We start from the raw sequence: 86,900 nt of genomic DNA on the forward strand, positions 1-86,900 counted from the left end.
GAGGCCATCGCGCTGCCCGCCCCTTGCAGGAACCGGGCCGCGATCAGCGCGGTGGGGGTGGTGGCCACCCCCGCCAGCAGCGAGGCCGCGGTGAACACCGCGGTTCCGGCCAGGAACACGCGCTTGCGGCCGATCAGGTCGCCGAGCCGTCCCGCCAGCAGCAACAGGCTGCCGAACGCGATCAGGTAGGCGTTGACGATCCAGCTGAGACCGGCGGGGGAGAAGCCGAGATCACCCTGGATTGCCGGCATCGCCACGGTCACGATGCTGCCGTCGAGGATGGTCATCAACGCCCCCGTGGCGATCACCCCGAGAGCGAGCCGCCGCGACCGGGGCGCGGAAGGCGCCGAGGCAGTGGACATGGAGGTCCCTCCTGTCGAATGAGACAACAAGAGAGACCATAGCGGATAGTTTTGTTGCAGACTATCTATATTGGGCCTACTTGCCTCGCTGGCGCGCTCGCCGTACCTGCTGGGGGCTTTCGACGGGGTCGGCCAGATGGCCTGTGACCAGGCGGTTCAGCGCGCGCAGGAAGACCTCGCGCTCATCGCCGGGAAGCGCCGCCAGCGCCTCCGCGTGCACCCGGTCGACGATCTCCTGACTCCGCTTCGCCGCGCGCGCGCCCTCCTCGGTGACCGCGATGATCCGGGCCCGCCGGTCCGTGCTGGAGGGGCGGCGCTCGGCGAGGCCGGCCTCTTCCAGGGCGTCCACCGTAACGACCATCGTGGTCTTGTCCATGTCGCCGATCTCGGCGAGCTGGATCTGGGTGCGCTCCTCCTCCAGGGCGTGGACCAGCACGCAGTGCATGCGCGCCGTGAGCCCGATCTCGGCGAGCGCCGCCGACATCCGCGTCCGCAGGACGTGGCCGGTGCGGTCCAGCAGGAAGGACAGGTCCGGTTCGGTACGGGTGGGCACCATCGCAGTCATGCCCACCAGCATAACGATTTGGTCCGTGGCGGATTATCCAGTAGTAGACGTCACCGACCAGAGCCATTCGTTGATCGCGGCGACGCGGACCTCGGCTGCGGACGCAGTCGCGGGTCCGACAGCTTCAAAAGTCGCGATGCGTGGCTGCGCGGTGGTATGGAGGTTGGTGTCGACGAGGGTTACGCGAAGCTGGAAAGGATGCTCACCGATGACGCTGTCTGACCACCCGGCCGAGCGACACCGGCAGGTTGCCGGGCTGTTCACCGAACGGGTCCGCGGTACCCGGTTCTGGGACGCGCCATCCCCGGTCGACGGCTGGGTCGCCCTGGACGTCGTGCGTCACCTGACCGAATGGTTCCCCGGGTTTCTTGCCTCCGGTGCCGGCATCGAACTGCCCTGCGGACCGTCGGTGGACGAGAATCCGGTCGCCGCGTGGCAGGTACTGTGCGACGGTGTGCAGGCGGTGCTGGACGATCCGGAGACGGCGCACCGGGAACTCACCAACCCACACATCGGCAGCCTGCCTCTGGAGACCGCGATCGACCAGTTCTACACCGCTGACGTGTTCATGCACACCTGGGATCTCTCCAGGGCTACCGGCCAGGACGACCGGCTGGACCCCGGCTTCTGTGCTCGACTCCTCGCTCAGATGGAGCAGATAGAGCAGGTTCTCCGCTCCTCTGGCCAGTTCGGAGCTCGGGTCGAGGTACCCGCCGGTGCGGATCCCCAGACCAAACTGCTGGGTCTCATCGGCCGGGACCCGTTCTGGCCGGGGCGGTGAAGAGCAGGGCCGGAAGCCGTTGTCGGTCGTACCGACCGCAGGGCAGCGCGGTGACAGCCCGCAGTTCAACGCGCCGTCCGCTCTGAAGCTACGGTCCACGTGTCTGAAGCTGCGGTCCACGCGGCCGCGATCGACGACGCGTGAAAACTGGCTCTGGCACTAATTTCGTGACGTCGATCCGGGTCAGCCGGCGAGGAGGACACGTTTGCGCAGGGGGAGCGGGCAGGTCCTCGATCGCGAGCTCCTTCTCGACGACGTCGACCTAGGCAACCGGCGGCTGACGATCGACGGCCGCACCCGTCCGATCGACGAGTTCAGCCACCAGATCCTGCTGGACTGGCTCGACTACCGGCGCGCCCGCTGGCCCAACACCGCCAACCCTCACCTGCTGATCGACTGTGACGTGCGGCTATCGCGCCCGACCCGCAAGGGTGAAGCCGAGGGGCCGGAGCGCGGTTGTTCAAGCCGTTACGGCAGGCCATCGAGTCGATCAACCAGACCTTCGAAGGCCAGCTTGACCTGGAGCGTCACGGCGGCCGTACACATGGCGGAGTTATCGTCCGTGTGCTGGCGCGGATACTCGCGCTGACCTCCGCGATCTGGCACAACGACAAGACCGGCCAGCAGGTCAAACGGTCCCTGGTCGCCTATGACCACTGAACGTGACCAGACCCCTTGGCATCAATCATCTAGGTGCCGGAGCTCTGGTAGTGCCGGAGCTGGCGCTCCCAGACGCGATAGGCGAGGGCGAACAGCGCGACCCCCAGCAACGGGCTCCCGTACGCCACGAGCGCGGGCACGTTCAGCGACCCGGTCTTGTCCAGGAGCACGCTCGCCGGCATGTACGCGACGAACGCCACAGGGAGTACGAACGTCAGCACCCACTGGGTGACACCACCGAAGACGCTCATCGGGTACGACCCGAACTTGCTGAACACGTCGTCCAGGAAGCCGCGCAGCGCCCGCGTGTCCAGCATCCGCAGTGACAGCGACGACAACGACAGGTGGAACGACGCCTCCACCAGTGCGCCGCCCACGACAGCGGGCACGCAGAAGCCGATCATGGCGAGATTCCAGGGCGGTGCCGCGACGATCAGGAGGACGACCCCGGTGAGCAGGTCCCCGACCTGACCCATGCCCATGCGCTTGGTCATCACCTGGACGAGTGGATTGAGCGGGCGAAGCAGCACCCGGTCCAGCTCTCCCTCACGGACCAGCCACTCCAGGCCGATGAGGCTGCTCAGCGGAAGCATGCAGAGCGCGTGGGCGGTCAGGCGCAGGCCGTACAGGAAGGCGATCTCCCGCAGGCTCCACCCGCCCATGGACGGGAAGGTGTGCATGACGACCCACACGAAGGCGAAGCCGCTGCCCTGATAGACCGCCCCGGTGACGACGCTGATCACCGTGTTGAGCCGGTACTGCAGCGCGCCACGCATCGTGGCACGCTGCAGGACCCAGTACAGGCGAAGGGCGCGCGCTATCTCAGCCACCGTTGATCACCACCCTGCGGTGCGCCCGCCGCCACACCGCCCACAGCAGGACCGCGAGCCCGGCGATCCAGGAGACCTCCACGATCATCGCCTGGACGACCTGCCCGCCCGAGAGGTGGCCCACGTAGATCGCCGCGGGCACGTACCCCATGTATTTGAACGGAAGCGCTTCGGCCAGGACACCCAGCGCTCCGGGGAAGAAGGACAGCGGGACCATCGTCCCGGCGAAGAACTGGCTGATCAGCCGGTAGAGCAGCGAGATCGCCCCCGTCTCCAGCGTCCAGAAGCCGATCACGCAGATGAGCAGCGACATCATCACCGAGATGACATAACCGAGCGTCAGCGTCGCCGCGTATCCGAGCGGCTGCGCGGTGGGGGTGATCGTGCCGACCAGCAGGACCACGGGCACGGCAGGGGCCAGCATCAGCAGCCCGCCGAGGGTGTGCCCGGCCTGGAAGGCGGCCATCTGCGGCAGGTAGCCGGTCGGCCGGGACAGGTCGAAGAACACCATGCCGGTACGGATCCTGAAATGGGCGATCAACGGGATGATCGGGGTCGTCGCGAACGCCTGGAGGTTGGCCAGGCTCAGGTAGGCCAGCAGCGCCTCCAGGGTGAGCCCCCGGGCCTGTCCCGCGCCGCCGTACACCGAGGTCCACACCATGCGGAGCAGGAAGACCTGCGCGATCAGCGCCAGCACCGTCATGATCACGTCGCTGCGGTAGGCGAGCTGGAACCGCAGGCCGACGCGGGCCATCCCGGCCAGCGGGCGGATCACCGCGTGCTCTCGGCATAGATCTGCTTGATCACGCTCTCCAGGTCGGGCTCCTCGATGGACAGGTCGCGGATGGTGTTCTCGGCGGCGACGCGGCCGATCAGCTCGGGGACCGACGCGCCGCCGGCGATGTCGAAGGTCCGTGTCTCGTCGTCGGCCAGATGGACCACCAGCCGTCGCGGCGGGGCGTAGGCGGTGACGAGGGCGTCGATGCCGCCGTCGTAGAGCACGCGGCCCTTGTCGATGAGGATGATGCGCCGGCACAGCGCTTCCACGTCGGCCAGATCATGCGTGGTCAGCACGACCGTGGTGCGGCCGGCCCTGTTGGTGTCGACGATGAACTCCCGCACCGCCTGCTTGGCCAGGACGTCGAGGCCGACGGTGGGTTCGTCGAGGTACAGAATGGGCGGGTCGTACAGCATCGCCGCCGCCAGGTCGCCGCGCATCCGCTGGCCGAGGCTGAGCTGGCGGACGGGGGTGTCCAGGAAGTCGTCGAGGCCGAGCAGGTCGCACATGCGGCGCAGCGATCCGGTGAAGTGGGCGGCGGGCACGTCGTACAGGGCGCCGACCAGGCGCAGGGACTCGATCAGCGGCAGATCCCACCACAGCTGGCTGCGCTGGCCGAAGACCACGCCGACGGATCTGGCGTTGGCCGATCTGTCCCGCCACGGCACCCTGCCGCCCACCTCGACGAGTCCGCTGGTGGGGGTGAGGATGCCGGTCAGCATCTTCACGGTGGTGGACTTGCCCGCGCCGTTGGGGCCGAGATATCCGACGACCTCGCCCTCGGGGATCTCGAAGCTGACGTCGTCGACGGCGACCCGTTCGTCATAACGCCGGGTCACGAGGGTGCGGAGGGCTCCCAACGGACCGGGGAAGGTTCGGGGGCGGCGAAAGACCTTAGTCAGCGACTCGACCCTGATCATGACGACATCTTTCACGTTGGCGATGTCGAGTGGCAACTATTTTCTGGCGATCGTGATCGGCGCATCTCAGGGGCCGCCGCGCCCGGAGCCCCCACCGATCGGAGGCCCTGCTTCGCGCTGCGACGGCTCGCGAAGGATGGCGAAGGATGACGCCTTGGCGGGCGCTTCCTAACGGAGGCCGGACTTCATCAGGAAGAACGCGCCGATGACCTTCACCAGCGCGATCGTGACGACGACGCAGAAGACGATCAGCGCGGGGCGGTGCTCGAAGTGCTTGCCCTCCGTGAGCGGAGGCCGCTTCGCCACCCGCTCGGCGATGCGCTCTTCGATGGGTTTGCGGTGGAACATGGCATCCAGGCTAGTGTTCCCTCCCGCCGGTCCCTTCTTCAGAGTCTCCCCCCGGGGCGGCGCGCAGGAGATCAGGAGGCGTCCCGGGAGATCCGCATCTCAAGGATCTGTCCGGGCCACTCGCCGACCTTGAAAGCGAGCGTCCGGGAGAAACCCATGCGCTCGTAGTACTTCACGAGGTTGCCGTCGTCACCGGCGTAGCAGTCGACCCGCAGCACGCCCACCCCGCGTCCGGCCGCCTCCTCGCGGGCCCAGCCGAGCAGGGCCGCGCCCACCCCCTGGCCCGCGAACCGCTTGTCGATCACCAACGACTGCACGTACAGCTCGGGCTCGACCGGCGACGGCACGTACGGCATGGCGGCGCCCACCACGATGCAGCCCGCCGGCTCCCCGCCGACCTCGGCGATCCGCATGCCGCCTTCCCCCGCCTGGCGGCTGACGCTCTCGATCCTTGCCGGGTCGGTGGAGAACGGCTCGCTGCCCCATTGGCCGGTGCGGCCCCGCTCGGTCAGCCAGGCCACCGCGCTGTCGAACATGCCGAGCACGGCCTGGACATCCGCGGGGCCGCCCTTCCGGATCATCATCCGGCGATCCTAACAGCGACCCGGCGAAAGACCGCGATATGCCGCGTGCCGCCAGAAACCGGCCCAATCATCCGTTTCTCCAGGCAAGCCGGCCCAGCGGCGTGGAGCCGTACGGGCTGAGCGTGCTGAGGAACATCGGTGTCCGCGACATGAACCAGGGCCTCGTCCCGCGATGCCGCTGGGCCGCGTGCACGAGGAACGGGCGGCAGATGTGGGCGTCTCCCGGCAGTCCCGTGGCGAGGATGAGCGGCCGGTGCGCGGTCGCCTCGTCGAGGACCGGCCCGGACTCGAAGACAGGCAGGCCGGCCAGCCACCGATAGCCGCCGATCTGATGCTGCCAGGGAGTCCCTGGTTCAGGTGACGACCGGACTGCGCCGCTCGATGAGGACGACATCGCGCCAGACACCGTGGTGACGGCCGATGCGCTCACGGGTTCCGACCACCCGGAAGCCGGCGCGGGCGTGCAGGGCGAGGCTGGCGATGTTCTCCGGGAAGATCCCCGACTGGATGGTCCAGATTCCGGCGGCCTCGGTGGAGGCGATCAACGCCCGGAGCAGCGTGAGGCCGACGCCTCGGCCGCGCGCGCCGGGGTGGACGTAGACCGAATGCTCGACCACACCGGCGTAGGCGCAGCGGTCCGACACCGCCGAGGCGGCGGTCCAGCCCAGCACCCGCCCGTCGCTGTCCAGAGCGACGTGCCGGTGGGCGGGCAGCTTCGCGGCGTCGAACTGCACCCAGGTCGGGGCGGCGGTCTCGAAGGTCGCCTGGCCTTCGTCGATGCCGAGCTGGTAGATCGCGAGCACCTCATCGGCGTGCTCGCTCGTCATGGCTGCGATGCGCAGGCCGTCAGTGGTCATCGGTGCCCTCTGGGAAGTATCTCGGCGATGAGGCCGCGAATGCACTTCTTGATCATGTCACACGAATCTGGCGGACAGCCTCCACACCCTGGCCTGCGGGTTCGTCGAGCTGTGTCGGTCATGCCGTCGCCGCCATGCGCGGGGCCAGGATCGCCGACAGCCGCTCCAGCGAGGCGGGGTTGATCCAGTAGTGGACCCAGGTGCCGCGCCGCTCGCAGTCGACGAGGCCGGCCTGTCTGAGCACCTTCAGGTGATGGCTGATGGTCGGGCCGGTGAGGTCGAAGGCGTCGGTCAGGTCGCACACACATGCCTCGCCGCCTTCGTGGCAGGCGATCAGCGACAGCAGCCGCAGCCGTACCGGATCGGCGATGGCTTTGAACAGCGGTGCCAGCTCCTCGGCCTCGGCCTGGCGGAGGGGTTCGCAGGCCAGTGGCGCGCAGCAGGCCCCGCCGCTGGTGTCGCTCGAAATGGGCTGGATGACCGGCAGCGCTTGTTTCGACATACATCTAACTTGACAGATTTCTAAGCAGGCTGCAATCTGGCGGCGAGGTTCCGGTTAGACGTTCATCTAAACAGCGGTTCGGGTGGTGGATCGCCACCGCCTACGTCCGAGGAGGATCACATGTCCCGTGTCCAGCTCGCCCTGCGCGTCGCCGACCTGGAAGGCTCGATCGCCTTCTATTCCAAGCTGTTCGGCACCGAGCCGGCCAAGCGCCGGGAGGGGTACGCCAACTTCGCGATCGCCGAGCCGCCGCTCAAGCTCGTCCTGATCGAGGGGGAGGCCGGGCAGGAGACCCGCCTGGATCACCTCGGCGTCGAGGTCTCCTCCACCGACGAGGTCACCGCCGCCACCGACCGGCTGAAGGAGGCGGGCCTGGCCACCTTCGAGGAGAACGACACCTCCTGCTGCTACGCGCTGCAGGACAAGGTGTGGGTGCACGGCCCCGGCCGCGAGCCGTGGGAGGTGTATGTGGTCAAGGCCGACGCGGACACCCTCGGCAAGTCCGCCGCGGCCGGCGACCCGTCGGCCCCCTGCGCCTGCGGCAGCCCCGACGCCGAGGAGGCCCAGCCGACCACTGCGACGACTGGCGGATGCTGCTGACCGTGCCGCATCGCTCCTTGCCCCGCAGCCGCACGGATGTCAGGCGAGCGTCAGCTGTCGGGCGGGGGAGCGGCGGCGGCGCCAGCGGCGGCTGTCGCGGCCGATGCCGTATGCCTCGGCCAGGCTCCTGACCTGAGCGATGATCCGCGTCCGGTAGTCGGCGTCGGCGGTGGGGCTCCTGCCGTACAGGGCCTGATAGCGCGGGACGAGCCCGGGATGCTCGCGCTCCAGCCACGCGAGGTACCACTCGCGGGCACCCGTGGGCAGCCGCAGCACGATGGGCGTCACCCTCACCGCCCCGGCCTCGGCCGCCCTGCGCACGGTGGAACGCAGATGGTCGGGGGAGTCGGTGATCAGTGGGAGGATCGGCGCCATCAGCACCTCGCAGGGGATGCCCGCGTCGTTCAGCTCGGCGCACACCTCCAGGCGGCGCTGCGGGGTCGCGGCTCCCGGCTCGACCGATCGGCGTACCCGGTCGTCGACGAACCCGACCGAGACCCCCGCGCGAACCGGGGCGACCTTCGCCGCCTCGCGCAGCAGATCGAGATCGCGCAGGATGAGCGGGCTCTTCGTCAGCACGGTGAACGGGTTTCCCGCGTCCGCGAGCGCCCGCACGATGGACGGCATCAGGCGGTAGATCTCCTCCACCGGCTGGTAGCAGTCACCCGCCAGGCCGAGCGCGACTGGCGCGCCCTCCCATCTCGGCGCGGCCAGCTCGCGGCGCAGCCGGTCGGCCAGGCCGGTCTTCACCACGATCGTCGAGGCGAATCCGGCGCCCGCGTCGAGGCCGAGCTGACGGTGGCCGCGCCGGGCCGCGCAGTAGGCGCAGGCGCCCTCACACCCCCGGTAGGGGCTCACACTCCACTGGAACGGCAGCTCCGCCGTTTCGGGCACCCGCTCGACGGCGCTGCGCGCCCGCACCTCGTGGCAGGTGACGCCGTCGAAGGTCCGGGTGACCGCCTGCCGTTCGATCCGTGGCCGCTCGATCACCGGGGGCGCGGCGTCGAGAAGCGACTCCTGCACGGCATGCATGACGTTCAGTAGAACACGCATTCGACCGGTACGCCAAGGGAATCGACGTACTCGGATGCGCCGCCGTCACTCTTCATGTCACTCTCCGCGACCTCACCGCGGGCCTCGATCCGGTCACCGGCGCCCGTCCTCGCCGCCGAAGTCAGCTACGCCGCACCGGAGCTGTCTCCGGCTCGGCGGTGTCCCGTTCGAGCCTCTGCGGGGCGATTTCCCGTGTGGTGTCCTCCGGCGCTTCGGGCTGCGGCGTTCGGGTTCGTTCCGCCCAGTGGACGGCCGGGCCCATCGCCACGCCGGCCAGCAGGAAGACACCGCCGAGCAGCAGCCAGCCCGCCGCACCCCAGCCCATGATCAGCGTGGTCAGGAGCAGAGGGCCCAGCATTCGCGCGATCGCCACGCCGCTGCCGAAGAAGCCTTGGTACTGGCCCTGCTTGTCCGAGGGTGCCAGGTCGAAGCCGATCTCCCAGGCACCCGCCGACAGCGTCATCTCGCCGATCACCTGCAGGACGGCCCCCGCGAGCAGTACGGCTCCCGCCACCCAGGCCGAGGTCCCGGCGGCCGACAGCGCGAAGACCGCACACGCGGCGAGCATGACCACGCCGGAGTGCCGTACGAGCCGGGAGGCGGTGCGCAGCCCGGTCACCCGGCGGGCGACACGTACCTGGAACAGCACGACGCTCACCGTGTTGACGACCAGCAGAGCCGACACCGTCCAGTGTGGGGCGGCGGTGTGCGACACGATCCACAGTGGCAGAACCAGGCTGAGCAGCGGCATGTACAACAGCATGATCATGTTGATGAACGCGACCAGCGCGTACGGCCGGTCCCGGAGCACGGCGAGCCTCGGGCCTCCGGCGGTGACGGCCGGGGCAACCGGGGCGGCCGAATCCGACGGCGCGGTGGAGGGCGGCGACGACGAGACAGCGGTCGGCACCGCCGGCAGGCGACGCAGCACAAGAGCGGTCACGAGGAAGCTCGCCGCGTCCATGACGAACATCGCGAGATACGCCTTGCGGTCGTCGAGTTGCAGGGCCACCCCGCCGAGCGCCGCACCGATCGCCAGGCCGCCGTTGGCCGTCGACTGGAGATACGCCCGCGTCTCGGACCGCCGCCTGCGATCCACCAGCCCGGCGAGCAGCGCCTGCCTGGCGGCGGCGAGACCGCACTGGCAGCTCGCGTAGAAACAGGCCGCCATCGTGAACGCCCATGGGGACCGGACGAGGAGGAACGATCCGACGGCCACGGCGGTCGCGGCCGCCAGCAGGATCGCCGTGCCTCGAGGTCCGCGGCGGTCGGCGAGATGTCCGAGCGGGACTCCGGCCATGGAGCCGACGGCCCAGCCGAGGGTCAGACCGAAGCCGACCTGGGCCGGAGACAGCCCCACGATCCGGGTGAAGAACAACGCCGAGCACACGATGAACGCGCCGTCGCCGACCGAGCCGGCGAGTTGCGCCTGAGCGAGTACGCGCGGCGGTCCCTGCGGTGGGAGGATCCGGCGAAACATCGGTCGCCCCGCGGCCTCAGCCGACGACCGGTCGGACGCGGGCCCGCTTCAACTCGGAGAAGCCCTCGGTACCCGCGGTCAGGAGCACGCCGTCCCAGAGCCGCCCGGCCGCCTCGCCTCGGGGAGTGGGGGTCACGACCGGCCCGAAGAACGCGATCCTGCGGCCGTCCGGTCCGGGGACGTGGATCGTCGGCGTGCCGAGATCCTCACCGACCGGGTCCAGTCCCGCGCGGTGGCTGGCCCGCAGCGCCTCGTCGTACTCCGTGCCGTCCGCGGCGTCGGCAAGCGTGGTGGACAGTCCGGCCTCGGCCAGCGCGGCGACGTACAGCTCGCGGCCGATGGGTGCCTTGTCCAGGTGGATCCGGGTTCCGAGCGCGGTGTAGAGATCACGCAGCACCTCGGTGCCGTACTTCTGCTCGGCCGCGACGGCGACCCGTACCGGGCCCCAGGCGTCGCGGAGCCATTCCCGATACCACTCCTCCAGGTCGTCGCGGCCGTCGTTCAGCATCGCCAGGCTCATGACGTGGAAGCGCACGCGCATGTCCCGCACCCGCTCGACCTCGAGCAGCCAGCGTGACGCGATCCAGGCCCACGGGCATTTCGGGTCGAACCACATGTCGGCGGTCGTCACGTCACCTTCTCCTCTTGTCTTTTCCGTGATCGTTCTGTCGCGTTCCGGCATGTTCTGCCGTGCTTCGCGGCAAGCCGTACTTTTTGGCAAGCCGTACTTCGCCGGCAAGGCGGCAGAGCCCGCCGACACCAACGTAGGAGCCGGGTTGGCCCAATGGCAGAGCCAATATCGAGCAATCTGATTGGGCCGAATAAGGTGTGTGCGGTGGACTTCCATGTGAGCCTCGCGGGCCGTGGCGATCTCGCCGCCCGCATATACCGGCAACTGGTCGACGCCATACTCGACGGCCGGCTACGCGCCGGGGAGCGGTTGCCTCCGACGCGTGAGCTGGCCCGGCGGCTGGAGGTGTCGCGCAACACGGTGGCCCTGGCGTACGAGCGACTGTCCGCCGAGGGCTTCCTCGAAGGCCGCGCCGGCGCGGGGACCTTCGTCACCGCCAGGCCGATGCCCATCAGGACGGCGACTGCCGGGTCGCCGGCCACGGGCAGGTCCGGCCGTCCACGGGAAGACCGGTCGGAGGGAGACGGTGGTGCCGGGCCGCGTCGCCTGTGGCGGGAGATTCCCGTCCCCCTCCGCTCCGAGGAGGCACCCGAGCCCACGTACGATTTCCGGCTGGGGGCGCCCGACCCGGAGTTGTTCCCGCTGGCGACATGGCGACGGCTGGTGGCTCGCGAACTGCGGCCCTCCGCCATACGCGCGGGCACCTACGGCGATCCCTCCGGGCACGCCGGACTGCGCGCGGCGATAACCCGTTATGTCGGGATCTCCCGTTCGGTGCGCGCGGAGCCCGACGACGTGCTCGTCACCCAGGGGGCGCAGCAGGCCCTCGACCTCATCGGCCGGGTGCTGATCGAGCCGGGAGACCACGTGGCCGTCGAGGAGCCCGGCTATCCACCGGCCCGGCTGCTGTTCCGGTCCCTGGGCGCACGGGTGACCGGGGTGCCGGTCGATTCCGAAGGGCTGGACGTCGCCGCCATCCCGCCCGCCGTCCGGCTGGTCTACGTGACGCCGTCGCACCAGTTCCCGCTGGGTGCGCCGATGTCGCTCGAACGCCGTACCGCGTTGCTCGCGTGGGCGCGGCGGCGTGGCGGGACAGTGATCGAGGACGACTATGACAGCGAGTTCCGGTTCGGAGGCCGGCCGCTCGAACCGCTGCAGAGCCTCGACCACGACGGCCGGGTCATCTACGTCGGGTCCTTCTCCAAGACACTCCTGCCGATGCTGCGCGTCGGATTCCTGATCGCCCCGGCCTCGCTCAGGGCCGCGCTGCGGAGCGCCAAGCGGCTCACCGACTGGCACGGCGACGTCATCACCCAGGCGGCGCTGGCCCGGTTCATCGACGAGGGCCTGCTTGGCCGGCAGATCCGCAAGGCCACCCGCGAGTACGCTGCGCGCCGTGAGCTGATCATCACGACGCTCCTGCGCGACTTCGCGGGCCTGTTCCGGCCGGTGCCGTCGGCCGCGGGCCTGCACCTGTGCGCCAGGCTCGTCCCCGGGTCGGGGACAGAGCGAGTCACGGAAGGCGCAGCGGGACGCGCGGACCAGAGCGCGGGCACGGGCGTGGGCATAAGCGCGGACATCGACGTGGACATCGACGCCGCCCTCGCGCGGGCGAGGGCGGCGGGCGTCGCCGTGGAGAGCCTCGCGACCTACTACGGGGAGGCTCCCGCCCAGCAGGGACTCGTGCTCGGATACGGCCGGATCCAGACGGAAAGGATCGAGGAGGGCCTACGCCGGCTGGCGGCGAGCTTCCGTCCCTCCTGACCGAGGTCGGTGCGTCCCCGGCGGCCAGAGGGGCCGTCTGGCCATGGGAGGCCGCGGTGATCCAGACCTTGCTGACCGGGCCGGTCTCCATGACGGATCGCTTGTTGATCAGGATGTGCCGATTGGCGGCGCTGTCGTCAGCGTTCGCATTGACGACCGAAGAAGCTCACCGATTCTCCGTGTCCCGGGCTTGACCTTGCCCCAAGGTCAAGGTTCGACGATTCTCTGCATGAACGACAACGCACGGCACACCGTCGAAGCACAGATCCGCGAGCAGGCCGTCGCCTACTGCGAGTCCAACAACGTCCCCGGGTTCATCGCCGGCGTCTACCACGCCGGCGAGCAGATCGTCGTCGCCTACGGCACCGCGAACGTCGCCACCGGCGCGCCGATGCGACCAGACACCGGATTCCTCTTTGGCTCCGTCACCAAAGTCCTGACCACCACGTTGGTCCTGCAGCAGGTCGACCGTGGACTGCTGGACCTAGACACGCCGGTGGTGAAGTACCTGCCCGACTTCGGCCTGACCGCACCGGGCGCGGCGGACAAGATCCTGGTTCGGCACCTGATCGGCCACACCAACGGCATCGACGCGGACCTGTACTTCCCCGACGACAAGGGCCGCGACGCCCTGAAGACCTACGTCCACGGCCTCGCGAACAGGTGCGGCACCCTGTTCGAACCCGACGAGCAGCTCAGCTACTCCAACGGCGGCATGATCGTCGCGGGCCGCCTGCTGGAAGTGGTGACCGGTCTGCCCTTCCACGACCTGCTCGCACGCGAGATCTACGCCCCGGTCGGCATGAAGGACTCCAGCACTTCCTCCGAGCAGGCCATCCTGCGCAGCACCGCTGTCGGCCACTTCCTGGACCCCGAGACCATGACGGCCAAGCCCACGGCCATGTTCACGCTGCCCGACACCTGGGGGCCGGCCGGTGGCACGCCGATCGGCACCATCGCCGACCTGCTCGCCTTCGGACGCACCCATCTCGCGGGTGGTGTCTCCCCTTCCGGCACGCACGTCCTGTCCGCCGAGTCGACCGCGCTGATGCAGCAGGTCTCGTACGACATGGAGAGCCCGAACATCCCGCCGATGGGCCTGGGCTGGGTGCTGTACCCGTTCGGCGACACGACCGTCCTGGCCATGTCGGGTGCTTCGCCCGGCGGTGTCTCCCTCCTGTGCGTCCTCCCCGAGCACGACCTGGTCTTCGCCGCCTACGGCAACAACCCGGGGGCGATCATGCTGCAGGACCGGCTCCTGCAGTGGCTGCTGAGCGAGCACCTCGGTGTCCAGATCCCCAGGCTGCTCACCGAACTGGAGCAGGATGTCGACCTGACCCCCTACGTGGGCACCTACCGCTCCAACCAGCTCCGCGTCGACGTCAGCATCGTCGACGGCCGGCTCGAGGAGCGCACGACCTACGAACCGGCGGACGAGTCGCAGGAGCGGATCTTCACCGAGTTCGCCGGCGGCATGACCTCCGCTCCGCCGCAGCGCTACGTGCCGATCCGGCGGGGCCTGTTCGCGCCCGCCGGCTACCCGCTGGAAGCGTTCGACGGGTACCTGCGGCTGCTGCTCGTCTCCTATCACGACATCCGCGACGGCCAGGCGCGCTTCCGCAACGGCGGTGGCCGCCTGACCCGCCGGGCCTGACCGCTCCTCGCCGGAGTGGAAGGATGTCCAGCATGCTCACGATTGGCCAGCTCGCGGACTATGCCGGAGTGACCATCAAAGCCATCCGCCACTATCACGAGCGCGCTCTGCTCGCCGAGCCCGACCGCGACTCGTCCGGCTACCGGCGCTACACCGCCGAGCATGCCATCAAGCTCGTCAAGATCAGGACTCTGGCGCACGCGGGCGTGCCACTGGCCCGCATCAAAGATCTCCTCGACGCCGACCCGGACACGCTCGCGGCAGCCATCGCCGAGATCGACCACAACCTCCAAGACCGCATCGCGCAGCTGCGGCGAACCCGCGATCAACTCGCCCAACTGCGCGGCGGGGACCGGCTTTTCGTTTCCGCGGAAGTCGCCGACTATCTCGACGATTTGCGCGAACTCGGCGTCAGCGAGCGCCAGATGCACCTGGAACGCGACGGCTGGATCCTCATGCAGACAGCCTCACCCGAGGACGCCTGCCTGTGGATCACCGAAAAACGCGAGCTCATGACCAATCCTGAGTTCTGCGCCCTCTACCTCGAACATGATGCCGCTTACGTCTGGTCGCCGAGCGATCCCCGCCTCCCCGCACTCGCGGACCGTACCCGGAACTGGTTCACCAAGCACCACAGCCGATCCGAGACCCATCCCGTCCGCAACCCGACCATCGCGCGATTGGCCACGCAATCCCAGCCCGGAGCCTCATCCCCAGCTTGGGACCGCCTCGCCCAACTCATGAAAGGCTAGCCTCGATTGCGCGCGCCGCTCCGAAGCCCGATGCCACCGGGATCACGGGGGGCGCTGACTACGGCGAGGTGCTCGACCCCCAGACGTACCCGGCCCTGTCGGCCATGATGCGCCACGGGCTGTTCAGAGAATCCGAAGGCTGGACGGAGGACGCCGACTTCCTGTTCGGCCTCAACCGCCTGCTCGACGGCATAGTGGCGCTGATCGCCCGGCGCGCACCTCAGCCGGGTGGATGAGCATGCCCTGCGGCTCGGCCTCGCTCACCTGGGCGGGCCTCGGTCCCGGGTTCCGCCGAGATCGCGTGGGCGGCGCGGTAGCGGCTGGGCGGTAGGCCGTACCGGCCGGTGAACGCCTCGCGGAGCGTCTCGGCCGAGCCGAACCCGCACCGGCGGGCGACCACGGGCAACGGCAGCGCGGTGGAGGCGAGCAGGTGGGCGGCCGCCTCCGTCCTGACCCGCCGGACGAACCTCGCCGGGCTCTCGCCGATGTGCGCGCCGAACAGCCGGGCGAGATGGCGTTCGCTCACACCGGCGAGCGTCGCCAGCGTCGCGGCGTCGAGATCGCCGTCCAGATGGGAGCCGACGTGATCCACGATCCGGCGCACGACCGCGTGCTCAGGGGAGGGCGGCGCGACGAACATGCTCATCTGCGCCTGGTTGCCCGGCCGTTGCAGGTAGGTCACCAGGCCCCGGGCGACGTCCCTGGCCAGCTTGGGGCCGTGGTCCTCGCCGATGAAGGCGAGCGTCAGGTCAAGCGCGCTCGTCACCCCGGCCGCCGTGGACACCCGGCCGTCGCGGATGTAGATCGGTGCCGGATCCACGGTCACCTCCGGGTGCAGCGACGCGAGCTTGCGCGCGTACGCCCAGTGGGTGGTGGCCCTGCGCCCGGCGAGCAGGCCGGCGGCGGCCAGCACGCTCGCCCCCGTACACACCGAGGCGACCCGGCGGCTCTCCCCGGCCAGCCGCCGTACGTGGGCGACCAGCCGCCGGTCTTCGGCCGCGGCCTCGTGCCCGTCCCCGCCCGCCACGACGAGCGTGTCGATGGGGCCCGTCAGGCGCTCCAGCCGTTCCTGTCCCTGGAGGACGAGCCCGCTTCCGCAGGTGATCGCCCGGCCGCCCGGCGTCGCCAGACCGATCCGGTACGGCGGCTGCCCGCCGAGCCGGTTGGCGGCGTGCAGCGGGGTCGTCACCCCCGCGATGTCCATGAGTTCGGCGTCGTCGTAGCCGACCACGACCACCCGCCGTTCGATCACCGCTCGGCCTCCTCTGGTCGCGCCCGTACGCGTGCCGGGGCGGCGTGCGTCTGCTCGGCGCCGCGCCGCACCGTTTCGCGCCCTTCCCGTCCCGGCCCGTTCTGACCCGTCCCGCCCATCCTGGCCTTCCGCCGGCGTCGGCGTTCCCCCGGCCGCTCCGGAGGCGTACAGGATGGGTCCGTCCGACAGGGATCCCCGGATTCCGGACACACGGCGACGCTCGGGTTGAGGCGCCGAGGGAGCCGGTGTGAGCGTGGCGGCATGACGAAGACCATCGCTTTCGTGCTCTATCCCGGCCTGACCGTGCTCGACGTCGTCGGCCCGCTCCAGGTCGTCACCGGCCTCTCCCAACTCGACCCGCGGTACCGGGTGGTGGTGCTCGCGGAGGGCACCGCTCCGCTGCCGAGCGACACCCCGCTCGGCCTGGTGGCGAGCCACACCTTCGACGAGATCCCGGAACCGGATGTGCTCATCGTCCCCGGCGGCATGGAGGGGACGATGGCCGCGCTCGCCGACGACACGTTCCTGGAGCGGATCCGGCGCGCGGCGGTGGGCGCCGACCTCGTCGCCTCGGTGTGCACCGGCTCACTGCTGCTCGGGGCGGCGGGACTGCTCGAGGGGCGCCGGGCCACCGGCCATTGGTCGATGCGACATCTGCTGGAACGCTTCGGCGCCGTCCCGGTCGCCGAGCGCTGGGTGGAGGACGGGCGGATCATCACCGCCGCGGGCGTGGCCGCCGGGATCGACATGGCCCTCGCCCTGGTGGAACGGCTGACGGGGGAGGAGACGGCCAGAATGGTCCAGCTCTGGATCGAATACGACCCTCAACCGCCGCTCGGGGGGATCGACTGGGACGGCGTGGACATTCCGTCCTACCGTCCGATCGTGGACGGCCTGCTCGCGACCACGCTGGCCGACCACCCCGAGTTGCTGGGACGCCTGACGGCCTGATCTCGGGTCCTTCCGAACCTGCCGTCGAACCGTTGCCGAACGGCCGATGAACAGCGGGCACGGCCACCCGTCTGCCACTCATCTACCCCGATAAATAGGGATATTTCCGTTAAAGTTGGACAAGCGTACCGCTTTTGACGGAGGTTCCCCATGGCCTGGCTCCTGCTCGCCGCCGCGATCGCCTCGGAGGTCGTCGCGACCACCGCCCTGAAGTTCAGCGACGGGCTGAGCCACAAGGGGTGGTCCGCCCTGATGATCGTCGGATACATCGCGTCGTTCGTGCTGCTGGCCAAGGCCCTGAAACTGCAGATGCCGCTCGGCGTCGCGTACGCGGTGTGGTCCGGCGTCGGCACCGCCGTGATCGCCCTGATCGGGATGGCCTTCATGGGCGAGAGCATGAATCTGGCGAAGATGGGCGGAATCCTGCTCATCATCGGTGGTGTCGTGTTGCTGAACCTTTCGGGCGCCCATTGAGAGGCCGGGCCCCGCGCGAGGACGGCGAGAAGCCGGAGCGCAAGCCCCAGGAGAGGGCGGTACGCCGCAAGGAGGCACTGCTCGACGCGGCCGTCGCCCTTCTCGGCGAGGGCGGGTTCACTGCGGTCACCCACCGGGCGGTCGCCGAGCGGGCGGGCGTCCCGCCCGCGGCGACCACCTACTACTTCTCCTCGCGGGACGAGTTGGTGGCCCGGGCATTCGCCCTGCTCGTCGAACGTGACCTGAGGCTGATGCGGACCTCTCTCACCCGACCCGGGCCGGACTCTCTTGCCGAGCTGGCCCATGTGCTCCTCAAGACGTACGCCGCGGATCGCGGCCACCAACTCGGGCTCTGGGAGCTGTACCTGCAGGCGGGCCGCGAACCCGCCCTGCAGCACATCGCCCGGACCTGGACCGACGGGTGGCACGACATCGTACGGACGCTGCTCGAACAGGCCGGCCGCCCCTGCGGCGAGGCCGAGGTCCGCTTCGTCGCGACGCTGGTGTCAGGCCTCTGGCTGGAGCACATCGTCGAGGCCCGGCCCGGATCCCTGGAGCACGCCGGAGGCATGGTGACCCGTGCGCTGCGCGCGATCGCCGTGTGAATTCCCGATGAGGCACGCCGTCGGTGGACCCTTTCCCGTCGCGTCCGCCGGGCGAGGTTCCGTCGCGTCGTTCATCGCCTCACCCCAGGTCAGGAATCCGGTTCGCGAACTGTGGACGCCGCGCGGCGGCGCGGCAGACAGAGCTGGGCGGACAGCAGCCCGGCCACGCCGACCAGTGCCCACAGCGCCCATGGGCCGATCGCGTACACGGCGCCGCCGATGAGCGGTCCGGCGCCCGTACCGGTCGTGTACGCGACGCCGTGCAACCCCTGGTAACGCCCGACCATCCGCGGCGGAGCCAGACTTCCCAGGTATGCCTGGGAGATGGAGCTGGTCATCATCTCGCCGAGCGTCCATACCAGCACGGTCGCCGACAGCGGGACCATGCCGGTCATGAACCCGGTCAGCGCGAGACCGACACCGGTGATCAGGTTGCCGATGGCCAGTATGTACTCCGGCCGGTACCGGGAGACCGCACCGGTGATGGGCAGCTCAAGGACCAACACCAGCAGACCGTTGAGCCCGATGAGGAGACCGAAGTCGCGCTCGCTCAGTCCCACGTCGCTCACGTGCAGGGGCAGGCCGACGGTGGACCGGATGTAGACGAACTCGGCGAACACGGTCATCAGCAGGAACCGCACCAGGGCGCGGTCGGCGAGCAGCTGCCGGTACCCCACCGGCCGGTCCGCCTGGGTGCCCGCGTCGTCCTGGTCGGACCGCGCCTTGGGCGCATCCCGCAGCAGCACCCCCACGACCACGCCGAACAGCAGGCACGCGACGGCATTGCCCAGGAAGAGCCCCACAAAGGAGGTGCCGGCCAGCACGCCGCCGATGACGCCGCCCAGGGCAGCGCCCACGTTCGTCGCGAACCGGAACACCCCGAAGGCGAGCTCGCCGCGTCGCTGGGTGTCACGGAGCGGGCCGCGTGCCGGTACATCGGGATCCTCCGGGAGGCGGGCATCCCGGTCGAGTCGACCCGAGGCCCGTACGGCGGGTACCGGCTGGGACGCGGGACGAGGCTGCCACCGGTGGTCTTCACGGAAGCGGAGGCACTGGCGCTGGTCATGGTGGCGCTCGACGACGCCGACGAGCTCGTGGGAAGCGCGCTGAGCAAGGTCATCCGAGCGCTGCCGGAGAAGGTCGGCCGGCAGGCGGCGACGCTGCGCGACCATGCGTCGGCCGCGCCCGACCCGTACTCGGCTCGGCCTGATCCGGCCACCACCAGCGCACTGGTCACGGCGTCCGCGGACCGACGGAGCGTGCGGATGGCGTATCGGAGCGAATCACGGAAGGAATCGGAGAAAGAGGTGGACCCCTGGGCGGTGGTCGTCCGCCACGGGCGCTGGTACCTCTTGTGCCGCTCGCATCGCGCGGACGCGATCCGCACGTACCGGGTCGACCGGATCGGCGCGGTCCATCAGACGACCGGCGTGTTCGAACCGCCCGACGACCTCGACCCGGTGGCGGCGCTGGAGGAGAACCTGGGCACGGGCCGGGAGTACCTCACCCGCGTGGTGTTCGACGCCGCCCTGTCCGAGGTGGCGCGGTGGGTCAGTCCCCCCCATGGGACGACTGGAGGAGTCGGGCGACGGGTGCGTGCTGATCGGCAGTACGAGCGACCCGGAGTGGTATGCGCAGGAGTGGCTGGCGAGGATGCCGTTCGGGTTTCGCGCCGAGGGCGGGCCGGAACTCCGGGCGGCGGTGACGGCGATGGCGGCGCGCTTCACGGCGGCGGTGGAGCCCTAGAAGATCGCTGAAGATCTTGGTCCAGGCCTGTCGTGCATGGGTGGGTGCCTGCGGTCAGGCGGTGGTCGGCTCAAGGGTCCAGACGCCGCCGGTGTGGGTGAGTCCGAGGTGGATCAGTGTGCGGTGATTGCCGGCGGCCCGCGGGCAGGCATCGGATGACCGTCCAGATCATGGACGGTGGAGAAGCTCTCCGGTTGGCTGACCCGTAGTGGTCGGCACCTCATGGGCGATGGCCGAGAATGGGACGATGACCACAGCGGACGGCCAGATCACCGCGCGACGGCAGCGGCGTGCGGACGCGCGCCGCAACTACGACCTCCTCGTGGCCGCGGCGCGGGAGACGTTCGCCGAGTCGGGGCCCGAGGCGTCGCTCAACGAGATCGCCCGCCGGGCGGGCGTGGGGCCGGGCACCCTCTACCGGCACTTTCCCACCCGGAGCGCCCTGCTGACGGCGGTGCTCAAGGACCGGATCGAGACCTTGTGCTCGCATGCGGAGCGATTGTCGACCGCCGATTCCGCCGACGACGCGTTGGCCGAATGGCTGGGCGCGTTCCTGGTCCACGCCCGTGTCAACCACGGACTGGGTGGCGCCCAGATGATCGAGGAACCGGACACTCCCGGCTTCGACTGCCACCGGCTGCTGCTGGACGCGATGGCGGCCCTGCTCGTCCGAGCCCAGCGGTCGGGTACGGCCCGCGCCGACCTGGCACCCGGCGACCTGCTCCAGCTCGTCGTCGGCATCGCACTGTCCACCGCCCGGAGCGACGACGACCCCGACCGCCCCGGCCGTCTCCTCTCGCTCGTACTCGACGCCGCGCACACCCGCGCCAAGCGGTGAACACCCGCCCCGAGGCCGCCGGAGGCCGACGTGTTCCGATCCCGCGGGCGTAGGGCCATCGACGGCACCGCGTCGTCGGTGACGCTCGCCCCACCGATGCTTCTGCCTCGCCGGCGGGCGGACTCGTGACCTTCCAAGGTCCGGTCGCGGATGTACTCGCGGGCTCGGGTGTGGGGGCGGCCGCGTGCGCCACCAGAGCGACTCTGGTAGCGTTGCCGCCCCTGGCAGTGATCGTTCCGAGGAGGTGAGACCCATTCCCCTGTATCAGGCTGGGTGCTCCCATCTCACAGCCGAGCGGTCCCTCTGACGTAGGTGACCGCGGGAGCGCCCACATCGGCTCCCCGGAAGGCTCCCATGTCGGCTCTGCCGCCGCTTCACTCTCTGTCTGTCATCGTCACCACTCTCCGGGCCGCCGGCTGCGTCTTCGCCGAGGACGAGGCGCGACTGCTCGTCTCCACGGCACGCACCCCGGCCGATCTCGCCGCCATGGTGGACCGGCGCGTCGCCGGCCTGCCCCTCGAACACGTCCTGGGCTGGGCCGATTTCTGTGGTCTTCGCATAGCCGTGGACCCCGGAGTCTTCGTGCCCCGACCTCGTACCGAGTTCCTCATCCGCCAGGCCGCCGCGCTCGCCCGGCCCGGAGCCGTCGTCGTCGACCTGTGCTGCGGCTCGGGCGCGATGGGCGCCGCCCTGGTCGCGACTCTGGACCGGGCCGAACTACACGCCGTCGACATCGACCCAGCCGCGGTACGGTGCGCCCGGGGCAATCTCGCCGCCACCGGCGGCCACGTGTACGAAGGAGACCTGTACGCGCCGCTGCCCGTCACGCTGCGGGGCCGCGTGGACATCCTGGTCGCCAGCGCACCCTACGTCCCCACCGACGCGATCGGGTTGCTGCCCCCGGAGGCTCGCGTCCACGAACCGCGGGTCGCGCTCGACGGCGGCGCGGACGGCCTCGACGTCGTACGCCGAGTGATCGCCGAGGCGCCTCTCTGGCTGGCGCCGGACGGCTGCCTGCTGGTCGAGACGAGCGAACGGCAGGCGGCACGGACCGTCGAGGCCGTCACCCGTGCCGGGCTGATCCCGCGGGTGGCCGGCTCCGACGAGCTGGACGCCACCGCCGTCATCGGAACCCGGTCCACCTCCTGATCAGGGCGGACGGTCTCCGACGCGCATCGAGCCAATAGGGCTGGTCAGCGGTTACCTTGCGGGTCGAGGTACGTCATGAGTGGCGTCGACGGTGTTCTGCTCCGAAGACCTGCGAGCATCGCCGGCCTGCGCGCGGCCTACTTCAGCGGAGCGGTGTCGCCCAGAGTGATCAGGAGCGTGCGCAGGAGGCGAGTGAGGTCGTCTCGGGCCTGTGGCTCCATGCCTTCGAGGAGGCGTTCTTCGAGGGCGACGTGGCAATCGACGATGCGGTCGACCAGCTCCTTTCCGGTCTCGGTCAGCGCGATGAGGACGCGGCGGCGATTGTCGGGATCGACGTCACGCGTGACGAGCTGCTTGGCGACCAGGTGGTCGATCCGGTTGGTGATCGCCCCGGACGTTTTCATCGACGAGGCGACCAGATGACCGGCGGTGAGCCGATACGGCGGGCCTGAGCGGAGCAACGTGGCCAGCATGTCGAACTCGCCGATCTGGAGATCGTGTGCGGCGAAGTGATCCCGGAGCTCACGCTCGAAGATGAGCGCCGCGCGTTGGACACGACCGATGATTCCCATGGCTCCCAGCGGCAGGTCGGGCCGCTCGGCTCGCCACTGATCCAACCGCAGGTCAACGCTGTCTTCCATCCCACTACTCTCTCGTCCCGGTCTCGAACACCTTGACATTGATCATACCGCCGCTAAATTTATCAACGTTGAACATTTTAACGTTGAGGAAAGCGTATGAGAGCTGCAACGAAATCGCAGACCGTCAGACGATCACGGGTGCCGCTGGGAGCGCTCGCGTTGACCGCGGCTGCGCCGGCGAGCTGGGGAACTACCTACCTGGTCACCAGCCAGTTCCTCCCGCCCGGCTTCCCCCTCGTCTCGACGATCATCCGCGTCCTGCCCGCCGGGCTCCTCCTGCTCGCGATCACCCGAACGCTCCCGCACGAGGTGTGGTGGTGGCGGGCGCTGCTACTGGGCGCGCTGAACATCGGTGTCTTCAACGCGTTGCTGTTCGTCGCCGCGTATCGGCTGCCCGGTGGCGTCGCGGCGACGTTGTTCGCCGTCCAGCCGCTGCTTGTCGCCGCCCTGGCGTTCGCGCTGCTCGGCGAATGGGCGACCCGCAGGCAGATCGTCTGGGGACTCCTCGGTGTCGTCGGTGTCGGCCTGATCGTCTTGCGCGGCCGCCTCTCCTTCGACCCGATCGGCATCCTGGCCGGCATCGGCTCCACCGTGGCGATGGCCTGCGGGATCGTCCTCACGAAGCGATGGGGTCGCCCCGCCGGGGTTCGGCCCACGGCCTTCGCCGGGTGGCAACTGACCGCCGGCGGACTCGTGCTGGTCCCGCTCGCCGTGGCCTTCGAGGGGCTCCCACCGGCCCTCGACCTTCCCGCGATCGGCGGCTATCTCTGGCTCGCGGTCGTCGGCGCCCTGCTGTCCTACCCGATCTGGTTCTCGGGGATCGGCAGACTCCCCATCTCGGCGGTGTCGTTCCTGCCGCTGCTGTCCCCGATCGTCGCCACCGCTCTGGGCTGGCTCATCCTCGGCGAGACGCTCACCCCGGCCCAGGGCCTCGGCTTCGTCCTCGCACTGACCGCCGTCGTCGCCGCGCAGCTCCCTCAGCACCGCGGCACCTGACGGCGTCCGCACCCCGCCGCCAGACCCCTGTACCCCTGCGTTCATCGAAGGAGAATCCTCATGCCGCGTACCGTCCTGCTCACCGGAGCCACCGGCACCGTCTCCACCGCGGTCATCCGCGCCCTCAGCGGTACCGATGTTCACCTGCGCGCGCTGGTCCGCGATCCCTCCCGCCTCCGCGCCGCCGACATCGACACCGTCGAGGGCGACCTCGACGATCCCGCCTCGCTCGACGCCGCGTTCGACGGGGTTCAGGACGTGTGGCTGCTCACGCCGAACGGTCCCCGCGCACCCGAGAACAACATGAACGCACTCTGGGCCGCACGGACCGCCGGCGTCGAACGGATCGTCCGCCTGTCGGCCATCGGCGCGGCTCACGACGCACCGAACCGCAGCGGCCGGCTCCACGCGCTCTCCGACGCCGAGACCGCGCACAGCGGCATGCAATGGACCATCCTGCGTCCGCACTGGTTCATGCAGAACCTGCTCGGGGAAGCCGCCACCATCGCCACCGGGACCCTGCCGCTGAACATGGGAGACGCGCGACTCGGCATGATCGACGCCCGCGACATCGCCGCCTGCGCCGCGCGCGTCCTCACCGACGACCCCGCCGCCCACCACCAGAAGATCTACACCCTCACCGGTCCCGAGGCCTTGAACTTCCATGAGGTCGCGGACCGCATGAGCCACACACTGGACACGCGCATCGGCTATGACCCGACCGACGACGACACCTACCGCCGTCGCCTTCTCGGCCACGGCGTCCCGCCATGGATCGTCGACATGGTCGCCGAGTATGGACACGCCTACGCCGCCGGCTGGAACAACATCACCACCGGCACCGTCAGCGACCTGACAGGGCGGCCCCCACGCGACCTCACCGCCTTCGTCCGCGACCACGCCACGGCGTTCACAGCACGCACCTGAGCGCCACACGGCTGGAAGAAAGGCTTCTTGGAGCAGGACGCTCGCCGTGGGACAGCCGACCGCGGGGAGCGCCTCGTCCCCGTCCTTGATCACCGGGGTGAGGCCGACATTGCAGTCCTCCGCGATGAGCAGGGCCCCTAGCCGAAGTTCACGCCGCGGCCGCGTCGAGCAGGATCCGCGCCAGCTCGCGCGGCCGGGAGAACATCGGCCAGTGGCCGGTGTCCATCTCGACCAGCCGCCAGTGCTCGCTGGTCAGCAGTGCGGCCACATCGTCGCCTACCTTGTCGCCGTCGAGCAGGCATTTGATGTACGTCGCCGGAAGCTCGCCGAGCGGGCGTGCCAGCACGGCCGGCTCGGTCAGCGTGGCGCCCGGGTGCGGCGTCGAGCCGCCCACGATCCGTGCGATCTGCTCGCCGGTGAGACCCTGGCCGTCGTAGTCGTCAGCGGTCAGCGGCGGCCAGAAGCCCCCGTTCTCGGCGATCGCGGCCTCCACCATCGCCCGGCCGTCCGGCCAGCTGGACACGAATGACTCGCCGTCGGCCGGAACGTTGGAGTCGACGAAGACCACGCGGGCCAGCCGGTCGCCGATCCGCTCGGCGGCCTGGCCGACCGGAATGCCCGAATAGCTGTGCCCGACCAGGATGACGTCGCGCAGATCGTGGTGCTCGACCTCGTCGACGATGTCCTGCACGTGGGTCTGCTGCCCAGCCGGCACGCCCTGCTTGTCCGCCAGGCCGGACAGCGTCAACGGGTGGGTGCCGTGGCCCGCCGCACGCAGCTCCGGCACCACCTCATCCCACGCCCACGATCCGAGCCACGCCCCTGCGACCAGTACGAATTTCGCCATGGCGGCAACGTAGCGCGGGGGGCCGACAATCTCGGTGCCGTCGGCGCGCCCCGTCGGTGAACGGCGTCCCGCCCATGATCTGGGCAGCCGTCGTACTGGCCGAAGATCGGCCGGGCATGGCGTCGTGCGGCCCTGTCCCCAGCACGGGCCCAGCATTGGGACGAGAGCGCGGCCTGACCGGCGCAGCGAACTCAACCTTGATAGGCAAGTAGCGACTTGCCTATAGTGATGCCTATGGCGGAGGATGTCTTCAAGGCCCTGGCCGATCCCACCCGCCGGCGCATCCTCGATGAGCTGGTGGAACGGGACGGCCAGACCCTGTTCGAGATTTGCACACGGCTGGTGACCAAGCACGGTCTCGGACTGTCCCGCCAGGCGATCAGTCAGCATTTGGCGGTACTGGAATCCGCAGGTCTGGTCCATTCGCGGCGCCAGGGTCGCTACAAGTTCCACGATCTGAACACAGAACCCCTTGAGCGCATCGTCACCCGGTGGCTCAAGCCCGACACCCCGGAGGCACCATGAAGATCTACATAACCTGCGTCTTCGTCGATGACCTGGACAAGGCGCTGCGCTTCTATACCGACGTGCTCGGCTTCGTGAAGAAGACCGATCTCCCGCTGGGCGCGGCCCGTTGGCTCACCGTGGTCTCGCCGGACGATCTCGACGGGACCGAACTGCTTCTCGAGCCCGACGGCCACCCCGCCGTGAAGCCGTACAAGGACGCGCTGGTCAATGACGGCATCCCGGCCGCCTCCTTCGCCGTGGAGGACGTGGCCGCCGAGTTCGACCGGCTGCGCGAGCTCGGGGTCCGATTCACGCAAGAGCCGCTGGAGATGGGCCAGGTCACCACAGCCGTCCTGGACGACACCTGCGGCAACCTGATCCAAATCGTGCACAGCAAGTAGGACCCCGTGCCGATGCCGGCCACGACCGCGTCCGCGCAGGCGGATACCGACGCATCATGACTTGTCTGGTGTCCCCGTCCCGTTGAACGGCGGGGCGACGCCCCAGCCCCAGCGCGGGACGGGGGCCTGCTGCGGAGGGCGGGCGCCGGGCTGGGAGTTGGCGAAGGCGAGGCGGGTGCCCCACTCGATGTAGCCCGCGAAGGCGGCGCGGAACTCGGGGTCGGCGGGCAGGCCGACCTCGTCGGCGGCGTTCATGAGGAGGTCGACCCAGCGGCGGCGCTGGGGTTCGGTGATGGCCTTGCCGAGGTGGCGGACGAGCATGTGGTGGTAGCCGCCCCGTTCGCCGGTGTAGCGGGACGGGCCGCCGAAGACCTCGGCCAGCCACATCGCGACGTACCTGGGGTGGCCCGGGTCCATGTGGGCGAAGAGGGGGCCGATCACGTCGTCCTTGAGGACCTGGGCGTAGAACGTCTCGGTGAGCCGCTCGAACGCCTCGGTGCCGCCCGCCCAGTCGTACAGGGTGGGGACCGAGGAGCCGGTGCCGCGCACGGCGGTGCGCTCGTAGTGCCGCATCTCCTCGATCTGCTGGACGTACGGTTTGATCTCGGCGAAGAATGCCCCGAAGTGCTCACCGCCGCGGAAACCCTGGAGGTGGTCCTCGGCGGAGGTCCACGTGATCCGCAGGACGTACCATTCGGGCTCTTCGACGCAGCGGGACAACTCGTAGTCCACGCACTGCGGTGCGGCTGTCAAGGGCACCGCGGCACGTTTGTAAGCGGCTTCGAACTCCTCGGTGTCCTGCTGGTCGATCCGGTAACGGATGTACTCGACGATCATGTGAACATCGCCTCCGAGGTCGCGATATCAGAAAAGAAGATTACTGTAATATTGTAATCATGCCGTCGGCTTGGGGAACCCCAGGTGACAACGTTGATCATTTCAACGTGGCATTCAGTCCGTTGTGGCGGCGGTGAGGGCCGAGTCGGCCGCCGAGCACCGCCCGGTAGGGTCGGTGCATGATCGTGCATCTGGCGTTGGCGGCCGACTGGGCCGAGGCGATGAAGCGGGGCGAGTACCGCGTCTCCACGCTCGGCCGGACGCTTGAGGAGGAGGGATTCATCCACGCCTCCACCGATCCCGGCCAGGCGCGCGGCGTGGCCGGGCGCTACTACCGTCACGTCACCGAACCGCTGGTGCTGCTCACCATCGATGAGGACCTGCTCGGCTGCCCGGTGCGGTTCGAGGTCCCGGACGGCTCGGAGGAGACGTTCCCGCACATCTACGGACCGGTCCCGGTCGGGGCGGTCGTCGCGGTCAGCGACTTCCCCCTCGACCTGGAACCGGACCGGCCGCTGCCCGCCTGACCACCGCCCTGAACGCCGCCTCCGGATGCGGCCCCGCGCAAATGGATCAGACCCGTGGCGCGGTCACCGGCCGATCCGGGGCCGCGCCGGGGCACCGAGGCGCGACCCGCCGAGGTCGGCCCGATCCCCGGCGGCCCGGCCTCCGTCCCAGCCCGACCAGTCACTCAACGCCCGCCGCCCGGCCCGGCGCACGTTCGGGAACATCTGCTCGTAGACCCGGCCGACCTGGGCGGCGCGGTCACGCAACACCAGCTCCGCCCCGCGCCCGGCGCGGGGCGGGGTATCGCGGGCGGCGTCCCTGGCCGCAGTGGTCTCGGCGGCCCGCAACCGCTCGCAGACGCGGTTGACGTATCCGGCCATCCAGCTCTTCCGGTAGCTGATCGTGGTGTGGCCGGGCGGGACGGCGACGCGCAGGACACCGGACGCCATCTGTAGGCAGAGCGAGGTGAACAGCATCTCCACCAGGTCGAGATCGGAGCGGTAGCCGACGACCTGCACCTCCGACACCGAGCCGATCTTGCGGTAGATCGTCCGGCAGCGCAGCGCCGTGGCCACGCCCCCGAGCAGAGCCCGTCGGTCCGGCTGGTAGGGATTGCCGATCTCGATGACCAGACGGTCGACCTCGTCCCGCACCTGGCCCGTGTCGGCGAGCACGGCCTGCTCGATGCCGTACGCCGCCATGAGCGCGCACGCCTTTTCCAGAAAGACGGCCGCCTCGGCCTCACCGGTGGTCGGATGCTCGGCCACGGCGAGGAGCTTGCGGATGAGCTCCAGCTTGCGCTCGGGAATCTCGTTCACGGTGGCCATCCCTTCAATGCCGGTGACAACGGGCGCAACGTTACGGGACGCTACCGACAGTTACGGACCCCGGAGGACTCAGCGGCAGAGCAGCTTCTCCATGCGGCGCGCCGCGAACCACAGCCCGGCCGTCACCATCGCGATCAGGTAGGCGGCGTGGCCGGCCAGTCCCGGCTCGTACGTGCTCAGGCACAGGCCGCGCACCAGCTCGACCGCGTGGTAGAGCGGGGTGACCTGGATCAGGACCTCCATCCAGACCGGGTAGTTCTGCACCGGGGAGAACGTCCCGGAGAACAGGAACAGCGCGAACTGGCCGGTGGTCATCAGGTCGAAGTCCTGCCAGCCACGCATCAAAGTGCTGATCGCCAGGCCGACCGCGCCGAAGGCCAGGCTCACCAGGACGGTCGCGGGGAAGGCGGCCAGCGCGCCCCCCACCGTCGCCAGGCCGAGCGCCACCATGATGCCGAGGAAGATCCCGGTGTAGAGGGAGCCGCGGACGGTCGCCCACACCAACTCGCCGAACGCGATCTCCACCGGCCGCACCGGTGTGGCCAGCACCGCCTCGTACGTCTTCATGTATTTGAGCTTGAAGAACACGTTGAACGTGGTCTCCGACAGCGCCCCCGACATCGCCGACACCGCCAGCATGGCCGGAGCGACGAACGCGGCGTAGGACATGGTCCGGCCGGCGACCGTCAGGTCCCCGACCAGCGCGCCGACCCCGACGCCGATGGACAGCAGGTAGAGCAGCGGCTCGAAGAACCCGGAGACGAGCACGATCCAGTAGGCGGGGCCGGAGCGCAACGCCCCCACGTTGCGCCCGATCACGGCGCCGACGCGGGCGGGGGAGACCCGGGCCACCCGCCTGGCCACCAGGGTGGTCATCATCAGTCCTCCAGCCTCCGGCGGAACCTGTACGCGGCCATGGCCGTCCCGGCGAGCGCCCACAGCAGCAGGCAGCCCACATGGGCGGCGATCGGCCAGGGCGGCGCGATCCCGAGCGTGGCCGAACGGCACAGCTCGACGGAGTGCCACAGCGGCGAGACGTACGCCACCGGCCGCACCAGCGCCGGGAGCTGCTCGATGGGAAAGAAGACCCCCGAGAACAGCGCCGCGGGGATCATCACGAAGCGGAACAGCAGCGCGAAGTGGCTGTCGTGCTCGATGCTCGCCGCGAACGCCATGACCGGCGCCGCGGTCGCCACCGTCAGCAACGCGCAGACGAGCGGGATCGTCACGGCCCACGGCGAGTGGAGCGCGTCGAAGAACAGCACGACCAGCAGGAACGCCAGGACGGCGGTCGTCACGCGGAACAGCAGGTAGAGCAGGTGGCCGGTGACGATGTCGTCCGGCCGTACCGGGGTCGCCCGCATCGCGTGGTAGGCGCGGACCCACTTGAAGTCGCCGAGCACCGAGTACGTGGACTCGCCGACCGCCATCTGGAACGCGGTGGAGGCGACCACTCCGGGCACGATCCAGGACAGGTAGTCGACGCCCTGCACGGAGCCGATATAACCGCCGACGCCCATGCCCATGCTGATCACGAACAGCACCGGCAGGACGAACGAGGAGAACACCGACGCGCGCCACAGCCGGCGGTACAGCGTCAGGTGCCGTTCCAGGACGGCGATGCTGGGGTGGACGGTTCCCATGGCCATGTCAGTCCACCAGCGTCCGGCCGGTGAGGTGCAGGAACACGTCCTCCAGGGTGGCGCGGCGTACCAGCACGCTGGAGGGGACCAGACCGCGCCCGTGCACCGCGGCCACCGCCGCGTCTCCGTCGTCGGCGTAGAGCAGCACCCGGTCGGGCAGCGGGTCCACCCGCTCGCCGATGCCGTCGAGCTTGGCCGCGTAGTCGGCATTGGAGTCGAGGCCATCGGGGAAGCGCAGCTCGACCACCTCGGCCGTGGAGTACGTCTCGATCAGCGACCGGGGCGAACCCTCCGCCACGATCTTGCCGCCGTCCATGACCACGAGCCGGTCGCACAACTGCTCGGCCTCGTCCATGTAATGCGTGGTCAGCACGAGGGTGGTGCCGCGCTGCTTGAGCCGGAACAGCCGCTCCCACAGCAGATGCCTCGCCTGCGGGTCGAGGCCGGTGGTCGGCTCGTCGAGCAGCACGATGTCGGGCTCGTTGATCATCGCTCTGGCGATCGTGAGCCGGCGCTTCATGCCGCCGGACAGCGGCTCGACCATGCTGCCCGCCCGGTCCGACAGCTGCACGAACTCCAGCAACTCGTCGGCCCGCCGCCGTCCCTCGGCGCGGGACAGCCCGAAGTAGCGGGCGTAGGTCGTGAGGTTCTCCCGGACCGACAGGTCGGGATCGAGGTTGTCCAGCTGGGGGCAGACGCCCAGCCTGGCCCGGATCCTGGTGCCGTCGCGCACCGGGTCCAACCCCAGGATGCGCAGCTCTCCGGACGTGGGCGCGGAGACACAGCTGATCATCCTCATGGTGGAGGACTTGCCGGCCCCGTTGGGCCCGAGGAAGCCGAACGCCTCGCCTGGTGCGACCTCCACGTCGATGCCCTTGACGGCGGTGAAATCGCCGAAGCGCTTGACCAGGTCACGCGCGAAGATCAATGGTTGCTCAGCCACGTGCCAAGACACTAATGAAGACCCCCGACATTTCCACAACCATTTTCGGCGCGCTTCGCCGCCGCGAGAACCCGGCGTCCCCGCGCCGTCCCCGCTCCCCGTACGCGCTCCCCGTACTGAGGCGGGAGCGATCGTTGAACCGTACGGCGGGCGGGACGCTACGCACATGTCGTGAACGAAGGAGCAGAGGGCATGGCGCTGCGCTGGTTCGCCGGGACCGCACGCCGGTCGCGTGCCCCGGTGGAGGACGAGACCGTCCTGGCCAGGGTGGCCGACGGTGACGCGGCCGCGCTGGGCGAGCTGTACGAGCGCTATTCGCGGCCGCTGTTCGCCTTCCTCTTCCGGCTCGCGGGGGACCGGGGTACGGCGGAGGAGATCCTGCAGGACACCCTGCTCGCGGTATGGCGGTCGGCGGGCACCTATCGGAGCCGCTCCAGCGTCAGCACGTGGTTGTTCGGGGTGGCCCGCAGGCAGGCGCACAACCGGCTGCGCGGCCTCCCGCCGCCGCTGCCCGCGGATCCGGCCGACGGCGCCGACCCGGTGCCGGGGCCCGAGGAACTGGCGGTGGGCGGCGACCGGGTCCAGCAGACGCTGGCGCGTCTCCCGCTGGCCCAGCGGGAGGTGGTCGTCCTCGCCTACCTCAACGACCTGGGCCATCAGGAGATCGCCGACATCCTCGCGATCCCCGTAGGCACGGTGAAGAGCCGCCTGCACCACGCCCGCGCGACCCTGAGGGGGTGCATCGATGCACGAGTGGACTGAGTCTGCCGAACCACCGCGGCCCGAACAGCCACGGCCCGAACAGCCACGGCCCCAGCCGATTCCCGAGCCGATTCCCGGCCCACCGCACGCACCGGATTCCGAATTCCTTCCGGCGGCGCCGCCTGAACTGCGGGGCATCCGGCACGGCATTCCGGAACCCCCCGGACCGGAGATCGTACGGAGCGTCCTGCTGGCATCCGCGCTCGGCGGGACACGCGCGTCATGGGAGGCGGCACCGGACGAGGCACGTTCAGACGGCGCGCGGTCAGAAGCGACGCGGGGGGAGGCCGGACCGGGCGAGGGATGGTCGGCTCGGCCGGCTGACGGAGAAGCACGCGAGGCATGGCCGGAGAACCCGCTCACCCGGCACGCAAGGCGGTCTCCGCGACCGCGCGCGTGGCGGCCTGTGCGGCGGCCGGTCGTCCGCGCCTGGACGTTGCTGGCGATGGAAGCCCGCATCATGCATCGGTCGATCTGGCTCGCCTCGGCACTCGTCATGGCGGTCAGTGTGGGATTCGCCCTGCTCAGGGGCGACAGCGCCCAGCTTGTGCTGTCCCTCGCCGCCCCGCTGATCGCCGGGGTCGGCGTCGCCGGTTCGTATGACGCCGGCCGGGGCGGCCGCGGCACCGCCGCCGAGTTGGTGGCGACCACCCCGACCTCGCCCCGCGTCATCATGCTGGCGCGGGTGACGCTCGCCTTCGGCTACGACCTGGCCCTGGCATTGCTCTCCTCGGCCGTGGCACTCGCCTACGGCTCGGCTCCCGCCGGGATGACGTCGCTCGTCACGGCGTGGCTGGGCCCGATGGCGCTGCTCGCGGCGCTGGGCCTGCTGCTCGCGGTGTGCTGGCACGCCGAGGGCGCGATCGGGGCCGCGCTCGCGGTCTGGACGGCCTACGCGCTGACCTTCACCCGGCTGCCGGTCCTGGAGGGGACGCGGCTCTTCTGGTCCAACGGCACGGCGACGGCCGGCCTGGCGCTCGCGCTCGCCCTCGCCGCCGTGATCGCGGCGGGCAGGGGTGAACCGATCCGCTTCGGCGGCGCTACTCACCGATCATGAAACCTCTCGATCTCTGGGCGCATGAGCTGCGCAGGGCCGGACCCGCCGCTCTGGCGGGGGCCCCGGCCCTGGTGCTGCTCATGGCGCTCCTCGCCATACTCGGCGCGCGGCTCGGCTCCCGCGAGTCGACCACCGCGTTCATGCTGGCCGGCGCCCTGGAGTGGGTGATCCCGCTCATCACCGGGATGGCCGCCGCCTCCTCACTCGGCCGGGACCAGGCCGTGGAACTCCAGCTCACCCTGCCGGTGGGCTACCGCTCGACCGTGCTGCGCCGGCTGGCCGTCATGGCGGGCTGGACCGGCCTGTGCGCCGCCGCGGGCTCGGCCGTACTCGCCGTGGGTGGATGGTGGGGCCTGGTGCCCGACGCGCCGGGTGGCCCGGCGGTCCAGCTCACCTGGCTCGCTCCCGCGCTGTGGCTGGCCGCCCTGGGCCTGCTCGCCTCGGCCGCCTTCCGCAGCACCGTGGCGGCCACCACCACGGTCGCGTTCGTCTGGGTCATCGAGCTGATGTTCCCCGGCCCCCTGCAGGCGAGCCTCCCGTCGCGGCTGCTCTACCTGTTCGCCACCACGCGCGGCATGGTGCCCGACGACTGGACGGCCAACCGGGTCGTCCTGTTGTGCTCCGCCCTGCCGCTCGTCGCGGCGGCCTGGTTCCTGCTCGGCGACGCCGAGCGCGTACTCGGAGGTGAGACCGAATGATCGCCGCTCTGCGCTACGAGTTCCTGATGCAGATCCGCCGGCCCGTCATGTGGATCGTGTACGGCCTGGCCTTCGCGGCGCTCGTCGCCACGATGTGGCCCGCGTACCGGACACTCGACCTCGGTTCGGGTGGCGGGCACGATCCGAAGCTGGCCATGGTCGTGTCGGCGAAGGTGACCATGTCGCTGCTGGCGATCGTCTACGGATGTCTGCTGGCCGACCGGCTCATACGTGACCGCAGGCTCGGCGTCGCCACGATCATGGACGCCTCGTCCGCCAACCCGCTCGGCCGCCTGATCGGCAAATACGCGGGCGTGTGCGCCGCGACGGCCGCGCCGATCGCACTGGCGTTCTTCGGCCGGGCCGTCGTCTACGCGATCGCCGAGGGGAAGGCCGAGGCGCTGGCCTGGTCGGTGCCCGTCTTCGCGACGGCCATCCTCCCCGGACTGGCCTTCCTGGGCGCACTCGCCCTGGCCGGGCCCCTGCTGATGCCTCCGCTGGTGTTCCGGGTGCTGTTCGTCGCCTACTGGTTCTGGGGCAACCTCATCCCGGCCGACATGATGCCCACCCTGTCGCACACGATCTTCGCGGCGACGGGTGACTACGTGGCGTACGGCCTCTTCGACCGGGGGAGTGAAGGTGGCTTCGTCTACGGGCCGTGGCCGGATGCGGCGCTGAACTTCCTGCGCCCCGAGGCGAGCCCCGCCGTCGCCGTCCTCTGGATGGGCGTCATGGTCGCGCTCGCCGCCGGCATCCTCCTGCTCGCCCGCCTCCACGCCGCCCGATCGGAGCACTGACATGCGCATCCAGCTCTCCCAGCTGACCAAGACGTACAAGGGCGGCGTGCACGCCCTCAAAGGCATCGACCTCGACGTGCCCACCGGCATGTACGGCCTGCTCGGCTCCAACGGGGCGGGCAAGACCACGCTCATGCGGATCCTCGCCGGACTGCTGCGGCCCACCTCCGGAACGGTCCGCCTCGGCGGCGACGACGTCACCACCAAGGAGGGCAGGCTCGCCGTCCAGCGCACGCTCGGCTACCTGCCCCAGGACCTCGGCGTCTACCCCGACCTGACCGCGCGGCAGTTCCTCGACTACATCGCGCTGCTCAAGGGCCTCGACGAGCGGCCCGTACGGCGCCGCCGCATCGGCGAGCTGCTGGAGGTGGTCGCGCTCGGCGAGCACGCCGACCGCAGGCTCAAGGGCTACTCCGGCGGCATGCTGCGCCGCGTCGGCATCGCCCAGGCGCTGCTCAACGACCCCCGCCTCCTCATCGTGGACGAGCCGACCACCGGCCTGGACCCCGAGGAACGGATCCGCTTCCGCACGCTGCTCTCCCATCTCGCCGGGGAGCGCACCGTCCTGCTCAGCACGCACATCGTGGAGGACGTGGCGCAGACCTGCCGGTACCTCGCCGTGCTGGCCAAGGGCCGCCTGGTGTTCCAGGGCGACGTCGGAGAGCTGGTGTCGCGCGCGGACCGGCAGGTGTGGACGGTGACGACCTCCGGCGCCGCGCCGTCCACCGGCCGGGTCGTGGCCGCGCTCCCGCACGGCTCGGGGATGCGCTACCGGGTCGTCGCCCCCGTGCCGCCCGACCCGATGGCGCGGCCCGCCGAGCCGACCCTGGAAGACGGCTACCTCGCGCTCATGGAGGCGGCCGCCCCCGTATGACCCGGTCCTCCCAGAGCAGGGGACGCGGCGTCCCGCAGCAGCAGTCGCGGGGCGCCGCCGCCGTCGGCGGGTACGGACCACACGTCGCCCTGCCTGCCGTACATGACGGTGCGCTCGTCCAGCCAGGCGGCCTGGTCGTCGACGCTCTCCCGCTCGGCGAGCGGTGTCTCCCTCATGGTCGCCAGGTCCAGCGCGTACAGCCGCCACGGCCGGGCGGACGCCTCGGGCGCGACCCGCTTCTTGAACACCAGGCGGGTCCCGTCCGGGGACAACGACGGGCACTCGGCGTTCTCCCGCAGCGTCCGCGCCTCCCATCTGCCGTAGTCGCCCTCGACCAGGTACGTCCTGCCGCGCGTCGAGACGGTCGCGTAGAAGCGGTTGTCGTCGGCGGCGAAGGTGACGCCCCAGTAGTTCACGTCGGCGGAGCGATACCGCTTCCCGTCGATATAGAGCTGGATGTTCTCCATGTTCGGTACGGCGTAGCCGGTCCGGGTGTCCAGGATGCCGGTCCAGGTGGAGAACCCGCCCCGGTTGTAGGAGTCTCCTGTGACGAAGACGGTCCACGAGACCATGCGCCCGCTGGCCGACACCCGGGCCCGGTTCGGGATCCCGGCGGACTGGACCCGCGTCACCTCCTTCATCGTCCGGTCCACGACCACCGCGTACGTGCTGGGGACCGGGCCGGGCCGGACGACGACGCACACGCCCGTGCCCGCCGCCGCGTAGAACCGCTGGCAGGTGAGCCCGCTCACCGTCACGGGGGCGGCCGGGTCACCCAGCGGAGCGGAGGCCACCCGCCCGTTCCGTACGAACAGCACCCGGCCGCTCGCGGCCAGGTCCACGGCCCGTCCCGGTCCGGCGTCGCGCCTGGTGGCGGCCGCCGCGTACGCGACCGCGACCCCGGCCAGCGCGACGACGGCCGCGAGCATGACCAGCGCCCGTCCCCTACCTCGCACCACGCTCTCCTTCCGGCACGACTCTCGGCACGACTCTCGGCTCGGCTCCCGGCTCGACTCTTCGCAGGACGGACCAGGAGGCGACGGCGCAGACGGCCACCCCGCCTCCCATCACGGCCAGCCCCGGCTCGGCTCCCGCGGCGGTCCACAGGGCACCGAACAGGACCGACGACAGCAGCCGCCCGACGGCCTGACCGGTCTGCACCATTGCCAGGCCGCTCGTCCGCAGATGAGCGGGAACGAGCGGACCCGCGGCCGCCATCAGGACCCCGTCGGTCGCCGCGTAGAACACCCCGAGCGCCACCAGCGCCACCGCCAGGAGCCAGCCCCCGGCCGACGGGAGCGCCAGGAGCCCGTACAAAACGACCAGTACGGCATGGCCGCCGAGGAACACCGCGAACCGGCCCGCCCGGTCGGCCAGCCTCCCGAACGGCACGGCCAGCAGCAGGTACGCGGCCGCCGTGCCGAGCGGGAGCAGCGGGAACAGCTCGGGCGAGAGGGCCAGGCGTTTCTGCAGCAGCAGATAGACGAACGCGTCGCTGACCGTCACCAGCCCGAGCGCGGCCGCGACGGCGCACAACTGAAGCAGCGGCGTGTCGCGCGGCACCCGCCGCACGGAGACCCGGTCATCGGCGAGGAGGGGCTCGCGCCGGTCCCGCACGTACAGGACCATCAACAGGACGCCGGCCACCGCCACGCAGAAGCTGGTCACGAACACGGCGTCGTACGCGCCTCCGGTGGCCGCCAGCAGCCCGAACGCGACCAGCGGCCCGAGGAAGGCGCCCGCGGTGTCCATCGCGCGATGGACACCGAACGCCTGCCCGAGCGCCCCCGGCGACGCGCTCAGGGAGATGAGCGCGTCGCGCGGGCCGGTACGCAGTCCCTTGCCGGCGCGGTCGGCCGCCACCACCGCTCCCAGGGCGGCGACCGACCCTCCGGCGGCGAGCAGGCCGACCCGGCACACCGCCGACAGCGCGTACCCCAGGACCGCGACCAGTTTGCGCCGCTGCCACCGGTCGGCCGCGTGCGCCCCGGCCAGCCGGACCAGGGCGGTCACGCCGAAGTACAGCCCGTCGATCACGCCGAACGCCAGCGGGCTGAGCCCGAGGGACAGCACCAGATACATCGGCAGGACGGCGGTGACCATCTCCGAGGAGACGTCGGTCACCATGCTGACCGCGCCGAGTGCCAGGACGTTGGCGGGCACCGACGCCAGCCGGGGCCACCGGGTCGCCGAGACGTACATCAGTGGCAGGTGTAGGTCGGGCTGGAGTCCTTCACCTTGCCGTCGGTGCCGATCAGCTGCCAGGAGTAGGTGCTGTCGGTGAACGCCAGCTTGACGACGCCGTACGTGCCGCTGAGCCGGAACTGGCTGTTGGGCTGGACGTTCTCGATCGTGTACGGGTCCGCGCCGCCCATGCCGCCCAGCAGCTCGACCAGCCCGTTCGCGTCGGCCTGGCCCGAGGGGTTCTGCGGGGCGAACCGCTCGTAGTGGTGGTCGTGCCCGTTGAGCACGAGATCGGCCTTGGCGTCGTACAGGATCTGCCATACGGGCCGGCTGACCGGGTCGTTGCCGTGCTCTCCGGAGCTGAACAGCGGGTGGTGCCAGTACGCGGCGACGCAGCCCTTGGTGGTGGCGGCGAGGTCGGCCTTGAGCCAGTTGATCTGCGCCGTCTGGTCGAAGATGTTGGAGTCGAGGGCGATGAAGTGCCAGTTGCCCCGGTCGAAGCTGTACCAGCTCTTGCCGTTCGGGAACGCGATCGCACCGAAGTAGGACTTGTAGCCCGCCTCGAACCCGGCCGGGTCGTAGCTCTCGTGGTTGCCCGCCGAGGGATGGGTCTTGTCCTTGAACTTGCCCCAGGTGGTGGCGTAGTACTTCCGGAAGTCGTCGATGGTGCCGTCGTCGTACTGGTTGTCACCCATCGTGACGACGAACTCCGGGTTGATCGCCTGGACCTGGGCCGCCGTCTTGGGGTGGGCGCAGGAGCTGGAGCTCGCGGTGCACTGGGCGGCGATGTCGCCCGCCGCGACCACGGTGAACGCGCCGCCCTGGGTCGGCGAGGACGAGGGGGACGGCGAGGACGAGGGGGACGGCGAGGGGGAGGCGGTCCCGCCCGGGGTGACGGTCAGCTTGTCGAGGTTCGGGCCGTCGACGGTGTTCGCCGCGGTGGCCCGGACCTTGCTCGTGCCCGACGGCAGGGCGGCGACGACGTCGACGGTCGTCCAGGTGTCCCAGCCGCCCGTCGCCGGGAAGGCCGGGCGGGCCACGACCGCGCCGTTGACGGCGATGTCCACGGGCCGGTCGGTGGTCTTGCCGTTGGCGTACCGCAAGGACAGCGTCGCGTTGCCCGCGGCGGCGGCGTTGACCGTCCACTCGACGTACCCGCCGGTGACGGCCGCGTAGTCGACGAACCCGGTACCGGTGTACCCGGTGTGGTTGGTGGCCACGGCCGCCTGCGACAGCGTGGCGTCCTCCGCCTGGTAGTCCACCGGTCCGGCGGTCGGCGTGACGCTGGGCGACGGGCTCGGGGTGGAGCCAGCCTCGCCGTACACCTGGACCTCATACAGCGAGTAGCCGTAGGAAGTGCCGCGCGCCGTGCCCAGTACCCGGACGTAGCGGCCGGTTCCGGACAGGCCGGCCCGGTCGTCGGTGCCGCCGTCGCCCTGGCTGGTCGTGTGGATCGTGGTCCAGCTCGCGCCGTCGGCGGAGGTCTGCACCTGGTACGCGGCCGCGTAGGCGGCCTCCCAGTACAGCTTGACCCGGGAGATCGCGTACGTGGCGCCGAGGTCGATGGTGAGCCACTCGGGGTCGTGGCCTTCGGCCGAGGCCCACCGGGTGGAGGTGGTGTCGCCGTCGACCGCGTACGCAGCCGCGTATGAGGAGGACTCGGTCGACGACGCGGTGGCGGGCTTGCCCTGGGACAGCAGGGTCTCGGCGGCGTTCGCGCGCTCGGCGGCCACGAACAGGCCGGCGCCCAGGGCCAGGGCCGCGGCGAGCACGCCGTACCGGCTGCGGAATCCCGGCCGCGGCCGAGGCCGGGAGAGAGGTGGGGGGAGGGGCAGGGACATGGCTGTCTCCTGGGGGGTGAGCGACCATGGCGGAACCATGCTGAAGGACCACGGGGCGTGTCCCGGGCCGAGGCCCTGTGGCGGGAACGTCCCGGACGGCCGGGGCAGATCTTTCCTGAGCGCGTCACGTTCTCCGGAACGTCCGGGAACGCCGCGCCAAGCCGCTTACCCGGCATCGTGGCAAGGCGCACGAGCCGATGTCAAGAACGTTAGGAAGCTTTCCTAACGTTCATCTCGCGGACCTTGCCGCCTCGGGAGCGGGAACCTGCCGCGCGCCTTCGATGCCGTGGCCGGCACCGGCGCGGTGTGCGCACCGGTTGCCTCCACGGCCCGGTAAAGCGCTGAGGACGGGGTGTTGGTGTAATCGGTCGGGGGTCAGGGGTATCGCCACCAAAAGTGGTCGGGCGGATGCTCATCGCGATGGCCGTGTGCCCGGTCTATGGGGACATGCGGCGAGGCGGGCGGCCCCGTCCGCCCGGGTTCCGTCAACACCGCCGTCAACACCGCCATTAACAGGGGCATCGACAGGGGCATCGACACGGGGGTCCGCACGATGAGTTTCGTCACCACGCGCGACGGCAACGAGATCTTCTACAAGGACTGGGGCGGGGGTCGGCCGGTGCTGTTCATTCACGGTTGGCCGCTGAACGCCGACGCATGGGAAGACCAGATGATGTGCGTCGCCGCCAACGGCTTCCGCGGAATCGCCCACGACCGCCGTGGCCATGGCCGCTCCACCCAGCCGTGGGACGGCTATGACTTCGACACCTTCGCCGACGACCTCCATGACCTGATCGAGCATCTTGATCTGCGGGACGTCTCCCTGGTCGCCCATTCGATGGGCGGCGGCGAGCTGGCGCGCTACATCGGCCGTCACGGCACAGGCCGCGTCAGCAAGGCCGTGCTGCTGTCGGCGATCCCGCCACTGATGATCCAGACCGAGGCCAATCCCGAGGGCGTACCCGCGGAGGTGTTCGACCGCATCCGCGCCGGCATCCTGGCCGAGCGCTCGCAGTTCTGGAAGGACGCGGCGGAGGGGTTCTTCAGCGCCAACCGTCCAGGCAACAAGGTCACTCAGGGCAACAAGGACGCTTTCTGGTTCATGGCCATGCACGAGAGCATCAAGGCGGGCGTCGACTGTGTGGGGGCGTTCGCCGAGACCGATTTCACCGAGGACCTGAAGAAGTTCGACGTCCCCACGCTGGTCGTCCACGGTGACGACGACCAGATCGTGCCCATCGACGCCACCGGCCGTAAATCCGCCAAGATCATCCCCGGCGCCACCTTCAAGGTCTACGAGGGCGGCTCCCACGGCATCGCCATGGTCCCCGGCGACAAGGAGAAGTTCAACCAGGACCTGCTCGCCTTCCTCAAGAGCTGATCACCCTTTCAGATCGGGGCGAGGGCGGGTCAGGGGATGAGGGAGACGTCGGCGTATCGGGCGTCGGGGGCGTCGAAGAGCCGGGTCGGCTTCTTGTTCAGGTGCAGGTCGAAGAAGGCCGCGACGTACGCACGCTGGGCGGACACGGACCGGCCGGGGTCGATCGTGCCGACGAAGTCGGCGGCGGGCACCTTCGGCAGCACCGCTGCGATCCGCGGCAGCATCACCTGCAGGTCGGTGAACGAGCCGTGCGCCGCGCCCGCGAAGCGCAGCTCCCGGTTCCAGCCGGTCGAGCCGTGCCAGAAGGACTTCCAGCTCGGTTCGCTCGACCGGGTGTGCGCCTCGGCTGCGATCTGCAGGAACGGCTTGGCGACGCCGGTCTTCGCCACCGGGCCGACGTAGCCGCCGTCGAGGTTGACCCCCGAGGTCACACGGCGGTCGTCGTGGACGAGTTGCGCGGCCACCGACCCGCCGAGGGACTGGCCGAGCGCTCCCACCCGGGACATGTCCGGGGCGCCGCGCAGCCCGGCGGGCAACCGACCGGCCTCCTCGCCGAGGCCGTGGCCGCGTCCCAGTGCGGCGAGCCGGTCGAGGACGAACCGCATGTCCGCGAGGCGGGCCCGTGAATGCTGCGCGAGCAGCTTGGCGATGACGCGCGGAGTCAGCTTCTTCGGCAGGGGCACGGCTCGCACGACCCGCCCTCCGGGGAACTCCACCTGGTCGGCCTCGTAGGTGTGGTCCACGGTGACGACGAGATAGCCGCGGGAGGCCAGGTCCTGCACCAGGGTGGTGCCGAGGGTGCGCGGGCCGCCGTCCCCGGGGCCGAAGAGCACGACCGGCAGACGCCCCGCCCGGCGGTCCACCGGCGCGCCGACGCGGGCGTGGGTAGGGGTGGCGGCCCAGTCCACCGTGCCCGCCGCGATGCCCATGGGCGGCGCGGAGTGGCGGTCCCAGTCGGCGGCGGCCAGCGGCGCCATCTGGGGGGCGACAGGCAGGGAACGGCCGGTGTCCTTCGCCGGGTACCACAGGCTGACCATCAACTCCCGGTAGGGCTTCGACCTCACAAGGGGGTCGGGGCGCGACCGGTCCACCAGGCGCACCGCGAGGGTGCCCACGAGGTACGGCCCGGCCGGCGCGGGCAGGGTCATCGTGACACGGTGCGCGGCCGGCGCCTGATGGGCCGGGGCGGCGGGAGTGGCGCTTGCGATGGTCGCGGCCAGCGTCAGCCCGGCGATGCCTGCGGCGTTCGTGATGAAGGGCATGTGAGGCTCCTTACGAGATGCGTCCCACGAGGCTGGCAGTGGGGCGCCGGCGCGGGCTAGCGGCATACGGCTGATCCACGGCTACGACTTCCGGCTGACATGCCCGGATCTTCATCCTGAAGGAGGATGGGGAGCGAACCCGCAGGACAATTAGGGTGAGCGGCATGAAGAGAGGCGATCGTCCCGTGGCCTGCCTCGCAGCACTCACGCGATGGTCGTCCGTTCCCGCCGACGCGCTGCTGGCGGCTGTGATCTTTCTTGCCACGCTCGGGCCGGGCCAGGTGCTGGCCCAGGATGAGCCGGGTCCGATGCTGCTGCAGGTGGCCCTGGTGACGCCCCTGGCGTGGCGGCGGCGCGCGCCGCTGACGGCGTTCAGCGCGATCGCCGCGGCGGCCGCGATCCAATGGGTCGCCGACGTGCAGCTTCCCGCCGACGCCGCGCTGCTGGTCGCTCTCTGCACGGTCGGCTCGCGCTGCACCTGGCGGCAGACACTGGCGGCCGGGCTCACGCTGGAGGCCGGGGTGCTGCTGGCCGCGGCGCGGTGGGCGCCGCCCGGCCAGTTCCCGTTCACGGCGGCCGCGCTGACCGCGATGACCGTAGCCGCCCTCACCACGGGCCTGTGGATGCGCTCCCGGCGGGCGTACGTCACGTCGTTGGAGCATGACCGTGAGCAGCGGGCGCGGCTCGCCGTTGCCGAGGAACGCGCCCGGATGACCCGCGACCTGCACGACATCGTCACCCACAACCTGTCGGTCATGGTGGCACTGGCCGACAGCGCGGCGTACATACGGCACCGCGCGCCGGACCGGGCGGCCGCCGCCGTGGAGCAGATCGCGGACACCGGACGGCAGGCCCTCGCCGACATGCGACGCGCCCTCGGTGCCGGCGAGCACGGCCAGCACGGCGAGTCCGGCGAACCGCTCCATCCGGCGCCCGGCATCGCCGAACTCGGCCCTCTCGCCGAGAGGATGCGCGCGGCCGGGCTGCCGACCCGACTGGAGGTGGCCGGTGACCCCGCGGCGATCTCCGCCGCCGCCCAGCTCACCGTCTACCGGCTGGCCCAGGAGGCCCTGACCAACACGCTCAGGCACGCACCCGGCGCGGCGGCCGAGGTCCGGGTCCACCTGACGCCGCGATGCGCCGCCGTGGAGGTCACCGACGACGGTCACGCCGGGCGGGCGCCGGCAGACGCACCCGGGCGAGGCCTGTCCGGCATGCGCGAGCGCGTCGCCGCCTACGACGGAACCCTCCATGCCGGGCCACGACGCGGCGGGGGCTGGCGGGTGGCGGCACGCCTCGACCTCGGCGCGGACCTGGCGGGCAAGGGCTCCGTGTGATGATCCGGCTACTGATCGCCGACGATGAGTCGTTGCTGCGCATGGCGTTTCGCATGGTGTTCGAGGCCGAGCCGGACATGGAGGTGGCCGGCGAGGCGGCCGACGGCGATGAAGCCGCCCGGATGGCCCGGCTGCTGCGCCCCGATGTCGTGCTGATGGACGTACGTATGCCCGGCATCGACGGGATCGAGGCCACCCGCAGGATCGTCATGGACTCCCCGCGCTCACGCGTGCTCATCCTGACCACCTTCGACCTGGACGAGTACGCCTTCGCCGGGCTGAAGGCCGGAGCCTCGGGCTTCCTGCCGAAGAACACACGGCCCGAGGAGCTGCTGACCGCGATCCGCAACGTGGCGGCGGGTGACGCCGCGGTTTCCCCACGGATCACCCGGCGCCTGCTGGAGAGGTTCGCCCCGCAGCTCATGCCCGGCGCTCCCGGGCGGGACGAGCGGCTGGGACAGCTCACCTCCCGCGAACACGAGGTGCTGGTCCAGGTGGCGCGCGGGCTGTCCAACGCCGAGGTCGCCACGGCGATGCACCTGGCCGAGGCCACCGTGAAGTCGCACCTCAGCCGGGTCCTGCTGAAGCTGGGGCTCCGGGACCGCGCACAGGTCGTGGTCTTCGCCTACGAGAGCGGTCTCATCCGCCCTGCGACACCCCACGAGGCCTGAAACAGGCGAACGAGCGGGAAGTGTGGACTGCCGACTCGGGGTCGCCGTAGTGCTCAGGAGAATCGGGCGGATATGGCCCTGACCCTGACCTGGTGTTTCCCCCATCCTGTGGCAGCCGACAGGAGCCGGAGGCCGCCGAAGCGCGCCGGTCAGCCGCGTGCGTCGAGCGGGACGTGCAGCGAGAGGTGCGATGACAGGGCGCCGAGGAAGTCAGAGGCGTCGAAGGCCGCGCCCGCGGAGGCGACGCCGACGGTTCTGGTACGGCCGGTGAGAACGCGGTCGACGGCCTCCACCGCGAGCGGCGCGCTGATGGCGTAGATGTCCTGACCGGCGGCGACCACGCGGCGTTCCGTGCCGCCGGAGCGGACGAGGACGTCGACGACGAAGGTCTGCGCGGAGCGGCCGCGCTCGTCGACGGCGGTCGGTGCCGAGGCGTCAGGAGCGGACAGATCCGCGGCCGCCTTGACGGTCATGTAGGTGCGCACCTCCGGGACGGCCAGGTGGCTGGGAATCGTGACGACATCGGCCATGGCGAACTCTCCGATGACACTCTGAGGGCCGAGCGGAGCCGGGAAGGGCCACTCCAGGGTCGGCAGGGCGTCATCGTGGTACTCCAGCCGTCCGCCGGTGTAGCGGACACGGCGGCCACCCCGCCGCTGCCCCGAGACCGTGCCCGAAGCGAGCGTTCCGGCAGTGGGATGCCAACTGCTCAGGCCGTAGGCGATGTGCGCCTCGTCCGCCGCCGTCCAGTCGCCCATCGCGGCGGTGACCAACAGGTCGCCGAGGCCGCCGTAGAAGGCCATCGCCGGGACCACCACGATGCCCGCGGCGCGGGCGCGCTCCGCGAAGTGCGCGAACGTGTCAAGGTTCGCCTCGATCTCGGCCGCCACGTCGACATACGGGATGCCGGCGCGCAGCGCCGCCTCGACCAGCGGGGCGGCGGTCGAGGCGAAGGGCCCGGCGCAGTTGATCACGGCGGCCGCGCCGTTCAGCGCGCGGTCGAGCGAGGCCGGATCGTCGACAGGCGCCTGACGCGTCTCGAGCCCCGGTTGGGCTTGCGCCAGCGCCAGCAGCTTGTCCTGGTCGCGGCCGAGGAGCAGCGGGACGTATCCGCGCTCGCGCAACTCCGCGACCACGAACCGCCCGGTGTGTCCGTAGGCGCCGAACACCGCCACGTTCCGACTCGATCCCATGCCTGCTCCCGCGTACTCGAAGTGATTTACGGTTTGGATCCTGTCCCCGGCGGCGCGACGGTGCCAGCGTCCGGAACGACACGATCCGTACAATTCCCGACATGAGTTCTGTCCCGCGCTCCGTCGCGGTCGCCGCTACCGACGGGATGCTGCACTTCGAGCTGGCCCTGGCCTACGAGGTCTTCGGCTCCGCCCCGGACGCCCTGCCAGGCCCCTGGTACGACGTCAGGGTGTGCGGCACGCACGCCGTCCGGGTCGGCCGGTTCCTGCTGGAGCCGGACTACGGGCTCGACCGGCTGGCGCACGCCGGCACCGTGATCGTCCCCGCCTTGGCGGACGTCGACGTGGACCCGCCGGCCGACCTGGTCGAGGCGGTGCGCGCGGCCCACGAGTCGGGCGCGCGGGTGGTCTCCCTGTGCACGGGCGCGTTCGTGCTCGCCGCCGCCGGCCTGCTGGACGGGCTGTGCGCGACCACGCACTGGGCCCACACCGAGGAACTGGCCGCGCGCTATCCCCGGGTGAAGGTCGACCCGGACGTGCTCTACATCGACAACGGCAGCGTGCTCACGTCCGCGGGCAAGGCCGCAGCGATGGACCTGTGCCTGCATCTGGTCCGCCGCGACCACGGCTCGGCGATCGCCAACGTGGTCGCCCGCCGCCTGGTCGTGCCGCCCCACCGGGCCGGTGGCCAGGCCCAGTTCGTCACCACACCGATACCCGCCCAGGAGGGCCATCCCCTGGCCGAGCTGCTCACCTGGGTGATGCGGCGGCTGGACCAGCCGCTCACCGTGGAGGACCTGGCCCGTCAGGCGAACATGAGCTCGCGCCACCTGGCCCGCCACTTCCGCTTGATAACCGGCACCACCCCGCTGCAGTGGCTGCTGACGCAGCGGATCCGCCGCGCCCAGGAACTGCTGGAGACCACGGACGACAGCGTCGACACCATCGCCTCGGCCGCGGGCATGGGCACGGCGACGACACTGCGCCGCCACTTCCACCGCACGATCGGCGTACCGCCGGACGCCTACCGCCGGACGTTCCGCCCATAGCGTGCCCCTGCTGTCGCCTTCTCCGGCGCGGTCGTCGGGGCTTTCATCGGCGACGAAGGAGGAGGAGGTCACGCAGTCGGCGCGGACGACCTCGGAGTACGCGCGGACCCAGAAACCCCGACTCCGACGACCTCGCCAGGCTGCGCCGGTGCCGGCGCGGCAGACCCCGGAATCGTCACCCGACAGCGTCACCCGGCACGTCGGCGGTCACCGGGTGGTCGCGGCGGGGATGGTCACGCCTCCATCTCGCCATGGCCCTCGATCGGCCGCACGTCCACGTACCACTCGTGGTCCAGGGTCGCGTCCGCCGGGTGGGGGGTGTTCGCCAGGCGTGCGGCGATCTCGGTCGCCCGGTCGAAGCTCGCGCACTCCACGATCGTGTAGCCGGCGAGGACCTCCTTGGTCTCGGGGTAGGGCCCATCGGTCACCACCGGCACCCCGTCCCGCAGCCGAACCCTCCTGGCGTGCGCGGGAGCGGCCAGGCCGCGGGCGTCGACGAACTCCCCGGACTCGACCAGGTCGTTGTTCCACGACTCCATGAACGCGTGCATCGCCGCGACGTCCTCCGCGGACCAGGCCGGCTTGTCGTCGGCGGGCGTCCCGGTCAGGACGTCGTAGTCCTGCTGCGAGCCGTACATCATGATCATGTATTTCACGGTCTCTCCTCTCGGCGGGCACCTCTGCGGCGCCTCTCACCGGAGATGTCGGGGCCGTCGGCCCGTTCGCGACATCCGCCCCTCACTTAATCGCGAATTCTTCGCCTACCCGCCCACCCGGACGCCGGGCGGGGAACGCGTGGCGGCGTCCCACGGTCACGATGACCAGCGCGGCGACGAGCAGGGGGAGCGCGGCCCACGGCAGGGCACCGGCGCCGGCGCCTTCGAGGACGAGGCCGCCGGCAAGGGATCCGGCGGCGATGCCGGCGTTGTAGACGGTGGTCTGCAGTGAGGTGGCGACGTCCGCGCCCCCCGGCCCTGACACGCCGATCAGAGCCGTCTGCAGCAGCGTCGGCGCCCCGCCGAAGGCCGCGCCCCACACCGCGACCGCGACAAGCAGGACCGCAGGCGTACGCCCGAACAACCCGAGAACGAGCATCGCGGCCGCGACCAGGGCGAGTGCGCACAGGAGAGTCGGACGCGGGTGACGGTCGATGAGAGTGCCGACGACCCAGATCCCGGCCACCGTGGCGAGGCCGAAGACGAGCAGGACCACTCCGGTGTTGCCGAAGCCGGCGCGCGCGGCGAACGGCGCCACATACGTGTACATCGCCTGGTGGCCCAGCAGCAGGACCAGGGTGACGGACAGGACGGTGAGAATGCCGGGCAGGGAGGCGATGCGGTGCAAGGGGACCCGCTGGGTGGCCGTTTCGCCGGGGAAGTCGGGCACCGTCCACCGCACCCAGGCCACCAGGATCACGGAAAGCACGGCCAGCGCGGCGAACCCGCCGCGCCAGCCGAAGGCGGTGGCCAGGGCGGTGCCCGCGGGGACGCCGAGGGACAGCGCGACCGTGATCCCGGCCAGGACGACGGCGATGGCCCGGCCACGACGCTCGGCCGGGACCATGCGGGCGGCGTAACCGGCGAGCATCGCCCACATGACTCCGCCCATCACGCCCGCCAGCACCCGGGCCGCGAAGGTCAGCCCGTACGCCGAGGAGCGTGCGGTGACGGCGTTGCAGAGCGCGAAGCCGACGATCACGCCGATGAGCACCGGGCGGCGGCGCCTGCCACGCAACGCGGCGGTCAGGGGGATCGCGGCGACGAACGAGGCGACCGCATAGCCGGTCACCAGGAACCCGACACGGCCTTCGGACGCGTGCAGGGCCTCGCTCATCTGCGGCAGCAGCCCGGCGGGGAGCAGCTCGGTCATCACGGCGGAGAACGCGGCCGTGAACAGCGCCAGCAACCCCGGCAGGGGAAGCGTCGTCCCGGTGGTCGGCGGAGGGGTGGCGTTGGTGGTCGCTGGGGAGGACATGCGACCATGCTGAAACCTTCACATCAATGTGAAGGCAAATGTGATCCCCGTCACTCGATCCGAGAACGTGATCCCCCGTCACTCTGCCCGAGGAGGGCCATGAAGATCGGCGAGCTGTCCCGGCGTACGGGCGTTCCCACCAGGATGCTGCGCTACTACGAGGAGCAGGATCTGCTGCATCCGGAGCGGGCCGAGAACGGCTACCGCCGGTACAACGTGTCGGCCATCTATCGGGTCCAGCAGATCCGCGGGCTCCTCGATTCCGGCCTCACCACCGAGATCATCCGCAGGATCCTTCCGTTCCTCGACAAACCGGACGACATCCACCTCCACCCGGAGTGCCTGACCCCGGAACTCGCCGAGCTGCTGCGGAGCGAAGCCGCGCGGATCCAGCAGCGCATCGACTGCCTGGCCCGCAACCGCGACGCCATCCACGCCTACCTCGCCGCGGTCCAGCCGAACCCGGCGCCCACCGACCTGCCCACCGGCCTGCCCGACAACCCATCCGACAACCCATCCGACACCGCACCCGCACCCGACGGCGCGCCGGCACGCGAGCCGGGAACCTCCGGGGAAACACTTCGTCCGGATTCGACGCCGGTGCCGCCCGTGCGCGGATGAGAGCACAACCAATGGCACAGCCAACAGCTTCCGGTGGCGATGTCGATCGTTGTGCGCGGCCGCGTCAGCATCACCTAAGACGCCGTGCGGCCACATTCAGCCGCATTCCCGGCACCCCGAGGTGGTGGCGTCGGCGGCAGTGGTGGGGGCGGTGCAGCAGGCGTCCCCGCGCCAGGCGTCCCGGCCTTCCTTGACGGCCACGGCGGCGATCACGAGGGCGGCGACCGGGTCGGCCCACGACCAGCCGAGAGTGGCGTTGAGGACGAGGCCCACCAGGAGGACCGCGGACAGGTAGGTGCACAGCAGGGTCTGCTTGGAGTCCGCGACGGCGGAGGCGGAGCCGAGTTCGCGACCGGCACGGCGCTGCGCGGCGGACAGGAACGGCATCACCAGCAACGACAACGCGGCGAGCACGATGCCGGGCAGCGACCGCTCGGCCTCACCCGTTCCCGCCAGCGCCCGCACCGCTTCCACCGAGACATAGGCGGCGAGCGCGAAGAACGAGAACGCGATGATCCGCAGGGCGGTCCTCTCCCTCGCTTCGCGTACAGCGTGGGTGGAGGCGGAGAACTGCCAGGCCACCGCCGCGGCGGAGGACACCTCGATCACCGAGTCCAGGCCGAAGCCGACCAGCGCGGCCGAGGAGGCGACGGTCCCGGCCGCCATGGCGATGACCGCCTCGATCACGTTGTAGCCGATGGTGACGGCGACCAGCAGCCGGATCCGGCGGGCGAGCGCGTCTCGGCGCGCGGGGCTCGGCCCCAGGGACAGGGCGCTCATCAGCAGCAGCCCTTCTCCTCGGCGTCCACGCAGGCCCGGCCCGTCTCCACGGCCAGGACGGCGCTGCGCAGGTCGTCCAGCGCGTGGCCGAGTCGCGCATCGGCGAGTTCGTAGCGAGTGCGGCGCCCGTCCGGCACCGCGACGACCAGACCGCAGTCGCGCAGGCATGCCAGGTGGTTCGACAGGCGGGTACGGGAGATCCCCAGCCCCTCGGCCAGATCCGACGGATACGCCGGGGCTTCGCGGAGGGCGAGGAGCAGGCGGCAGCGGATCGGATCGGCGAGCGCCCGGCCGAACCGGGCCAGGGCGTCGATGTCGGTGGCGAGAGTCGGCATACCTCAGACAGTACAGGAAACCCTGAATTCAGGACATCCTGAACTATGCCGCGAATGCCCGGCGACTCCACGGGCGGCGCGACGGCGACCTCCTGGGCGGATACGAGACGGGCGCGGCCTCTCCGAAGGACACCGCCGAGCAGCGGCACCCATCCCGCTCGGCCGGTGCCACCCACCCCCACGCTGGGGCAGCATGGGGGTGGCCGACCACCGCCGCTGGGATGAGTGCCGCTCAGGCGTATTCCGGGGTCATGACGGCGGCCATGGTCAGGTGCGGGGCGGCCTCCTCGGCCAGCCCCTGACGCTGGAGGGTACGGCCGAGCAGGTGCCGGGCGTAGGAGTCGTCCGGCGACTTTGCGACCAGCCACTCCAGCGTGGGGCGGGCCCGCCCGAGCTGCGCCGAGGCGAAGTAGGCCCGGGCGGCGAGCATGCGGACGGTGCGGTCGTCGCCGTGCTCGTCGAGCAGCGGCCGCAGCAGGACCAACGCCCCGAACGGGTCACGCTGGTCGAGCAGGGACTCGGCGTAGCGCAGGCGCTCCACCTCCTCGGGCAGCTCGCGCCGCCGACCGCCCTTCAACAGGAACTCCCTGATCACCTCGGCGGGCTGGGCACCCGCCAGCGCGCGGTCGCCGACGACGATCGTCGGCGAGGTCGCCACGCCCCTGGCCTTGCCGGTGAGCAGCAACTCCCGCACCACGTCCTCGCCCGCGCCGGCCTCCAGCAGTGCGGCGCCGTCGGCGAAGCCCGCCTCGGCCGCGACGGCCGCGAGCACCTCACGGTCGCTGATGTCGCGCCCCTCGACGAAGTGCGCCTTCATCACCCGCTCGGCCACGGCGTTCTGCCGCGCCGCGTCGCCGCGCTCGAATGCCAGGGCGAGCAGCCGGTGGGCGTCGTGGGTGTCGGCCCGCCAGGCCGCTCCCCAGCGCGGTCCCAGCCCTTCCTCGGCGGCGATCTCGGAGACGCGCGCCCGGTTCTCCATGGGCGACAGGCCGGGCGCGCACCGGCGCAGCGCGGTGTCCACTATCGGATCGCCGTACGCCTCCTCAAGCGGAACGGCCCGCGCCGGCGCGGTGGGGTCGATCCGGAACGGCCGCCACACGACCTCGACGGGGACGCCGTCGAAGGCCGGGTCGGCCAGGGCCGCCTCCAGCCTCCGCTTGCCGATGTACGCCCATCCGCAGACAACGTCCGCCCAGACCTCGATTCGCATGCCCGGCAATCTATGCGACATCTGTTGAGTATGCAACATGTGTCGTATAGTCGGCGTCGTGAACCCGGATGATCCCCGCGCGCGACGCACCCGGGCCCGCCTGCGGGCCGCGATACTCGACCTGGCGGCCGACAAGGAGGTGGGCTCCATCACCATGGCCGAGGTGGCCAGGCTCGCCGGGGTGAACCGGGCGACGGTCTACCTGCACTTCCCCGACGTGGACGCGATCGTCACCGACGCCATGGAGGACACGGTCGCCCAGGTCGCGCGGGCCGCCGCGCTGTGCCCACGCGACGCGCCCCGGGACCAGGCGCCCGCGCCGCTGATCGACCTGTTCGAGCACGTGGCGGCTCGCGCCACCCTGTATCAGCGGATGCTGGGCGCCCAGGGCAGCGCACTGTTCGCCGCGCGCATGCGCGAGCGGCTGACCGCCGAACTGGCCGCACGGTTCACCGGCGGGTCACGCCCCGAGGGCTTCGACGACGTCCCGGCCGAGCTGCACGCCACCTACCTGGCCGGCGCCCTCACCGGCGTGATCGCCTACTGGGTCACCGGCGACCGTCCGGCCCCCGCCGCCGAGGTGACCCTGGCGTTCTGGCGGCTCTTCCGCGCCTGACTCCATGACGGGGGACGGCAGGACCACCCGAACGAGCTCATGATGGGCTGGTGAGCTGGTCGTGCAGGCGCCGCGCCTGCCGCACCAGCTCACTCGCGCGTGCGCTCCACCAGCGCGTCCGCGTCGAGCAGCCCGTCGGCGCGAGCGCGGCGATGGTTCAGCGCAGAAGTCAGCGCAGGAGCAGATCCGGTGTGATCGGCAGATCGCGTACGCGGATCCCGGTGGCGTTGTGCACCGCGTTGGCGATCGCCGCCGCGGCCCCGACGATGCCGATCTCACCGATGCCCCTGGCCCCCAGCGGACCGGCGTGGACGTCCTCCTCATCCAGCCAGACGGCGTCGACGTCCATCACGTCGGCGTTCGTGGCGATCAGGTACTCGGCGAAATCGTGGTTGATCACATGCCCGGTGCGGTGGTCCAGAACGCTGCGCTCGAGCAGCGCCATCGACAACCCCATCGTCATCCCCCCGATGAACTGCGAACGCGCGGTACGGGGATTGATGACGCGGCCCACCGAGAACACCCCCAGCATCCGGGGCACCCGGATCTCGCCGGTGTCGGCGTCCACCCGGACCTCGGCGAACTGCGCGCCGAAGGAGTGCATCGAGTACCGCTCGGCATCCGGATTCTCCGGCATGTCGTCGCCCGCCTCCGCGCCCGGCGGCGGATCGTCCCCGTACACGCGGCGGAAGGAGCGGCACGCCGCGACGATCGTCGAACCCCAGCTCGTGGTCCCCGAGGACCCGCCCGCGACGGTGGCCGACGGCAGGCCGCTGTCCCCGATCTCCACGCTCACCGCGCCCAGAGGGCAGCCCAGCGCGTCCGCGGCGATCTGCGTCAGCACCGTCCAGGCGCCCGTGCCGATGTCGGCCGCGCCGATGCGCACCGTGTAGCGGCCGCGCCCGCCGTACGCGACGACGGCCCGCGAGCCGGGGAACCGGTAGTACGGATAGGTCGAACTCGCCACCCCCATGCCCCCCAGCTCGCGCCCCCGCCGGCGCGTGCCGGGCACCACCGGGCGGTCCTCCCAGCCGAAGCGGGCGGCCCCCTCGCGCAGGCACCGCACCAGGTGACGGCCCGACCACGGCCTGCCCGACTCGGGATCGCTCCGGGGATCGTTGCGCGCCCGCAGCTCGATCGGGTCCAGCCCGCAGGCCGCGGCGAGCTCGTCCATCGCCACCTCGAGCCCGAAGAACCCCGGCGCCTCACCGGGCGCGCGCATCCACGACGGCACGGGGACGTCGAGCGCGGCCACCCGGTGCGACGTGCGGCGGTTCGGCGCCGCGTACATCATCCGCGTCCCGACCGCTGTCTGCTCCGCGAACTCCTTGATCTTCGATGTGTGCTCCACCACCTCGTGCGCCACGGCCGTCATCCGTCCCGCCTCGTCGGCGCCCAGCCGTACGCGCTGGATCGTGGGCGTGCGGTGACCGGCCAGCGAGAACATCTGGTGGCGGGTCAGCGCCAGCTTGACCGGGCGCCCCGCCACGGCGCGGGCGGCCAGCACCGCGAGCACGTTGTGCGCGTGCGCCATCCCCTTGGACCCGAACCCCCCGCCGACGTACGGGGACACCACGCGCACCTGCTCCGGCCGCAGGCCGAAGACCCGCGCCAGCGTCGACCGTACGGAGTGCACGCTCTGCGTCGAGTCGAACAGCGTCAGCCGCGGCGCCTCGGGGAAGCCGCCGCCCGGGTTCCAGATGGCCACGGTGCTGTGCGGCTCCATCGGGTTGTTGTGCTCCATCGGCGTGGTGTAGATCTCGTCGACCGTCACCGCCGCGGCCTCCATCGCCGCGTCGACGTCGCCCTCGTCGGTGTCGGTGGCGAATCCCCCGTTGACCTGCTCCGGCGCGTACAAGTCGGTGCGGTCGGCCCGCAGCTCCGTGTCGTGGGGTTCCTCGTCGTACTCCACCCGCACCAGGCCGGCGGCGTGGCGGGCGATCTCGGGCGTCTCGGCGAGCACCACCCCGATGAACTGCCCCCGGAACGCGACCTCGTCGGACTGCAGGACCGACAGCTCGGCGTCCTCGGTGTCGGCCAGGCGGGCGGCGTCGCGGTGGGTGACAACCGCGAGGACCCCCTTGACCCCGGCCGCCGCCACGTCGTCGATCGCGGCGACCCGTCCCCGCGCGATCGTGGCCTGCAGCGGGTGGGCGTACACCGGGTCGTCCACCGGCCGGTCATAGGCGTACGCCGCGATCCCGGTCACCTTGGCCCGGCCGTCGACGCGGGGTGACGGCGTGCCCACCACTCGATCCTGGACGGTCATCGCCCCTCCTCGGTGAGGTCGCGCAGCGTCGCGACGATGGTGTTGCGGGCCATCCGCACCTTGAACTCGTTGCCGGGCAGCGGCCGCGCGGCCGCAAGTTCGGCGTCGGCGGCCCGGCGGAAGGCGTCCTCGGTCGCGGGCTTGCCGCGCAGCTCCTCTTCGGCCAGGACGGCACGCCACGGCTTGTGCGCGACGCCGCCCAGGGCCAGCCGTACGTCACGGACGGTGCCGCCGTCGAGATCGAGGGCGGCCGCGACGGAGACCAGCGCGAAGCTGTAGGAGGTGCGGTCGCGCACCTTGCGGTAGGCCGAGCGCCGCGCGAACGGCAGGTCCGGCAGTTCGACGGCGGTGACGAGCTCGCCGTGCTCCAGCACCGTGTCCCGCTGCGGCGTGTCGCCCGGCAGCCGGTAGAGGTCCGCCAGCGGCAACGCGCGCTCACCGCCGGGGCCCAGCACGATCACCACGGCGTCCAGCGCCACCATCGCCACCGCCATGTCGGACGGGTGCACCGCGACGCACTGCTCGGACGCGCCGAGAATGGCGTGGTAGCGGGTGTACCCGCCGATCGCCGAGCAGCCGGAGCCCGGTTCGCGCTTGTTGCACGGCGTGGTGACGTCCTGGAAGTAGGGGCAGCGGGTGCGCTGCAGCAGGTTTCCCGCCGTGGTGGCGGCGTTGCGCAACTGCCCGGAGGCGCCGGAGAGCAGGGCCCGCGCCAGCATCGGACAGCGCTCGCGCACCAGCGGATGCGCGGCCAGGTCGCTGTTGCGTACGGCGGCGCCGACGCGGAGGCCGGTGGCCGTCTCCTCCACCCGGTCGAGCGGCAGCCGCGACACGTCGACCAGCATGTCCGGCTCGGCGACGCCGAGCTTCATGTGGTCCACCAGGTTGGTGCCTCCGCCGAGGAAGACCGCGCCGGGACGCTCGGCCACGGCGGCGACGGCCTCGGCGGGGTCACCGGCCCGCAGGTACTCGAAGGGGATCACGAGTCCGCCTCCTCGCGCAGGGCGGCGACGATGTTGACGTAGGCGCCGCATCGGCACAGGTTGCCGCTCAGCCGTTCCCTGATCTCCTCGTCGTCGAGCGTGACGGGCCCGGTCAGGTCGTCGGTGACGTGGCTGGGGTGCCCGGCCTTGACCTCCTCCAGCATGCCGACCGCCGAGCAGATCTGCCCGGGCGTGCAGAAGCCGCACTGGAAGCCGTCCTGCTCCAGGAACGCCCGCTGCACCGGGTGCGGCTCGCCTCCCTCGGCCAGCCCCTCGGCGGTGGTGACGTCGGCGCCGTCGTGCGCCACCGCGAACGTCAGGCAGCTGACCACCCGCCGTCCGTCGAGCAACACGGTGCACGCGCCGCACTGCCCGTGGTCACAGCCCTTCTTGGGCGAGGTGACCGACAGGTGGTCGCGCAGCGCGTCGAGCAGGGTGGTGCGGGTGTCGACCGTCAATGATCTGTCCCGGCCGTCCACCCGCAACGTGATCCGAGCATCCATGGTCGCCTCCATCGGGCGGGCCTCGGAGCCGCCCTCAGAGGCGCCCTGTGCCCCTGAGGCGCGTGGCTAACACTCGGGCCGCAGATCGTGGCCAGGTTGTGCACGGCCTTGGTGGACGCCTTGATATTCCCGGGGTGATGACCGGCCGGGCGGTGCGATCGCGGGTGATCAGGGCGATCACGGTGGGGCGGCGTGCGGTGTCAGTCGAGCCGGCGCAGACCGTCGAGGATGCCCTGGAGCGTCCGCGCGTCCGGCCCCTCGGAGCGGTCGGTGACCGCGGCGTGCCGCAGCCGCCGGGGGAGGGTCGCCCCCGGTTTCCGTGCGGGGGGCCCGGGGGAGCGGGCGGGCGGTATGGCCACCTCGCACCACACGATCTTGCCCCGGTCGGGGGCGGTGCGGTGCCCCCACGTCGTGGACAACGCCCCGACCAGGGCCAGCCCCCTGCCGCCCTCCCGCAGGTCGTCCAGGGGGTCGGCCCGGCCGGTGTCCGGCATCTGGGCGCTGACGTCCCAGACCTCGATCACGACGCTTCCGGGGGACAGCAGCAGCCGCAGCGCGATCATCCGCAGGGCCACGGGGAACACCGACGAGGCCACCGGCAGGTCCGACACCGCTTCCGTGGCCCGGATGGCGTTGGTCACCAGCTCGGACGTGAGCAGCTCGACGGTGTCGGCGAGCTGCGGCAGCTCCCACCTGGCGAGCTGGCCCCGGGCGAAGGCCCGCGCCTTGCGCGGAGTGGTGGCGGTCGAGCCGAACACCCGGTCGGCGGCGCTCCTGCCGCCGTGGGCGGGGAAGGGAGAGGTCAACATTCGCGTAACGGTCCGCGAACCGCGTGGCGGGCGGGCGCCGTCCGTATCGGCTCGGCGGAGATCGGGGGGAGCAGTCGCGGAGAACGCATGACACAGATCATGAGCCAGCGCCGGTACCCGGCGGTACCACCTTGACGAGATCGGAGGAAATTCCTCACTCCCGGGGAGAGGACGTCCCTCCGCGACCGTGCCCGCCGATCGAACACGGCAGCGAGAGCACGCCCGGGACCCCTGCCTTGGACGCGCTTCGCGATCACGCCGGGCTCACCGCGGCCACTGCGGCCACCGCGGAGCCGCCGTCCGCCGTGGCACGTCCGACCGGTACCTGACATCAGTTGACAGGTACGGCGGGCAGGATCGAGCCTGTCCGAACACGCCTACCTCTACGAGCGAGATGATCACAATGACCACGCGGGCCACCGGCACCTTCGACATCACCGCCTGGGACGAGATGGCCACCGACCGGCGCGAGGGCGCGACGATCAGCCGGGTCCGCATCACCAAGACCTTCCAGGGCGACATCGAGGGGACCAGCGCCACCGAGATCCTCACCGTCGGGACCGACGCGGGTCCCGCGGCGTACACCGGGATCGAGCACGTCGAGGGCACCCTGGGCGGCCGCAAGGGAACCTTCGTCCTGCAGCACAGCGCGGGCAGCGAGAACGGCGTCCAGTGGATGCGCTGGCTGATCGTCCCCACCTCCGGCACCGGCGAGCTCGCCGGCCTGCGCGGAGAGGGCAGGATCGAGGCGGAGAACGGCACCCACTCCTTCGTCCTGGACTACGAACTCGGCTGAGCCGGGGTCACGCCGTCCCGGCGTCAGCGGCGGGGAAGCAGCTTTCCCCCCTTGGCGAGGGGGTAGGTTCTGCCCGCCAGGGGCGCGTTGGCGGGCAGGCGGGCGTCGTAGCGCACATCGTGTCCGTTTCCCACGATGTTCTCGACGACCCCGTTCTTCAGCACGGCGCCGGTGAGCGCGGTGAGCGTGGAGTCGTCGGTCACGTTCCACCTGCTGGGCCGGTCGAGGGCGACCGCCGCCCTGGAGATCCGCCCGGTCAGCCGCGCTCCCTCGTGGAGCGCGACCGACGCCTCGCTGGTCTCGTCGGTGACGATGTCTCCGGTGAGCCTGCCACCGTCCACGACGAGCGCCGCCTGCCCGTACCGCGTGGCGTTGACCAGCCGCCCGCTGTTCTCCACCCGGGCGCCCCCTTTCACCGTGATCAGCGCCGCCGTGCTGCTCACCTGGAACGCCTCGCCCCTCTCGGCGATCAGCCTGCCCCCGTGCACGGTGAGGACGGCCCGTCCTGGACGACGGCCGGCGTACCGGTAGAGCCGGGCGCCGACCGCGCCCCGCACGAGGCAGTCCTTCAGGGAGATCGAGCTCGCCCCGTCGATCACCAGCCCTTCGGACCGCGCCGCGGTGATGCGTGCCCCGGTGCACGTGATCGTGCCCAGGGCGTACACGCCGGCGGAGTACCGCCCGGACGTGGACAACTCGCCGCCGACCACGACGATCTCGCCGTCTCCCCGGGACGCCGTCACCGTCGAGGCGTGATCCCCCGACGTCGTGACCTTCACCCTGGCGAGGGTCACCTTCCCCCTGTCCGCCGCTATCGCGCCGCGCGAGTACTCACCGCTCGCCTCGATCGTGCCCCCGGTCATCGACAGCGAGGACTTCTGCCCATAGGCGAACAGGGCGGTGGCGCCCACGCCGTCCGTCGTCACGGAGCCGCCCGAGATCACGGCGGTCCCGGCCGACTGGGCCAGGACCGCGGAGTTGATGCCGAAGAAGCCGCTCTCGCTGTTCGACGCGGCGTCGCCGGTCTTGTCGATCTGCGGGCTGGTCATGGTCAGCTTGCCCGAATTCGTGACGAGGATCGCCGACAGGTTGACGCCGTCAGCCGTGTACGTGCCGTTCGACCTGGTCACCTGCGTCCGGTCGACGACGAACTTCCCCTGGGCCGGGTACTGGCGCGGCGTCACCGACGGATGCGGCGACCGAACGGAGGACGGGGGACTGACGGTGACCGGCGCCCGCCCGTTCCCGTACGTGGCCGCGCAGCCGGCGAGTACGAGCGACACCGCCACCACGCGAGCCATGACCATCCGTCCCACGTACCCTCCTCCCCCCAAAGGAGTTACTGTCCGTAATCGCGCGTGCCCATGCCCGCCCGCCGTACTCGCCGTCCGCGCGGCTCCGCCGGGGCGGTTCCCGCTCCGCGGGCGGGTCAGGCGCGCATCGTGGAGGCGGCGTGCGCGGCGACCGCTGCGGCGAAGGCCCGGATGACCGGATGGGGCTGGGACTCACCTCGGGAGAGTTCGGGCTGGAACAGCGTGCACAGGAAGAACGGATGGTCCGCCAGTTCCGCGATGCGCACCTCGCCCGCGTCGTCGAACCCGGTCAGGCGCATGCCGTGCTCGCGCAGGACATCCAGATAGTACGGATTCACCCCATAGGAGCAGTGGTAGCGCTCCACCGTCCGGTTAGTCCCCAGCACCCTCTCGGCCAGCGACCCCGGCGCGACCCGCACCGCCCCTTCATGACCGACGAGCGAACAGACGAGCGGCGCGATCAGCGGGAGCTCCTCACCGGGAGTGTTCTCGTCGTGCGCGACTTCGGCCAGCCCGCAGACGTCGCGGGCGTACTCCAGCAGAGCGTGCTGGAAGCCCCCGCACGTGCCGAGGAACGGGATCCCCCGCTCGCGCGCCGCGCGCACCGCGGCGACCGCGCCGGCCTCGCTGCGGTACGGACTGCCCGGCACGAGCCAGACGCCGTCGAACCCCTCCAGCGCGCGCTCGTCCTCCGCGTCACCGGTGGGGATCCAGTACGCGTCGAGATCGAGCTGCTCACGGTCGCGAAGAGCGTTCAGCAGGAAGGGGACGCGGGCATGCGCGCGCACGTGCGGGGAACGGTCGCCGACGACGGCGACCCGGGCGGTGAAGGCGGATGAGGTTGCGGACATGGCGCCATCCTCGACCGATCCGGTGGTTCAGCGCCAACGATGATTCACACTCGCTCGATAAGCGATACTGATCGAGTGGATCCCCATCTCCTGCGCACCTTCGTGGCGGTGGCCGGCTGCGGGTCCTTCTCGACCGCCGCCAGGCAACTCGGCTACACCCAGTCCGCGATCTCCCAGCACATCGCGGCACTCGAAAGCGACCTCGGCACCCCGCTGCTGCACCGGCGCCCGGTCGGCCCGACCGAGGCGGGGGAGCGGCTGCTCGACCACGCGGCCCCGATCCTGCTGCGCCTGGACGCGGCCAGGGCCGACGTCCTCCGGGCGGCCGCGGAACCGCCCGGACATCTCCTGCTCGACCTGACGCCGTCGGCCATGACGGCCCGGATCGCGCACGCTCTCACCGGGATACGCCGCTCCATGCCCGGCCTGGACGTCACCGTACGGGTCGCCGGACGCCAGGCGGTCCTCACCGCCGTCGCGACCGGCGAGTGCTCCTTCGGTCTCGTCGACGGGGTGGCCGCGCCCGGTGACCCGCTGCACCTGCTGGACGTCGACACGATCACGGGCGTCGCGGTCGCCGAGGAACATCTCGCCGTGATCCTGCCCGACGCGCATCCACTCGCCCGGCGGACCGGACTGCGTCTGGACGACCTCCTGGACGCCCGCTGGATCGACGCCCCCGAGGTGGCCGCCCCGCTGCCCGACCTGCGTACGGCGGCTCAGTCCGACAACCCGGCCGCCTCGATCCGCTACGAGGGAACCGACGCCTCGGCCCTCATCGCGCTCGTCGCCGCCGGTCACGGGCTCGTGGTCCTGCCCGCTCCGGCGGCGGCGGGCCGGCCCGGAGTCCGTGCGGTGCCACTCACCACCCCGCGCCTGGTCCATCGCACCGAACTCCTCCACGGCCGTAACGCGGGATCGGCCGCCACAGCGCTCGTCACCGCCCTCACCTCCGTCACCGCTGCCGGAACGGCCGACGGAGCGTGATCCGGATCACAGGCCGGACCAGAAGACGGCGGCCTGCGCCCTGCTCTGCAACCCGAGCTTCGCCAGCACCCGGCTGACATGCGTCTTCGCGGTCGCTTCGGCCATGCCGAGCGACCGCGCGATCTCGGCGTTGGACAACCCCCGGCCCAGCCCCGCCAGGACCTCGCGTTCTCGCGGGGTCAGCGACTCCACCGCCACCGGATCGACGTCGGGCCCCCCGGAGAACGCGGCGATCAGCTTGCGGGTGACGGACGGCGAGATCAGCCCCTCACCACGGGCGACCAGCCGTACGGCCGACACCAGGGACTCCGCGTCGGTGTTCTTCAGCAGGAACCCCGCCGCTCCCGCACGCAACGCGCCGAAGACGTACTCGTCGAGGTCGAACGTCGTCAGGATGAGGACGTCCGCCACGCCACCGAGCTCACGAGTGGCCGATATCCCGTCGAGGCGAGGCATCCGTACATCCATCAGGACGACGTCCGGGCGCAGCCGCACCGCCATGTCGACCGCGGACCGCCCGTCACCCGCCTCGCCGACCACCTCGATGTCGGACGCGCCCTCCAGGATGAGGACGAGTCCCGCGCGCACCGCGGCATGATCGTCGGCCACCAGTACCCGGATCACGACAGCTCCTTCTCCCGCTCGACACGCGCCGTACCCGGCGCCACGCCACCCGGCTCACCCGGCACCTCCTCGCGCGGCTCCGCCGCCCGCCTCCGCGCGGGCCAGAACAACCCTGCCGGGGCGGCCGCACCCGTCGGCAGCTCCACCCGCACCCGCCAGCCGCTCCCGTACGGCCCGGCCTCGAAGGATCCGCCGAGCAGCGTGGCGCGCTCCCGCATGCCGACCAGACCGGCTCCCGCCCCCGGCAGCCCGGAGGGACGAGCGCCCACGTCGTTCAGCACGGTCAGCTCGACCATGTCGGGCCGATAGCGGACCTGCACCCGCGCGCCCCGATCGGTGCCGTGCTTGAGCACGTTCGTGAACGACTCCTGCAGGATGCGGTAACCCGCGAGGTCCACGGCGGCGGGCAGGTCGCGCGAGGTCCCGCCCACACTCAGCTCCACCGGGAAACCGGTCCGCGCGATCAACGTCTCGACATCCGACAACCGGTGCCGCCTGGCCTCGATCTCCTCACCGTCCTCACGCAGAAAACCGATCATCGTCCGCATCTCCGCCATGCCCTGGACGCTGTTCTCCCTGATCGACTCCACGATCTTCCGCGTGGCCGCCGGGTCCAGATCGGCGCGGGCGAGCATCGCGCTCGACTGGATGGCGATCGCGCTGAAATGGTTGGCGACCATGTCATGCAGTTCGCGCGCCATCCGGGTGCGTTCGGCGGACACGGCGGCCCGCCGGTCGAGCTCCGCCAGGCGGGCCACCTGCTCGGCCCTGGCCCGCTCGGCCACGGCCTGGTCCCGATGCTGGCGTACGGCGATCGCCGTCGTGACCGGGACCACCCCCACCAGGGCCGCCTGGACCGCCATGGCGGCCGGCACCCGCCAGTCCCCGACCATCAGCCCCAGGAGCGCACCGACCCCGATCGCGCCGATCGAGGTGATCCACAGCATGATCCGCCCGAGCGGGCGCGGCCCGTACAGCACCCCGGCATAGATGTTGTCCGTGACGATCAGCACGGTACCCAGCGAGGGGCCGAGCAGGACGTCACCCACGAGGGCGACGGCGCCCAGCACCAGCGCCACGACGGGCGCCCGCTTCCGGAGGGCCACCCCGCAGCACGTCACGACCAGGGGAAGCACGAAGAGCCCCACCGCCGCACCCCTGTGCACGTAGGCCCCACCGCCGAGCAGGAGCAGCCCCGCGGCGAAGGCGGCCACCGCCGCCGCCACCTCCTGCCTGCTGGGAGTCGTCATCCGCCCATCCCACCACGGCTCCGGACCCGTCCCGTCCCGCGCGGGTACCACCCGGCGTACATCGAAGGATGCAGGCCAGTTCATCATCACCGACGACGCCCGCCGCATCCCGGATGGCCCAGGCTGGAAGGGGAGGTGGTGAGCGGGTGCTCGCGTTGATCATTGGGTGCGAAGTCGGCTTCTGGGTGTTCCTGGGCCTTGGACTCCTGGCACGTTACGCGCTGCGCATGCGACGGACCGGTGGGGCGCTGCTGCTGGCCGTTCCACTGCTGGACCTCGTGTTGCTCGTGGCCACCGTCATCGACATCCGCGGGGGAGCGGTCGCCACCTGGCAGCACGGACTCGCCGCCGCCTACCTGGGATTCTCCGTGATGTTCGGCCACCGGACGATCAGGTGGGCCGACGCCTGGATCTCCCACCGGTTCGCCGGTGGACCCCCGCCGTGGAAGCCCCCGGCGGGCGGGATGGCCCGCGCCCGCTACGAGTGGCTCATCTGGCTGCGCATCGTCGCCGCGTACGGCATCACCTGCGCTCTCCTGCTCGCGATGGTCTGGCTCATCGGCGACCCGGCGCGCACCGAGGCGCTGTCGCAGTTCATGGTGGGCACGGCCAAGGTCCCGCTGATCGCTCTGCTGTGGCCGGTGAGCTACACCCTCTGGCCGAAGAAGGTCTCTCCCGAGCGCTAGGCGTCGGCGCGGGCACCCTGCTGGGCGGGCCCACTCCGCCGACCTGGAGGGCCGTCATGTACCTGACCGCGCCGCTTCGCGAAGGGCTTGTCCGTCCACAACGGACGATGAAAGGGGAAAGGGGAGTACCCGCGCCTTTCCACTCTCAACGTATAGCGCACCGGGGGGCTTGCCACAAGACCCGGGTCGTGCCCCAGAATCATCGGACGCAGCCAGAACCTGCGGAAATTGGGGGACGCGAAGTGCGGGTGTTGTTGTCGACGTATGGGTCGCGCGGGGACGTCGAGCCGCTGGTGGCGCTGGCGGTGCGGTTGCGGGCATTCGGCGCGGAGGTGCGCGTGTGCGCGCCACCGGACGAGGACTTCGCGCAGCGGCTGGCCGGTGCCGGCGTGCCGCTGGTGCCGGTCGGCCAGTCGGCGCGCGCGCTGACGACCGGGGCGCCGCAGCCGTCATCCCTGCCCCAGCGCGCGGCCGAGTTGATCGCCGGCCAGTTCGACTCGGTCATCGCGGCCGCCGAGGGATGTGACGTGCTGGTTGCGACCGGCATGATGCCGGCCGCGGCCGGCGCGCGATCGGTGGCCGAGAAACTGGGCATCCGCTCCGTGTCCGTGACCTTCCAGCAGCTCACCCTTCCGTCGCCACACCATCCGCCGCTGGCGTATCCGGGCCGGCCGTTCCCGCCGGAGGTGACCGACAAGCGGGTGCTGTGGGACCTGGACGCCCAGAGCATCAACGCGCTGTTCGGTGAGGCGCTCAACACCAATCGGGCGTCGATCGGCCTGCCACCGGTGGACAACGTCCGCGACTACGTCATCGGCGACCAGCCGTGGCTGGCGACGGACCCGGCCCTGGACCCCTGGCAGGAGACGCCGGACCTCGACGTCGTCCAGACCGGGGCGTGGGTCCTGCCCGACGTTCGTCCGCTCCCGGCCGAGTTGGAGGCGTTCCTGGAGGCGGGCGCCCCACCGGTGTTCGTGGGCTTCGGCAGCATGCCCATGCGCGCGTCGACGGACGTCGCCCAGGTCGCCATCGAGGCGGTCCGCGCGCAGGGCTGCCGCGTACTCGTCGGGCGCGGCTGGGCCGATCTGGACCTGATCGACGACGCCGAGGACTGCTTCGTCGTCGGTGAGGTCAACCAGCAGGCACTGTTCGGCCGGGTGGCCGCCGTCGTGCACCACGGCGGTGCGGGCACCACGACGACCGCCGCCCGGGCCGGCGCGCCTCAGGTGGTGGTACCCCAGGCTGCGGACCAGCCGTACTGGGCCGGCCGGGTGGCCGACCTGGGCATCGGTGTGGCTCACGAGGGTCCGACTCCGACCTTCGAGTCCCTGTCCGCCGCGCTCGAAACCGCCCTGACCCCGAAGACCCGCGCACGAGCGACCGCCGTGGCCGGCACGATCCGCACCGACGGGGCGACGGTGGCCGCGAAGCTGCTCCTCGACGCGGTCAGCTGAGAAAGGCCGCCCGTACCCGCGTGGACCACGCGGGATCGCCGAGCCAGAACCCAGAACACGAGAACCCGCGCACCCTGCGACCTGAACCGGCAACGGCCATGGGATCCACGGCCAGGCGGAGCGTTGCCCGTCATGGCCACCCGGCCGTAACACCGGTTCGGACGCCCTGGTGCGCGTAGTGGTCGCAAGCGACCTCAGATCGGAGCTGATGACGTGAACCGCGCGACTACCAGCGCGTTCGACCTTCCCGACAGCCTCTCCCGCAAGGCCGACCCGACGCTGATCGCCGACGATGAGCAGCACTTCGCCGCCATCGCGGAGAGCCTCGAGCGGTCGATCGCCGACCTGTCCGACCGCCTCGACGCCGAGCGTAAGGCGCCCGGCGGCAAAGGCCGGCAGGCGATGGACCGGGACATGGAGATCCACCGGCTGACCGCCCGCCTGCGCGTACTGCGTCGCTTCGGTTTGGACCTGTGCCTCGGACGCATGGTCGGCGCGGACGATTCCGAGCCCGTGTACGTCGGGCGACTCGGCCTTACGGACAGCGCGGGTCGTCGGCTGCTGCTCGACTGGCGCTCTCCCGCGGCGGAGCCGTTCTTCGGAGCCACCCACGCCAACCCGATGGGTCTGGCCAGCCGGCGTAGGTATCGGTGGACCCGCGGCCGGATCAGCGACTACTGGGACGAGGTGTTCACTTCGGACGGGTTCGAAGGGCACGCCGCGCTCGACGACCAGTCCGCCTTCATCGCCAGCCTGGGCAGCAGCCGGTCGCCACGGATGCGAGACGTGCTCGGCACCATCCAGGCCGACCAGGACGCCATCATCCGCGCGGGATCCCGCGGCGCTCTCGTCGTCGACGGCGGCCCGGGTACGGGGAAGACCGTCGTCGCCCTGCACCGCTCCGCCTACCTCCTCTACTCCGACCCTCGCCTCGGTCACCGCCGGGGCGGCGTGCTGTTCGTCGGTCCGCACCAGCCCTACCTGGCCTACGTCGCCGACGTCCTCCCCAGCCTGGGAGAGGAGGGCGTGCAGACCTGCACCCTGCGGGACCTCGTCGCCGAGGGAGCCGCGGCGGCGATCGAGACCGACCCGGACGTGGCCCGCCTGAAGTCGTCCGCGGACCTGGTGAAGGCGATCGAGCCGGCCGTCAGGTTCTATGAGAACCCGCCCACCAAGGGGATGACGGTCACGACCCCCTGGTCCGACATCTGGCTGAGCCCGGACGACTGGGCCGAGGCGTTCGAGGCACCAGAACCCGGCACTCCGCACAACGAGGCGCGCGACCAGATCTGGGAAGAGCTGCTCACGATCCTGGTGGACAAGCACGATGACGACGAAGCACCGGCTGACCTGCTCCGCAAGTCGCTGCTGCGGAACAGGGAGCTGCTCACGACCTTCAACCGCGCGTGGCCGCTGATCGAAGCGGCCGACCTCGTCGGAGACCTGTGGTCGGTGCCCGCCTACCTGCGGCTGTGTGCTCCCTGGCTCAGCCCCGACGACATCCGGAAGCTGCAGCGCGAGGACGCCCAGGCCTGGACGGTGTCCGACCTGCCGCTCCTGGACGCGGCAGGGCAGCGGCTCGGCGACCCGGAGGCGTCACGACGCAGGCGCCGGCAGGAAGCCGCTCTCGCCGCCCAACGCGAGCGCATGGCCCAGGTCGTCGACAACCTGATCGAGGCCGACGACGACGGCGAAGGCCTCGTGACGCAGCTGCGCCGAGAGGACCTCCAGCGAAATCTGGTCGACGAGTCCGAGCTGCCCACCATCGACCCGGACCGGCTCGCCGGCCCGTTCGCGCACATCGTCGTGGACGAGGCTCAGGAACTCACCGACGCGGAGTGGCAGATGCTGCTGCTCCGCTGCCCGTCCCGGAGCTTCACCATCGTCGGGGACCGTGCCCAGGCCAGGCACGGGTTCACCGAGTCGTGGCAGGAACGGCTCGAGCGGATCGGGCTGGACCGGATCAACCTGGCCTCCCTGAGCATCAACTACCGGACGCCGGAAGAGGTCATGGCGGAGGCCGAGCCGGTCATCCGGGCCGTGCTCCCGGATGCCAACGTGCCGACCTCCATCCGCAGCAGCGGCGTCCCCGTCGTCCACGGATCCGTTTCGGATCTGGGCTCGATCCTCGACACCTGGCTCGCCGAGCATGCCGAAGGGATCGCCTGCGTCATCGGCGATCCCACGTTCCAGGAGACGTCCCGCGTCCGGTCACTGGCCCCGGAGCTGTCGAAGGGGCTCGAGTTCGACCTGGTCGTCCTCATCGACCCGGAGGCGTTCGGCAAGGACATCGAAGGAGCGGTCGACCGCTATGTCGCGATGACCCGAGCGACCCAGCAACTCGTCATCCTCACGAGCTCCTGACGTCGGCCGGACGAATGTGACACGTAACGGTGCCGAGTCGCCCCATGCCCGCCCGGCGGCGAGCTGGGCCGGAGCGAGTCGACGGAGGCCCGTGCGCCAGGTGATCGGGATTCCGTGTCACGCCCCTTCCGCGCCGGGACAGCGGCGGTGCTGAAGGGGCGTGAGGCCGGGAACACCCTCCTGCGACGGTGATGTGGCAGTACTGGAGTGCGACGGTCATCCAGCCGACGCTAGGCGGCGGCTTCGCGTCCCGATTCCCGAACCCTGCTCGGCACGCTCCTGGTCGGCCGAGTGTGCATCTTCGCCACGCACGGGGGCATCGCCGGCACGGCGCGGTGCTCCCGTGCGCGGTAGGCGCTCGGCGTCTCCCCCAGAAGCTCGGTGAATCGCGAGCTGAACGAGTCGAGCGAGGTACAGCCGACCGCCATGCACGCGTCGGTCACGCTGGTACCCGCGCGCAGCAACGCCATCGCCCGTTCGATGCGGCGGGTCATGGCGATCATGGCGCGCCACACGGCCTCGGCCACGCTCGGGGACAACCCGGCGCTCATGGCGCGCGTACGGATGGGAGGAGCCACCTCACGGCCTCATTCCTTCGGGGAACCCAGTCCAACGCAGGTCGGTCGGGAGGTGACTCATGTCGTTGAACATCACGATCGTGGGCGGCAGGCCGGTGCGGTACTCAATGACCGTCAGTGCGGCGTTGGCGCTGTTCAGTCCGAGCCACCGCGATGGCGGCGCGTCCAGGGCGTGCCGCACCAGCCACGCGATCTGATAGGCGTGCGTCACCAGGACCTCGTGTGTGTCGGGCCGGGTCCCTTTCGCGGTCGTGTCGGGGACCTTCGCGAACCGGGCGACCAGTGCCTCGGCGAGCCTTTGGCCCGAGGCCGCCTCGGTGTCGTCGTACCCGTCGAAGAAGCCGGCCCAGGACGGGGGTGTTTCGGCCGCACTGGGAACGTAGGGCACGTGGTCGACGAGTTCGGCGGCCTCGGTCACGGGCACGTCCGGTAGATGCCGGGCGATTTCGTGCGCGCTCGCTACGGCGCGTGGCAGCGGAGAGTGCCACACGGCTTCGACCGGTACGTTGGCGAGCCGTTCGCCCAGCAGGCTCGCCTGCCGGTGCCCGATGCCGGTGAGCTCCCCGAACGCGTCGGCCGCGCCGTGGCGTGCCAGGTAGAGGTGTCGCGTTGCCATCGGTGGTCAGGGGCGCGGTGTCCGTGCGGGCCCGCTTCCCATCTCCTTTCGATCCGTAGGTGTGGAAAGTGATCAGGTCAGGCGTTTGCCGCCGTGACGGTGCCGGTGGTGCCGTCGACGGTGATGACGGTGTCGTCGTGGAGCCTGCTCGTCGCGTTCGGGATGCCGAGGACGGCGGGGATGGCATGCTCGCGAGCGACGATCGCGGCGTGCGAGAGCACGCCGCCGGTTTCGGTGACGACGCCGGCGGCGATGCGCAGCAGCGGCGTCCAAGCGGGGTCGGTGAAGGGGCAGACGAGGATGTCGCCCGGCTGCACGCGTGCGAAGTCGCCGGGACCACGGACGATTCTCGCGGTGCCGGTTACGGTCCCGTGGCTGCCCGGGGTTCCGGTGAGTGTGGCGGCCGGGGTGTCCGAGGCACTGGAAGGCGATGCCGGCGGTGGGGGTGCGGCGGTGACCGGCCGTGCCTGCAGAACCCAGGTGCGGCCGTCGACGATCGCCCACTCGATGTCCTGCGGTCCACCGAGTACGGCAGCGATCTCCTTGCCCAGCTTGGCGAGCTGTGTGGCGGTCGCGTCGTCGATCGTCGGCTGCTCCCGGACACGGCTGGGCACGTCGCGAATGATGAGCTGCGTGCCGCGCCGGTCAAGGCGGGTCCGTTTGTCTGCGACGGTGCGCGTGACCGACCCGTCCCCGGCGACGCGGTAGGCGTCAGGGGTGACCGTGCCCCCGACGACGCTGGGGCCAAGTCCCCAGGACGCCTCGATCTCGGTCGCGTCGTCCGGGTCCGCGGGCGTGAACATAACCCCGGACACCTCGGCATCCAGATGGCGTTGGACGATGACGGCCATCACAAGATCGTCGCAAGGATGGTCGTCGCGGCCAGAGGCACCCCGGTAGTCGACGGCACGTGGAGAGAACAGCGAGGCCCAGCAGGCACGTACGGCGCCGGCGACCTCGCCGACTCCGTGCACAGCGAGGAAGCTCTCATGCTGACCGGCCGCCGATGTCTGACCGGTGTCTTCGTTCGCTGCCGATGATCTCACCGCCACGGGCGGATCGCCGAGCTCGGCGAGTGCGCGTCCCAGCGCGTCGATCACGGTCGCGTCGACCGGCCGGACCTCGATCACCTGCCGCGCCGCGGCGAGATCGTCCGACTCGCCGCCGGACCGCCCGAGGTCCAGGTCGCGGACGGCCGCGCGGTAAGCGGCGAACGAGACGACGAAACCGTCAGGAACCGGCAGACCCGCGCGGAGCAGCGCGCCGAGTGCGCCGGCCTTGCCCCCGCAGGTATCGGCGACGGCCTCCATGAGGGGTACGATCATCCACCCCTGCCTTTCAACAGAATGTTGACGACGCTGCGTCGATTGTGGATCATGAGCTGCATGCCACGCAAGCACGACATCGCGCACACCATGCACGCTGACCACGTCCAGGCCCGCCGCGAGCAGGACGCCCGCGAGCGCCTTCTGGGCCTGGGCGCGGATGCGCTCGACGCCCGTCCGTGGCGACCCTCGCCCGTCCCGCCGTCGGCGGTCGACCTCGCGCAGTTCGCCGTCTGGCGCTGCGCCGACCTGGACCCGCAGGACATCCTGAGCGCGCTCGCTCTCCTGCCCGCCGCGCGCGCCGAGGTCGAAGGACTCGAAGCCGCCCTGCTGTTCACGGCCCGGAGCGCAGGACTGACCTGGGCGCAGATGGCGCACGCGATGGGGTTCAGATCACCGCAGGCATGCCAGCAGCGGTACACCCGCCTGGCAGCACGACAGGACGCCGGCTCGTGACGCGGGACTCCGCGCCCGGCCTCCTGGTCCTGCACGCCGTGCGCGTCATCGGGTTCGCGGACACCCCGGTGATCGCTCATCGGTACGGGCTCGATGTGGCCGAGACGGAAGAGGAGCTGCGCGACGCCGAGGCACGCGGGTGGGTCGCGCACACCGCCTTCGCCGGCACAGGAGGCTGGTCGTTGACCGAACCGGGCCGAGCCGAGAACGAGCGCCGGCTCGCGGCCGAGCTCGCACGCGTCGGCGGCGCCGAGGAGGTCCGTGACGTCTACCGCGAGTTCCTGCCGCTGAACGCCCTCCTGCTACGAGCCTGCACCGACTGGCAACTCCGGCCCACCGCCGGAGATCGACTCGCCGTCAACGACCACTCCGATCCCGCCTGGGACGCCAGAATCCTCTCCGAGCTCGCCGACATCGACCGCGCACTCCTGCCACTCACAGACCGGCTCCGGGGCGTCCTCACACGGTTCCGCGGATACGACACACGATTCACCACAGCCCTGGCGCGCGCCCGAGTCGGGGAGAACACCTGGGTCGACCGCACCGACGTCGACTCCTGCCACCGTGTCTGGTTCGAGCTCCACGAAGACCTCATCGCCACGCTCGGCATCGACCGGCACGCGGAACCCTGACCCCACGCTCCGCCGCCCCGCGTCCACCATGGCCCTCTGGTCACCTGCCAGGCGCACCACCGGCCACCTCACCGGTCCGCCGTGTCACGGGCCGCCGCCACGGCGGCCTGGCCGAAGCTGATCCCCCCGTCGTTCGGCGGTACGCGCCGATGGGTCAGAACGCGGAAACCACGCTCCTCAAGCGCCCCCGCCAACCGGCCCAGCAGCAGCCCGTTCTGGAAGACACCACCCGACAACGCCACAGTCCCGATCCCACTGCCGATCCCACTACTGGTTTCACCGCCGATCCCGGACTCCGTCCCGGCGCCGTCGCGCACCAGCACGCACGCGGCCACCGTGGCGCCGACGAGCCCATTGTGGAACCGCGCGGAGACCACCCCCGGATCCACGCCGTCGAGCAGGTCGGCGGCGACCGCACGGATGAGGTCGTCACCCCTGACCAGCAAGGGAGCAGCGCTCTCGACCCTGACCGGATACGCGCCCTCCTCGGCCAGATCGGCCCGCTGCTCCAGCGCGACCGCCGCCTGCCCCTCGAACGTGACGCGGTCGCGAAACCCGCACATCGCCGCCACGGCGTCGAACAACCGCCCCACGCTGGAAGTGAGCGGCGAGTTCACCCCCGACCGGGCCACCGCCGACACCCGATCCCACTGGGAGGCGTTCCTGGCCCGTACCGCGAGACCCTCCGGCGGCGCGCCGTCGAAGGCGGCGTCCAGATGAGCCACCGCCATCCGCCACGGCTGCCTGACCGCGGCCGCACCGCCCGGCATCGGCACCGCGGCCAGATGCGCGGCGCGGGTGAACCCGGCCAGATCGGCGACCAGCACCTCGCCGCCCCACAGCGTGCCGTCGGCGCCGTACCCCGTCCCGTCGAAGGCCACCCCGATGACCGGCCCTTCCTCTCCCGCGTCGGCCAGGCAGGACGCGATGTGCGCGTGATGGTGCTGGACCGCGACCAGATCCACCCCGGGCAGATCCAGCGCGTACTTCGTCGACAGATATTCCGGGTGCGTGTCGTAGGCCACCACCTGCGGAGCCACGTCGAACAGCCGCCGGAAATGAGCGATCCCATCGGTGAAGGCCCGCAACGTCTCGTAGTTCTCCAGATCACCCACATGCGGGGACAGGAACGCGTGCTCACCTTTGGCCAGGCAGAAAGTGCTCTTGAGCTCCGCGCCGCACGCGAGCACCGCACGCCGTACCGGCCGGGGGAGCCGCAGCGGCCGCGGGGCGAACCCCCGCGACCTGCGCACCGGGATCTCGCGGTCACCGGCGAGGACGACCACGGAATCCTCCGCGCGCGCGTGGATCTCCCGGTCGTGCACCAGAAAGGCGTCCACCAGCCCTCCCAGCCGGTCCACCGCCTCCCCGTCCCGGTACACGATGGGCTCGTCGGAAATGTTCCCGCTGGTCAGCACGTACGGCCGGGCCAGCTCGCGGGCCAGAAGATGATGAACAGGCGTGTACGGCAGCATGATCCCCAGGCGGTTCTCACCCGGCGCCACCGCATCGGCGATCCTGACCGGCGTGTCCATGCCCCCAGCAGTCTCCGCGTCCGCGTGTTTCGCGGTGGTCGGATGCGCCGCCGTGCCCGGATCCGCCGTGCCCGGGTCCACCGCGACGGCGGGTGCCGCGATACCGGCGGCGCGCCGCGGCAACACGACGATCGGCCGGGCGGGCGCGGTCAGCAGCCGCTCGGCGACCGGCCCGACCACGCACAACTCCCTCGCGGCGGCCACATCGGCGACCACGACCGCGAACGGCTTGTCCTCCCGGCCCTTACGCGCCCGCAGAGCCTGTACGGCCGCCGCCCGCGTGGCGTCGACCGCGAGGTGATAACCCCCCAGCCCCTTCACCGCCACGACTCCTCCCGACCGCAGCACCGCGCCCGCCTCCCGGATGGGATCCCCCTCCTTGGGACGGCCCCGGCCGTCCAGCAGGAGAAGAGCCGGGCCGCAGTCCGGGCAGCAGACCGGCTGGGCATGGAACCTGCGGTCGCACGGATCGCGGTACTCGGCCGCGCAGGCGTCACACATCGGAAACGAGGCCATCGTCGTCGTCCGCCGGTCGTACGGGACGTCCCTGACGATCGTGAACCTCGGCCCGCAGTTGGTGCAGTTCACGAACGGATGCCGGTACCGGCGGCAGGCCGGGTCCAACAGCTCGGCCAGACAGTCCGCGCAGGTCGCCACATCGGGGGAGATCAACGTCGCCCGCCCGCCGTCCCGGCTGCCCGCGATGCCGAATCCCCGATCGTCTCGCGCACCGAGGGCGGGAATCTCCATCGCCGAGATGCGGTCGATCACCGCCAGCGGCGGCGCCTGACCGGGCAGCTCCCGCTGGAACCGCGCGAGGTCCTCGACCGGGCCCTCCGCCTCGATGAACACGCCCTGGCCGTCGTTGCCGACCCATCCAGACAGCGCCAGCCGCCGCGCCAGCGCGTGCACATAGGGCCGGAACCCCACACCCTGCACGATCCCCTCGACCCGGATCCTGACCCGCGCGGTACCGGCCCGCGCCACAGGCCCGGTCCGCTCCGGTTCGCCCGCCCGGTCTCGCCGGCCGTCCGACGCACCGTCCGGGCCGCCGTCCGGGCCGCCGTCACACACCGATCCGCCCGCTGGGGCGTGCGCCGCTTCGCCTATCCGGCCGAGCACGCCGCCGGGCACCGGACCCTGGGACGGACACCTCGCGTCGCCACCTGCCACATCACACCCCGGGGCCGGAACCTGGGGCGCCTCGTACGTCGGATCGTGGGTTTCCCCGCTGTTCACGAGGCCATCCTCACCAGGCTCACCGTTCGCGGGCGCAGCCGCCACGCCCGCCCTGCGGATCAGGCCACGGCCCGTGAGCAGACCTTTACCCCGCCCCGTCCCCGCGCTCCACCCCCGCAGGAACCACCGAACGTAGCCTGACGGCCACGCGGAACAACGGAGCGTACACATGTCTGTCGCAACCACGATGCAGCTCGCCCTCCGGCACGCCTTCATCCGGCGGGACCCCCCGGGCCACGCGCTCGCGCGGGACTCCGCGCTGATCGCGCGGGCCTGCCAGGACATGGCGGACCGCTTTCGTCGCGGCGGAAAACTGATCGTCTTCGGCAACGGCGGCGGCGGAGCCGACGCCGCGCACATCGCCGTCGAGTTCATGCACCCCGTCATCGTGGGCAAGCGGGCCCTGCCCGCCGTGGCACTGAGCAACGACGCCGCCACGATGACCGCCATCGGCAACCGCGAAGGACTCGCCGAGACCTTCGCCCACCAGCTCGCCAGCTGGGCCGGACCGTCCGACATCGCGCTCGGCGTCTCCCGGGACGGCCGTTGCGTGAACGTGCTGCGCGGCCTGCGCGCCGCCCGCGACCTCGGGCTGCTCACCGTCGCCCTGTTCGGGGGCGGCGCCGAGCGCGCCAATCGGGCCGAACTCGCCGAACCGGACGCACGTGACGCCCGGGACCCTGACATAGCGGTGAGTGGCGGGCCGGCGGAGACCGTCGCCGACCACGTCCTGCTCGCCCGCTCCAAGGACCCGGCTGTGGTGAAGGAGATCCACGTCACCACCTACCACCTGCTGTGGGAGCTGGCGCACCTGTTCCTGGAACATCCGATGGAACACCCCGCTGACGCTCCGGCGAGCCCGGCCGCGAATCTCGCTGACTCCGTCCCCGACGGCACCCGTACCGGCGTACACACCGGCGACCGGACGCATGACCACGCCGACCCTCACGACGACCCTCACGCCGACCCTCACGACGGGCAGACGGCGTGCTCCGGGGACACCTGCGTCACCTGCTCCGACCAGGCCACCCAGGTCACCGTCGTCCGCCTCCTGCACAGCGGCCTGGCCCTCGGCGACACCGGAACCGGCACAGAGGAGATCAGCGTCGCCCTGGTCGACGCCTCGGTCGGTGACACCGTACTGGTCCACGCCGGAGAGGCCATCGCCGTCATCACGAAGGGAGCCCACCGTGGCCGTCCTTGACGAACCACCGTCCGAGGAGATGCGGGGCCTGTACCCCTTCCTCTATCCCGACCAGGCCCGCCTGGAATCGGTCCTCGCCGAGGCTGAACGCTCCACCCAGGCCAAAGCCGCCGAGATCGTACGGCTGCGCCGCCAGGTGGCCGAACTCGACGGAGACCGGCTCATCGTGTGCGCCCAGGAGATGGCCACCCGCTTCGCCTCCGGAGGACGGCTGTTCACCTTCGGCAACGGAGGCAGCAGCACCGACGCTCAGGAGGTCGCCACCGCCTTCCTCCACCCGGCGGGCCCCGGCCGGCCGCTGCCGGCGCTCTCGCTGACCAGCGACATCGCCGTCGTCACGGCCCTGTCCAACGACGTCGGCTTCGACGTGGTCTTCGCCCGGCAGCTCGCCGCCCTGGCACGACCGGGCGACATCGCCCTGGGCCTGTCCACCAGCGGCGGCTCCGCCAACGTCCTGCAGGCGTTCCGCGAAGCCGCGCGCCTGGGGATGCTCACCGTCGGCCTGTCCGGCGACCGGGGCGGCAAGCTCGCCGAACTCGGCCTGCTCGACCACCTGTTCATCGTGCCGTCGGCGTCCGTGCACCGCGTCCAGGAGGCGCAGACCACGCTCTACCACGTCCTGTGGGAGCTCACCCAACACGCGCTCGGCACCTCGCTCCCGACGGGCACCACCTGATCAAAAGGACCTGACCGGAAATTTCCCGATCAGAGCACGGCGGCCCACCCCGCCCGGGAATGACTACGCACAGTAATCAATCGACAACCGGTCGATCCCTCCCGGAACGGGGTGACCCCACGTGCACGAATTCGGCATCGCCGAAGCGATCCTCGACGCGGTCGAGAAACGCGCCGCAGGCCGGCCCGTACAGCACGCCCGCATACGCGCCGGAGCGCTCCTGCGCATCACCGAACCCGTGATCAACCAGGCGTTCGCCGTCGTCTCCGCCGGATCACCCGCCGAAGGCGCCCACCTCGAACTCGTCATCGTCCCGGCCAGGCACACCTGCCGTACCTGCCGCCACGTCACCACCTCCGACGACGTCTTCGCCACCTGCGCCGGCTGCGGCGGCATCGACATCGAAACCGAAGGCGGCGACGAACTCATCCTCGAATCCATCCAGACGGCGGAGGCCACACATGTGCCTGGGAATCCCCGGCGAGATAGCGGAGATCCTGTCGGACCCTCCTGAGCTCGCCATGGTCGACGTCAGCGGCGTACGACGCGCGATCAACATCGGCCTGCTCGAGAACGAGGACCTCGCACCCGGCGACTGGGTCCTCATCCACGTCGGCTTCGCCCTGTCCAAGATCGACGAAGTGGAGGCCGCCGCCGCGCTCGACTTCCTCAAGAGCATCGGCGAGCCGTACGAGGACGAGATCGCCGCCCTCCGCGAATCCACCATCGAACAGGGGTGAACATCCGATGCGTTTCGTCGACGAGTACCGCGACGCCGGGCGGGCCCGCGCGCTGGCCGCCCAGATGGCCGAGCTCTGCCGGCCCGGCCGCGCCTACAAGTTCATGGAGGTCTGCGGCGGCCACACCCACACCATCTACAAGCACGGCCTGGAGGACTACCTCCCCGAAGCCGTCAGCCTGATCCACGGCCCCGGCTGCCCCGTCTGCGTCATCCCCATGGGACGACTCGACGACGCCATCCACATCGCCGAGCAACCCGACGTCATCATGACCTCGTTCGGCGACATGATGCGCGTCCCCGGGGGACGCGGCTCCTTCCTGGACGCCAAGGCCCGCGGCGCCGACATCCGGATGGTCTACTCACCCCTCGACGCCCTCAAGATCGCCCGGCAGAACCCCCGCAAGCGCGTCGTCTTCATGGCCATCGGCTTCGAGACCACCGCGCCCTCGACCGCCATGACCGTCCTGCGCGCCGAAACCGAGGGAATCCACAACTTCTCGGTCTTCTGCAACCACGTCACGATCATCCCGGCGATCAAGGCCATCCTCGACTCGCCCGACCTGCACCTCGACGGCTTCATCGGCCCCGGCCACGTCTCCGCCGTCATCGGCTGCCGGCCGTACGAGTTCATCGCGCACACCTACGGCAAGCCGCTGGTCGTCACCGGGTTCGAACCCCTCGACGTGCTGCGCTCCGTCTACCAGATCCTCGCCCAGCTCGCCGAAGGCCGCAGCCAGGTCGAGAACCAGTACGCCCGGGTCGTCCCCTGGAACGGCAACGCCAAGGCGCTCAACGTCATCAGCCGCGTCATGGAACTGCGCCCCTACTTCGAGTGGCGCGGCCTCGGATCCATCTCCCACTCGGCGCTCAAGATGACCGAGAAGTACGCCGCCTACGACGCCGAGCGGATCTTCCAGATCCCCGGCGTACGCGTCGCCGACCCCAAGGCATGCCAGTGCGGCGAGGTCCTCAAGGGCGTGCTCAAACCGTGGGAGTGCAAGGTCTTCGGCACCGCCTGCACCCCCGAGACACCCATCGGCACCTGCATGGTCTCCTCCGAAGGCGCCTGCGCCGCGTACTACAACTTCGGCCGCTTCTCCCGGGAACGCGTCAAGGAGGCGACCCGCCGGTGACCCCGGAACACACCACAGAGCACACAACAGAACACGCCACGGCCCCCGCCCCGGGCGAAGCGCCCGGGGGAGAGGCCACCGCCCCGTGGGCCGAATCCGCCGTACGCGAGGCCGGCCCCCGGAGCCGCCCCACCCGCGAGGACCAGGTACTCCAACGCATCGAACGCGCCCGCCGCGGCAAGGCGCGCGTCAGGGAGGACCTCGTCACCCTCGCGCACGGCGCCGGAGGCAAGGCCACCCACACCCTGATCGAGGCCGTGTTCCTCGAGGCGTTCCGCAACCCGCTCCTGGAGCCCCTCGGCGACGGAGCCGTCACCGGCACCCTCGCCCTCACCACCGACGCCTACGTCGTCAGGCCGTTGTTCTTCCCCGGCGGCGACATCGGCGACCTCGCCGTCAACGGCACCGTCAACGACCTCGCCATGTGCGGCGCCACCCCCCGCTACCTCTCCGCCGGGTTCATCCTCGAAGAGGGCTTCCCCATCGCGGATCTGCGCCGCATCACCGCCTCCATGGCCGCCGCCGCCCGCGCCGCCGGCGTCTGGATCGTCACCGGCGACACCAAGGTCGTCGAGAACGGCAAAGCCGACGGCTGCTACATCACCACAGCCGGAGTCGGCACCCTCGACCGGGGCGCCACCCTCAGCGCGGCCTCCGTCACGCCCGGAGACGCCGTCATCGTGTCCGGCCCCATCGGCGAACACGGCATGACGATCATGCTCGCCCGCGGTGAACTCGATCTCGAAGCCCACCTGACGTCCGACACCGCACCCCTGCACGACCTCACCGCCCGGCTGCTGTCCGCCTGCGGAGGCCCTACCGGAGGCCCTACCGGCGGCCCCATCAGCGGCGCGGTCCGCTGCCTGCGCGACGCCACACGCGGAGGAGTCGCCACCGTCCTCAACGAACTCGCCACCGCCTCCCAGGTCTCCATCGTGCTCGACGAGAACACGATCCCGATCCGCCCGGACGTACGCGGAGCGTGCGAACTCCTCGGCATCGACCCGCTCTACGTGGCCTGCGAAGGCCGCATGATCGCCGTCGTGGCCGCGGGGCACGCCGACGCCGCCCTGGACGCGCTGCGCGCCCACCCGCTCGGCGCGGATGCCGCGATCATCGGACGAGCCGGCGACGACCCGCCCGGCCTGGTCCTGCTCAAGACCTCCTTCGGCGGAACCCGCATCGTCGACCTCCTGGTGGGCGACCCGCTCCCGCGCATCTGCTGACCCCGGACGGGACACGCGGCGAGCCACAGGCCGCGGGCGCGCTCCGCGGTCGCGCCCGGCCCGCGTACCCGCTGCTGCCGCCGTCCATGACCATGAGACGCTCGAACCCATGGGGACCAGACACATGAGAGCCGCCTACGTGACCGAGCTCGGCCCCGCAGAACGCATCCACGTGGGGGAACTCCCCGTACCCGAACCCGGTCCCACCGACGTGCTCGTCCACGTCACCGCCGTGGCGGCCAACAACGTCGACACGTTCGTCCGATCCGGGCTGTACCGCACCCCCACCCCCTTCCCGTTCGTCATCGGACGGGACCTCACCGGCATGGTCGCCAGGACCGGCCCCGGCGTCACCGGCTTCACCGAAGGCGACCGTGTCTGGTGCAACAGCCTCGGCCACGGCGGCCGCCAGGGCTCCTTCGCCACCTACGCCGTCGTGCCCGCCGACCGGCTCTACCCCTTGCCGCCCGGAATCGACCCCGGCACCGCCGTCGCCGCGCTCCACCCGGCCGCCACCGCCTACCTCGGCCTCTTCCGCGAGGCGCGGATCCGCCCCGGCGAGACCGTCGTCATCGGCGGGGGAGCGGGCGCCGTCGGCTCCTGCGCCGTCACCATGGCTGCCGTCGCCGGAGCCCGCGTCATCGCCACCGCACGCCCCGACGACGGGGAACGATGCCACGCGCTCGGCGCCACCGAGGTCATCGACTACCGCGACCCACACCTGCTCACCCGGCTCGGGAAAGCCGCCCCCGACGGCATCGACGTCTACTGGGACACCTCCGGACACCACGACATCCCCGGCGTGACACCACTCCTGGCCCACGGCGGGCGCCTCCTGCTCACCGCCGGCATCACCGCCCGCGCCGAACTCCCCGTCGGATCGCTGTACACCAGGGACGCGCGACTGCTCGGCTTCGCGATCTCCAACGCCACCACCGCCGACCTGGCCGACGCCGCCAGGCTGGTCAACCACCTGCTGGCCGCCGGGCACCTGCGCGTACGGCTCGACGAGGTCCTGCCCCTCGACCAGGCCGCCGAGGCGCACCGCATGCTGGAGGACGGCCAGACCTCCGGCCGCATCGTGCTCCGCCCCTGAACGCCCTGGTCGACCACCTGCCGCAGACGAGAACACCGGCACCACGGCATCCATATCACCCAGTTATGGAAACTTGTGCGGTGTTCAGCAGATTCGTTCCGTGTCAGCTTTGGTCCAGTCCAGGCGCCTCGGGCCGGACGGTTTCCCAGGTCGTACGGTGTCGGCTGCCCACCCACACCCGCCGACACGATGGGGGAGTACGACAGGTCCGGGCCGGGTGCCTCACCCCCGACATCGAGAAGGCCACTGATGGACACCGAGAACACGCCCACCGAGCAGGAGAGCAAGGGAATCAGCCGCAAGACCCTGCTCAAGGCCGCCCTGGTCGCACCGCTCCCGCTGCTGGTCGGGCAGCTTCCCGCGCTGGCCCGCGACGCACGGACGACGGGCGAGCCGCTGGCCCCCACCCCGTTCTGCTCCGACGACGACGACCCGACGGTCCCGCAGATCGAAGGCCCGTACTTCAAGCCCAACTCGCCGCTGCGCACCACCCTCTCCGGACCCGGCATCCCGCTCACCCTGAGCGGCTACGTGTTCGGCCTCGCCTGCCAGCCGCTCGCCAACGTACTGCTGGACTTCTGGCAGGCGGACACCAACGGCGCCTACGACAACGTCGGATTCACCTTCCGCGGCCACCAGTTCACCAACGCCCAGGGCGCCTTCACCCTCACCACCATCGTGCCCGGCCTCTATCCGGGCCGTACCCGGCACATCCACGTCAAGGTCCAGGCGCCCAACCGCCCGATCCTCACGACGCAGCTCTACTTCCCCGGCGAGCCCCGCAACAGCACCGACACGATCTACGACCCCCGGCTGCTCATGAACGTCCGCACGGCCAACCCCGGCAAGGAGGCCACGTTCGACTTCGTCCTCAACGTGCCCGGCCAGCCACCCACCAGCCCGTCGCCGAGCGCGTCGCCCAGCACCTCTCCCGGCGGCACCTGGCGCGCGGGCACCACCTACAAGGCCGGCGACCAGGTCACCTACGGCGGCGCGACCTACCGCTGCCTCCAGGGGCACACGGCCATGGCCGGCTGGGAGCCCCCGAACGTCCCCGCGTTGTGGCAGCGCGTCTGACGACGCCCCGCTCCCGTCGCCGACCGGCCTCCGAGAGACACTGCCGGCGGCGGGAGCGCACACCAGGGGAGCACGAGCGGCGACAGCGACCTACCGCACGCCCCTGCCCAGGCGGCTCCCGGCCGGTCACGGGTCAGACGGGAACGACCGGCTCCTGTAGCTCGGTCACCCACGTCGCGGGGTTCTCGTCACACTCCAGGGTGAGCTCCCGCGCGTACCCGGTGGACCGGAAGCCGTTGGCGTCGATCCAGCGACCCAGCGCCTGGGACGTACGCAGAACGTCGTCCATGGATCCACGGTGCACGACCGTCGCGGCCTGCTCGACGCCGGGCAGGTCCACGACCGAGAAGTCGGCGCCCGGCGACACATCCGCGGCGACCGTCATCCCGGCATGCACAGTGATCATGCCCTCGCCCAGCGGGGAGTCCTCGTAGTAGGCGAGCCCGGGACCTGCCGGCGCCACGCCCGCGGCGTCGAGGCGGCGGCACAGTTCGTCGTACAGCGGCTTGATGACCGGCCCGATGTCCTCCGGAGCGTAGCTCGCGGCGGTCCCGGTCAGCTCCGCCACCCGGACACCCGGAATGCTCTTGATCACGATGTCGTCCATGGACATGCGTCCCTCGGTTTCGATGGTCCGGAGCCTCGCCTCGACCTGAGCCAGCCGCGCCGCCGCGGCGGCCATGGCCGCTTCGAGTTCCGCCTGCCGCAGCCGCAACATCCCGCGCAGCCTCTCCGTGCTCACGCGCTCGTCCAGGATCGACGCCACCTGCTGGAGCGTGAAGCCGAGCCCCTTCAGGGCGATGACGCGATTGAGCCGGGCGAGCTGGCCGGCCTCGTAGAAGCGGTAGCCGCTCGCCGGATCGACGCGCGCCGGACGAAGCAGCCCGATGGCGTCGTAGTGGCGCAGCATGCGGACCGAGACACGGCCGTGTCTGGCGAAGTCTCCGATGGTGAACATGACGCCTTCCATTGCAGAGCCTCACACGGTGTCAGGGTCAAGTCTGGAACCCCCTCGGGCCGGGCGGTACGGGAGGGCCCCGGCGCGGACGCCTTGGGGGAAGGCTTGTCAGGCATGGCCTGACAGTCTAGGGTTGCGATCACACCGTCAGGTCACGCCTGACAACCGTCGATACGGGAGGACCGCATGCCCGCCCCATCTCTGGCCGACGAGAAGATCCACTGCTCCTTCTGCGCGAAATCGAAGACCGAAGTGGAGAGGGTGATCGCCGGAGCCGGCGTCTACATCTGCAACGAGTGCGTGCATCTCTGCACCCTCATACTCGACACACCGGCCGCGCCCTCCACCGCCCCCTCGGACGCTTCCGCAGCGACGACCGAGATCCCCTGGCCGGACACCATGACCGACGAGCAGATCCTCGACCTCCTGCCGCGCGTCGCCTCCGTGAGCGCCCAGGTCGACGCCAGCCTGCAGGTCTGGGTGACCCGGCTGCGCGACAGGGGCGTCACCTGGGCCAGGATCGGCGCCGCCCTGGGCATGACTCGGCAATCGGCCTGGGAGAGATTCTCCGGAGAGGAGTGAAACACGACCCCGGAGCCGAGAAACCGCAGGCCGAAACGGGATCCGCGACCACCCGCCAACCATGCGCAGTGAAACTTTCACCGCCGGTTGACGCCCGAGGCGCCAGCCCACAGGATCATGGTGCCTCCTGGTCAGGAGGGGGCGTCAAGTGACTGCCGCTACCCATGACGAGGTGTGCCGATGCCCGAAATCCCGTTACGAGTCGCGTCCGCCGTCCTGCTGACGCTGACCGCCCTGAACGGTCCCACCGCGTACGCCGACGACGTCACCCCGGTCACGGTGACCGTCAACGCGCGCGCCGCCCTCGCCACCGTCCCCGAAACCGGCATCGGCACCAACCATGCGATCTGGGACAGCAACCTGGGCACCGACGAGACCGCGGACCGACTCAAGGACGCCGGGGTGAAGCTGCTGCGCTACCCCGGCGGCTCCTACTCCGACATCTATCACTGGGCCGACCACACCGCTCCCGGCGGCTACGTGGCGCCCGGCACCGACTTCGACACCTTCATGCGCGGCGCGCGGCGCACCGGAGCGCAGGCGATGGTGACCGCCAACTACGGCACCGGCACCGCCGAAGAGGCCGCCGCCTGGGTCCGCTACGCCAACGTCACCAAGGGATACGGCGTCAAGTACTGGGAGATCGGCAACGAGAACTACGGAAACGGCCACTACGGCTCCGCCTGGGAGGCGGACGACCACGCCGACAAGAGCCCGGCCGAGTACGCCCGCAACGTCGTCGCCTACGCCGAGGCGATGAAGGCGGTGGATCCGACCGTCAAGATCGGCGCGGTGCTGACCACGGCGGCCAACTGGCCCGACGGGCTGATCGCCGGCGGCGACGACGGAACCTGGAACAAGGTCGTCCTGTCCATCGCCGGACCGAAGATCGACTTCGTGATCCTGCACTGGTATCCCGGCGCCTTCGACAAGGCCGGCCACGTCACCGACATGCTCGATCTCACCCGCCGGCAGATCGCCGAGCACGCGGGACCAGGATCGGAGCGGATCGGCATCGCGATGACCGAGTTCAACACCGGGACCAGCAGCAACGGCACGAACACCCAGCCCGGCGCGCTCGCCGCCGCCGACGCCTACGCGACGCTGCTCGCGAACGGGGTGTTCACGGTCGACTGGTGGAACGTGCACAACGGCATCGGCAATGTCACGCAGGTCGAGGGGCAGACCGACTACGGCGACTTCGGCCTGCTGTCGTCCGCGACGTGCACCTCTGACGGCAGCGTCTGCGAGCCGCCGTTGAACACTCCCTTCGCGCCGTACCACGCACTGCGGATGATGAGCGTATTCGCCCGCGCCGGCGATCAGTTCGTCCGGGCCGCCAGCGACCAGGCGAAGGTCAGCGCGCACGCCGTCCGCCGGCCCAACGGCGACCTGGCGGTCATGTTGATCAACACGTCGTCCGACACGTCCTACCCGGTCACGATCGGCTACTCCGGCTTCAGCCCGGCCACCGGGGCGCCCACCGTGCTGACCCACACCAACGGCGCGACCGGCATCACCAGCTCGACCTCGGGGAGCGCGACCAGCCGGACGCTGCCGCCGCTGTCGCTGACCACCGTCGTCGTGCATCCCAGCTCCGCGCAGACCGGGCTGCCGGGCGCGCCGGGACAACCGAAGGCCTCGACGGTGACGGACACGACCGCCACGATCACCTGGCCCACCGCCTCCACCGGTACGCGTCCCATCGTGAAGTACGAGGTCCACCGCGACAACGGAGCCGTCAGCGAGCAACTCGGTGAGACCGCCGGCACCTCCTTCACCGTCGGCAACCTCAAGCCGGGCACGCGCTACACGGTCAACGTGATCGCGCGCGACAGCGGCGGCGGCGTCTCGTGGGCCTCCCCGCCGCTGACGTTCACGACCGGCACACCCGCCTCCAGCTCCTGCGCCGTACGGCTGACCGACCAGTCCGACTGGGGCAACGGCTACGTCGGCGCCATCGACATCACCAACAACGGCGCACCGATCAACGGCTGGACCCTGAACTTCACCTGGCCCAGGACGTGGCAGAGCCTGGGCAGCGGGTGGAGCGCCGTCTGGACGCAGAACGGCTCGAATGTCAAGGTCGTCAACGAGCCCGCCAACGGCTCGCTGCCCACCGGCGCGTCGACCACCATCGGCTTCGTCGGCAACTACAGCGGCCCGAACATCCTCCCCGCCGTCTTCACCCTCAACGGAACCGTCTGCACAACGCGGTGACGCGCTGATCCGGGGCCGTCCCGCGCGGACGGCCCCGGACACGCTCACAGCCGGGCAAGGGACGCGCACCGGGTGACCCGCGGAGCCATTACCGCCACCAGATCCGGGCTTCAGTGCCTGGTGAGGCTACGGCGAGGGCCCTGGACTCAGCGGCGCAGGACGGTCTCCCGCTCCATACGCGACAGCTTCTCGGGATTGCGCACGGCGTAGAGCCCGGTGATGAGGCCGTCGTCGACACGCACCGCCATGACGGTGTCGATCTCGCCGTCGAGCCGGAGAATCAACGCCGGGTAGCCGTTGACCTGCGCCGTCTGCAGCGAGAACCCGCCCAGCCTGGCGGCCAGGAGAACCACTCCGCCGACCCCCACGACGGGCTCCAGCGCGGCCTGCACGACTCCACCACCATCACCCAAGAGGACGACATCCGGCGCGAGGACATCGAGCAGGCGTTGCAGATCGCCCGTCTCGACCGCCCGCTGGAACGCCTCGAGCGCGCCGCGGGTCTCGGCCGGAGAAACGACCCCGCGCGGTCGACGCGCAGCGACGTGTGACCGCGCCCGATGCGCGATCTGGCGGACCGCGGCCGGACTCTTGTCGACGGCTTCCGCGATCTCGTCGTAGTCCAGAGCGAACACCTCGCGCAGCACGAACACCGCACGCTCGGTCGGCTGAAGCGTCTCCAGCACCAGCAGCATCGCCATCGAGACGCTGTCGGCCAACTCGACATCCTCGGCCACATCGGGCGCGGTCAGCAGCGGCTCGGGCAACCAGGGTCCGACGTAGGACTCCTTGCGCCGGCCGAGCGTACGCAGCCGGCTCAGCGCCTGCCGGGTGGCGATCCGGACCAGGTAGGCACGCTGATCCCGCACGGCGTCAAGGTCGACCCCCGACCACCGCAACCAGGTCTCCTGCAACACGTCTTCGGCGTCGGCGGCCGAGCCGAGCAGCTCATAGGCGACGGTGAACAGCAGATTGCGGTGGGCGACGAACGCCTCGGTGGCGGGGTCCGGGCGGTGGTCCGGGCGGTGGTCCTGGCGCATGTCCCCGCCGGGATCTCCGGGCGCGGTCCGCGACGTGTCGGCCAATGGGTGGCTCCTGTTCGCTCTCGACTGTGTCACCCACCAGACGCCGGGGCCCGTCGTTTTGTGACACCGCGACGGTAGCCAATTTGTCGACCGCGGCCGAATGACGTGACGCCGAGCCGGCGTCACGAGGAGCGGTGCGTCAGATATCACCGATGGACCACCGCTTGTGGCGCACGTCACATAACCGCGCTGTCACAAGGATCGGGCCGTCGGCATCTTGTGTTCGTTCAGCGCAGCACGCACCAACGTACGGAAGGAACGTCATGAGTTCAGCGCGTGAAACCCTTCGCCGCGACTTCGGCGGCGACATCATCGAACCGGGCGGAACGGAGTACGAATCGGCCAGTCGCTCGATACTGGCTTCGGGTAGTCCGGCCTACGTTCTGCGTCCCAACAGCGTCGGGGACGTGCAAGCGGGTGCCAGATTCGCTGCCGGCGCAGGGCTTCCACTGTCCGTGCGAGGCGGCGGCCATGGCTTTCCGGGCTTCGGCACCAACGACGGCGGCGTCGTGATCGACCTCAGCGCGCTCGCGACCGTGGAGATCATCGACAAGGAGCGTCACCTCGTGCGAATCGGCGGCGGCGCCACCTGGGGTCAGGTCGCGGCCACCCTGGCCCCGCATGGCCTGGCGATCTCCTCAGGCGACACCAAGAGCGTCGGTGTCGGTGGGCTGACGTTGACCGGCGGCATCGGCTGGAAGGTCAGGAAGTACGGCCTGGCCCTGGACAACGTGGTCGGCGCAGAGGTGGTCACGGCCAACGGAGAGGTCGTGCGTGCGAGCGCGGGGGAGAACCCGGAGCTGTTCTGGGCGCTTCGCGGTGGCGGCGGCAATTTCGGGATCGTGACCGCCTTCGAGTTCGCGGCACACCCGACGACAGACGTCTTCCACGGCAAGATCGCCTTCCCGGCATCGGAGGCGGCCACCGTGCTGCAGGGTTGGGCGGACTACCTCCGCACCGCCCCCGAAGAGCTCACATCCATCGCGAGCTTCGCCAACCCCTTCGCCGGCGGCCCCGAAGCGCCGGTCGAGATCCACGTCGCCTTCGACGGCCATGACCCGGAACTCGCGGCCGAGGCGATCGACCCGATCCGCCGGCTCGGCACGGCGATCGACGACGATATCGCGCTGAAACCCTGTGCGGACACGCTCGTGGATGGCGCGACCCCGCCGCCTGGCATCCGGCTTGTCACCCGAAGCGCATTCGTCGACAAGGAATCGGTGTCCGAGGTCCTGCAGATCCTCGCTGAGGTCGGGGCATCGGAGCGGTCGCCGTTCATCGCCGTTCGCAGCGTCGGCGGTGCGGTGTCCCGAATCCCCGACGATGCCACCGCCTACGCACATCGCCAGGCGGAGTTGATGGTCGTGACCACCACCGCGGGTCCGACGCCGGTCGTCGAGGCCGCTCGTCCTGCTCTGGAAGCGATCTGGGGGAGACTCACACCTCACGTCAACGGCCTCTACGCGAACTTCCTCTCCTCTGCCACCGAGGAGGATGTCGCCGCGATCTATCCAACGGAGACCTACAAGCGGCTCGCGGCGGTCAAGCGTCAGTACGACCCCCGCAATCTGTTCGCCCGCAACCACAACGTCCGCCCTCAGTAGGCCGTGCGGACAATCCAAGCCGTCTGCGGCGTCCCGGCCAGTTCGGACAACGAGGAGTAGCCGGCACCGTGCACCCCCGTCGTGGGCGGGGACCCCCCCAGGCCGGGGGGCGCGGCGCCACATGGGGGCATACGCAGAGCCCCCGCCCCAAAAGCGGACCCGCGCCGGCAGCT

Annotated in this window: 92 protein-coding genes and 1 pseudogene (1 of these 93 running past the window's edge); 47 read left to right on the forward strand and 46 right to left on the reverse strand. The window is 70.8% G+C overall.

Translation table 11 applies throughout. The features are described 5' to 3' along the window. On the reverse strand, positions 1 to 362 hold the 5' portion of the coding sequence (locus tag AB0I59_RS26580) for a DHA2 family efflux MFS transporter permease subunit (RefSeq protein WP_061254547.1). It extends 1,111 nt beyond the left edge of the window; only the first 362 of its 1,473 coding nucleotides appear in the window; it begins with the start codon at positions 360 to 362; the stop codon falls past the left edge of the window. 76 nt (positions 363 to 438) lie between these two features. Beyond that, entirely contained in the window at positions 439 to 927 is a 489-nt protein-coding gene (locus tag AB0I59_RS26585; RefSeq protein ID WP_061254795.1) for a MarR family winged helix-turn-helix transcriptional regulator, read from the reverse strand. Positions 928 to 1,135: 208 nt separating this feature from the next. Between AB0I59_RS26585 and AB0I59_RS26590 the strand changes: the two genes are divergently transcribed. Then, positions 1,136 to 1,708 (forward strand): TIGR03086 family metal-binding protein, encoded by a 573-nt coding sequence (locus AB0I59_RS26590; RefSeq protein WP_061254549.1) that lies wholly within the window; start codon positions 1,136 to 1,138, stop codon positions 1,706 to 1,708. A 400-nt stretch (positions 1,709 to 2,108) separates the two neighbouring features. Continuing rightward, a pseudogene (locus tag AB0I59_RS26595) lies at positions 2,109 to 2,368 on the forward strand (IS982 family transposase); the annotation flags it as partial. Between the two features lie 29 nt (positions 2,369 to 2,397). Here AB0I59_RS26595 and AB0I59_RS26600 read toward each other — a convergent pair. The 8 genes from AB0I59_RS26600 to AB0I59_RS26635 form a co-directional block, all read right to left on the reverse strand. Then, on the reverse strand, positions 2,398 to 3,198 hold the full coding sequence (locus tag AB0I59_RS26600) for an ABC transporter permease (RefSeq protein WP_358137068.1): 801 nt from the start codon (positions 3,196 to 3,198) through the stop codon (positions 2,398 to 2,400). After that, positions 3,191 to 3,973, reverse strand: a complete 783-nt coding sequence (locus AB0I59_RS26605) for an ABC transporter permease (protein ID WP_061254554.1) — start codon at positions 3,971 to 3,973, stop codon at positions 3,191 to 3,193. Before AB0I59_RS26605 ends, AB0I59_RS26600 begins: the two co-directional genes overlap by 8 nt. Beyond that, a complete protein-coding gene (locus tag AB0I59_RS26610) occupies positions 3,970 to 4,815 on the reverse strand; it encodes an ABC transporter ATP-binding protein (protein WP_358137071.1) in 846 nt (281 codons plus the stop codon). Before AB0I59_RS26610 ends, AB0I59_RS26605 begins: the two co-directional genes overlap by 4 nt. 249 nt (positions 4,816 to 5,064) lie before the next feature. Continuing rightward, entirely contained in the window at positions 5,065 to 5,244 is a 180-nt protein-coding gene (locus AB0I59_RS26615) for a hypothetical protein (protein ID WP_061254556.1), read from the reverse strand. A gap of 71 nt (positions 5,245 to 5,315) precedes the next feature. Next, entirely contained in the window at positions 5,316 to 5,828 is a 513-nt protein-coding gene (locus AB0I59_RS26620) for a GNAT family N-acetyltransferase (RefSeq protein WP_061254558.1), read from the reverse strand. Between the two features lie 67 nt (positions 5,829 to 5,895). After that, complete coding sequence (locus AB0I59_RS26625; RefSeq protein WP_358137075.1) at positions 5,896 to 6,222, reverse strand: hypothetical protein; 327 nt, start codon at positions 6,220 to 6,222, stop codon at positions 5,896 to 5,898. Next, on the reverse strand, positions 6,182 to 6,685 hold the full coding sequence (locus AB0I59_RS26630; protein WP_061254561.1) for a GNAT family N-acetyltransferase: 504 nt from the start codon (positions 6,683 to 6,685) through the stop codon (positions 6,182 to 6,184). The genes AB0I59_RS26625 and AB0I59_RS26630 overlap by 41 nt, the downstream gene beginning before the upstream one ends. A 118-nt stretch (positions 6,686 to 6,803) precedes the next feature. Further along, positions 6,804 to 7,187: a metalloregulator ArsR/SmtB family transcription factor gene (locus AB0I59_RS26635; protein WP_061254564.1), complete on the reverse strand. Its 384-nt coding sequence runs from the start codon at positions 7,185 to 7,187 to the stop codon at positions 6,804 to 6,806. 120 nt (positions 7,188 to 7,307) lie between these two features. On the opposite strand from AB0I59_RS26635, the gene AB0I59_RS26640 reads away from it, so the two are divergent. Then, positions 7,308 to 7,787, forward strand: a complete 480-nt coding sequence (locus AB0I59_RS26640; RefSeq protein ID WP_061254565.1) for an ArsI/CadI family heavy metal resistance metalloenzyme — start codon at positions 7,308 to 7,310, stop codon at positions 7,785 to 7,787. 39 nt (positions 7,788 to 7,826) lie between these two features. Here AB0I59_RS26640 and AB0I59_RS26645 read toward each other — a convergent pair whose 3' ends face one another. From AB0I59_RS26645 to AB0I59_RS26655, 3 genes are all read right to left on the reverse strand, one after another. Next, positions 7,827 to 8,819, reverse strand: a complete 993-nt coding sequence (locus AB0I59_RS26645; protein ID WP_061254567.1) for a radical SAM protein — start codon at positions 8,817 to 8,819, stop codon at positions 7,827 to 7,829. 142 nt (positions 8,820 to 8,961) lie between these two features. Then, positions 8,962 to 10,320, reverse strand: coding sequence for an MFS transporter (locus tag AB0I59_RS26650; RefSeq protein ID WP_082776716.1), 1,359 nt, complete (start codon positions 10,318 to 10,320; stop codon positions 8,962 to 8,964). Between the two features lie 16 nt (positions 10,321 to 10,336). Next, positions 10,337 to 11,002: a mycothiol-dependent nitroreductase Rv2466c family protein gene (locus tag AB0I59_RS26655; protein ID WP_061254569.1), complete on the reverse strand. Its 666-nt coding sequence runs from the start codon at positions 11,000 to 11,002 to the stop codon at positions 10,337 to 10,339. A gap of 153 nt (positions 11,003 to 11,155) precedes the next feature. Here AB0I59_RS26655 and pdxR point away from each other — a divergent pair, with 153 nt between their 5' ends. The 4 genes from pdxR (at position 11,156) to AB0I59_RS26675 (ending at position 15,357) form a co-directional block, all read left to right on the forward strand. After that, positions 11,156 to 12,715 carry a MocR-like pyridoxine biosynthesis transcription factor PdxR gene (gene pdxR / locus AB0I59_RS26660; protein WP_358137080.1) on the forward strand — a complete coding sequence of 520 codons (1,560 nt, stop codon included), beginning with the start codon at positions 11,156 to 11,158 and terminating at the stop codon, positions 12,713 to 12,715. A gap of 229 nt (positions 12,716 to 12,944) precedes the next feature. Beyond that, positions 12,945 to 14,369: a serine hydrolase domain-containing protein gene (locus tag AB0I59_RS26665; protein ID WP_358137083.1), complete on the forward strand. Its 1,425-nt coding sequence runs from the start codon at positions 12,945 to 12,947 to the stop codon at positions 14,367 to 14,369. Positions 14,370 to 14,401: 32 nt separating this feature from the next. Next, the gene (locus AB0I59_RS26670; protein WP_358137086.1) at positions 14,402 to 15,121 is read left to right on the forward strand and encodes a MerR family transcriptional regulator; all 720 of its coding nucleotides are present in this window, start codon (positions 14,402 to 14,404) and stop codon (positions 15,119 to 15,121) included. A gap of 68 nt (positions 15,122 to 15,189) precedes the next feature. Beyond that, entirely contained in the window at positions 15,190 to 15,357 is a 168-nt protein-coding gene (locus AB0I59_RS26675) for a hypothetical protein (protein WP_358137089.1), read from the forward strand. On the opposite strand, the gene AB0I59_RS26680 is transcribed toward AB0I59_RS26675, so the two are convergent. Continuing rightward, positions 15,342 to 16,373 carry a GlxA family transcriptional regulator gene (locus AB0I59_RS26680; protein WP_358137092.1) on the reverse strand — a complete coding sequence of 344 codons (1,032 nt, stop codon included), beginning with the start codon at positions 16,371 to 16,373 and terminating at the stop codon, positions 15,342 to 15,344. The genes AB0I59_RS26675 and AB0I59_RS26680 overlap by 16 nt on opposite strands. Before the next feature lie 261 nt (positions 16,374 to 16,634). Between AB0I59_RS26680 and AB0I59_RS26685 the strand changes: the two genes are divergently transcribed. The 3 genes from AB0I59_RS26685 to AB0I59_RS26695 all read left to right on the forward strand — a co-directional run bounded on the left by AB0I59_RS26685 (position 16,635) and on the right by AB0I59_RS26695 (position 18,403). Beyond that, positions 16,635 to 17,324 carry a DJ-1/PfpI family protein gene (locus tag AB0I59_RS26685; protein WP_358137094.1) on the forward strand — a complete coding sequence of 230 codons (690 nt, stop codon included), beginning with the start codon at positions 16,635 to 16,637 and terminating at the stop codon, positions 17,322 to 17,324. Positions 17,325 to 17,474: 150 nt separating this feature from the next. Further along, positions 17,475 to 17,798 (forward strand): DMT family transporter, encoded by a 324-nt coding sequence (locus AB0I59_RS26690; RefSeq protein WP_061254583.1) that lies wholly within the window; start codon positions 17,475 to 17,477, stop codon positions 17,796 to 17,798. Next, on the forward strand, positions 17,795 to 18,403 hold the full coding sequence (locus AB0I59_RS26695) for a TetR/AcrR family transcriptional regulator (RefSeq protein ID WP_358137099.1): 609 nt from the start codon (positions 17,795 to 17,797) through the stop codon (positions 18,401 to 18,403). The genes AB0I59_RS26690 and AB0I59_RS26695 overlap by 4 nt, the downstream gene beginning before the upstream one ends. A gap of 89 nt (positions 18,404 to 18,492) precedes the next feature. On the opposite strand, the gene AB0I59_RS26700 is transcribed toward AB0I59_RS26695, so the two are convergent. After that, positions 18,493 to 19,260 carry an MFS transporter gene (locus AB0I59_RS26700; protein WP_358137239.1) on the reverse strand — a complete coding sequence of 256 codons (768 nt, stop codon included), beginning with the start codon at positions 19,258 to 19,260 and terminating at the stop codon, positions 18,493 to 18,495. A gap of 171 nt (positions 19,261 to 19,431) precedes the next feature. Here AB0I59_RS26700 and AB0I59_RS26705 point away from each other — a divergent pair, with 171 nt between their 5' ends. The 3 genes from AB0I59_RS26705 to AB0I59_RS26715 all read left to right on the forward strand — a co-directional run bounded on the left by AB0I59_RS26705 (position 19,432) and on the right by AB0I59_RS26715 (position 22,136). Continuing rightward, a complete protein-coding gene (locus AB0I59_RS26705) occupies positions 19,432 to 20,160 on the forward strand; it encodes a helix-turn-helix transcriptional regulator (protein ID WP_358137242.1) in 729 nt (242 codons plus the stop codon). A gap of 236 nt (positions 20,161 to 20,396) precedes the next feature. Then, positions 20,397 to 20,987, forward strand: a complete 591-nt coding sequence (locus AB0I59_RS26710; RefSeq protein WP_358137103.1) for a TetR/AcrR family transcriptional regulator — start codon at positions 20,397 to 20,399, stop codon at positions 20,985 to 20,987. A 354-nt stretch (positions 20,988 to 21,341) separates the two neighbouring features. Further along, positions 21,342 to 22,136, forward strand: coding sequence for a putative protein N(5)-glutamine methyltransferase (locus AB0I59_RS26715; protein ID WP_061254588.1), 795 nt, complete (start codon positions 21,342 to 21,344; stop codon positions 22,134 to 22,136). A gap of 137 nt (positions 22,137 to 22,273) precedes the next feature. Here AB0I59_RS26715 and AB0I59_RS26720 read toward each other — a convergent pair whose 3' ends face one another. Next, positions 22,274 to 22,777 (reverse strand): MarR family winged helix-turn-helix transcriptional regulator, encoded by a 504-nt coding sequence (locus tag AB0I59_RS26720; protein WP_358137106.1) that lies wholly within the window; start codon positions 22,775 to 22,777, stop codon positions 22,274 to 22,276. A gap of 96 nt (positions 22,778 to 22,873) precedes the next feature. On the opposite strand from AB0I59_RS26720, the gene AB0I59_RS26725 reads away from it, so the two are divergent. Continuing rightward, positions 22,874 to 23,773, forward strand: coding sequence for an EamA family transporter (locus AB0I59_RS26725; protein ID WP_358137109.1), 900 nt, complete (start codon positions 22,874 to 22,876; stop codon positions 23,771 to 23,773). A 60-nt stretch (positions 23,774 to 23,833) separates the two neighbouring features. After that, complete coding sequence (locus AB0I59_RS26730) at positions 23,834 to 24,700, forward strand: SDR family oxidoreductase (RefSeq protein ID WP_061254595.1); 867 nt, start codon at positions 23,834 to 23,836, stop codon at positions 24,698 to 24,700. A 148-nt stretch (positions 24,701 to 24,848) separates the two neighbouring features. Here AB0I59_RS26730 and AB0I59_RS26735 read toward each other — a convergent pair whose 3' ends face one another. After that, positions 24,849 to 25,547: an alpha/beta fold hydrolase gene (locus tag AB0I59_RS26735; protein WP_061254597.1), complete on the reverse strand. Its 699-nt coding sequence runs from the start codon at positions 25,545 to 25,547 to the stop codon at positions 24,849 to 24,851. Positions 25,548 to 25,781: 234 nt separating this feature from the next. Between AB0I59_RS26735 and AB0I59_RS26740 the strand changes: the two genes are divergently transcribed. Further along, entirely contained in the window at positions 25,782 to 26,072 is a 291-nt protein-coding gene (locus AB0I59_RS26740; RefSeq protein ID WP_061254599.1) for an ArsR/SmtB family transcription factor, read from the forward strand. Beyond that, positions 26,069 to 26,455 (forward strand): VOC family protein, encoded by a 387-nt coding sequence (locus AB0I59_RS26745; protein ID WP_061254601.1) that lies wholly within the window; start codon positions 26,069 to 26,071, stop codon positions 26,453 to 26,455. Before AB0I59_RS26740 ends, AB0I59_RS26745 begins: the two co-directional genes overlap by 4 nt. Positions 26,456 to 26,509: 54 nt before the next feature. Here AB0I59_RS26745 and AB0I59_RS26750 read toward each other — a convergent pair whose 3' ends face one another. Continuing rightward, positions 26,510 to 27,292, reverse strand: coding sequence for a group II truncated hemoglobin (locus AB0I59_RS26750; RefSeq protein WP_358137113.1), 783 nt, complete (start codon positions 27,290 to 27,292; stop codon positions 26,510 to 26,512). Between the two features lie 179 nt (positions 27,293 to 27,471). On the opposite strand from AB0I59_RS26750, the gene AB0I59_RS26755 reads away from it, so the two are divergent. Then, positions 27,472 to 27,819, forward strand: a complete 348-nt coding sequence (locus AB0I59_RS26755) for a DUF952 domain-containing protein (RefSeq protein ID WP_061254605.1) — start codon at positions 27,472 to 27,474, stop codon at positions 27,817 to 27,819. A 63-nt stretch (positions 27,820 to 27,882) separates the two neighbouring features. Here AB0I59_RS26755 and AB0I59_RS26760 read toward each other — a convergent pair whose 3' ends face one another. From AB0I59_RS26760 to AB0I59_RS26775, 4 genes are all read right to left on the reverse strand, one after another. Next, the gene (locus tag AB0I59_RS26760; protein WP_063818717.1) at positions 27,883 to 28,617 is read right to left on the reverse strand and encodes a DUF2786 domain-containing protein; all 735 of its coding nucleotides are present in this window, start codon (positions 28,615 to 28,617) and stop codon (positions 27,883 to 27,885) included. 78 nt (positions 28,618 to 28,695) lie between these two features. After that, complete coding sequence (locus AB0I59_RS26765; protein WP_358137117.1) at positions 28,696 to 29,505, reverse strand: ABC transporter permease; 810 nt, start codon at positions 29,503 to 29,505, stop codon at positions 28,696 to 28,698. Further along, positions 29,505 to 30,275, reverse strand: a complete 771-nt coding sequence (locus AB0I59_RS26770; RefSeq protein WP_061254608.1) for an ABC transporter permease — start codon at positions 30,273 to 30,275, stop codon at positions 29,505 to 29,507. Before AB0I59_RS26770 ends, AB0I59_RS26765 begins: the two co-directional genes overlap by 1 nt. A gap of 1 nt (position 30,276) precedes the next feature. Then, complete coding sequence (locus tag AB0I59_RS26775; protein ID WP_358137120.1) at positions 30,277 to 31,212, reverse strand: ABC transporter ATP-binding protein; 936 nt, start codon at positions 31,210 to 31,212, stop codon at positions 30,277 to 30,279. A 171-nt stretch (positions 31,213 to 31,383) separates the two neighbouring features. Here AB0I59_RS26775 and AB0I59_RS26780 point away from each other — a divergent pair, with 171 nt between their 5' ends. From AB0I59_RS26780 to AB0I59_RS26800, 5 genes are all read left to right on the forward strand, one after another. Continuing rightward, positions 31,384 to 31,974: an RNA polymerase sigma factor gene (locus tag AB0I59_RS26780; RefSeq protein WP_358137122.1), complete on the forward strand. Its 591-nt coding sequence runs from the start codon at positions 31,384 to 31,386 to the stop codon at positions 31,972 to 31,974. 445 nt (positions 31,975 to 32,419) lie between these two features. Then, positions 32,420 to 33,031 carry a hypothetical protein gene (locus AB0I59_RS26785; protein ID WP_358137125.1) on the forward strand — a complete coding sequence of 204 codons (612 nt, stop codon included), beginning with the start codon at positions 32,420 to 32,422 and terminating at the stop codon, positions 33,029 to 33,031. Beyond that, the gene (locus AB0I59_RS26790) at positions 33,028 to 33,729 is read left to right on the forward strand and encodes a hypothetical protein (RefSeq protein WP_061254616.1); all 702 of its coding nucleotides are present in this window, start codon (positions 33,028 to 33,030) and stop codon (positions 33,727 to 33,729) included. The genes AB0I59_RS26785 and AB0I59_RS26790 overlap by 4 nt, the downstream gene beginning before the upstream one ends. Further along, entirely contained in the window at positions 33,726 to 34,526 is an 801-nt protein-coding gene (locus AB0I59_RS26795) for a hypothetical protein (RefSeq protein WP_358137129.1), read from the forward strand. The genes AB0I59_RS26790 and AB0I59_RS26795 overlap by 4 nt, the downstream gene beginning before the upstream one ends. Position 34,527: 1 nt before the next feature. Further along, positions 34,528 to 35,400, forward strand: a complete 873-nt coding sequence (locus tag AB0I59_RS26800; protein ID WP_358137132.1) for an ABC transporter ATP-binding protein — start codon at positions 34,528 to 34,530, stop codon at positions 35,398 to 35,400. Here the strand turns inward: AB0I59_RS26800 and AB0I59_RS26805 are convergent. From AB0I59_RS26805 to AB0I59_RS26815, 3 genes are read right to left on the reverse strand one after another with little or no spacing between them, the layout of a single operon-like run. Next, complete coding sequence (locus tag AB0I59_RS26805; protein WP_358137135.1) at positions 35,364 to 36,356, reverse strand: hypothetical protein; 993 nt, start codon at positions 36,354 to 36,356, stop codon at positions 35,364 to 35,366. The two genes, AB0I59_RS26800 and AB0I59_RS26805, sit on opposite strands and share 37 nt — an antisense overlap. Then, positions 36,346 to 37,602, reverse strand: coding sequence for an MFS transporter (locus AB0I59_RS26810; protein ID WP_358137137.1), 1,257 nt, complete (start codon positions 37,600 to 37,602; stop codon positions 36,346 to 36,348). Before AB0I59_RS26810 ends, AB0I59_RS26805 begins: the two co-directional genes overlap by 11 nt. After that, positions 37,602 to 39,425 (reverse strand): discoidin domain-containing protein, encoded by a 1,824-nt coding sequence (locus tag AB0I59_RS26815; RefSeq protein WP_358137139.1) that lies wholly within the window; start codon positions 39,423 to 39,425, stop codon positions 37,602 to 37,604. Before AB0I59_RS26815 ends, AB0I59_RS26810 begins: the two co-directional genes overlap by 1 nt. A 553-nt stretch (positions 39,426 to 39,978) precedes the next feature. Here AB0I59_RS26815 and AB0I59_RS26820 point away from each other — a divergent pair. After that, the gene (locus tag AB0I59_RS26820; protein WP_358137142.1) at positions 39,979 to 40,806 is read left to right on the forward strand and encodes an alpha/beta fold hydrolase; all 828 of its coding nucleotides are present in this window, start codon (positions 39,979 to 39,981) and stop codon (positions 40,804 to 40,806) included. Between the two features lie 29 nt (positions 40,807 to 40,835). On the opposite strand, the gene AB0I59_RS26825 is transcribed toward AB0I59_RS26820, so the two are convergent. Further along, positions 40,836 to 42,068 (reverse strand): alpha/beta hydrolase family protein, encoded by a 1,233-nt coding sequence (locus AB0I59_RS26825; RefSeq protein ID WP_358137145.1) that lies wholly within the window; start codon positions 42,066 to 42,068, stop codon positions 40,836 to 40,838. A 164-nt stretch (positions 42,069 to 42,232) separates the two neighbouring features. Between AB0I59_RS26825 and AB0I59_RS26830 the strand changes: the two genes are divergently transcribed. After that, complete coding sequence (locus AB0I59_RS26830; protein ID WP_358137148.1) at positions 42,233 to 43,405, forward strand: sensor histidine kinase; 1,173 nt, start codon at positions 42,233 to 42,235, stop codon at positions 43,403 to 43,405. Further along, a complete protein-coding gene (locus AB0I59_RS26835) occupies positions 43,405 to 44,076 on the forward strand; it encodes a response regulator transcription factor (RefSeq protein ID WP_358137150.1) in 672 nt (223 codons plus the stop codon). Before AB0I59_RS26830 ends, AB0I59_RS26835 begins: the two co-directional genes overlap by 1 nt. Positions 44,077 to 44,225: 149 nt before the next feature. Here the strand turns inward: AB0I59_RS26835 and AB0I59_RS26840 are convergent, their stop codons facing one another. Next, positions 44,226 to 45,269, reverse strand: coding sequence for a saccharopine dehydrogenase family protein (locus AB0I59_RS26840; RefSeq protein ID WP_358137152.1), 1,044 nt, complete (start codon positions 45,267 to 45,269; stop codon positions 44,226 to 44,228). A gap of 101 nt (positions 45,270 to 45,370) precedes the next feature. Here AB0I59_RS26840 and AB0I59_RS26845 point away from each other — a divergent pair, with 101 nt between their 5' ends. Next, positions 45,371 to 46,318 carry a helix-turn-helix domain-containing protein gene (locus AB0I59_RS26845; RefSeq protein ID WP_358137154.1) on the forward strand — a complete coding sequence of 316 codons (948 nt, stop codon included), beginning with the start codon at positions 45,371 to 45,373 and terminating at the stop codon, positions 46,316 to 46,318. 233 nt (positions 46,319 to 46,551) lie between these two features. Here AB0I59_RS26845 and AB0I59_RS26850 read toward each other — a convergent pair whose 3' ends face one another. Together AB0I59_RS26850 and AB0I59_RS26855 are read right to left on the reverse strand one after the other, a co-directional pair. Beyond that, a complete protein-coding gene (locus AB0I59_RS26850; protein ID WP_358137245.1) occupies positions 46,552 to 46,965 on the reverse strand; it encodes a YciI family protein in 414 nt (137 codons plus the stop codon). 91 nt (positions 46,966 to 47,056) lie between these two features. Next, positions 47,057 to 48,292, reverse strand: a complete 1,236-nt coding sequence (locus AB0I59_RS26855; RefSeq protein ID WP_358137157.1) for an MFS transporter — start codon at positions 48,290 to 48,292, stop codon at positions 47,057 to 47,059. 99 nt (positions 48,293 to 48,391) lie between these two features. Here AB0I59_RS26855 and AB0I59_RS26860 point away from each other — a divergent pair, with 99 nt between their 5' ends. Further along, on the forward strand, positions 48,392 to 48,913 hold the full coding sequence (locus AB0I59_RS26860) for a MerR family transcriptional regulator (protein ID WP_358137159.1): 522 nt from the start codon (positions 48,392 to 48,394) through the stop codon (positions 48,911 to 48,913). 96 nt (positions 48,914 to 49,009) lie between these two features. Here the strand turns inward: AB0I59_RS26860 and AB0I59_RS26865 are convergent, their stop codons facing one another. The 3 genes from AB0I59_RS26865 to AB0I59_RS26875 all read right to left on the reverse strand — a co-directional run bounded on the left by AB0I59_RS26865 (position 49,010) and on the right by AB0I59_RS26875 (position 51,238). Further along, positions 49,010 to 49,693, reverse strand: coding sequence for a cation efflux transmembrane domain-containing protein (locus AB0I59_RS26865; protein WP_358137161.1), 684 nt, complete (start codon positions 49,691 to 49,693; stop codon positions 49,010 to 49,012). Continuing rightward, a complete protein-coding gene (locus AB0I59_RS26870) occupies positions 49,693 to 50,028 on the reverse strand; it encodes an ArsR/SmtB family transcription factor (RefSeq protein WP_061254642.1) in 336 nt (111 codons plus the stop codon). Before AB0I59_RS26870 ends, AB0I59_RS26865 begins: the two co-directional genes overlap by 1 nt. Before the next feature lie 232 nt (positions 50,029 to 50,260). Beyond that, positions 50,261 to 51,238, reverse strand: coding sequence for a DsbA family protein (locus AB0I59_RS26875; RefSeq protein WP_358137165.1), 978 nt, complete (start codon positions 51,236 to 51,238; stop codon positions 50,261 to 50,263). 58 nt (positions 51,239 to 51,296) lie between these two features. Between AB0I59_RS26875 and AB0I59_RS26880 the strand changes: the two genes are divergently transcribed. Continuing rightward, positions 51,297 to 51,854: a TetR/AcrR family transcriptional regulator gene (locus AB0I59_RS26880; RefSeq protein WP_358137168.1), complete on the forward strand. Its 558-nt coding sequence runs from the start codon at positions 51,297 to 51,299 to the stop codon at positions 51,852 to 51,854. A gap of 169 nt (positions 51,855 to 52,023) precedes the next feature. Here AB0I59_RS26880 and AB0I59_RS26885 read toward each other — a convergent pair whose 3' ends face one another. The 4 genes from AB0I59_RS26885 to AB0I59_RS26900 all read right to left on the reverse strand — a co-directional run bounded on the left by AB0I59_RS26885 (position 52,024) and on the right by AB0I59_RS26900 (position 56,418). Next, the gene (locus AB0I59_RS26885; protein WP_358137171.1) at positions 52,024 to 54,123 is read right to left on the reverse strand and encodes a xanthine dehydrogenase family protein molybdopterin-binding subunit; all 2,100 of its coding nucleotides are present in this window, start codon (positions 54,121 to 54,123) and stop codon (positions 52,024 to 52,026) included. Continuing rightward, complete coding sequence (locus AB0I59_RS26890) at positions 54,120 to 55,106, reverse strand: FAD binding domain-containing protein (RefSeq protein WP_358137173.1); 987 nt, start codon at positions 55,104 to 55,106, stop codon at positions 54,120 to 54,122. The genes AB0I59_RS26885 and AB0I59_RS26890 overlap by 4 nt, the downstream gene beginning before the upstream one ends. After that, a complete protein-coding gene (locus tag AB0I59_RS26895; RefSeq protein ID WP_061254652.1) occupies positions 55,103 to 55,609 on the reverse strand; it encodes a 2Fe-2S iron-sulfur cluster-binding protein in 507 nt (168 codons plus the stop codon). The genes AB0I59_RS26890 and AB0I59_RS26895 overlap by 4 nt, the downstream gene beginning before the upstream one ends. Positions 55,610 to 55,809: 200 nt before the next feature. Further along, positions 55,810 to 56,418: an ATP-binding protein gene (locus AB0I59_RS26900; protein ID WP_061254654.1), complete on the reverse strand. Its 609-nt coding sequence runs from the start codon at positions 56,416 to 56,418 to the stop codon at positions 55,810 to 55,812. Between the two features lie 403 nt (positions 56,419 to 56,821). On the opposite strand from AB0I59_RS26900, the gene AB0I59_RS26905 reads away from it, so the two are divergent. Beyond that, the gene (locus AB0I59_RS26905) at positions 56,822 to 57,214 is read left to right on the forward strand and encodes a DUF3224 domain-containing protein (protein WP_061254656.1); all 393 of its coding nucleotides are present in this window, start codon (positions 56,822 to 56,824) and stop codon (positions 57,212 to 57,214) included. 23 nt (positions 57,215 to 57,237) lie between these two features. Here the strand turns inward: AB0I59_RS26905 and AB0I59_RS26910 are convergent, their stop codons facing one another. Together AB0I59_RS26910 and AB0I59_RS26915 are read right to left on the reverse strand one after the other, a co-directional pair. Beyond that, positions 57,238 to 58,530 (reverse strand): hypothetical protein, encoded by a 1,293-nt coding sequence (locus AB0I59_RS26910; protein WP_358137177.1) that lies wholly within the window; start codon positions 58,528 to 58,530, stop codon positions 57,238 to 57,240. A 113-nt stretch (positions 58,531 to 58,643) separates the two neighbouring features. After that, on the reverse strand, positions 58,644 to 59,378 hold the full coding sequence (locus tag AB0I59_RS26915; protein ID WP_061254659.1) for a CTP synthase C-terminal region-related (seleno)protein: 735 nt from the start codon (positions 59,376 to 59,378) through the stop codon (positions 58,644 to 58,646). Between the two features lie 75 nt (positions 59,379 to 59,453). On the opposite strand from AB0I59_RS26915, the gene AB0I59_RS26920 reads away from it, so the two are divergent. Then, a complete protein-coding gene (locus AB0I59_RS26920; protein WP_061254661.1) occupies positions 59,454 to 60,365 on the forward strand; it encodes a LysR family transcriptional regulator in 912 nt (303 codons plus the stop codon). A gap of 6 nt (positions 60,366 to 60,371) precedes the next feature. Here AB0I59_RS26920 and AB0I59_RS26925 read toward each other — a convergent pair whose 3' ends face one another. Both AB0I59_RS26925 and AB0I59_RS26930 read right to left on the reverse strand, forming a co-directional pair. Further along, a complete protein-coding gene (locus tag AB0I59_RS26925; RefSeq protein WP_358137179.1) occupies positions 60,372 to 60,989 on the reverse strand; it encodes a response regulator in 618 nt (205 codons plus the stop codon). Further along, a complete protein-coding gene (locus AB0I59_RS26930) occupies positions 60,986 to 62,239 on the reverse strand; it encodes a histidine kinase (RefSeq protein ID WP_063818702.1) in 1,254 nt (417 codons plus the stop codon). Before AB0I59_RS26930 ends, AB0I59_RS26925 begins: the two co-directional genes overlap by 4 nt. Before the next feature lie 146 nt (positions 62,240 to 62,385). Between AB0I59_RS26930 and AB0I59_RS26935 the strand changes: the two genes are divergently transcribed. From AB0I59_RS26935 to helR, 3 genes are all read left to right on the forward strand, one after another. Then, entirely contained in the window at positions 62,386 to 62,925 is a 540-nt protein-coding gene (locus AB0I59_RS26935) for a hypothetical protein (protein ID WP_228639623.1), read from the forward strand. Between the two features lie 242 nt (positions 62,926 to 63,167). Next, complete coding sequence (locus AB0I59_RS26940; RefSeq protein WP_358137183.1) at positions 63,168 to 64,379, forward strand: glycosyltransferase; 1,212 nt, start codon at positions 63,168 to 63,170, stop codon at positions 64,377 to 64,379. Positions 64,380 to 64,592: 213 nt separating this feature from the next. After that, positions 64,593 to 66,743: an RNA polymerase recycling motor ATPase HelR gene (gene helR, locus AB0I59_RS26945; protein WP_358137185.1), complete on the forward strand. Its 2,151-nt coding sequence runs from the start codon at positions 64,593 to 64,595 to the stop codon at positions 66,741 to 66,743. Between the two features lie 230 nt (positions 66,744 to 66,973). Here the strand turns inward: helR and AB0I59_RS26950 are convergent, their stop codons facing one another. From AB0I59_RS26950 to AB0I59_RS26960, 3 genes are all read right to left on the reverse strand, one after another. Further along, a complete protein-coding gene (locus AB0I59_RS26950; RefSeq protein WP_358137187.1) occupies positions 66,974 to 67,321 on the reverse strand; it encodes a helix-turn-helix domain-containing protein in 348 nt (115 codons plus the stop codon). A gap of 1 nt (position 67,322) precedes the next feature. Continuing rightward, positions 67,323 to 67,937 (reverse strand): histidine phosphatase family protein, encoded by a 615-nt coding sequence (locus tag AB0I59_RS26955; RefSeq protein WP_061254667.1) that lies wholly within the window; start codon positions 67,935 to 67,937, stop codon positions 67,323 to 67,325. Positions 67,938 to 68,014: 77 nt separating this feature from the next. Continuing rightward, the gene (locus tag AB0I59_RS26960) at positions 68,015 to 69,262 is read right to left on the reverse strand and encodes a PEP/pyruvate-binding domain-containing protein (RefSeq protein WP_358137189.1); all 1,248 of its coding nucleotides are present in this window, start codon (positions 69,260 to 69,262) and stop codon (positions 68,015 to 68,017) included. Positions 69,263 to 69,322: 60 nt separating this feature from the next. Here AB0I59_RS26960 and AB0I59_RS26965 point away from each other — a divergent pair, with 60 nt between their 5' ends. Together AB0I59_RS26965 and AB0I59_RS26970 are read left to right on the forward strand one after the other, a co-directional pair. Beyond that, on the forward strand, positions 69,323 to 69,718 hold the full coding sequence (locus tag AB0I59_RS26965; RefSeq protein WP_358137191.1) for a DNA-binding protein: 396 nt from the start codon (positions 69,323 to 69,325) through the stop codon (positions 69,716 to 69,718). Then, a complete protein-coding gene (locus AB0I59_RS26970; protein ID WP_358137194.1) occupies positions 69,715 to 70,350 on the forward strand; it encodes a transcriptional regulator in 636 nt (211 codons plus the stop codon). The genes AB0I59_RS26965 and AB0I59_RS26970 overlap by 4 nt, the downstream gene beginning before the upstream one ends. Positions 70,351 to 70,418: 68 nt before the next feature. On the opposite strand, the gene AB0I59_RS26975 is transcribed toward AB0I59_RS26970, so the two are convergent. Beyond that, the gene (locus AB0I59_RS26975) at positions 70,419 to 73,124 is read right to left on the reverse strand and encodes a carbamoyltransferase HypF (protein ID WP_358137197.1); all 2,706 of its coding nucleotides are present in this window, start codon (positions 73,122 to 73,124) and stop codon (positions 70,419 to 70,421) included. A 169-nt stretch (positions 73,125 to 73,293) separates the two neighbouring features. Here AB0I59_RS26975 and AB0I59_RS26980 point away from each other — a divergent pair, with 169 nt between their 5' ends. The 8 genes from AB0I59_RS26980 (at position 73,294) to AB0I59_RS27015 (ending at position 80,278) form a co-directional block, all read left to right on the forward strand. Next, a complete protein-coding gene (locus AB0I59_RS26980) occupies positions 73,294 to 74,328 on the forward strand; it encodes an SIS domain-containing protein (RefSeq protein ID WP_358137200.1) in 1,035 nt (344 codons plus the stop codon). Further along, positions 74,315 to 75,004 carry a D-sedoheptulose-7-phosphate isomerase gene (locus AB0I59_RS26985; protein WP_358137203.1) on the forward strand — a complete coding sequence of 230 codons (690 nt, stop codon included), beginning with the start codon at positions 74,315 to 74,317 and terminating at the stop codon, positions 75,002 to 75,004. The genes AB0I59_RS26980 and AB0I59_RS26985 overlap by 14 nt, the downstream gene beginning before the upstream one ends. A 121-nt stretch (positions 75,005 to 75,125) precedes the next feature. After that, positions 75,126 to 75,518, forward strand: a complete 393-nt coding sequence (locus AB0I59_RS26990; RefSeq protein ID WP_061254804.1) for a hydrogenase maturation nickel metallochaperone HypA/HybF — start codon at positions 75,126 to 75,128, stop codon at positions 75,516 to 75,518. A gap of 7 nt (positions 75,519 to 75,525) precedes the next feature. Beyond that, a complete protein-coding gene (locus AB0I59_RS26995) occupies positions 75,526 to 75,744 on the forward strand; it encodes a HypC/HybG/HupF family hydrogenase formation chaperone (protein WP_358137206.1) in 219 nt (72 codons plus the stop codon). A 7-nt stretch (positions 75,745 to 75,751) separates the two neighbouring features. After that, positions 75,752 to 76,879 (forward strand): hydrogenase formation protein HypD, encoded by a 1,128-nt coding sequence (gene hypD, locus AB0I59_RS27000; RefSeq protein WP_061254675.1) that lies wholly within the window; start codon positions 75,752 to 75,754, stop codon positions 76,877 to 76,879. Beyond that, positions 76,876 to 78,105, forward strand: coding sequence for a hydrogenase expression/formation protein HypE (gene hypE / locus AB0I59_RS27005; RefSeq protein ID WP_358137209.1), 1,230 nt, complete (start codon positions 76,876 to 76,878; stop codon positions 78,103 to 78,105). The genes hypD and hypE overlap by 4 nt, the downstream gene beginning before the upstream one ends. A gap of 124 nt (positions 78,106 to 78,229) precedes the next feature. Beyond that, positions 78,230 to 79,201 (forward strand): NADPH:quinone reductase, encoded by a 972-nt coding sequence (locus AB0I59_RS27010; RefSeq protein WP_358137211.1) that lies wholly within the window; start codon positions 78,230 to 78,232, stop codon positions 79,199 to 79,201. 249 nt (positions 79,202 to 79,450) lie between these two features. Then, the gene (locus AB0I59_RS27015; RefSeq protein ID WP_358137214.1) at positions 79,451 to 80,278 is read left to right on the forward strand and encodes a dioxygenase family protein; all 828 of its coding nucleotides are present in this window, start codon (positions 79,451 to 79,453) and stop codon (positions 80,276 to 80,278) included. A 133-nt stretch (positions 80,279 to 80,411) separates the two neighbouring features. Here the strand turns inward: AB0I59_RS27015 and AB0I59_RS27020 are convergent, their stop codons facing one another. Next, a complete protein-coding gene (locus AB0I59_RS27020) occupies positions 80,412 to 81,236 on the reverse strand; it encodes a MerR family transcriptional regulator (protein ID WP_358137217.1) in 825 nt (274 codons plus the stop codon). Positions 81,237 to 81,422: 186 nt separating this feature from the next. On the opposite strand from AB0I59_RS27020, the gene AB0I59_RS27025 reads away from it, so the two are divergent. Both AB0I59_RS27025 and AB0I59_RS27030 read left to right on the forward strand, forming a co-directional pair. After that, positions 81,423 to 81,818, forward strand: coding sequence for a ClpX C4-type zinc finger protein (locus AB0I59_RS27025; protein ID WP_061254680.1), 396 nt, complete (start codon positions 81,423 to 81,425; stop codon positions 81,816 to 81,818). A 180-nt stretch (positions 81,819 to 81,998) separates the two neighbouring features. After that, positions 81,999 to 84,038 carry a cellulose binding domain-containing protein gene (locus tag AB0I59_RS27030; protein WP_061254683.1) on the forward strand — a complete coding sequence of 680 codons (2,040 nt, stop codon included), beginning with the start codon at positions 81,999 to 82,001 and terminating at the stop codon, positions 84,036 to 84,038. A gap of 146 nt (positions 84,039 to 84,184) precedes the next feature. Here AB0I59_RS27030 and AB0I59_RS27035 read toward each other — a convergent pair whose 3' ends face one another. Then, a complete protein-coding gene (locus tag AB0I59_RS27035) occupies positions 84,185 to 85,078 on the reverse strand; it encodes an RNA polymerase sigma-70 factor (RefSeq protein ID WP_358137247.1) in 894 nt (297 codons plus the stop codon). A 308-nt stretch (positions 85,079 to 85,386) separates the two neighbouring features. On the opposite strand from AB0I59_RS27035, the gene AB0I59_RS27040 reads away from it, so the two are divergent. Continuing rightward, on the forward strand, positions 85,387 to 86,727 hold the full coding sequence (locus tag AB0I59_RS27040; protein ID WP_358137220.1) for an FAD-binding oxidoreductase: 1,341 nt from the start codon (positions 85,387 to 85,389) through the stop codon (positions 86,725 to 86,727). The last annotated feature ends 173 nt before the right edge of the window (positions 86,728 to 86,900 follow it).

The organism is Microtetraspora glauca, from assembly GCF_040656155.1.
GTDB lineage: Bacteria > Actinomycetota > Actinomycetes > Streptosporangiales > Streptosporangiaceae > Microtetraspora > Microtetraspora glauca.

Coding starts and splice junctions, on each gene's coding strand:
- AB0I59_RS26585 (WP_061254795.1), bottom strand. CDS start 927: ATGACTGCGATGGTGCCCACCCGTACCGAACCGGACCTGTCCTTCCTG.
- AB0I59_RS26590 (WP_061254549.1), top strand. CDS start 1,136: ATGACGCTGTCTGACCACCCGGCCGAGCGACACCGGCAGGTTGCCGGG.
- AB0I59_RS26615 (WP_061254556.1), bottom strand. CDS start 5,244: ATGTTCCACCGCAAACCCATCGAAGAGCGCATCGCCGAGCGGGTGGCG.
- AB0I59_RS26620 (WP_061254558.1), bottom strand. CDS start 5,828: ATGATGATCCGGAAGGGCGGCCCCGCGGATGTCCAGGCCGTGCTCGGC.
- AB0I59_RS26625 (WP_358137075.1), bottom strand. CDS start 6,222: ATGTCGTCCTCATCGAGCGGCGCAGTCCGGTCGTCACCTGAACCAGGG.
- AB0I59_RS26630 (WP_061254561.1), bottom strand. CDS start 6,685: ATGACCACTGACGGCCTGCGCATCGCAGCCATGACGAGCGAGCACGCC.
- AB0I59_RS26635 (WP_061254564.1), bottom strand. CDS start 7,187: ATGTCGAAACAAGCGCTGCCGGTCATCCAGCCCATTTCGAGCGACACC.
- AB0I59_RS26640 (WP_061254565.1), top strand. CDS start 7,308: ATGTCCCGTGTCCAGCTCGCCCTGCGCGTCGCCGACCTGGAAGGCTCG.
- AB0I59_RS26645 (WP_061254567.1), bottom strand. CDS start 8,819: ATGCATGCCGTGCAGGAGTCGCTTCTCGACGCCGCGCCCCCGGTGATC.
- AB0I59_RS26650 (WP_082776716.1), bottom strand. CDS start 10,320: ATGTTTCGCCGGATCCTCCCACCGCAGGGACCGCCGCGCGTACTCGCT.
- AB0I59_RS26655 (WP_061254569.1), bottom strand. CDS start 11,002: ATGCCGGAACGCGACAGAACGATCACGGAAAAGACAAGAGGAGAAGGT.
- AB0I59_RS26665 (WP_358137083.1), top strand. CDS start 12,945: ATGAACGACAACGCACGGCACACCGTCGAAGCACAGATCCGCGAGCAG.
- AB0I59_RS26670 (WP_358137086.1), top strand. CDS start 14,402: ATGCTCACGATTGGCCAGCTCGCGGACTATGCCGGAGTGACCATCAAA.
- AB0I59_RS26685 (WP_358137094.1), top strand. CDS start 16,635: ATGACGAAGACCATCGCTTTCGTGCTCTATCCCGGCCTGACCGTGCTC.
- AB0I59_RS26690 (WP_061254583.1), top strand. CDS start 17,475: ATGGCCTGGCTCCTGCTCGCCGCCGCGATCGCCTCGGAGGTCGTCGCG.
- AB0I59_RS26710 (WP_358137103.1), top strand. CDS start 20,397: ATGACCACAGCGGACGGCCAGATCACCGCGCGACGGCAGCGGCGTGCG.
- AB0I59_RS26715 (WP_061254588.1), top strand. CDS start 21,342: ATGTCGGCTCTGCCGCCGCTTCACTCTCTGTCTGTCATCGTCACCACT.
- AB0I59_RS26720 (WP_358137106.1), bottom strand. CDS start 22,777: ATGGAAGACAGCGTTGACCTGCGGTTGGATCAGTGGCGAGCCGAGCGG.
- AB0I59_RS26725 (WP_358137109.1), top strand. CDS start 22,874: ATGAGAGCTGCAACGAAATCGCAGACCGTCAGACGATCACGGGTGCCG.
- AB0I59_RS26730 (WP_061254595.1), top strand. CDS start 23,834: ATGCCGCGTACCGTCCTGCTCACCGGAGCCACCGGCACCGTCTCCACC.
- AB0I59_RS26735 (WP_061254597.1), bottom strand. CDS start 25,547: ATGGCGAAATTCGTACTGGTCGCAGGGGCGTGGCTCGGATCGTGGGCG.
- AB0I59_RS26740 (WP_061254599.1), top strand. CDS start 25,782: ATGGCGGAGGATGTCTTCAAGGCCCTGGCCGATCCCACCCGCCGGCGC.
- AB0I59_RS26745 (WP_061254601.1), top strand. CDS start 26,069: ATGAAGATCTACATAACCTGCGTCTTCGTCGATGACCTGGACAAGGCG.
- AB0I59_RS26750 (WP_358137113.1), bottom strand. CDS start 27,292: ATGATCGTCGAGTACATCCGTTACCGGATCGACCAGCAGGACACCGAG.
- AB0I59_RS26755 (WP_061254605.1), top strand. CDS start 27,472: ATGATCGTGCATCTGGCGTTGGCGGCCGACTGGGCCGAGGCGATGAAG.
- AB0I59_RS26765 (WP_358137117.1), bottom strand. CDS start 29,505: ATGATGACCACCCTGGTGGCCAGGCGGGTGGCCCGGGTCTCCCCCGCC.
- AB0I59_RS26770 (WP_061254608.1), bottom strand. CDS start 30,275: ATGGCCATGGGAACCGTCCACCCCAGCATCGCCGTCCTGGAACGGCAC.
- AB0I59_RS26785 (WP_358137125.1), top strand. CDS start 32,420: ATGGAAGCCCGCATCATGCATCGGTCGATCTGGCTCGCCTCGGCACTC.
- AB0I59_RS26790 (WP_061254616.1), top strand. CDS start 33,028: ATGAAACCTCTCGATCTCTGGGCGCATGAGCTGCGCAGGGCCGGACCC.
- AB0I59_RS26795 (WP_358137129.1), top strand. CDS start 33,726: ATGATCGCCGCTCTGCGCTACGAGTTCCTGATGCAGATCCGCCGGCCC.
- AB0I59_RS26800 (WP_358137132.1), top strand. CDS start 34,528: ATGCGCATCCAGCTCTCCCAGCTGACCAAGACGTACAAGGGCGGCGTG.
- AB0I59_RS26810 (WP_358137137.1), bottom strand. CDS start 37,602: ATGTACGTCTCGGCGACCCGGTGGCCCCGGCTGGCGTCGGTGCCCGCC.
- AB0I59_RS26815 (WP_358137139.1), bottom strand. CDS start 39,425: ATGTCCCTGCCCCTCCCCCCACCTCTCTCCCGGCCTCGGCCGCGGCCG.
- AB0I59_RS26820 (WP_358137142.1), top strand. CDS start 39,979: ATGAGTTTCGTCACCACGCGCGACGGCAACGAGATCTTCTACAAGGAC.
- AB0I59_RS26825 (WP_358137145.1), bottom strand. CDS start 42,068: ATGCCCTTCATCACGAACGCCGCAGGCATCGCCGGGCTGACGCTGGCC.
- AB0I59_RS26830 (WP_358137148.1), top strand. CDS start 42,233: ATGAAGAGAGGCGATCGTCCCGTGGCCTGCCTCGCAGCACTCACGCGA.
- AB0I59_RS26835 (WP_358137150.1), top strand. CDS start 43,405: ATGATCCGGCTACTGATCGCCGACGATGAGTCGTTGCTGCGCATGGCG.
- AB0I59_RS26840 (WP_358137152.1), bottom strand. CDS start 45,269: ATGGGATCGAGTCGGAACGTGGCGGTGTTCGGCGCCTACGGACACACC.
- AB0I59_RS26845 (WP_358137154.1), top strand. CDS start 45,371: ATGAGTTCTGTCCCGCGCTCCGTCGCGGTCGCCGCTACCGACGGGATG.
- AB0I59_RS26850 (WP_358137245.1), bottom strand. CDS start 46,965: ATGATCATGATGTACGGCTCGCAGCAGGACTACGACGTCCTGACCGGG.
- AB0I59_RS26855 (WP_358137157.1), bottom strand. CDS start 48,292: ATGTCCTCCCCAGCGACCACCAACGCCACCCCTCCGCCGACCACCGGG.
- AB0I59_RS26860 (WP_358137159.1), top strand. CDS start 48,392: ATGAAGATCGGCGAGCTGTCCCGGCGTACGGGCGTTCCCACCAGGATG.
- AB0I59_RS26865 (WP_358137161.1), bottom strand. CDS start 49,693: ATGAGCGCCCTGTCCCTGGGGCCGAGCCCCGCGCGCCGAGACGCGCTC.
- AB0I59_RS26870 (WP_061254642.1), bottom strand. CDS start 50,028: ATGCCGACTCTCGCCACCGACATCGACGCCCTGGCCCGGTTCGGCCGG.
- AB0I59_RS26875 (WP_358137165.1), bottom strand. CDS start 51,238: ATGCGAATCGAGGTCTGGGCGGACGTTGTCTGCGGATGGGCGTACATC.
- AB0I59_RS26885 (WP_358137171.1), bottom strand. CDS start 54,123: ATGACCGTCCAGGATCGAGTGGTGGGCACGCCGTCACCCCGCGTCGAC.
- AB0I59_RS26895 (WP_061254652.1), bottom strand. CDS start 55,609: ATGGATGCTCGGATCACGTTGCGGGTGGACGGCCGGGACAGATCATTG.
- AB0I59_RS26900 (WP_061254654.1), bottom strand. CDS start 56,418: ATGTTGACCTCTCCCTTCCCCGCCCACGGCGGCAGGAGCGCCGCCGAC.
- AB0I59_RS26905 (WP_061254656.1), top strand. CDS start 56,822: ATGACCACGCGGGCCACCGGCACCTTCGACATCACCGCCTGGGACGAG.
- AB0I59_RS26915 (WP_061254659.1), bottom strand. CDS start 59,378: ATGTCCGCAACCTCATCCGCCTTCACCGCCCGGGTCGCCGTCGTCGGC.
- AB0I59_RS26930 (WP_063818702.1), bottom strand. CDS start 62,239: ATGACGACTCCCAGCAGGCAGGAGGTGGCGGCGGCGGTGGCCGCCTTC.
- AB0I59_RS26955 (WP_061254667.1), bottom strand. CDS start 67,937: ATGGCAACGCGACACCTCTACCTGGCACGCCACGGCGCGGCCGACGCG.
- AB0I59_RS26960 (WP_358137189.1), bottom strand. CDS start 69,262: ATGATCGTACCCCTCATGGAGGCCGTCGCCGATACCTGCGGGGGCAAG.
- AB0I59_RS26965 (WP_358137191.1), top strand. CDS start 69,323: ATGCCACGCAAGCACGACATCGCGCACACCATGCACGCTGACCACGTC.
- AB0I59_RS26980 (WP_358137200.1), top strand. CDS start 73,294: ATGTCTGTCGCAACCACGATGCAGCTCGCCCTCCGGCACGCCTTCATC.
- AB0I59_RS26995 (WP_358137206.1), top strand. CDS start 75,526: ATGGTCGACGTCAGCGGCGTACGACGCGCGATCAACATCGGCCTGCTC.
- hypD (WP_061254675.1), top strand. CDS start 75,752: ATGCGTTTCGTCGACGAGTACCGCGACGCCGGGCGGGCCCGCGCGCTG.
- AB0I59_RS27010 (WP_358137211.1), top strand. CDS start 78,230: ATGAGAGCCGCCTACGTGACCGAGCTCGGCCCCGCAGAACGCATCCAC.
- AB0I59_RS27015 (WP_358137214.1), top strand. CDS start 79,451: ATGGACACCGAGAACACGCCCACCGAGCAGGAGAGCAAGGGAATCAGC.
- AB0I59_RS27020 (WP_358137217.1), bottom strand. CDS start 81,236: ATGTTCACCATCGGAGACTTCGCCAGACACGGCCGTGTCTCGGTCCGC.
- AB0I59_RS27025 (WP_061254680.1), top strand. CDS start 81,423: ATGCCCGCCCCATCTCTGGCCGACGAGAAGATCCACTGCTCCTTCTGC.
- AB0I59_RS27030 (WP_061254683.1), top strand. CDS start 81,999: ATGCCCGAAATCCCGTTACGAGTCGCGTCCGCCGTCCTGCTGACGCTG.
- AB0I59_RS27035 (WP_358137247.1), bottom strand. CDS start 85,078: ATGCGCCAGGACCACCGCCCGGACCACCGCCCGGACCCCGCCACCGAG.
- AB0I59_RS27040 (WP_358137220.1), top strand. CDS start 85,387: ATGAGTTCAGCGCGTGAAACCCTTCGCCGCGACTTCGGCGGCGACATC.